We start from the raw sequence: 115,343 nt of genomic DNA on the forward strand, positions 1-115,343 counted from the left end.
GCGTGTCTGCTTAATTTAGCGGAGACGCATTTAGACTATCATGGCGGAATGGAAGATTACGCGGCTTCTAAAGCGAAACTATTTGCTAATCAAGGAGAAGGAGATACCGCAGTCCTCAATTGGGATGATGCATACTGTCGTAGTCTTGTGCCTTATATGAAAGGTAAGCTGCTACCGTTCTCCACCAGTGAGGAACTGGTAGAGGGTGTTTATTTGAGTCCACCATACATAGCAGATACGGAGGATACACAAGCTCGTGATCTTGTGTACCGCGATTCAGAAGGACAGGTTAGTATCATCGTCCCTGTGGAAGAAATCGGTATTCCAGGGCGCTATAATGTAGCGAATGCTGCTGCTGCATGTGCGATTTCAATTGCAGCAGGAGCTCCAGTTTCTGCACTCAAGGGTCCGTTATCCTCTTTCCGTGGTGTTGAACACCGACTTGAATATGTAGCTAAGAAAGATGATGTCAGCTACTACAACAATTCCAAAGCTACGAATTCCAAAGCGACTACGATGGCTCTTACATCTTTTCAGGAGCCGATTATACTTATTGCGGGTGGACTTGACCGAGGTTCAGATTACATGGAATTAATTCCGGTTCTGAACGAACGAGTGAAGGCAATTGTGACACTTGGTGAAACTCGTCATAAAATTGAACAAGTTGCTGAACTTGCAGGATTAAAGCAAATTGCCGTCGTCGATACTGAAGAGGACGCCGCCACCACGCTTCAATCAGCTGTGAAGCAAGCTGCCGCTCTAGCAGAGGCCGGAGATATTGTTTTATTATCTCCAGCGTGTGCGAGTTGGGATATGTTTAGTTCATATGAAGAGCGTGGACGCATTTTTAAAGAGGCGGTGCATAATCTGTAAGTAGGGGGGTGGGATAAGCCCCTACTTTCGTTGCAAGAGGTGGCCTCCTCATGAATAAGACACGTCCGGCGCCAGATTTGTGGCTCCTGATCTGTATTGTTGGTTTACTCGTCATTGGAATGATTATGGTGTACAGTGCTGGCTCCGTGCGTGCCTTTCACGTATATGGAGATTCCTTTTATTTTGTTAAACGTCAGCTTCTCTTTGCTGTACTAGGACTTGTTGCAATGTACTTTACAGCTAATATGGACTATCACATTTGGCAAAAGTATGCAAAAGTTGGCTTGTTGATTTGTTTCGGACTGCTTATCCTTGTACTGATTCCTGGTATCGGTGCAGTAAGAGGTGGAGCACGTAGTTGGCTAGGGATCAGTTCGTTCGGAATTCAGCCCTCTGAATTTATGAAGCTAGGTATGATTTTGTTTTTAGCAAAGTGGCTGAGTAATGACAAGTGGGATATTACCTCGTTTACTAGAGGACTCCTACCTCCATTGGGATTAATCGGACTTGCCTTTGGCCTGATTATGTTACAACCGGATCTGGGGACTGGCACCGTTATGCTTGGCGCTGCGATGATGATTGTATTCACAGCCGGATCTCGTCTTAGTCATTTAGCGATGCTGGGTTTGACTGGCCTTGTTGGTTTTGCAGGTCTAATTATTGCAGCACCTTATCGCTTGCTTCGGATTACAGCCTTTCTAGATCCATGGTCTGATCCACTTGGTGCAGGGTATCAAATTATTCAGTCTTTATATGCCATCGGTCCCGGCGGTCTTGGAGGGCTTGGACTTGGAATGAGTCGGCAAAAATACAGTTATGTGCCTGAACCGCAGACGGATTTTATTTTCTCCATTCTGGCTGAAGAGCTAGGTTTCATTGGTGGGTTAATCGTATTGTTGCTGTTTCTAGTTCTCGTATGGCGCGGGATGCGTATTGCAATGACACTCCCTGACCGTTTCGGCAGCCTGCTGGCTGTAGGTATTGTCGGTATGGTTGCGGTACAGGTAGTCATTAACATAGGCGTCGTCATTGGAATGATGCCTGTAACAGGCATTACCTTACCGCTGATCAGTTATGGCGGATCATCATTAACCCTGATGTTAACTGCATTAGGCATTTTATTAAATCTATCACGTTATGCGAGGTGAAGAACATGCGCGTCGTGTTGACAGGTGGCGGTACGGGGGGGCATATTTACCCCGCTGTTGCTATTGCGAGGCAGTGTGAAGCGGATGATCCTACATCCGAGTTTTTATATATAGGTGGAACTAGAGGGCTTGAGAGTAAACTTGTTCCCCAAGAAAAGATTCCATTTAAATCCATTGATATCACAGGTTTTCGGCGGAAAATATCGACGGAGAATATAAAGACCGTTGTTCGTTTTCTTAAAGGTGTATCCAAATCTAAAAGGTTATTGGCTGACTTCAAACCAGATGTCGTTATTGGTACGGGCGGTTATGTATGTGGTCCGGTTGTTTATGCGGCTGCGAAAATGGGCATACCCTGCATCATTCATGAACAGAACGCTATTCCAGGCTTAACCAATACGTTTCTAAGCCGATATGTTACAACCGTAGCTGTCAGCTTTGAAGGGTCTGAAGGATTTTTTCCCAAAGGCAAACATGTGATTTACACAGGTAACCCACGCGCAACTACCGTACAATCGGCAAATCGTGAGCGTGGTTTTGCTTCGTTAGGTATTCCAAATGATAGTTCGGTTGTTTTGATTGTTGGAGGTAGCGTGGTGCCAAAACAATCAATGATGCGATGATAGATATGGCTCCTGGGCTGGCAGAAATGAAGCATATTCATTTTGTATATGTAACAGGCGATAGCTATTTTGATAAAACACGTGAGGAAATCCGCAGTAAGCTAGGGAGCATACCACACCACTTGCATATCATGCCTTATGTGCATAATATGCCGGAAGTACTAGCGGCGACGTCCCTAATCGTTAATCGAGCAGGCGCTTCCTTCTTAGCGGAGATCACCTCGCTCGGGATTCCCTCGATCCTGATTCCGTCACCGAATGTGACGAACAATCATCAGGAGGCTAATGCAAGGCAACTCGAGAAGGCGGGTGCTGCGAAGGTCATACTGGAAAAGGATTTAACGGGTGATAATTTATATCAATCTATTGAACAGATTATGAATGACCTTAAAGTGCAGCAGCTCATGTCATCTCATTCAAAAAGCCTCGGTAAACCAGATGCGGCAAATGTTATTGTTGAGGAAATGAGAAGGATTTCGAAGCGAAGCTGAAAGCTGGGAGCGATTGTCACACACCCGGAGCATTACATAATATACTCTATAATCGTGACAATCACCCATGGAATACCGGCATAACCCTCACGTGCCATATCTTTTCAACGAACGGGTATGGCTCTTTTCGGTCTGAAATTAAGGATGTCTTATGTGGAAAGGCTATTCGCTCGTAAAGCTGAGTGTTCTGGCTGAGAAGAGGGTTTAACGGGTCTCGAATTTGCAGGGGGTATACCGGGAACTGTTGGCGGGGCGGTCTACATGAACGCCGGAGCCGCGGGTCTGATGTGTCACGCATAATAAGTCCGCTGAGATTGTACTGGAAGCAGAGAATTGGTGACGTATTATGGCCTCAGCTTCAGGCATTCCGTTCTGTACGAATGTAAAGGCATAGGTACAGAAAATTGTTTCGAGTTGAAGGGAATGCGTATAAGGTTGGGCCAAATATCGAATCAGCAAGCCAATTTCATGTGAATAACCGGTCAAGCTACAGCAGAGGACGTGCTCGCCCTAATACACAGGGTTCAGGAGACAATCAAATCTGAATATAACATCTCTCTGAAATGTTTGTAGTGGGTGAGCGGTAAACTCGGAGGTGATACATTGGACAAATTGGTGATTGAGGGTGGTAAATCCCTATCAGGAACCGTACGCATCCATGGAGCAAAAAATGCTGCATTGCCAATTTTAGCGGCAAGCCTGCTGGCCGCAGGAAAAGTTCAGCTGAACAATGTTCCACGGCTTTTAGACATTGAAGTGATGCTGAACATCCTGGATCGGATCGGCTGCACCACCTTACAGGAGCAGGAAACGGTAACTGTGGATACGTCGTCAGCCAATTCGTTTCATGTACCGGAAGATTTGATGAAGCAAATGCGCTCTTCCATTTTTCTGATGGGTCCACTGCTTGCTCGGTTTGGAGAGGTAGCTATTTATCAGCCTGGTGGATGTGCTATTGGTGAACGTAAAATTGACTTGCATCTCCAAGGACTGAAAGCACTAGGAGCGGAGATTGAAGAGCAAGATCAGCAAATTGTCTGCAAAGCACGCAAACTGATTGGTGCCGATATCCACCTGGATTTTCCAAGCGTTGGAGCCACTGAGAATATTATGATGGCAGCAGCAACAGCTGATGGTACGACAACAATAACGAACGCAGCGAGAGAGCCGGAAATTCAGGATTTACAGCATTTTCTGAATAAAATGGGGGCAAGTATTATCGGAGCAGGAACCGATACCATTACCATTCAGGGTGTACAACAATTGTCAGCCTGCACATACGATATTATTCCTGACCGGATTGTTGCGGGTACAGTGATGATCGCAGCAGCTGCTACGCGTGGTAATGTCACGCTGACGCATTGTAATCCCTCGCATTTAAGTTCGCTTATTCATGTGCTCAAGCGGGCTGGTGTTCAAATCAGCATCTGCAATGATATAATGAATGTAAGCTGCATGAGTCGTCCTAAGGCGATTGAACGCATTGTGACGTCTCCTTATCCTTCATTCCCTACCGATTTACAATCACAGGTGATGGTACTGTTGTCCCTGGCTGATGGATTCAGTGTGATGAAGGAGACCGTCTTCGAGGGCCGTTTTAAACACGTAGATGAACTAGCAAGAATGGGTGCGGATATATCTATTGACTTCAGTAGTGCATTTATCCGCGGTGTTCAAAGATTGTATGGTGCTACAGTGGAAGCAACAGATTTAAGAGCAGGTGCAGCACTGGTTATTGCAGGACTTGCAGCCCAAGGGAAGACAACCGTGGAGCAAGTGCATCATATTGATCGTGGATATGATTGTATCGAATTGTTGTTTCAGAAACTAGGCGCAGACATTCATAGATTTAACGCAATACCGAAATCATTTGATTTAGCTAATTAAAGCCTTCTTTATCCCCTTCCGCTGTGGAGGGATAATAGGCATTTTGTGGAGAGTACCCTATGCCAAAAGCTCATATTCCTGTTTTAAAAGAAGACAAGCCTAAGAAAAAAGTTAGCCGTAGAATTATTTCCATTCTATTGTTATTATTTGTTGTTATTCTTTCTGTACTCTTTTTTCGTTCATCAATGAGCAAAGTAACCGAAATTCATTTTCTGGGAAATACTTTTACCTCTCGTGAACAACTAATACAGGTAAGTGGTCTTAAGATTGGCAACCAATATTTTGCAGTATCGCCATCGAAGATTGAATCTAAGCTATTGACGGTTAAATCAATAGAGAAGGCAACGGTAGAGAAGCATTTCCCCGGCGTTATTAATATTCAGATTGAGCAGTTCCCGACTGTGGCCTATGAATTGTCCGCACAAGGGACTTTGCAAGCTATTCTATCTAGTGGGGCAACCGTTACGGTTAACGAAAGTGGAATAGCTGTGGAGAAGCCCATTTTAACGAAGTGGGATGACGCTGACCCTTATAAAGCTAAGCTTTCGAATGCACTTGCTCAGATTCCTAATGAACTGACAGCGGATATATCAGAGATTATTCCGTCACCTACAGCATCTTTTCCAGACCGGATTAAACTCTATACTCGTTCGAGATTTGAGGTCATAACAGCGATCTCAATTCTGAAAGAGAAAGTAGAATATCTTAATCAAGTTATTGAGACAGAACAGCCAGGTCTGATCACGATGCTAGAGGCTGATTCGTATGTTCCCTTTGTGGCTGCTACAAACGATCAGGATGGGGAAAAGGCTACTACTAATGACTAGTAAAAAATGATACAATTACTTTTATGTACAAGGGATGACGACTCCCTCTTTTTCTTCAGATTTTTAATGGAGATAACAAATGTTGGCAGCAAAAAATTTGTAGAAAAAAGAGGGAAAGAAAAATGTGTGTTGAATATGTAGAGAGTGTGTTATCATTTCGTATTTCATTTTCTAAAAATAGGAGGTGCCACGGTTGAGCAACAATGACATCATTGTTAGTTTGGACATCGGTACATCCAAAGTTCGTGCTATTATTGGGGAAGTTAACAATGGAACCTTTAATATTATTGGAGTTGGATCTGCCGACTCAGAAGGAATTCGCAAGGGTGCAATTGTAGATATTGACCAGACTGTACAATCAATCCGTAATGCTGTTGATCACGCGGAACGTATGGTCGGTATTCAAATATCGGAGGTATATGTCGGCATTTCAGGGAATCACATTGGACTTCAATCAAGCCACGGAGTAGTGGCAGTATCGAACGAGGATCGGGAAATTGGCGAGGAAGACATTGAACGCGTGCTTAAAGCTGCTGAAGTTGTTGCATTGCCTCCTGACCGGGAAATTATTGATGTAGTCGCTAAACAATACGTAGTAGATGGCTTGGAGGGAATTCAAGATCCGCGCGGTATGATTGGCGTTCGTTTAGAAGTGGAAGCATCATTATTACAGGTGCTAAGACATCCATACATAATCTTTTGCGTTGTGTAGAGAAATCAGGATTGAAAATTAAAGACTTGGTTCTCATGTCACTGGGTGCCGGGCAACTTGCATTATCTAAAGATGAGAAAACCATGGGTTCTGTTCTGGTTGATATCGGAGCAGGTTCTACAACGGTTGCCATCTTTGAAGGTGGGGCTATTGTAGCTACCTCTACATTACCTATTGGTGGAGAATTTGTTACCAACGATATAGCTTATGGATTGCGTACTCTTACGGACCAAGCTGAGAAAGTTAAGTTGAAATATGGCTGTGCTCTGATGGATGATGCAGCTGTTGATGTAACTTTTAAAGTTGTTCGTATTGGTAGCAATGTGGAGAAAGAATTCAATCAAGAAGATTTGGCTGCTATAGTAGAGCCTCGTGTTCAGGAAATTTTTCATATGATTGGGCAGGAAGTGAAGCGTTTAGGGTACAACGAGCTTCCAGGCGGTTATATACTTACAGGTGGCACGGTCTCTATGCCAGGTGTTCTACAGGTGGCTCAAAGTGAACTTGCGGCTTCGGTCAGAATTGCTGTTCCAGATTATATTGGTGTAAGAGATCCGGGTTACACCAGCGGAGTCGGCGTTTTGCATAACGTCATTCGAAATATCCGAGTTCGTAGTGCAAGCAGTATGAACACGAAGAAACCGGTTAATCGTACGAAGGCGAATCCTGTAACTAATCCAGAGACAACCCAGAAACCAGGATTAATCGAACGTCTCAAAAATATGTTCAGTGAATTCATATAAGCAGGTTCCATATAAAAGTGGACAGGCCATCCATGCACAATGAGGGGGAGATGGGGAAATATGTTGGAATTTGATTTTGAAATGGAAAGCTTGGCGCAGATAAAGGTAATAGGGGTGGGCGGCGGCGGAAGCAATGCAGTCAACCGTATGATTGAAAATGGCGTACAAGGCGTAGAATTCATTACGGTGAATACCGACGCTCAAGCTTTGCATATGGCCAAATCGGAACACAAGCTACAAATTGGTGATAAATTAACTCGTGGACTTGGAGCCGGCGCTAACCCTGATGTGGGTAAGAAAGCGGCAGAAGAATCCCGTGAATTGATCATGAATACCCTTAAGGGTGCAGATATGGTATTTGTTACAGCTGGTATGGGAGGCGGAACCGGTACGGGTGCTGCTCCTGTAATCGCTGAAATTGCTAAGGAGTGCGGTGCGCTTACAGTTGGTGTTGTAACGCGTCCGTTTACTTTTGAAGGCCGTAAGCGCTCATTACAAGCAGAGCTGGGTATTGAAGGACTTAAAGAAAAAGTCGATACTCTTATTGTTATCCCTAATGATCGTCTATTAGAAATTGTGGATAAGAAGACGCCAATGCTCGAAGCTTTCCGCGAAGCAGATAATGTTCTTCGTCAAGCTGTACAAGGTATTTCTGATTTGATCGCTGTTCCGGGTCTAATTAACCTTGACTTTGCAGATGTGAAGACGATTATGACTGAACGTGGATCAGCACTTATGGGAATCGGTATGGCAACAGGTGAGAATCGAGCTGCTGAGGCTGCTCGTAAAGCCATTATGAGTCCATTACTTGAAACTTCAATTGAGGGAGCTCTTGGCGTCATTATGAATATTACCGGCGGAACGAATCTGTCGCTATATGAAGTCAATGAAGCTGCTGAAATTGTAACCTCGGCTTCTGATCCAGAAGTAAATATGATCTTTGGTGCCATTATCGAAGAGAATATGAAGGATGAAATCAAGGTTACGGTTATTGCAACCGGATTTGAGCATCGTAAAGTTCAACAACATGCTCCTATTCGTAAACCGGGTACTCCACCTAGTGAACCGGCTGCAGCAACGGACAATCGAAATAATAATAACAACCTGCGTCCTTTTGGCAATCAGCCAAGTAACGACCAGTTGGATATTCCGACATTCTTGCGCAACCGTTCACGTCAAAATAACGAATAGCATAGCTTTGTTTAATATCAAGCCTGTCATTCTTGCGAATGACAGGCTTTTTCTATATATCTGCCTCTATGAATTGAAACTTCCATGATAAAGTAACGGAACTCGACAAAAAAAGTTGAGTATTCCCTCCCCATTTTGACAGACTTTGAATTTCATTCTTTTTATACTAAACACATCTCCCAAAAAACAAAAGATACGTAAGCTTCTACACGGTGTGTGCAAGAGGATTACACAAGAGTCGGGCAGGTGAGAACAACTGGTTGTATATATTGATCTTATCTTCATCACTAACCTGCTAATTGATGGCGCACTATTGTGGCTTACGGCTTGGATGCGTAAACAGAGGCCTTCTTGGTGGAGATTGATCACTTCCGCTGCCATAGGTGCATTATACGTTGTGATGATGTTTGTGCCGCAGCTTTCATTCATGTATACCTTTATGCTTAAGATCGGTTTGTCTTTGATTATGCTTTGGGTTGCTTTTGGTTTTGGAAGTCTTCAGCATTACATCCGCAACATGGGAGCTTTTTATATGATTAATTTTGCGGCAGCCGGAGGAATTATTGGTATTCACTATCTGTTACAAAATTCGGGAGAGATATTCAGTGGTATTTGGTTTACAGCATCCGGCGGGCTTTCATTTGAACTGAAGATTGGTTTCTGGTTTACGTTCATTTTGGTTTTTGTCATATTGCTGTGGTTTAAGTTGGTGCAGTCCACACGCCGCACACTCGAAAATAGACATACCTATATTGGAGAGGTAAAAGTACAAATCGGGGATTATTCGGTGAGTTGCAAAGGACTACTTGATACAGGGAATCAGCTGAACGATCCGCTGACCAGAATACCAGTTATGATTATGGAGGCATCCCTTTGGGAAGATCGACTCCCTCCATCATGGAAAGGGAGATTGGCTGGGGGAGAACCGGACAAACTGGTGCTTGAACTCGATGGCACCGATTTTGAATGGCAAGATCGATTACGGCTCGTTCCTTACCGTGGTGTTAACCGGGATGTTGCATTTATGCTTGCCATTAAGCCCGATGTGGTGGAAATTCGCATAGGTGATCAGGTGAGCCAAGCTACGAGAGTATTGATTGGACTTGATGGAGGGCAACTGTCCCATGAACGAACGTATCAAGCGATTATTCATCCTGATTTAATACAGGATAGGCAGGAGACAGATAGTTCCTCTCCTCTATCAGTGGCACAAACGACTCATACACATTCATAGAACAAGTTTGCTAAAGTGGTTTCCACATACGGAAGCTAGTCTGTATTAATGAAGATAGTTTTCCCTTGGAAAACTAAGATGATGCTTACGAAGATAGCTTCCCTTTGGGAAGCCAAGATGATGCTTACGAAGATAGCTTCCCTTCGGGAAGCTTTTAGGAGGACGAGAGATGCTCGTTAAATGGAGACTTGTGATGCAGTTGCAGTATTACAGAATGCTATTTTTGTTTGGACTTAAAAGTGAGGAGATTTACTACATAGGCGGGAGTGAAGCGCTGCCTCCACCGTTAACGCGGGAAGAGGAGGAATATTTATTACAGCGCCTGACTACGGGTGATGCGGCTATTCGCGCGATGCTAATAGAGCGAAATCTACGTCTGGTGGTCTATATTGCCCGTAAATTTGAGAACACAGGAATTAATATTGAGGATCTAGTGTCTATCGGAGCGATCGGATTGATTAAAGCTGTAAATACGTTTGATCCGGAGAAAAAAATTAAGCTTGCCACGTATGCTTCGCGATGCATTGAGAACGAGATCCTTATGTATTTGCGCCGAAATAGTAAAATTCGCAGTGAGGTTTCTTTTGATGAGCCACTTAATATTGATTGGGACGGCAATGAATTGCTTCTCTCCGATGTATTGGGTACGGAAAATGACACCATCTATCGTAATATCGAAGAGCAGGTAGACCGTAAGTTACTGCATAAAGCTTTGGATAAACTGACAGAGCGAGAGCGTATTATCATGGAACTACGTTTTGGTCTCCAAGATGGTGAAGAGAAGACTCAAAAAGATGTGGCAGATATGCTCGGAATTTCACAATCTTATATTTCGAGACTAGAGAAGCGAATTATCAAGCGTTTGCGCAAGGAATTCAATAAGATGGTCTAGAGGATGGAATCGTTAGGAATAAAATGAGCCCTCAGGGAGATAATGTACATTAATGTTTCTCCTTGGGAGGTAAATCATCATGACCCGAAACAAAGTCGAAATCTGCGGAGTGGATACTGCAAAATTACCCGTTCTGACAAATGCAGAAATGCGGGAATTATTCCATTCTCTTCAACAAAATAATGAAAGACCAGCGAGAGAAAAGCTGGTAAATGGCAATCTCAGACTGGTCCTTAGTGTCATTCAGCGTTTTAATAATCGGGGGGAATTTGTCGACGATCTGTTTCAGGTAGGCTGTATTGGACTTATGAAAGCCATTGATAATTTTGATTTGTCGCAAAATGTTAAATTTTCTACCTATGCGGTGCCGATGATCATTGGCGAAATCCGCAGGTACTTAAGAGATAACAACCCAATTCGCGTATCACGTTCATTGCGGGACATTGCTTATAAAGCACTGCAAGTTCGTGATACGTTAACGAATCAGAATTCCAGAGAACCAACCATTTTTGAAATTTCAGAAGTGCTCAATGTGCCGAAAGAAGATGTTGTATTTGCATTGGATGCCATTCAAGACCCTGTGTCTCTATTTGAGCCCATTTATCATGATGGCGGTGATCCGATATTTGTAATGGATCAAATTAGCGACGATAAGAACAAAGATGTGGCTTGGATTGAAGAAATCGCACTGCGTGACGCAATGCAGCGTTTGGGACAGCGGGAAAAAATGATCTTGTCCATGCGTTTCTTTGAGGGTAAGACCCAAATGGAAGTTGCCGATGAAATCGGTATTTCTCAGGCGCAAGTATCTCGCTTAGAAAAATCAGCCATCCAGCAAATGCAAAAACATGTAAAATCGTAATTTTCCAGGTACGGTGTACCAATCAGGCGATCCTTTTTATAAGGATCGCCTTTTATATGATGTAAACTTAACGAGATTGAAATAAATAAGGCATTTTGCCCAGTACCTACATATATTAATCATAAGGGACGGATTCGTTTGTACTTCTCGAACTGAATTTAGTAAACCGGATGGTGGGGAAATCATGAAAATTTCGGATTTTCAAACAAAAGATGTGATCAATATCGTAGATGGAAAGAGACTAGGACAAATCAGTGATTTGGAGCTAGACCTGCGCCAAGGGCGGATTGATGCTATTGTTGTTCCTAGTTATAGTAAGCTCAGAGGGATTTTTGGTGGTGGAAGTGACTTGATCATCCCTTGGCGTAACATTGTTAAAATAGGTTCAGATGTGGTGCTCGTAAAAATAGAAGATCTTAAAGCAACGATCAATACAGCAGAAGAAAAAGAAACTGGATACCTTGAACGCCCTGAACGAGCAGATCGACGGACATTTCGTGAAATTTGACCTATGATGCCATTCACATATGCGACTAACAGTGATTTGCTATAGTGTAAATGCTGGGTAGCGGTATAACGTGGCTTGTTATGGTAAACTGTTTATAGAGGTGAAGAAAATGGAACCATTTGTTTTACATCAACCCAATCAACAACAGCCTGAATTATATATGCTACAGCCTTGGATCAAGGAGTCGAACAGACTAGTTGCTGGATTTACGGGTCGAGGAGGCGGTATAAGTAGCTGGCCTTATCAATCATTGAACTGTGCCTTTCATGTCGGAGATAAGCCGGAAGATGTTATTGCTAACCGATCTAAGGTCGCAGTATCTCTTGGATTTACACTTGATTCATGGACATGTGGTGAACAGGTTCACGGATCCCATATTACAGTGGTCACACACGAAGACATCGGCCGAGGGCGGCTGAACAGAGAGACCGCAATTCAGGATACTGACGGATTACTCACTCAAGTCCCGGGGGTGCTGCTTACTTCATTTTATGCGGATTGTGTTCCTCTATATTTCTTTGATCCTGTGAAGCAGGTCGTTGGACTCGCACATGCAGGTTGGAAGGGAACGGTCGCGCAAATTGCGAATCGAATGGTCGAACGTATGCAATCTGAGTTTGGCTGTGAGGTTCGGAGTATTCATTCGGCAATAGGACCTTCCATTGGATCTTGTTGTTATGAAGTGGACGATAAAGTCATGACATATATTCACGATTTAGAGAGAGAGTTTGAGGGTAATAAACATAAAGATCTCGATTTGTTGAGTCAGGGATACATAAGTAAAGACAACGGGAAAACGATGCTGGACTTGAAAGAAATAAATCGACAGATTATGATTAAAGCAGGAATTTTGCCGACGCATATCGAATGTACATCATGGTGTACAAGCTGTCGTAATGATATTTATTTCTCCTATCGCAAAGATGGTGGGACAACAGGACGAATGGCTAGTTGGATCGGGTTAAAAGAGAGGTGAATCTTCCTTGACGCTGGAAGAACGAATAAAGGAAGTTAAGCATCGTGTTGAAGCAGCGTGTCAGCGCAGCAAGAGAGCGCCGGACAATGTTAATGTGATCGCGGTTACGAAATATGTTTCTACACAAATGACAGCGCAGGTTCTGAAGCAAGGACTTGAGCATGTTGGTGAGAACCGCTGGCAGAACGCTGAAGAGAAGTGGAATGCACTGGGTCAGCAAGGGATTTGGCATTTTATCGGGCATCTTCAGACAAACAAGGTTAAGGATGTTGTCTCTAAATTTGAATATATACATTCTTTGGATCGTCTTTCTTTAGCAAAAGAGTTGGAGAAGGCGGGCGCTGCGCACAATTTGGAAATAAAAACCTTTGTACAGGTTAATATTTCTGGAGAAGATACGAAATACGGATTAACACCGGAACAAACTGCACCCTTTCTCAAGCAAATACGTGATTTCTCCCATATTAGGGTCGTTGGTTTGATGACTATGGCGCCGTTTGAAGCTGAAGCTGAGGATACACGTCCAGTATTTCGAGCTTTACGTGAGCTGATGGAGAATTTAAATCAACAAGCTGTTACGAATGAACCTATGACTGAGCTCTCTATGGGTATGTCTAATGATTTTGAAGTGGCAGTGGAAGAAGGAGCAACATGGATTCGTTTAGGCTCCGTATTGGTTGGTAAAGAGGAGGAGGAATCATGAGCGTGATGAACAAATTCATGTCTTTTTTGGGATTGCAGGAGCAGGAAGAAATTGTTGAACGTGAACAATTGGCTGAGGAAGAAGAATTAGAAGCCCCTCAATTTAATGAAGCACGTAAAAATGCTAGACCTAACAATGTCGTGAGTATCCATTCGCAGAAGAATGTAAAGGTTATTTTGCATGAACCACATTCGTATGACGAAGCCCAAGCCATTGCAGATCATTTACGTTCGCACCGAACTGTTGTTGTAAATTTGCAACGTGTACGTACAGACCAAGCGCTGCGTGTGATCGATTTTTTAAGTGGAACCGTGTATGCTTTAGGTGGTGGTATTTCCAAAATTGGAGGCAATATCTTTCTCTGTACGCCGGATACCGTTGAAATTCAAGGTGCTATTTCGGAAATATTGGCTGAAGAACATGAATACAACAATAGAATGAGGTGAGCCGATCTTGTACGAAATCTACCGAATTATAAGTATATTGTTTGACATTTATTTTTACATGATTATTATCTATACCTTAATGTCCTGGCTGCCGAATTTACGTGAGAGCTTTATTGGTGAACTGCTTGCTAAGCTGGTTGAGCCTTACCTATCCCCATTCCGCCGGATTATCCCGCCAATCTTCGGTATGCTGGATATCTCCCCGATCGTTGCCTTGTTCGTATTGCAATTCGCAATGCAAGGACTGTTATTTATCATTAGCATGGCTTTTGGGGCTTAAGTTAGAATGAAGCAGGATATCTATAATCATTTTCACCAAGATGAACGTGAGTTTGTTGATAGGGCTTGGGAATGGATTGTAAATGCGGGAACATATCATGAGACTAAACTTACTGATTTCTTAGATCCTCGGCAGGCCTTTATCGTCCAGACGCTAGTTAATCGGCATCCAGATGTGCAATTAAGACTGGATGGGGGATACGATACTGCCGAGCGATGCAGGGCACTTATTGCCCCAGACTACCGCGATTTAAGCGAAGAAGATATGGGGATCAAAGTGCTGAGTATCTACTCTGGTGAACAGAAATTTTTGTCTCTTGAGCATGGGGATTATATGGGATCCATTCTTGGTTTGGGTATTAAAAGATCCAAGATAGGTGATATTCATGTACTCGATAACGGCTGTCACACCCTTGTATGTGAAGATATTAGTACATTTCTGGATATAAATCTAAATCAGGTGCACCGTATTCATGTGCAGAGCGAGATTCTGGCGCTGGACTCCCTGCGAACTCACCAGGTTTCACTGGAGCAGATGGAGATTACGGTCGCCTCTTTGCGTTTAGATGCTATCACTGGAGATGTCTTCCGCTTAAGTCGCAGTAAAGTTCTTGTTCCGATCCGAGCAGGGCGATGCAGAGTGAATTGGAAAGTTGAAGAGGATCCATCTTCTTCCTTAAAAGAAGGGGATATGGTATCTATGCAGGGTTTTGGGCGGTTTAAGGTTCTTGAAGTAGGCGGAATGACAAAAAAACAAAGACAACGCATTAAAATAGGCAAATTTGTGTAGTTCCTAGCAGGAATTACATTCTTATTGTCGAATGAAATATTCAAGTAAACTAATCCTAAAAATTTTTTGACCGATATACCAAGTAAAGTAGATACGTATCTAGGATATCGGTCATTACATTGTGGAATGATATTAGGCAAACACTCGGGCTTATTTTTGCACAGTAAACAGAAGGTACTCCTTCGCATGATTTCGGTATACGATCACAGGGAAGCCTGAAATTCTTAGGAGGTGCGCATCAATGCCATTAACACCACTCGATATACATAACAAAGAGTTTGGCCGCCGAATCCGTGGTTATGATGAAGATGAAGTGAATGAATTCTTGGACCAGGTTATTAAAGATTATGAAAGTGTAATCCGTGAGAACAAGGAGCTTCATAATCAAATGACTACGCTGCAGGAGCGGCTGAATCATTTTGTTAATATTGAAGAAAGTCTGTCGAAGACGATTATTGTAGCTCAAGAAGCTGCTGATGAAGTGAAAGCCAACGCTAAGAAGGAAGCTCAGCTTATCATTAAAGAGTCAGAGAAGAATGCTGACAGAATTATTAACGAATCGTTGTCTAAATCACGTAAAATTGCAATGGAAGTAGAAGAACTGAAGAAGCAAGCTTCTATTTACCGCACTCGCTTCCGTACCCTGGTTGAAGCTCAGCTCGAGCTACTCAGTCAAGATGGATGGGAAACGTTAGAAGCTCGCGAGATCAGAGAGAGCAGCCGTGAGGCAAGGGAATCTCGTGATTCTTATGAAAACCGCGAAGCTAATGAAGTTTATTAGACGTTAGACTGGTTGACTTTTCATTGGAAAAAGGCTATAACTATACTCATATCTGAAGTAATATTGTTATACATTCAATGATGGGAAGAGTAAGTTTGGGATATGTTCATCAGAGAGTTGGCGTTTGCTGAGAGCCAATGTTCAGACCTGAACCGAAGATCCTCCTGGAGAAGTGAAGCTGAAACGTCATTTGATGTGTGTAAGCTGAACCGTTGCGCCGAACGTTACATCGGCTCCATACTTCATTACAGTATGGACTTGAGGAGTCGTCATGCTTCATGAGGCTTACTGAGTATTTCAGTAAGTATCAGGTTCGGACGGAATTAGGGTGGTTACGCGAGCAAAAGTCTCGTCCCTTTGGGGATGAGGCTTATTTTTGTTTTTTTACTACGTGTATTAGAGAGGTTGTTGGCCATGCAAAAGGTAGATGTTAAAGAAAAAGCGCGTACAAGAGACGAACGCATTCTGCAGAAATGGAATGAAGAAAATACATTCCGCAGATCGATTGAAAACCGTGAGGGTAAGCCGAACTACGTATTTTATGAGGGACCTCCAACAGCTAATGGTGCACCACATATCGGACATGTACTCGGACGAGTAATCAAAGACTTTATCGGTCGTTACCAGACGATGAAGGGTTATCGTGTAGTCCGTAAAGCGGGCTGGGATACCCATGGACTACCGGTAGAGCTTGGCGTAGAGAAGCAGCTTGGTATCTCGGGTAAGCAAGAAATCGAGAAATACGGTGTTGAAGAGTTCATTAAGAAATGTAAGAACAGTGTATTCGAGTACGAGAAGCAGTGGAGAGAACTGACTGAAGCAATTGGATATTGGACGGATCTGGATAATCCATATATCACACTTGAAAATAATTATATCGAGAGTGTTTGGAATATTCTTGCTACGATCCATGAGAAAGGTCTTCTGTATCGCGGTCACCGCGTGAGCCCGTATTGTCCATGTTGCCAAACGACGCTAAGTTCACACGAAGTAGCACAAGGATATGAAGATGTTAAAGACCTGAGTGCAACAGCTAAGTTTAAGCTGGATGACAGTGGCGATTATGTGCTTGCTTGGACGACAACACCTTGGACACTTCCTGCGCACGTTGCACTGGCTATGAATCCAGATATGGACTATGTCCGTGTGCAACAGGACGATGGAGTATATATCGTTGCTAAGAACCTCGTTGAAAATGTAATGAAGGGCGAGCATACGATTTTATCTACTCACAAAGGATCTGAATTTGTAGGTAAAACCTATACACCTCCATTCACTTATGTGAAACCGGAAAAAGGTAACTTGATCGTAGGTGCTTCATTTGTTACGGATTCAAGTGGTACCGGTATCGTACACATGGCTCCAGCACATGGTGAAGATGACTATAAGACATGCCGTGAACAAGGGATAAGCTTCGTGAGTGTCGTAAATGCTCAAGGACGCTATACCGATGAAGTAACAGACTTGGCAGGACGTTTTGTGAAAGATTGTGACCTTGATATTGTGAAGATCCTTTCTGAAAAAGGACTTCTATACAGCAAAGAAAAATATGAGCACAGCTATCCATTTTGCTGGCGCTGTAAATCACCACTATTGTACTATGCAATGGAAAGCTGGTTCATCGAGACTACGGCTGTTAAAGATCAGTTGATTGCTAACAACAACGGAGTCGAATGGTTCCCAGGACATATTCGTGAAGGACGCTTCGGTAAGTTCTTGGAAGAGCTTGTGGACTGGAACATCAGCCGTAACCGCTACTGGGGAACACCACTGAATGTATGGGTCTGCGGTTCATGTAATGAACAGTTCTCCCCACATAGTTTCGCTGAGCTAAAAGCTCAAGCGGTTGGCGAGATTAGTGACGATCTAGAGCTGCATAAACCTTACGTAGATGAAGTGAAAGTACGTTGTCCACATTGTGAAGGTGGCGTGATGGAACGTACATCTGAAGTAATCGATGTATGGTTTGATAGTGGTTCAATGCCATTTGCACAGCATCATTATCCTTTTGAGAACGAAAAGGCGTTCGAGGATCAATTCCCAGCGGACATGATTTGCGAAGGAATTGACCAGACACGCGGCTGGTTCTATAGTCTTTTAGCCGTATCTACTCTTTTCAAAGGTGTTGCTCCATACAAAGCGGTTATTGCGACGGGTCACATACTCGATGAGAACGGTCAGAAGATGTCTAAATCTAAAGGGAATGTCATTGATCCTTGGGAAATCATCAATGAGTACGGAACAGATGCATTCCGCTGGGCACTGCTTGCTGATAGTGCACCTTGGAATAGCAAACGCTTTTCGAAAGGTATCGTAGGGGAAGCGAAATCGAAGGTCATTGATACGTTGGTGAATACTCATGCATTCTTGACGCTGTATGCTAACATTGATGGATATAACCCAGCGGAACATGCTTACAAACCATCTGAAAACAAACTGGATCGCTGGATTCTATCTCGTTTGAACAGCTTAATTGTGTTAGTTGATAAAGGGCTGGCTGTTAATGATTTCTTGAATTCAGCTAAGGCTATTGAAGGATTTATCGATGAGCTTAGTAACTGGTATATCCGTCGTTCACGTGATCGTTTCTGGGGAAGTGGTCTTGGGGAAGACAAACTTGCTGCATATGGAACACTTACGCATGTATTGCTAACGGTTGCGAAGCTAATGGCACCATATACACCACTCCTGTCAGAAGATATCTACTTGAATCTGAGTGATGGAGAAAGCATACATCTTGAAGACTTCCCACAAGCGGATGAAACGCTGATCGATAAAGAATTAGAAGCGGATATGGAATCAGCACGTCAAATCGTAGAATTGGCGCGTAATGTTCGTAACGAAACGAGTATCAAAACTCGTCAACCATTGTCTGAGCTCATTGTTTCTATGAATCGTAGCTTTGATCTGGCTGAGTACGAAGATATCATTAAAGAAGAAATCAATGTGAAACAAATTGTTATCGAGACAAGTGATAGTGGTTTTGTAGATTTCACGTTGAAGATGAATTTGAAGGTAGCTGGTAAGAAATACGGTAAAAACATCGGCTTCTTGCAAGGGTTCCTCAAAAATATGACTCCAGAAGAGACGCGTCATACGGTACAGACAGGGCAGGTAAACGTCACTTCACCTGAAGGTGAGGAGCTTCAAATTACAGCAGAAGAACTGCTCGTAGAGAAGCAGGCGAAGGAAGGATTTGCTTCTGCATCTGGATATGGTCTAACGGTAGCACTCAATACTGAAATCACACCAGAACTCGAACAAGAAGGCTGGGTACGTGAAGTTGTGCGTGCCGTGCAGGATTATCGTAAAAAACTCGATTTACCGATCGAGAAACGTATTACATTGGTGCTTCATGCGGATGAAGAACTCACACAAGCGATTACATCATTCGATCATGTACTCAGAGAGAATGTACTTGTAACAGATGTTATCTTCGGCAAAGAAGCTACGATGGAAGAAGTGGATTTGGCTGGTAAGACTCTAGGAATTCATATTGCCGAATAATCAGTGAATGAAGTTTAATGGCTGCTCCTTCGGCATATAATAGCATATATAGGAAAAACGAGCCTCAGGTGCTGAGCAGGAATAATTCCTGCTCATACCTTGGCTCGTTTCTTTTATCAGGAGTAAATTGTATATGCTTTGTATCCCGAGTTAAGGAGTGAACATGATGGTCGGAGAGAATAAATATGATAAAGATGCGCCTGAGGATCAAAAACTCGATAAAATATATAAACTAGCCCTCCATATATCCGATACAATGGAAAAATCCCGTATTGCCGATTACACGGAGTTATTGCATCGTCCTTGGCGTCTGATTGGACTTAACCTGATGTCAGGAGCGGCACGTGGTGTAGGGATAGCTGTTGGATTTACCATTTTTGCGGCAACTATTATTTATCTGCTGCAATTACTCGGAGCACTGAACTTACCTATTATAGGTGACTATATCGCAGATATTGTTAGGATTGTACAGCGTCAGCTGGAGATTCATTAAATAAAATGTCAATCATCATTCTCAGATGACTCAAATACGTTCACACCCTCGCCTTGCTCCATATATCGTTCATATTGTCGATTGTGAATAACAGTTACATCGTTCCCAGTAATATCGGTGGCAACGAAGCTTTCAAATGGCTCAACACAGCCTTCTAACTCGTCGTAAGCTTCGATTTCCATTTCATCATAACTCTGGATGTCAGAACCTTCAGCCATAGCAGGGCTATTAGATGTACCGAAGTTCTCGACAATTTGCCATGTATCTTCACCATCAAATCCATTTTGATCATCATGTTCGTCCATACTTGTTCTGCCAAATGGAGGCATCAGAAATTCTTCCTCTACAGGACGGTAATCAGAAACGTCATTCTTGGGAGAATGATCCTTACAAAAAGCGGTGGATGGCACAGCTTCAAGCCTTTCATAAGGGATCGGTTGACCGCAGATTTGGCAAATACCATATGTTCCGCTCTTCATTCTCTCTAACGCACCGTTAATATGGAATATGGTGTTGTCGTCATGGTCTTGTAAGCTCAGATCAAGTTCGCGGTCGTATAGCTCAGTGGCTACATCTGCCGGATGATTATCAATTTGGGACAGTTCACCCGTTTCATCGCGCATCGATTCATCGAGACCGTAATGATCATTCTGTTCATCTTTTAATTCGATGTCATGCTTCTCTTGCTCTAATTCTCTGCGTAGTTTCTTTAATTGATGTGGTGTAAGATGATAATCCATAAGGAAGACCCCTTTTCCTATAGCGGTTAATTCGCTTTTTCATTCTTTCTAGATTGCTCTAAACCGTATGATTTTACCTAAGGGAAATTTTCTCTCGTGCTTGGCCGTTTATGGACGATTTTGGACGGGCTGTGCTACAATATACGAGTCTTAATACCGAGTGGAAGGTCATTCTTAAGGACCAGCCGAAATGATAAGAACGGAGTGACAATGTATTGTGGTGTACTACATAATCGCATTTATTGTTTTTTTGCTGGATCAAGGAAGTAAATATCTGATATCCACCAAACTGGAAATAGGTGAAGAGATCCCGGTCATTGGTAATTTTTTTCTAATTACCTCAAGTCGTAACACGGGTGCAGCCTTTTCAATTTTGGAAGACAAACGATGGTTTTTTGTCGTTATTACAATTATAGTTGTGATCGCAATTATCTGGTACATGCAAAAAGTATTGAAAACCTCCCAGCGTAAGTTATTGCCACTTGGACTTTGTCTTGTTCTTGGCGGAGCATTGGTAATTTTTTGGACCGGGCACTTACTGGCGAAGTTGTTGATTTCCTGCAGCTGAATTTCGGAAGCTATACGTTTCCCATTTTTAATATCGCGGACTCCTGTATCGTTATAGGTGTTGCCCTGATTATTCTAGATTCTCTGTTTGATATGAAACAGGAATCTCTAAACAACAAGAGTCACGAAGGGAATGAAGAGGTGTGAACGAACGCCAGACGTCCGGTGAGGAATTAGAAATATCTCATACGGATGCAGAAGTACGTGAATGGACTGTAGATGAGGAACATGCTAAAGAACGGATAGACAAATATATTACGGAAAACTGGGACGGTGAAATTTCAAGATCTCAGGTTCAGATTTGGATAACAGCAGAGCAAGTGAAGGTAAATGGTAAATTGGTCAAAGCGAACTACAAGATGTCAGCAGGGGATCTCGTATCCGTAACCGTGCCTGCACCTGTTGTTGTAGAGATTATTCCTGAAAATATTCCCCTTGTTGTTGCTTATGAGGATTCGGATGTAATTGTGGTTGATAAGCCACGCGGCATGGTTGTTCATCCAGCTCCAGGGCATCCTTCCGCTACACTTGTTAATGCTTTGATGTACCATTGTAAGGATTTATCTGGTATTAATGGCGAACTGCGTCCAGGTATCGTCCATCGTATTGATAAGGATACCTCGGGATTGATCATGGCTGCTAAGAACGATAAGGCACATGCATCACTTGCTGCTCAGCTTAAAGATCATAGTGTAACTCGCCGTTACATGGCACTGGTACACGGTAATATTAGCCACGATTCGGGTACCATTGACGCGCCTATAGGACGTGACACAGCCGACCGCAAGATGTATGTCGTAACAGAGAAGAACAGCAAGCATGCGGTGACTCATTTTACAGTAAAAGAACGGTTTGGAGATTATACATTACTGGAGCTGAAGCTAGAAACAGGAAGAACGCATCAGATTCGGGTGCACATGAAGTTTATTGGACATCCTCTTGTTGGAGATCCGGTTTATGGTCGTAGTAAGGGGATCAAAATGAACGGACAGGCCCTACATGCAGCGATACTTGGATTTGTGCATCCGACTAGTGGAGAGTACATGGAGTCTATGGCTCCAATGCCGCAAGATATGGAAGAAGTTCTATCGAACTTGCGCAGTCGCTGAAAGTACAAATGATACGATAATTAGTCCATGGCATTCAGCCATGGATTCCTTCATATTTAGGGTAGAATTTTTGTTGGAATTTTAGCCTAAGTAGGAGATGAATAACAGTGAGTATTGAACAATATCAAGAAACGTTTATCCAGAATAATTTTGCTGATCGGATCGGTGGATCCAATTATGGTAAAGACACAGCTATTTATAAATTCGAGAAAATTAAGCGTGCTAAGGCTGCGGCAAAAAAAGATTTTCCAAGTGTCGAGCTGATCGATATGGGTGTTGGTGAACCGGACGAGATGGCTGATGCTGGCATCGTTGCTAAGCTGGCTGCAGAAGCAGCTAAATCGGAGAATCGTGGTTACTCGGACAATGGTATTCCTGAATTTAAAGAAGCGGCAGCTCGTTACCTAGAGCAAGTGTTTGGCGTGTCAGGTATTGATGCGGATAACGAGGTTCTTCATTCAATCGGATCAAAGCCTGCTCTAGCTATGCTACCATCTTGTTTCATTAATCCGGGTGATATTACGATTATGACGGTACCAGGTTATCCTGTTCTGGGCACGCATACGAAATACTTGGGCGGAGAAGTGTACACGATTGAACTGAAGAAAGAAAATAATTTCTTGCCTGATCTGAATGCTATTCCGGAAGAAGTTGCTAAGCGTGCTAAATTGCTGTATTTGAACTATCCTAACAATCCAACGGGAGCGAGTGCGACCGCTGAATTCTTCGCAGAAGTTGTAGAATGGGCCAAAGCAAATAATGTCGTAGTGGTTCACGATGCTCCGTATGCTGCACTGACATACGACGGATTGAAACCACTCAGCTTTCTTTCAGTTCCAGGTGCGAAGGAAGTTGGAGTAGAGTTGCATTCTCTGTCAAAATCATACAATATGACGGGATGGCGGATTGGATTTATTGCGGGTAACCCGCTGATCGTTAAAGCCTTTGGTGATGTGAAGGATAATAATGACTCGGGTCAATTTATCGCGATTCAGAAGGCAGCAGCGTATGGTTTATCTCATCCCGAAATTACGGAGAAGATTGCTGAGAAATACTCTCGCCGCCATAACTTACTTGTGGATGTACTGAATGAGATCGGTTTTGAAGCGAAGAAACCTCAGGGTTCTTTCTTCCTATACGTAGAAGCGCCTAAAGGGATTAAGGGCGGTATCCGCTTCAATTCTGGTGAGGATTTCTCCCAGTATTTAATTCGTGAGAAGTTGATCTCAACGGTACCTTGGGATGATGCGGGACATTTTGTTCGCTTCTCCGTAACATTCATTGCCAATGGTGAGGCTGATGAGAAACGTGTTATTGCTGAAATTAAGCGTCGTCTGAGCGATGTGGAATTTGAATTTTAAGATAACATAGCCTTAAGATTCATAATGTGAAGGATCTGCTTGAAAGTGAAGCGGGTCCTTTTTGCATGTGATCACGCTGAGCTTCTTTTGGTCAATGATTTTTTGGGCAGAAAATGTTAAAGTATTCTTATGCAAGAAGGAAGAAGCGGATGGATATTTAAAATGTAGGCTATCGGAACTGGGAGATGAACGATTCTGCTTAAAATCAATTTGGAATCTTATATGACACATTTGGAAGAACTGCGGAAACGTTTGATTTGGACGTTGGTAATATTTCTAGCAGCGACTATTGTTGCGCTGTTTTTTACAGGAGATGTGATTCAATTTTTGAAGCACAGACCTCCTGCCTCGACGATTGCTTGGAATGCTTTTACCCCTTGGGATGGGGTTAAGATTTATATGTATATATCAATTGCGATGGCTGTAATTGTTATCGTACCGTTTATTCTCTTTCAGATTTGGAGCTTTGTGAAAAAAGGATTACGTAAAGAAGAGCAGAGGGCCGCGCTGAAGTATATACCTTTCGCTTTTGTGTTATTGCTATTAGGGTTTGTATTCGCTTATTTCGTGGTCTTTCCAATGGCTTTTCGTTTTACGACGGATATGACGAAGAATTTTGGACTAATTGAAACATACGGTATAGCTCAGTACTTCTCATTTATGGCGAATATCGTGATTCCAGTTTCATTAGCATTTGAATTACCTGTGACCGTCATGTTTCTGACGCGGCTGCGTATATTGAATCCACAGCTACTGGCTAAAACGCGCAAAGTATCTTATATGGTGCTCGTACTGATCGCATGTATGATCTCACCTCCAGAATTCTTTTCACACATTTCAGTGTCTATTCCGTTCATTCTGCTGTATGAGATTAGTGTGATGCTGTCGCGGGTTGTATATCGTAAACAGCTTTTAATGGATGCAGAGCTTAAGGATTCAAGTAAGGATGGAGCAAATTAAACGGTTCCATTCATTTGAGCTTGAAAAGGAGAGTATATAATTATGTTTAGTGAAATTGGTGCACCAGGCTTTATCTTGCTAGCATTGCTTGCTCTTGTTCTGTTTGGACCGAAAAAATTGCCTGGTCTAGGACGGGCTGCTGGACGAACGCTTCGAGAATTTAAGAATGAAATGAGCGATATTATGGGGGATTCACCCAGACCTGTTAAGAAAGCATATGATGCATCTTCAGATGCTGTCTCTGTCGTAGAGGTAAATCAGCCTGCTGATTTAAAGGAAGAACCGGTTAATATAAAGCCGGGAAACTAAGTGGTTATGCTTGGTTCTTGAAGAGTTGTTGTTAGATGAAACTGTTATAAATTGGGCTATGGATAAGCCTGAGTTTGGTTGACTTTGTCCACTTCCTCTGTCATAATTATCGTAGTTGAATAAGCACCTTTAAAACAGTCCCGTGAGACTGGCAAGGTATCGTGAACCGAGGTTCACCTGAGTACGCGTATCCGTATGTCTATTGGATGACGCCCAGGAACCCCATCATTCAGTGAAACTGAAATGAGAATCGAGAACTCCTTGCCTATGGGCAAGGAGTTTTTTTGTTATCACACGGGCATAAGAAAGTGTAGAAGATATCCCGAAGAATCCAAAAAGGAGTGTGGAAGATGAGTAATGAAGTGCTTGTTCTTATGGATGAAACAGCGATCCGCCGTGCACTGACGAGAATTGCACACGAAATACTTGAGCGAAACAAAGGGATTGAAGATTGTGTCTTCATCGGTATCCGAACTAGAGGTGTTTATCTAGCTGAACGGATTGCGGAGAAGATACAGGAGATTGAAGGAACACCGGTCCAGTGGGGCGAGCTTGATGTAAGCCAGCACCGGGATGATCAAGAAGAAAAGATCATGATCACAGATTCTATTAATGCAGATCTTAAAAAGCTAAATATACACAATAAAACGGTCATTTTGTTCGATGATGTTCTCTATACAGGGCGTACGATTCGCGCGGCGATGGACGCTCTTATGGAATGTGGAAGACCTCAAATGATCCAGCTTGCAGTTTTGGCTGATAGAGGACATCGGGAGCTTCCGATTCGACCAGATTTTATTGGTAAGAACTTTCCAACATCGAAACAGGAACAAATTGAAGTTGCACTAACTGAAATTGATGGCAAGGATGAAGTGACGATTCGTCAGAACAGGGAGGAGAAGGCATAATGACAACGATGGCGCAATTGAGAGAACGCAGCTTGCTAGGACTTAAGGAATTGAGCCGGAATGAAATTGAGTCGATCCTCGATCGTGCAGCATACTGGGAATCTCACAGTGACAAAATGGTGCCTGTACTGAACTCTAAATTTGTAGCAAATATGTTTTTCGAAAATAGTACTCGTACCAGATTCTCTTTTGAAATGGCAGAGAAACGTTTAGGAGCACAGGTGCTGAACTTTACCGCCGCTGCTTCAAGCGTGGAGAAAGGCGAGTCCATCTACGATACAGTACGAACGTTAGAATCCATGGGCATTGATGCGGGTGTAATTCGGTTGAAACCAGCAGGTGTACTGCAAGAGTTAGCACCACATGTATCGGTTCCACTCATTAATGCAGGAGATGGAAACAATGAGCATCCCACACAGGCGCTACTTGACCTGTACACTATGCGCAAACAATTCGGTAGCCTGCAAGGCTTGAATGTATCCATTATTGGAGACATTCTACACAGTCGTGTGGCGCGCTCCGACCTATGGGCTTTGCAGAAATTTGGTGCAAACGTACGCTTTTGTGCTCCAGAAAGTATGCAGGCTCCTGAGCTTGCAGAACATGCATCTTATGTATCTATAGATGAAGCAATGAATGCAGATGTTGTTATGATGCTTCGAGTTCAGCTAGAGCGCCATGCAACGGGCATGTTGAAATCAAATGATGAATACAGAGCACAGTATGGTTTAACGCGTGAAAGAGCGGCTAAGTTGGCAAAACATACGCTAATTATGCATCCTGCTCCGGTTAATCGTAATGTTGAGATTGACGATGAAATAGTGGAATGCCCGCAATCAGCTATTTTTAATCAGATGAGTAACGGAGTTCCAGTGCGTATGTCAGTTCTGGAACGCGCTATGAAATAAAAGTGAATTTAGAAATTTATTAATAAATATACACAAATATGAATTATTATTATACAATAGATTGGTAACCAACGTGCCAATCAACGAGCGGAGGTCATGATCTTGCACATTATTACAAATGCCAGCGTGTTGAATGAACAAGGTGAACTAGAGAAAAAACATATCATTATTGAAGGTGGAACCATTCACTCTATACAGGATGGAAATAAAGAGTGGTCCGCTGCAGAAGTGGGAGCAGATGCTAGAATCACGGATGCTGCTGGTAAACTAGTTACGCCGGGTCTCATCGATATGCATGTCCACTTGCGCGAACCTGGATATGAGCATAAAGAAACGATTGAAAGTGGAAGCCGTTCCGCAGCTAAAGGCGGTTTCACAACGATTGCTTGTATGCCTAACACACGTCCGGTTACGGATAACGCAGAGACTTTGCGTTTGATTCAGGACAAAGCTAAAGAGGCAGGACTTGTAAAGGTGTTACCTTATGCAGCCATAACCATTAGAGAACTAGGTCGTGAGCTAACTGACTTCGAAGCACTTAAGGAAGCGGGAGCAATTGGCTTCACTGACGATGGTGTGGGCGTGCAAAATGCGCAAATGATGAAAGATGCGATGAGAAAAGCTGCTTCACTTGGTATGCCAGTTATCGCACATTGCGAAGAAAACTCGCTGGTGGAGAAAGGCTGTGTGGCAGAAGGCAAATTTGCTGAACGCCATGGTCTTGTAGGAATTCCAAATGAGTCTGAAGCGATTCATGTAGGGCGTGATATTTTGCTAGCAGAAGCGACAGGTGTTCACTACCATGTGTGCCATGTAAGTACGGAACAGTCGATTAGATTGATTCGTCAAGCAAAATCTATCGGAATTCATGTGACTGCTGAGGTATGTCCACATCACCTTCTGCTATCGGAAGAAGATATTCCAGGACTAGATGCAAATTGGAAAATGAATCCGCCACTCCGTTCACGTAGAGACGTAGAAGCCTGCATAGAAGGCTTACTAGATGGTACTTTAGACATCATTGTAACCGACCATGCGCCTCATACAGAGGAAGAGAAAGCGAAAGGCATGGAAATGGCACCTTTTGGTATTGTCGGCTTTGAGACTGCTTTCCCACTGCTATATACGAAGTTCGTAGAGACGGGACTTTGGGATCTGTCCACTCTCGTGCAGCGCATGACGGTAGAACCAGCTAAGGTATTTGGTCTGGAACAAGGACGGCTTGAAGTTGGAGCACCGGCCGATCTCACGATGATCGATCTGAATTCGGAGAAGGTCGTTGACCCAGAGCAGTTTGCAACGAAGGGACGCAATACTCCTTTTACAGGATGGAAGTTAAAAGGTTGGCCTGTAACGACTTGGATGAACGGAAATATCGTTTGGTCAGAATGAAATCATGTACTTAACCAAGTACCTTGAATATAAGCAATACGAAGATACATTGAAGTAGAAATACAGTTAGGCAATAGACAGAGGAGTGATTCGGAAATGCAGGCAAGATTGTTGTTAGAAGACGGAACGCTATTTACAGGAACCGGATTTGGTGCAGAAGGCGAAACGACGGGTGAAGTCGTATTTAATACAGGAATTACAGGCTACCAAGAGGTCCTGTCGGACCCTTCATATTGCGGACAAATTGTAACGATGACTTATCCTTTAATTGGTAACTACGGAATTACTCGTGATGATTTCGAATCCATAGCTCCTTATGTTAATGGATTCGTTGTGCGCAGACATGAGAACGTACCAAGTAACTGGCGTGCTCAATACAGCGTAGACGCCTTGCTGAAAGAGTACGGTATTGTGGGTATTAGTGAAATTGATACGCGTATGTTGACTCGTTTGATCCGTCAACACGGAACAATGAAGGGAATTCTGACGACTTCAAATCAATCGGTTGCAGAGCTTCAAGAACGTCTATCTGTAAGCAAACTGGCAATTAACCAGGTCGCTCATGTTTCTACCAAGCATACGTACAGCAGCCCAGGATCGAAGGAACGTATTGTGCTAGTTGATTATGGTGCTAAGAGCGGAATTCTTCGTGAACTTACCGCTCGTGGTTGTGATGTAGTTGTCGTATCCCATGATGCAACAGCCGATGAAATCCGTAGCTTACATCCAGACGGCATTCAGCTTTCCAATGGCCCTGGGGATCCGAAGGACGTTCCTCAAGCGATTCAGACTATTTCTGAACTGCTTGGTGAATATCCAATGTTCGGTATTTGCTTAGGACACCAGTTGTTTGCACTCGCTTGTGGAGCAGATACAGAAAAATTGAAGTTTGGTCATCGCGGTGGTAACCACCCTGTTAAGGATTTGGCTACAAACCGTTGTTACATCACTTCCCAGAACCATGGCTTCACTGTCAATGAAGAGTCCGTTGCCAATACAGACCTAGAAGTAACCCACATCAATAATAATGACAAGACGATTGAAGGACTTAAACATAAGAAATATCCGGCCTTTACCGTACAGTACCATCCGGAAGCGGCACCAGGACCGTATGATAACAGCTATTTGTTTGACCAATTTTTGCAAATGATCGCGGATCATAAACTGCAACATCCGGCGAAACCGCGTCAGGCTGAATTGGCCGCAGCCGTGAAAGGAGCACGTTAATATGCCTATTAATAAAGAACTTAAGAAAATCCTCGTTATCGGGTCAGGTCCGATTGTCATTGGTCAAGCGGCAGAGTTTGACTATGCAGGCACACAGGCTTGTGAGGCGTTGAAAGAAGAGGGCGTTGAGGTTGTACTGATTAACAGTAACCCTGCAACGATCATGACGGATACAAATACAGCTGATAAAGTATACATCGAGCCAATCACACTTGAATTTGTTACACAAATTATTCGTCAGGAGCGTCCAGATGGATTGCTACCCACATTGGGTGGCCAAACAGGTCTGAACATGGCGGTTGAGCTAGCGAGAGCGGGCATCTTGGAACAAGAGAACGTGAAGCTTCTAGGTACACAATTGACGTCAATTGAGAAAGCGGAAGATCGTGATTTGTTCCGTGATCTGATGCGTGAGCTTGAGCAGCCCGTGCCAGACAGCACCATTGTAACAACACTTGAAGAAGCCATGGATTTTGCTAAAGAAATCGGATTTCCACTGATTGTTCGTCCAGCATACACGCTTGGAGGTACGGGTGGTGGCATCTGTGCAACAGAAGAGGAATTGGAAGAGACCGTTACTTCCGGTATCCGTTATAGCCCAATTGGACAGTGTCTGGTTGAGAAGAGTATCGCGGGTATGAAGGAAGTTGAATATGAAGTTATGCGTGATGCGAACGACAACTGTATTGTCGTGTGTAACATGGAGAACTTTGATCCCGTAGGAGTTCATACGGGTGACAGTATTGTCGTAGCACCGAGTCAGACGCTTTCAGATCGTGAATATCAAATGCTTAGATCTGCATCACTCAAAATTATTCGCGCACTCAACATTGAAGGTGGATGTAACGTACAGTTTGCTCTAGATCCACAGAGCTTCCAGTACTATGTCATTGAAGTAAACCCGCGTGTTAGCCGTTCATCCGCGCTAGCATCCAAAGCAACGGGATATCCAATTGCTAAAATGGCTGCTAAAATCGCGCTTGGCTACACACTTGATGAAATCGTAAACCCTGTAACGGGACAAACTTATGCATGCTTCGAGCCAACGCTGGATTATATCGTGAGCAAAATCCCACGCTGGCCGTTTGATAAATTCATTCATGCGAACCGTAAGCTAGGAACGCAAATGAAAGCAACTGGCGAAGTTATGGCCATTGGTCGTACGTTTGAAGAGTCGATTCATAAAGCAATCCGTTCACTAGAAATCGGTGTACACCGCTTCTACTTGAAAGGTACAGATGAGCTGAGTGAAGAGGTTCTCAAAGAACGTTTGATCAAACCGGATGACGAGCGCATCTTCCTAGTTGCAGAAGCTTTCCGTCGTGGTTATGGCCTGCAAGATATTCAAGATCTCACCAATATTGACTGGTGGTTCCTAGATAAACTTCAAGGTTTGATCGCTTATGAAGAAGTGATCAAGGAAGAAACATTCACTTATGAAACGTTATATCAAGCGAAGCGTCTCGGCTTTACAGATCGTTCCATCGCTGAAATTCGCAGTTTAGGCGGAGTAAGTGGTGGATACACAACTGAAGCAGAGGTTCGTGAGTTCAGACTTGGGTCTAACCTTCGTCCAGTTTACAAAATGGTAGATACATGTGCTGCTGAATTTGAGGCAACAACTCCATACTATTACTCGACTTACGAGACAGAGAATGAAGTCATTGCATCAAACAAGGAAAAAGTTGTTGTACTGGGATCGGGTCCAATTCGGATCGGTCAAGGTATCGAATTTGACTACTCTACGGTTCACGCAGTATGGGCCATTCAAAAAGCAGGCTACGAGGCTGTAATCATCAATAACAACCCAGAGACTGTATCAACTGACTTTAACACTTCAGACAGACTCTACTTCGAACCATTGTTCTTCGAGGATGTTATGAATGTGATCGAGCAGGAGAAACCGATCGGCGTTATCGTTCAGTTCGGTGGACAAACGGCGATTAACCTAGCAGCACCTCTTAGCGCGGCAGGCGTGAAGATCCTAGGTACTAGTCTTGAGAGCATCGATGAAGCAGAGAACCGTAAGAAGTTCGAAGCACTGCTAACACGTCTTGATATTGCTCAGCCTCTAGGAAGCACGGTTACATCGGTTGATGAAGCAGTAGCAACAGCTCAGTCCATTGGTTACCCCGTTCTCGTTCGCCCATCTTACGTACTCGGTGGTCGCGCAATGGAAATTGTGTACTCGGATAGCGAATTGCTAAGTTATATGAAGGAAGCTGTTAAAATCAATCCAGACCATCCGGTTCTGATTGACCGTTATATGTTAGGTAAAGAAGTCGAGGTTGATGCAATCTGTGATGGTGAGACGGTTATCATTCCAGGTATCATGGAACATATCGAACGTGCAGGTGTTCACTCCGGTGACTCGATTGCTGTGTATCCACCGCAGCATCTAGAACAGCATCTTAAGGAGAAAATCACACAAATCACGATTCGTATCGCAAAAGAATTAAAAACAATTGGTTTGGTAAACATCCAATTCGTCATATACAAAGATGAAGTGTATGTAATCGAGGTTAATCCACGATCTTCACGTACAGTTCCATTCTTGAGCAAAGTAACAACGATTCCAATGGCAAATCTGGCTACTCAAGCAATCCTTGGTAAGAAGCTGAAGGATGCGGGTTATCAGGAAGGACTATGGCCTGAAAGCGAGTATATCTCCGTTAAAGTGCCAGTATTCTCCTTCGCTAAATTGCGCCGTGTAGAGCCTACACTTGGACCAGAAATGAAATCAACAGGCGAAGTCATGGGCCGTGATCTACAATATGCTAAGGCACTTTATAAAGGTTTGATTGGCGCAGGTATGAAAATACCAGCAACAGGAGCGATTATCGTTACTGTCGCTGATAAAGACAAAGAAGAAGCTGTTGAACTTATGACTGGATATAAACGTCTTGGTTATAAGATTTACGCAACAGGTGGTACTGCCGAGGCTCTAAATGCTGCCGGATTAAATGTAACGACGGTACAAAAGTTAAGTGATGGTACGCCAAACATTCTGGATCTAATCCGTAATGGTGAAGCGCAGTTTGTCTTCAATACGCTGACTAAAGGTAAAACGCCACAGCGTGACGGGTTCCGTATACGCCGTGAAGCGGTAGAGAACGGTGTTGTGTGTATGACATCGCTCGATACAGTAAGAGCGATGATGATTATGCTTGATACGATTAACTTCTCATCCCAGTCGATGCCGGCTTTTGACAATCGCTAAGGGAGTGTGAAGACGATGAATGAAGTATATAAAGAAATGGCGGGCCGCTTAATCGTGGCCCTCGATTATCCGGATGCCGAGCAGGCATCCTCTTATTAGGGAGCTTGAAGGTATTCCTTGTTACCTTAAGGTAGGCATGCAATTGTTCTATGCTGCTGGTCCTGATTTTGTAAAAGATTTGAAGGCTAAAGGGTATCAAGTTTTTCTTGATCTCAAAATGCATGACATACCAAACACAGTTAAGGGTGGGGCTGACAGCATCACTCGTCTTGGTGTGGATATGTTTAATGTGCATGCAGGCGGTGGACTACAAATGATGAAGGCCGCAGCCGAAGGTGTTGCACAAGCGTTAGATAGTAATCCTTCATTGTCTAAGCCGATCTTGATTGCTGTGACACAGTTGACGAGCACAAATGAACAGATGCTTAATGAGGAAATTGGTATTTCTGGTAGTGTGGAGAATGCAGTCCTAAACTATGCACAATTGACGCTCAAGGCAGGTTTGGATGGTGTGGTGGCTTCCCCTATGGAATCTGCAGCCATTCGTGAGGCTTGTGGGCATGAGTTCGTTACTGTAACGCCTGGTATTCGTCCAGCGGGCAGCGCAATGGGCGATCAATCGCGTACGTTAACTCCTGCGGAAGCAATCCGTAAGGGTAGTCACTATATCGTAGTAGGACGACCTATTACGGGTGCTTCAAATCCACGACAGGCAGCAGAAGACATTATTAAGGAGATGATGGAAGCATGAGTAATCTAGAAGTGATTCCTGCAAAAATAGCAGCTTATTTATTGCAAATTGAAGCGGTTGCGCTGCGTCCAAAGCAGCCCTTTACATGGACATCGGGACTGAAGTCCCCGATCTATTGTGATAACCGACTAACGATGTCTTATCCGGAGGTTCGCGATTATATCGCTGAATCCTTTGCGGCTATTATTCGCAGTCAATTCCCTGAGACGGAGGCCATTTCAGGTACAGCCACTGCGGGTATTCCGCATGCTGCATGGGTAGCTGAGAAGCTGAACCTGCCGATGTCCTACGTGCGTGATAAAGCTAAAGGACATGGCAAAGAGAATCAAATTGAAGGCCTAATTAAACCGGGACAAAAGGTTATCGTAATTGAGGATCTGATCTCTACAGGTGGTAGCTCAATTAAGGCTGCACAGGCTGTAGCACAAGCTGGCGCTCAGCCGCTAGCGGTACTTGCGATATTCAGTTACCAGCTGAATAAAGCGACTCAGGCCTTTGCTGAAGCAGGCATTCATGTACAGTCGCTCTCTAACTATGAGGCTCTGATGGATGTTGCCCTTGAAAAAGGGACGATTGAGCAAGGTGATGTACAAGCACTCAAAGCATGGAGAGAAGATCCATCTACTTATGGTGTCTAAGTTATAAATGGTTCCAAGGCTTTCTGTCACGCTTCTAAACGTGATGGAGAGCCTTTTTGTTCTCTATTGAGTTTGCCTTTCAGAAAAGTTGAATGAACATTGGCTTATTAGGCAACAATAGCCATGATCACAATATTTTATATGAGAGAGGTAGCAGGATGCGTTGGATTTATTTCGGAAAACTGTACAGAACTAAATTTCAGGCAGGATGTCTTGCCAAAAGATTGGAGCAGGATGGCTGGATCTATGGTTATCAAGATCCGCAGTCCGTAGAAATTTTTCGTTCACTTAAGGGAAGATATGGCGTTCGCTTCATTCCATAAAAAAATACTTGACGGATTATATTACTTTGCTGTATATTAATTATTGTCGCTGTTAAATGTATACCAATGACGCGGGGTGGAGCAGCCCGGTAGCTCGTCGGGCTCATAACCCGAAGGCCGCAGGTTCAAATCCTGCCCCCGCAACCAATTTAACTGCCATTATATTACGATATACATACTTAGTAAGGGCCCTTAGCTCAGTTGGTTAGAGCGGTCGGCTCATAACCGATTGGTCGGGGGTTCGAGTCCCTCAGGGCCCACCATTAGCAGTATATCATGCGTTTATGCCGGGGTGGCGGAATTGGCAGACGCACAGGACTTAAAATCCTGCGGTAGGTGACTACCGTACCGGTTCGATCCCGTTCTCGGCATATTAGGATTAGTAACAACTGGTATAAGTCATAACTAATCCGACAACTTAAGAGTCTCGATGTGGTAGCATACCATATCGAGACTCTTTTTCTTATTTAAGATTAGTGTCTTTGCCTACTAATGTAAAAAAGTATACGACAAGATAGCTGATCAATGTGACAGCAAAAATGAGAGTGGAAAAAGGAAGTATAAGTCGGAGCTGCTCTATATCTGTTAACATATGCACCGTATCCTGTATAATCTCGCCTGGCTTCAACAGTAAATCCCAGCTATTCCAACGCACGAAACGCCCAATATAAATGCCGAAGCTACTCAATAGCAAAATAAAGATGGCAATAGTCCATCCGATGATAGCTCCATATACTTTTTTCATCAATTGATGAACTATATACAGTGACCAGACCCCAAGTAACAATCCGATTAGTGCCGCAGAGAAGAAGATACTGAGATGATACCAAAATTCAATATCTCTTGTGAAATTCATGCCCGCGTCAGGACGACGATAATGTACAAAGGGGTGGATTAAGTCTGTTATCAAATAGGCGGAGTTAGGATAAAAGAATAACCATGCAAGACCGATTAGGATAACTAGTACTCTCTTACCCATTGATTTCTTCAGGGTTGTAGCAATGCAAGCCAAGAGTAATACAAGTCCCACGGGAACCCATGCTAAGAACATGTCCCAGGGTAGAAACAAATAGATCTGTCTCCCCGTATGTATCCGCAAATAGGAAGCTAGCGATAGGCTGCCTATAGTTCCGAGTAGAAGTAGAAGTAAGATCGCAAAATGACTTCGTATCATAGGATTTTTTGTTAACGTGCTCAGTATGACCCCTCCGCATCATAAACGTTTGATATTCATCTCCTAACATCCCATAAATCCTTACATTTTACAAACTTCTGCATGTTAGTTTATTTTTTTTTGTAAAAAAAGATTGCCAGCTTTAAGTATTTATGATATATTAATTCTTGTCGCCATTAAGCTATTTTTAAAAGAGAGCACATCAGCTCATCCCTATCATTATGCCGGGGTGGCGGAATTGGCAGACGCACAGGACTTAAAATCCTGCGGTAGGTGACTACCGTACCGGTTCGACCCCGGTTCTCGGCATACATAAGCTTTATAAGAGTCCTACTTGATGATCAAGTAGGACTCTTTTTATTCTTTGGAGAGTCTTTCGAACGATAAAAAGGGCTTGTATGAGGTGCTACAACACGGTATAATAAATTTTGTGACTGCGGAACATGATATGCATTTATGAAAACCGCGCTGTATGCCGGGGTGGCGGAATTGGCAGACGCACAGGACTTAAAATCCTGCGGTAGGTGACTACCGTACCGGTTCGATTCCGGTTCTCGGCACTTTCTTATATGAAAGACATTCAGCTGATCCTGTTGCGGGGTGAGCTTTTTTGTATATCTGGAGGAGGACTGGGTTATGTTTGGCAACGACTGGGATATTATATTACAAGATGAAGTGAAGAAACCTTATTTCAAAGAACTTAGCGCAAAACTAGATATTGAATATAAAACTCAGACGATATTTCCACCTAAAGAATATTTGTTTCAAGCACTGAAATTAACGTCCTATGCGGATACCAAAGTGGTTATTCTTGGCCAAGATCCGTATCATGGAGTGGGACAAGCACACGGCTTAAGCTTCTCTGTTATGCCTGGTGTCCGAATTCCGCCTTCGTTAGTGAATATGTATAAGGAACTACATACGGACCTCGGCATCCAAATACCTAATCACGGTTCATTGATCCATTGGGCTGAAGAAGGGGTATTACTACTTAATACGGTGCTGACGGTACGTGAAGGACAAGCTAATTCTCACAAGGGAATAGGTTGGGAGCATTTTACGGACGCAGTGATTGCTAAATTGAATGAACGTGAGCGTCCCGTTGTATTTATTTTGTGGGGGAGTCATGCTCAGAAGAAAGGACAATTCATTGATCGTAGCAGACATCATGTCATTGAATCCGTTCATCCAAGCCCACTTGCTGCATACCGTGGATTTTTTGGTAGTCGACCTTATTCACAAACGAATGAATTTTTACTCAAAGAAGGACTGCCGCAGGTCGACTGGTCTATCCCTGATCTTCAATAAAAATGCAGTGATGTCTGAGGAGGCTTAACATGAAGCATTGGACAGGTAAACGCGTTATTATTGATTGCAATAACAAGCTGCAGCCTCGGCTAAAAGGTATTATTCGCAGATGGGATGAAGTGAATGGTTGCGTGGTGCTGGGACCGCATGAGATTCGAGTACCTTTTGATCATATTATTAAAATAGTCGCTTTACCGGATGGGATGAACGCTTGTCCTCCAGCAGATGCCAGTGTAAGTTATGTGATGAAGGATGAAATTCAGTTTGATAATGCCGTATATTTTCATTCATCAGTTATGATATGGCGGGGACAGCAACTTATAGCGATGAGGGCCATCCTTGCACACCATGATTTGAACACCGTGACGCTTGATAATGGTTCCGTACTGAGCAAGGCAGATCATAGCTTTGTCGTACGTGCTTTACGAGGTAGTTTATAAGGTAAGAAATAACAGGGCTTACGAACATGATCTCCCAAAAGGAGATGTGATCGTAAGCCTTTTTATTGTACTCGTTATGCAATAGGTGGTGCAGGTGGAGTAGGGGGTGGCGGCGGTGTATCGTCCGTCTTTTCCGCGAGAAAGATTCCGTAGATATGAACAATAGCAATCTTAGCTATCATATACACGGGAATAGCGAGTATGACACCGAGGATACCAAATACATCAACACCGATCAGTAGGAGTATCACCGTCGTTAGTGGATGGATATCCAATTGTTTGCCGTATACGATGGGAGACAATAAGTTGTCCTGGATTTGCTGAGCAACGATGATGACCACTAGCGACCAGATCGCGACGGATGGTGAATCAATAAATCCAACAATCACGACAGGTACAGTGGCAATGATGGCACCCACATAAGGTATCAAGTTAAGTATGGCGGACAAGATTGCTAATAGTAGAGAATATTTTAATCCGATGATCAGGAATCCAATATACATGAGGACGCCGAGAATCAGATTAAGTATAACGCGTCCTACAATAAAGCCACTAAGCGCTGAATCAATTTCGTTGATTGCCTCTTTTCCTTCCTTACGAAAGCGACGGGGCAGGAGGAGAAGCAGAAACGGAGTAAGTTTGCTGCTTTCTTTTAACATGTAATAAAGGACGATCGGCACTGTTGCAAGAATGACAACCACATTAGAGATGACTGAAATAAAGTTAGAAATGGAATTGGTTATACTCGCGATGAGATCATTAGCATACTCCGTAACACGTGAAGTTATTTCGGATTCACTAGGGATAATTTTAGAGAGAAAACGATTATGTTGAAGTGCTTGAAGTTGCTTCTGTAATCCTTCCACAAAGAAAGGTGCATTATTGGCGAAATTCACTACCTGTTCTTGGAGAGTCGGCCATACGAGAATGGAGAACAGGACAATGAGGCCGGCGAATACTAAATAAATGGTAATGATGGATATGGGTCTTTTCCAGCCATGTTTCTCCATATAATTAACAATGGGGCGAAGCAGATAGAACATAAACCCTGCTAGCATCATGGGTACAAGAAGTAGATTGACAATAACGATAATCGGACTGAAAACAAAACTTACTTTAGATATTAGGTAAATAATAAGAAGTGTTGCAATAATCCCTAAGCATGTTCGTAAGTACTTACTTTGTAGCATGATAATTCCCCCAGCTTCTATGTATATCTTCTTAACTTGCATGTTTCCTATTAAACGCTTTTGACATGTCTTGAAGCTTGCATATAAAGCAATGTGTTACATGAAATGGTGATATTGTCCAATCCATCCTTAACTCTGCTACATAAATTATAGTAAGTCCACTACGAAGGAGGGAATAGCAATGAGTGAAGTCGTTGGCGGTTTAGGTTATGGTAATGCTGGTGGCGCTTTCGGGTCCACAGGAGTCATTCTTGTTCTCTTTATCCTGCTCGTAATTATTACCCGGGCGATTCTTATTTAATTTATGGATATGAAACATTCCTGCCGGCTTTGCCAGCGGGGTGTTTTTTGTGTTTCCTAAAAGTTTAAGTTAAGGGTATAGATTAAACGAGATAAGGGAGTGAGTCATATGGCACAATTACTGGTGGCTATTTTTAAAACTAGGCAGGATACCGCACTTGCCATTCAGGATCTGGAGGAAGCGGGTTATCATAAGAAGGATATTTCGTTACTGGGTAAGAATAAATTGGATTTAGTTATGATATGTCATGATGCCGGTCTTAAAGAACCAAAAGCAGGCGTAGGAAACACAGGAGTATTTGGTGAAGTCAAAAATATTATTTCAAGTTTAGAGATCGGTTCGCAAATCACATGGGCGGTAGGGCCTGCAGTACCTAAATTGGCGGGAGCAACCATAGGCACTGATGCGGATGAGCTCGTTGTTGGCCTCATTGGTCTCGGTATCCCTCAGAAGGATGCTGAACAATATGAAGATCATCTGATCAAGGAACGTATCATTCTAATGATGGAAAGTACTTTGGAGCAGAGTAAAGAGTTGTTGGAAATACTTGAATCGCATGATTGTATCGGTCTTAATGAGACTTAATGGTACATAAAGACTACACTATTTTACCATTATTTAGATAATACAAGATTAATATACCTGAATATGCGCATAAAAAAAAGGTGATCTCTTAAGATCCCTTTTTTCGTTAATAAATAATTCTTCGATTTAAGTAGACTGTTCCTTTGTACTTCTTAGTCATAAGCTTCGCTTCTTCACTGACAAAAGTATAAATGGCTTGTAGACGCTGATTCAGCGGTTTGATGGTTTCTTTTACCTCTCCATCAACAATGACGTCATAAACGATCATGTAATATGTTCACCTCTTCATATATTCATTATCTTACTTTATACATCATATAAAAGAATTATTAAGAAGAGATTAAGTAATTGTGAGCAAGTTGTAAATTTTCAAGTTTATACTGTCATTACATGTAGTCGCTATAGTAGTATACAAATAGGCTTATACATGTCATAGGAGGTTAGTCAAATGGGGAACGTGATAAACTTTGCTCACCGCGGTGCTTCGGCATATTGTCCAGAAAATACGTTGGCGGCTTTTATCCGGAGTTTGGAGCTTGGGGCTACGGGAATTGAGACCGATGTACAATTGACTAAAGACGGCGAACTTGTACTCATTCATGATGAGACGCTTATGCGGACGACAGACGGACAAGGCTGGGTTAAAAATACAACACTCGAAGAAATAAGAACTCTTGATGCTGGAAGCTGGTATGACCCATCATTTAAGGGACAACGTGTTCCAACCCTTGACGAACTTTTCGAACTCGTTAAAGAGCGTAACATCATCATAAATGTAGAGCTCAAGAACGGAGCTGTCATCTATGAGGGCCTTGAGGAGAAAGTTATTGAACGGATTCGTGCATATGGATTAAGTGAGCAAGTGATTTTGTCGAGTTTCAATCATTATTCTTTGGCGCTCTGCAAACAAATTGCTCCAGATATCCAAACAGGAATTTTATATATGGAAGGCTTATATGAACCATGGGAATATGCTCGCACGCTTCGTGCAGATGCACTTCATGCGTATCACTTTGCGGTATATCCCGAATTTGTAGCAAGCGCCAAAGGGCATGGCATGGTATATCATCCGTTTACAGTGAATGATCCGGAGGAAATGCAGAGGTTGATCCAAGCTGGGGTGGCAGGGATTATAACGGATTACCCAGATCGTCTGGCAGCATTGCTTCAAACGACTACTAATGTGTAAAATAGATAATTAACTAAATAGACCGCTGCAATTGCAGCGGTCTATTTTTGATACTTAACTTGTTCGGACTAGGTACGATTGAAGAACTATACGATATTAAAATCCTCATCATCCTCATCGTTGGTGCGGGCTCGTTCTTCTTCATGTTCTTTATGAATTTTGGAACCCTCTTCTAATATGTCTTCAATCATATCCGTAGAAGATGGCGTTTCGGATGCCGGGTCTGGAATAGACTCAAAGCCTGGCAATCTTTCATCATCTTTAAATTTACTCATGAGAATTCTTCCTTTCTATTATGGGTGTATAAGCAACTACTTCAAGGTTAAACCGGAATGCTCATCATGAACCATTCTTCCCTCTTAGACACAAAAAAAACTGCCACAGGTAGTAGCAGTCATCTTTTTAGCGAAACGAAATTAGTCTCGATATATGATCAATTTCATTTAGATAGAGCCACATGGCCCCTTCAATCGTACGCATTCTAAGTTTCAATGGGTCTTCGGATTGCTCGGGCGTACCTGTAATGGTGTATCCATCTAAGTTTTTAACGAAAATTTGTTGACCACGTTCAATAGCAATTTGAATTTCTTTTTCAATTAGCATAAGACTTATCTCCTGTAGTGTTCATCTGTTTGTGACTTTAGAATCACGATATACCTATATCATAGGAGATAAATGGATAAAATCATAGAGAGCGTATGTTCTAATATTGAACATATTGACCCATTTATGGGGTCGTTGGGACTATTTTTCATAGAAACTTACAATGAATAGAAGAATGTGAAGAATGTGATACATAAAGAGGATATTGTTCGTCTATCACCTTGGACTCAAGTAGCAAACTAAAAAGAGATCGGCATCTGCCGAACCCTCGTTAAGTTTAAATAAAGTAATTCGTTTTATCAGGGTGGCGTTACATTTTTCTGAGAATAAACGTCGCTAGGCACAGTTTTCGGATAAACATCTTTCATCACCGGCGAGCTTGAATGATTCAAACGCGTAGGTTGCGTATCTTGTTGACTAACTGAGCATCCTGCCAGGATGATAATTACACAATAGCTCACCACAATATACAACAGCTTCTTTGGCATACCGCGCCACTCCTTTGAGTCGGTTATACCTACCATTTTTGACTTTATATCCAAAATTTATCCACATGTTGTTATTGTTCATGAAGTGATTAATTTGACTAAGATATATATTCCACACAAATGTTAAAGAACCTACTTCAATTTGACCTATTCTCTTAAAAATATAATTTGACACGATTTATACAGCCTGATATGATAATGGATATATTTATTGCGAGTAAATCATATGTATATGATTTGATCTGCTAGCTCAGCTGGGAGAGCACCATCTTGACAGGGTGGGGGTCAGTGGTTCGAGCCCACTGCAGATCATCACGAAAACCCTTGATATTCTAGGGTTTTTTTATTTTTATGGGGATATTAAGATGGATTGAAAAATCCTGCTCTTAGTGAGCAGGATTATCAAAGCTAATATCTAATTTTCTTCAATTCTCTTTACTTGAAGAGGTGGAGGGACAAGCCAGCCTTTTTCTTTGGTCATCTCAAGAATACGGACGCCAATGGCTGTTTTTGCTAAATGATATTTCGCAAACAGCGCACCTATGTCGACTCGAATGGATTGCCCCATTACTTGACTACAAGCAACGAGACCGAGAGAAGTATCAGCTGCAATTTTTGCAGCAATCTCAGGATCAGTAAATCTTGCGCCTACTGGTATATCTTCAAGATTAACTTGTGGTCTTTCAGGCAACGCAGGTGAAGGTGCAATACCGTTATCAGTGAGCAAAGTATCACATTCCTTAATTTCTTGCTTAGCCTGGTCAATAAGATCATTAAGTATTTTCTTGAGATCTTTGTCACCAGCATGGTTTAGGAAAGCCTGGTAACCCGAAACCATGCCTTTAGCTATCGTAGATGCTTGCCATACACTAAAAATTTCACCATAGTGCATAGGCTCATCTTTAGGATTATCGCTTAAAATTCCCATGTTCACATCTCCTTTAGCAAGTTCTTTAATGACGTTCAGGATCGCGACGTTTTAGTCCTGCGAGACCTGCTAAACCAAGCAATCCAAGCCATCCCCAATTTGTACGGTTATCATCAGTTGCAGAAGTAGCTTTATAGCTGTTTGTGCTCATTTCGTTTGTGTGATTGTTCATATCGTTCGAATTCATATTGTTGTTTTCTGCAAATGCAGGAAACACAAGAACCAAAGCGATACTCCATACGGCTAAAAATGATGCAATTATTTTCTTCATTGAGGCTCCTCCTTTCAGAAACAAAATTTAGTGTGGCGGGTGCAGATACCAAGATTATTTTTCCCAAATCAAACTTAACTATTCTAAAAAAAGTCTAAACAAGCTTAAGCTGATTGCCATCATAATGTTAACTCTCATCATTTTAATTTTAAACATGACGGTACTGTAGAGGTGGAAAGAGGCAAAAATCAAATAAGGTTAAGTACGATTAGCGAAATTATTAACAACTCTTTATAATATAAGAAAGCCCCTCATCTAAAATAGACGAAGGGGCTTGTTGTCTTAATCAATTTATTTGAAATAACACGATACTATTCTTCCTCATCCCACTTGCGGGAGTACCCTTTTTTAGTAACATATATGAATGAAAATATTAAAATTGCGGATAGAACAACACAGATAAAAATGGTGGCTCCAATACCCATCTGTTGATGACCCCTTTCACCCGAAATATCTTGTTCCTAATGAACTTTTGTCTACCGACAACTATACATGAAATTGAATCTTTTGTATAATAATTCACTTACAGGTAGCTCCGGGTAATCGGACTCGAATAGCATATAATGTGAGAAGGAGCGGTAATGAACATGGCAGCTGAAATTATTAGTGTAACGACTGAGGAACAATTAAAGCATGGGCTAGAAATACGCAAAAAGGTTTTTGTAGACGAGCAGAAGGTTCCTGTTGAGATTGAAATTGATGAATTCGATGTAATTAGCAAAGATGTGCATCATATTCTGATCCAAGATCAAGGTGAATATGTGGCGACAGGGAGAGTCATTTATTACAACCCTGAGACAGCCAAAATGCAGCGTATTGCCGTACTGCAAGAATATAGAGTGAAGGGCTTTGGCAGAGTGCTACTCATGGCGATGGAAGAGCGCGCAAGGGAGTTAGGGCTTCAATATTCAATTCTGGATGCCCAATGTCAGGCAGAGCCTTTTTATAAGAAACAAGGATATGAGGTTCTTTCTAAGGAACCATTTGACGACGCGGGGATACCACATGTACGAATGAAGAAGAAACTATAGTACGAAGCACCGAAGTATAGAGGTTGTATCTCTGGGGAACGATAAGCATGCCCGTGAAAGGGACCATACCTACAAAGGAGCGGATACCTATGGGAAATGCAGACCGAGAACAATTTGTCGCAGTGCAAAAAAATGATGATGGTGATCTAACGGCTTTTCAAACATCATCCGGACGTGAACTGAGTTATGAACAAGCGCTTGAGGAAGTCAAAGCAGGTGCTATTGCAGGCGTCAATGTGTTTAAAGGCAAAGACGGTGAGATGTATATACGCGGTGACGCAGACGGCGATCCTTCAAATAATTTGGATCAGCTGCCGAATTTCAAATAAAATTCACATTCATATGTAAGAAGAAAGCGAGCAGGGCACGGTCAAACGTGTCTTACTCGCTTTTTTTCTGTACGTAGGTTTAAAAAGAATATATCTTCCCTTGTTCTAGAAAGGTTATTTCGGCAGTATGTCCAACAAACTCATCCTTATTATCAGCGTAATGCATTAAATATATCATTTCACGCATGGACTGTGGCAGGGACATAAGCTCTTTCAGTGTCGTATGAACTTCACCGATTCCTTCCAGCTGGCATTCATGAAACATAACGTCGCATCCGCGAGTATTTACCAAATGATGCAGCAATAGAGGATTAAACGTCATATCTGCACTATAAAATATATGCTCGTTAATATATATAGAGTAGCTATCCTTGCCTGGTATATGCTGGGTAGGAAGCAATTCGATACGCAGTCCGTTCGTAATATCGTATGCCATTGCCGGCTTCAATGGACATACGTCAAAAACATCAGATAACTGCATAATTTCATCCTTTTGGTACATCCCACCCTTTAATGTGTTCTCCCAAAGCGTGTCGACTAATGCTTCGGCTATATACAGCTTCATTTTCCGTTGGAACCGGAATTTCATTGTAAAAGCTAGTTCTTCTAATCCTCCGACATGGTCTGCGTGAATATGAGTGATCAATACTGCATCAATTTCATTAAATGGCTTGTTCATTTGATGTAGCGCCTGAGGAGCCGTCACGCCGCAATCCACTAACAGAGTATATTGCTCGTCGTAGATCAATGCATTGTTATTAAAATATGTTTTGGCAAAAGCACTCCCAGTGCCGAGCATTTGCAGCTTCAAAGTCAATGAAGTCACCTCCTAGGAATCAATCATTATTTATAAATATATCATGCTTTTATGCGTCCCGCACGGTTCCACATCTTTCATGGCTCCATATGATGTACAAATGCACAGATGTGGAAGTGAGGTGCCAGTAGATGGCTAACGGAAAGAGTAAAAAGCCAGTACAGCAGAAAAGTGAAAAGCAGCATCGAGGGATGAAGGTCGTTACCTCCGGGGTATGCGAAGCCTGTAAAACGCCTTGTTCGCTGGGGATTTCCTATGCAGCTCGCATGAGAGTTCCGGGAGCCATAGGCAAAGGTGTGCCTTGCATACTTACGAAAAAAGAATAAGTCAATCATAAATGTCTATTTTACCTTGTTATAAGAATTATTCAACCTGTAGATGCATCTGCAGGTTTTTTTTGTGAAAAAATTAGTAATTTAATCCTGTGGGAGCGCAACTTGCATACTTACTTTTCGTATAAACATACAACATCATGAACGAAATGGAGGGAATTTAAGGATATGAGATTGAAAAAAATTATGCTGTGCGTGTGCATTTTTTCCTTAATGGGTAGTTCCCTGTTGTTCGCTGATTCCGTGTCTCAAAAGATCCGGGTCCTCATTAACGGCGAAGAAGTGCAGGATGGTGGGTATGTGATCGACGGTAAGACTTATGTTCCCATTCGAGAATTTAATGGTTTAGTGAGCTGGAATGGTGACACCAATAAAGTACAATTTTTGAAACCAAACGTACATATTTTCTTATTTAAGGGTGGAACGGTTTTTGGAAATGTAAACAAAGGAAAACTTAAATTTAATATCTTCTGTCAGGTGGATAGTTTAGAAGTACCGGTCGCGGGCGTGAAGGTTGCGATTACGGATCCAAATGGCATTTCCAAAGATATTCAGTCTCAGGATTTAAGTGAAGATAAAGATAATTTCTGGTTTCGTACCGACGACTTTACGTATGATTTCAAAGTTAAGGGTAAATATAAAGTAGGCTTCTATATGAAGATGACAAAGAATAGTGATTATGCACTAATTTCGGAGAAAGTAATTACCGCTCTTAACTAATTAAAGTAGGCTCTATATGGTCAAATTGACCAGATGTTCCTTCCATGTTACGATACGATAGTATGTAAACTAACCTAAAGTGAGGTATTTAAAAATATGAGTGATCACACACATGACCATGACCATAATCACGATCATGACCACGAACAAGAAGAGTTCGTCCTGACTTTGACAGACGAGCAGGGCAACGACGTGGAAATGGTACTTGTTGAAACATTTGATGTAGGAGAGCAGCTCTACGCTCTACTATTGGAACGTGAGAATCCGGAAGCGGACGGCATCATCCTACGTGTTGAAGAAGAGAACGAGGAAATGATGCTTTACAATATTGAAGATGAAGAAGAATGGAAAGCTGTAGAAGAAGCTTACAATGTGCTTGTTGCTGAGCATGAAAACGACTAAGTAACGCTTTAGATTGCGAATAAGTGATCACACAAGAAATCCCGCCACCGGATTAACGGTTGCGGGATTTTTTTATAGTTCAGTTTAGCTTAACCATTTAGAAGATTGGATTTGCCTCTACAATGACTTTAACGAACTCTATGCTGCGGTCTTCTGGCCCTTTGACAGGAAGTCCTACCTCCACATGATCCACGATGTAATCAATGTTCTCTTGAGGAATGACTTCCCCTGGCAGCAGAATAGGGATTCCAGGTGGATAAACATAAATGAATTCAGCAATAATTCTGCCAGCGGATTCTTTAAATGGAATGACTTCTGTATCTCCATAAAATGCTTCTCTTGGGGTTAGTGACAGATGCGGAATTTCTGGGATTTTTACAACTAATTCATGCGCTTGATTCACTAGGTAATACGTAGCAGAAAGTTCACGCATAGCTGTAAGCAGAATATCTAATGATTCCTGAGTATCGCCTGATGTAACGAGACAAAGGATGTTATACATATCACTAAGTTCAACTTCAATATTGTAATGCTCACGTAGCCAATTCTCCGTCTCATACCCTGTAATTCCTAGATGCCTTACATGAATGGTTAGCTTCGTAGGGTCATAGTCATACGTAGCTTCGCCGCCTAGAATATCTGAACCAAAACAGTATAATCCATCAATTTCATTCAGTTTCTTACGTGCTGCCTCAGCAAGATCAATCGCCTTCTGGGCAATAGCATGTCCATTTAACGCTAGATTGCGCCGAGACGTATCAAGAGATGCGAGCAATATATAGGATGTTGAAGTTGTAGTAAGCATACTGATAATCGTCTTCACTCGCTGAGGATTAACAAAACCATTTTTTGTATTCAGATTAAGCACAGAACTTTGTGTCATCGACCCGCCCAGCTTATGAACACTGGTTGCTGCCATATCTGCACCGGCTTCCATCGCAGACATCGGTAGATCCTCATGGAAATGGATGAGGGCACCATGTGCTTCATCGACCAATACAGGTACGTGACGGCTGTGAGCCAGATCTACGATTTCTTTCAAATCAGCGCTTACGCCGAAATAGGTTGGGTTGATTACCAAAACGGCTTTAGCATCTGGATGCCGATCTAGTGCACGCTCAACAGAACGGGTCGTAATCCCATGATCGATTCCCAAATTTTCATCACGTGCAGGTGATACAAACACAGGCTTCGCGCCTGAGAAAATGATGGCTGACATAATCGATTTATGCACATTACGTGGAATGATGATTTTATCACCCGGTGAACAAATGGACATAATCATCGTCATGATGGCACCGCTTGTGCCCTGTACGCTGAAATAGGTATGATCAGCACCAAATGCATCTGCCGCCATGTTCTGAGCTTCCTCAATCACACCTGTTGGCTGATGGAGATCATCAAGTGGTGCAATATTAATTAAGTCTATGGAGAGGGCGTTGTCGCCAATAAATTCGCGAAATTCAGCATCCGTTCCCAAGCCCTTTTTATGTCCGGGAATATGAAACTGTACAGGGTTGCTGGCCGCATGTTCTTTGAGTGCAGTGAATAGTGGAGTACGGTGGTGATCCATGTATGCTGTCACAACCTTTCATCTGTTAAATTAACAAAATTGAGTATAGCAAAATGGGGGGGGAATGCAAGGAACTTTTTGTATGATTGTGAAATTCTCCCCTTATTGTGGGTACATTATTATTAAAGCTCATAACAACGATCATGCAAATCGTAGATAAAGGAAGTGAAATGATGTCACAAGCTATTGGAGCCCCAGTCACGCGGCACTGGAAATCGCCCTTTTTCATCAAATTTCTAATCATCCTATTTCTTGTTGAATTTATGAAAGGATCGCTCCTTGTAGCTGTCTTACCGGTATACATGAAGAATCATTTGGGTCTGTCCGCGAATGTGATCGGTATCGCCTTCTCACTACAATACATAGGAGACAATTTATTTCGTAGTCCATCCGGTTGGCTCGCCGAAAGATTAGGGTTCCGCAAAACGATGAGTGGTGCGTTACTGCTAACGGTTGTAGCTGTAACCATATTGGCCTTCTTCTCTGGAGCGGGATGGCTAGCGCTGGCTTGCTTCATATTAGGTATAGGTACCTCTCCCCTGTGGCCATGTGCGATGACTGGCACGACGGAAATTTCCGGTCCAAACAATAGCAATGGTCAAGCGATGGGGGCTTTAGAAATGGCTTCGCTTGGAGGAACAGGAGCAGGCCCGATCTTTATGAATTTTCTAATGGATCGTACGGATAAGAATTATCATACGGCCTTTTTGATTCTAATAGGCTGTGGAATTATTCTAGTTATGGTAGCTGTGTTACTACCGAAAAAAGTAAGGGATAAGGTACAAGAGACAGGCGCCTCAGTCGGGAAGGCTGGTGTGAGCGTTGGGAATTCACTACGCGATAAAATGCGTCAATTGCAGAGCAGCGTCAAGAGTACGCTGTATGAAGTTAAGCATAATTTAAAAGTGAGCTGGCTCGTTTATCCAGCACTTTTCTTGCAATCTTTTGTTATCGGACTGCTCAGTCCTGTCATTACGCTATATGTTCAGAATGAATTACATATCTCACCGAATCTGTATAGTTTATTGCTCGTTACAGGTGGCGGTATAACTGTGTTAGCGCTTATCCCTTGTGGTAAGTTGATTGATCGGTTTGGAACGTCGCCGTTTCTTAATGCGGGCTTCTTGCTTGCAGCGGTTTCTCTAAGTATTTTCTCCATGGTGCGTGCATTGCCACTGGTCTTCTTATTTGTTGGTGTTGTAGGAGTGAGTTATGCCATGATTTTGCCAGCATGGAATACATTCATAGCACATCTCGTTCCAAAGGGCGAACGGGGTGCTGTGTGGGGCTTCTTCTTGACGCTGCAAGGTTCAGGCATGGTTGTTGGACCTGTTGTGTCAGGAAGGCTGTGGGATCATGTAGGGCACTCTGTACCTTTCCTAGCGAGCGCTATCGTCATGGCTCTACTGTTTATTATTCATTTTATGTTATCACGTAAATCTGCTGCTAAGCTCAGTCATTAGATTAGGTTTAACATCATTAAAAGGACCGTTTCTCAGATTGAATCTGTGAAAACGGTCCTTTTTGTTTATTGTAAGGCTTAAAAAGCTTTCTTATAAAGTGGGAGTAGCTTATCAAAAGTAGATTGAATGGTTGTAATGAGCTTATCGCCATCTTGAAGAATAGGGTCTTTGCTGTCAATTTGAAGTCCACATAGAACTTCGGATTTCTTCACGGATTTCAGCTTGTTCGCCATAGCGATGAAGTCCTCTACTTTTAACTCCGATTGACGTGTGCCAGCTGGGTTCATATGGTCCATGGACCAGTAGAATTGATCCGGTAAGTCTTTTTTAATCTGCTTGCTACTCGCTTCCAAGTGCTTAGCAAATACGGTTTTATTTGGGCTTTCATAAATAATTGCAAAAATAATAAACAAATGCGTGCCAAACATACCTACTTGAAAATGGGGGAGCGCTTTATAGCCTCTTTTGTTAGCGGCCCAAGCTACCCATGTATCGTCAGGAGGATTTACTGTACGCCGCGCATGCTTGGCCACATGGACATACATTTCTTCTCCGCATAATGCAGATAGATAAGGTGCGATTTCGCTACCCAGAATTTCAAGCTTAGGCCGTACCTTCTCAATTAAAGCTTCCATGCGCGGCTCCAAACCAGGTACGTTGAAGACTTCAAAATCTGAAGGTTGGAATCCATTAAACGACATATTGCTGCCTCCTATATCCTATAACTTAGTCATTGTAGATGTAATTATAACATAGGCAATTCAATTAACTTTGCATAGAATAGGACAACAATCCTGCTTCAAGGTAAAAATAGTCAATAATCCAAGTTACCGTTACATAAGATAAAGTATAAAATATAGCAAATCGAATGGTTTAACAGTCCATTTCTCAAGGGGGAAATGCCGTGTGAATAAGAGTTACGAAGTGGAGTACTGCAATTTGGAGCTGCGTTTCAACCGTAGGTATATTCAAGACTTGATAAAGGATCTAATTCAAGATGGGTATTCTTTATACTGGAGTGAGAATGATTCACTATTTGTTGTATCCGTCCGGACGGGACGTAAATTAGTTAAGCTGCGGTTTGTTCGCACTCGAAACGGTTATAAAATGGTTGGAGATTATATTATTCGTGACGTCAGGCTGGCCGAGTGGATGGAGAAATTAATCGAAGATACGAAGGGTCATGCCATTGTCAAACGATTTAAAGATAGGCAAATTCTGATCGAGAGTATCCTATTTGGTGAAGTGATTAGGCTCGTTGAAATATCAGGGTATAGCCAGAAGGTATTGTATCAAAAAGGTCCGATGATGACCGAACAAGAAATATTGAAAATGTTTTCTTCGAGGGAAGGCGAGCAGCGCCTGAAACTTTTAAGATTAGATGTGGATGATGAGTTGGAACGACTGTTTCAGGCAATGGAAGATGGGGACGAAGAGAAGGTGAACCGCTGTAAAGAGAATCTCGCTGCATTAAGCAGAGAGCTGATGAAACTTGAATGGTAAATACCATTTTGTATTACAATAAGATAGATCTATGCTGACACCTCGGCTTCACGGGGTGTTTTAGCGCGGTGCAATCGTAAAGACGGACTTCACTTCTATGCGTAAACACGCTAAAATGAGTGTATTCTAAAATTTTCATTTAAAAATATAAGAAGTAAAGGATGGAGAACCATATGTCTAAACAACAAATTGGTGTGATCGGCCTAGCCGTTATGGGTAAGAACCTAGCTTTCAACATCGAAAGCAAAGGCTTCTCGGTTTCTGTATTTAACCGTTCGCCTGAGAAAACGAATGATCTTCTTAAAGAAGCAGAAGGTAAGAACTTAATCGGAACGTTTTCGATTGAAGAATTTGTTCAATCTCTGGAAACTCCACGCAAAATTTTAATTATGGTACAAGCTGGTAAAGCAACAGATGCTACCATTGAACAATTGCTTCCATTCCTTGATCAAGGCGATATCATTATCGATGGCGGTAATGCTTATTTCCCAGATACACTTCGTCGTAGTAAAGAACTAGAAGATAAGGGCTTCCGTTTCATCGGAACTGGCGTTTCTGGCGGAGAAGAAGGTGCTTTGAAGGGTCCTTCTATTATGCCAGGTGGACAAGAAAGTGCCTACAAGCTGGTTGAACCTATTTTGACAGCCATTTCTGCTAAAATTAATGGCGAGCCTTGTTGTACATATATCGGGCCAGACGGTGCCGGACACTATGTGAAAATGGTGCATAATGGTATCGAGTACGGTGACATGCAGTTGATTTGCGAAGCTTATCAATTGCTTAAAGATGTGCTGAACCTTGATGCCGATGAATTGCATGAAATTTTCACGGAATGGAACAAAGGCGAGCTGGATAGCTACCTCATTGAGATTACTGCAGATATTTTCGCTCAAAAAGACGAAGATACAGGTAAAGCATTAGTTGATGTGATCCTCGATTCTGCGGGACAAAAGGGTACGGGTAAATGGACAAGCCAAAGTTCACTTGATCTAGGTGTTCCATTGTCTATGATTACAGAATCGGTATTCTCCCGTTTCTTGTCTGCTATGAAAGAAGAACGTGTGGAAGCGAGCAAAATTTTGCACGGACCTAAGAACGAAGCGTTCACAGGCGACAAAGCTGAATTTATTGAAAATGTTCGTAAAGCATTATTTGCAAGTAAAATCGTATCCTATGCCCAAGGTTTTGCACAGCTGCGCGTTGCATCTGATGAATACGGCTGGGATCTTAAATATGGTAATCTTGCTAAGATCTGGCGCGGTGGTTGCATTATCCGTTCCCGTTTCTTGCAAAACATTACAGATGCTTATGAGAACAATCCAGCACTTAAAAACTTGCTTCTCGATCCGTTCTTTACTGATATTATCGAAAATTATCAAGGCGCATGGAGACAAACCGTTGCAGCTGCAGTAACACAAGGAGTTCCTGTACCGGGCTTTGCAAGTGCACTTGCTTACTTCGATAGCTATCGTACAGAAAGACTGCCAGCTAACCTTTTACAGGCTCAGCGCGACTACTTCGGTGCACACACGTTTAAACGTGTGGACAAAGAAGGCGTGTTCCACCACAACTGGATTCAAGAGTAGTCTTCTCCAGAAAGCAGTCCATGCATCGCTTCTAATAGACAGGAACGAATACGTTCGTTCTCTAGATGACTGGACTGAGAACCGCTAAATAGCATGATGGCAGCTTCTCCAAAGTTTTGGAAGTTTAGCAGCAAACGTGGCTTAGGGAGTTCCAGCAGAGCTGGTTCACCTTGAGCCACTTTTTTTGTACATAATGCAGCGCCCAGATCATATCGTCCCTGCATAAGGTATGCTGTGGGTCTGTAATTTGTTTAATTCGTTTCATCTTCAAATGATCTCTATCTTGGGAATGTATCATCGTTATTTAGTTTCTCTCCTCATAATCTACTGATCTTTCGGGTTATATTATGTATATGGAAGAGTTGTAGTAAATAGACTTTGACATCTCTACGATGATTGTCGAATGTTTTTGGGCTATGGTATGATATGAAAAAGTTTAGGGAGTGAAAGGAATTTTAAAGGGGTGGCAAGTTGGATTATAAAGGTCAGAATATTATATTAATTGGCATGATGGGAACGGGTAAATCAACCGTAGGTGCCATGTTGGCTGAAGAGCTCGGATATTCATTTGTAGATTTAGATGCTGCGATTGAAGCAGCAGAAGGAATGCGAATTGCCGATATGTTCGAGCAGCAAGGGGAGTCTTATTTCCGCCAAGCGGAAACGAATACACTGCGGAGCTTATTATCAAGTGAAGGCAGACAGGTAATGGCAACGGGCGGAGGTTGTGTCCTGCGAGGTGAGAACTGCGAGCTGATGAAGCAGGGAGGCTGGGTCGTTGCGCTCACAGCCACGGCTGAACAAATTATTGAGCGGGTGAGTCAGCATGGTCATAGACCACTTCTTGCTGGGGATGCTGAGCAGCGGGTCAGAGCTATTCTAGAAGAACGTAAGCATGCGTATCATTTTGCACATGAAACGATTGATACAACGGAACGTACACCGGAAGATATCACGCGTATAATTTTATCGCATTACCGCGTCTAAGCCTACGAGAATATGTTATAATTAAAAAAACAGTAAGCCCTAGTAGGCTTACCGCTTCTAATCAAAGTATTAATCTTCCTCTTCTTCATTCCACTGGAGCATACCGCCAGTCATGTTAATGCAATTCTCAATGCCCTGCTGAAGGAAGTACTGACAAGCCCGTGTACTGCGGCCACCACTACGGCAGATGATAATGACTTCACCTGTAGTTGGGATTTCATCCAGGCGGTCAGGAATTTCACCAAGAGGGATATGTTTTGCACCGCTGATCATGCCTTGAGCGACTTCTTCGTCTTCACGGACATCAATCATTTGCAGTGCCTCGCCTGCAAGCAGGCGGCGTCTAACCTCAGTAGGTTCAATTTCAGGAATATTGGACATTAGGAGCGCCTCTTTTCATGTTTATGTTCTTAGATTGAATTAAACCTAATGATACCCAAGCAGCAAATCGGCTGTCAAATCAACCGAACTATTTTTCCAAGAATACACCATACTTTTAAATAAAGGAGTTCAATAATATGGATATGATAGTTACACCTACCCCAAGGTTACAGGGAACCATAGGCGCTCTTTCCTCCAAAAATTATACGACAAGATATCTGCTTGTAGCAGCTCTCGCTGAGGGAACAAGTACAATTCACTTCCCAGCCCACAGTGAGGATAGTGATGCAATGCGTCGCTGTATTCAAGATTTGGGAGCAACCTTGGTAGAAGATGATCAGAAGGCGGTTATTACTGGCTTCGGAAGTCATCCAAGTGATGTGAAAGAGCTGAATGTGGGCAACGCTGGTGCGGTACTTCGATTTCTAATGGGGATTGCAGCGCTTTGCCCAGATGTGACTTTTGTAAATACATACCCAGATTCATTGGGAAAAAGACCTCATGATGATTTGATTACGGCACTAGGTCAGATCGGTGTAGAAGTTGAGCATGAAAACGGCCGCCTGCCGATCACGATCCGTGGTGGCCAAGCTAAGGGAGGAAGCATTAAGGTTTCGGGTGCAGTTAGTTCTCAATATCTGAGTTCATTGCTCTTTCTTACTCCGATGCTCAAAGAGGATAGTGAAATCACAGTCATTGATGATCTTAAATCGAAAGTAGTTATTGGACAGACCTTAGAAGTATTGGAACAGGCTGGTATCGTTATTCATGCGAGTGAGGATTATATGCACTTCCGTATTCCTGGCAACCAGGTCTATCAGGCTAAAACATATACGGTGCAAGGAGATTATCCGGGTTCCGCTGCCATTCTTGCAGCTGCTTCCGTTACGGAGTCAGATGTTACGGTAGAACGTTTACCTGTGAAGAGTAAGCAGGGAGAACGGGCAGTAGTAGATGTACTGCAAATGATGGAGGTCCCTTTAACTCATGAGAACGATATCGTTCACATTCGCGGAAATGGTAAGCTGAAGGCTGTTGAGTTTGATGGGGATGCAGCAACGGATGCAGTGCTAGCGATGGTGGCAGCGGCGGTATTTGCTGAGGGTACATCAAGGTTCTATAACGTGGAGAATCTACGTTATAAAGAGTGTGACCGGATCACAGACTATCTTAATGAGCTTCGCAAGGCAGGAGCACGTGTTGAAGAGAAACAGGCGGAGATTATCGTTCATGGACGCCCAGAAGGTGTAGAAGGTGGCGTAGAAATTAACGCACATTATGACCATCGGGTTATTATGGCTTTAACGATTGTGGGACTTCGATCGAAGGCACCACTGCGAATTAAGGATGCGCATCACGTTGCCAAATCGTACCCACATTTTTTTGACCATATGAAAACGCTTGGTGCCAAACTAGAATGGGTATAGTAATACTATAGTAACGGAAAGGTGGGGATTAGGATGTCATTTGAGAATCCGACTCGTGAAGAAATCAAAGATATTTTGCAGAATGCAGGTAATATAGCCGTGGTAGGTTTGTCAGACAAATCTGACCGAACTTCTTATATGGTTGCTAATGCATTACAGCAGCGCGGTTACCGTATTATTCCGGTTAACCCAGCTGTAGCTGGTCAGCAAATTCTAGGTGAGACATGTTACGCTTCTTTAAAAGACATTCCAGACCCTGTTGATATTGTTAATGTGTTCCGTCGTAGTGAATACTGTGCAGATGTGGCACGAGAGGCTGCTGACATTAATGCCAAAGTATTGTGGCTACAACAAGGAATTATAAGCGATGAGGCAGCAGCCATTGCTGAGCAGGCTGGTATGAAGGCGATTATGGACCGCTGTATTAAAGTGGAGGATTCTATAACTCGTCCTGAACGATCTTAAGTTAGTATGATTGGATACGTGTTTCTACAAAAAAGCTGGATTTAAAAAGAAAGGATGAACGGAATACCTGCTCATCCTTTCTTTTGTTTATAGAATAGGGCTATTTGTAACGTATTTCTTTGACAAAAACTTGCTCAAAGCTTACCATTCTTAATATGTGTGTAGAAAGGGGCGTGTAGCCTTGAATTGGTTGGGATCGCTGCAGCAATTCGGCAGAGCCGTTATGCTTCCAACGATGGCATTGCCGTCGGCTGCCATATTGCTCTGTGTAGGCAGTCTTCCATGGGCTGCATGGGGAATTCCAGCTGTTGCCGATGTATGTACATGGGCGGGGCAAGGGATTTTTTATTTCCTACCTTATCTGTTCGCTGTCGGTGTCGCCTGGGGGCTTGCTAATCAAGCAGGGCCAGCAGGACTTGCTGCCCTTGCGGGTATGTTTATTTATGACCAGATCACAAGGCACCTTGGGAATGGTGATATTCAGCCAGCAACGTTAATTGGGATCATATTCGGAGCGATAGCAGGTATTGTCTATAATAGATTTAAATATATTAAATTACCGGAGGTTGTCCAGTTTTTTGGTGGATCACGTTTTGTACTGCTCTTTATGGGGCTTTTCTCAGCTATGTTCTCTTGGGTAATGCTCTTCATTACTCCTTTTTTACAAAGAGGATTAAATGAGTTAACGTTACTGATGACGCATATGGGCGGCTTTGGGTTATTATTATATGGTATTCTATATCGTATTCTTACAGCTTTTGGACTACATCATCTATTAAATAATGTATTTTGGTTTCAGCTCGGATCATTTAAAACACCTGAAGGTCAAATTGTGCAGGGTGATTTACCCCGCTTCTTTTCGGGTGATCCTACAGCAGGAACATTTATGGCTGGACTCTTTCCAATTATGATGTTTGCACTTCCGGGTATCGCACTGGCTATCATTCAGGAAGCGCGAGAAGACTTGAAGCCTAAGGTGAAGAAGACCTTCTTAACTGCGGCACTCGTTTGTTTCCTGACAGGTGTATCGGAACAAATTGAATTTGCTTTTTTATTTGCAGCTCCATATTTATTTGTGTTGCATGCTGTTCTTTCAGGTATTGCCATGTGGCTTACATATGCGCTCGATATTCATCACGGCTTCTCGTATTCAGCAGGGGCCATCGATTTTGTTCTCAATTTTCATTTATCACATAACGCTTGGCTCCTCATTCCTATTGGAATTGGTTATGGGCTTGTTTATTACTTCTTATTCCGCTGGGCTATTCGGAGATTTCAGATCCCGACACCTGGACGTGAGGAAGGTTCTACGCTGGATGATTGGGCGGGAAATATTCCTTATCAGGCACCACTAATATTAGAGGCACTAGGCGGTAAAGAAAATATCGTTCAGGTAGAGTCTTGTATTACGCGTCTACGACTCACCGTTAAGAATGATCGCATGATCGATAGTAATGCTTTGAAAATGCTCGGTTCTGCTGGACTAATTAAGCTAGGCGGCGGGAATGTACAGGTTGTGTTCGGAACTTATTCTGAACTGATTCGTGAGGAAGTGAACAAGCTAATGCAGCGCGATTTGCCTCAGGTATTATTTTGTGCTCCTGTACAAGGCCGGATGCTTCCGATTGAAGAGGTGCCAGACCATATCTTTGCTGCGAAGCTGGTTGGGGATGGGGTTGCTTTCATGCCTGAACGGGGAGAATTAGTTTCACCTGTGTTAGGCACAATTATGCATATTTATCCAACCATGCATGCCATCGGCATTTCGACACCTGAAGGTTTGGAAGTGCTTCTTCATATCGGTATTGATACCTCGCAGCTGAAGGGCGGCCATTTCACAGCTGTCGTGCAAGAGGGCGATAAGGTAAGTCCAGGACAATTGCTCGTTAAATTTGACCTTGCTTATATCCGTAGTCATGCTTCATCCTTGGCTACGCCGATGGTCATCACGAATCCAGAACGCGTGAAATCTTGGAGCTTTGCTCCATTTAGAATAGTCAAAAAAGGCCAGGCATCCGTGATGTCTGTTGTATTACATGACAGGAATGTTGGAGGTTTGGAATGATGGTACAAGGCATCGGAGCATCTGCTGGTGTAGCGATTGGTAAAGCATTCGTTCTACCGAATTGGGAATGGGATTTGCCCGAAACCGGAATTGATGTAGTAGATTTGGCCAGTGAGTTTGAACGGTTGTATGAAGGAATTCGTACTTCTAAGAGCGAAATCGAGTTCATCAAGAATGAATTTAAAGAAATTGTAGGCCCAGAGGAGTCCAGCATTTTTGATGCTCATTTAGCAATTCTGGATGATCCTGTGTTTATGAATGAAATACAAGGAGTTATCGAACGACAATATAAGGCAGCGGAGGTAGCGGTTAAAGAAGCTATTGACCATTTTGTTACGATGTTTGACTTGTTGGACGATGAGTACATGAAAGAGCGGGCAATGGACATTAAGGATGTTGGAAATCGCCTGCTTAAGCATTTATTAGGTGCACCAGAGGTTACGCTCCCAGCAGATACTCAGCCATATATTCTGGTTGTAAAAGAATTATCGCCTTCCCAGCTTGCCCATTTGAATCCATCACATGTTCTTGGGATCGTGACGATGCTTGGAGGGCAAACCTCCCATTCAGCAATTATGGCGCGTGCACTCGGCATCCCGCTTGTTGCGGGACTCGATAATAAATTAAATTCTCCAATTCAAACAGGTGATTTAATTGTTATGGACGGTGGCTTAGGGACGATTCACTTAAATCCGGAAGCTGATATTATTGAGAAGTTTAGTTCTATTCGTGCGAAGCAACAGGAGAAAATAGAACAACTTGAATTACTGGCTTCTGTTGAAGCAGTTACGAAGGATGGGACCGAATTAACTCTGCTGGCCAATATTAGTTCTACGAAAGAAATGGAGACGGTGCTTAAATATGGAGCGGCGGGAGTTGGGCTGTTCCGTACTGAATTTGTGTACATGGATCGTACTTCATTTCCTAGTGAAGATGAGCAATTTGAGGTTTATAAGCAAGTTGCACAGCAGATGGGCGACAAACCAACGGTCATTCGCACCCTTGATATTGGCGGAGATAAGCAGCTAGATTATTTCCCAATGTCAGAGGAAGATAATCCGGTACTCGGCTATAGAGCGATTCGGATCAGTCTAGATCGCAGGGAGCTTTTCAAGACTCAGTTGAGTGCTATTCTTCGTGCTAGTGCGTTTGGCAACGTTAAAATTATGTATCCCATGATTTCATCCATTGAAGAGGTAAGACAAGCTAACGATATTCTTCGGGAAGCTAAATTGGAGCTAGAGGCTAGAGGTGAACCTTTTCGGTCGGATATCCCTGTTGGAATCATGATTGAAATTCCAGCTGCGGTAATGATAGCAGATCTACTGGCTGAGGAGTGTGACTTTTTCAGCATAGGTACTAATGATCTCGTACAGTATGTACTTGCTGTAGATCGGATGAATGAACAGATAGCCCATATGTACCACCCATTTCATCCAGCGGTATTGCGTATGCTTAAAATGATCGTAGAGGCTGCACAGAAGGCAGGCATACCGGTAAGTGTATGTGGAGAAATGGCAGCAGATGAACGTTCAATTCCATTATGGCTTGAGTTTGGAGTCCATGACCTTAGTATGTCGATTCAATCGCTGTTGCGGGTGAAGCACCGTGTCCTACATACTACGGCTGCGGATGCTAAATATGTAGCACAGAGATGCATGAACATGAGAACGAATGCTGAGACTGAAGAATTTTTAAGTCATTTCAATGAATCGAACATGATTTCACATCTGGAATAACCTTGAATGTAGTACATGGCTATTACATATAGAAAGCCTCCTCTATCCATGTGACAGGGGAGGCTTTCTATATAGTAACTATCATGGGTCAACTATATTTACTTTTGCGAAGATGATGAATTTCCAGCCGCCAATGCATCACAGAAAGCTTTACCATACTCAGGCAAATCGGGTGGACGGCGAGCGGATATGATATGTCTGTCGGTGACTACTGGCTCGTCTAACCAGATTGCCCCTGCATTCTCCATGTCATCGCGAATACCTGGTGTTGAAGTCACAGTTACTCCTTGCAGAGTTTTAGCCGAAACGAGCACCCATCCGGCATGGCAAATTTGACCTATTGGTTTGTGATCCGCATTCATTTCTTGTACAAGCTGTATCACTTTTCCATAACGACGCAACTTGTCGGGAGCCCAGCCTCCTGGAACGAGAATTCCGTCATAGTCACAACTTTCTACTTCTTCAAACGCATAATCCGTTTTAGCAGGAACACCGTATTTTCCGATATAGGATTTCCCTTTCTCGAGTCCAACTAAATGAACCTCAGCGCCTTCCTCCCGTACACGATAAACCGGATACCACAGTTCTAAATCTTCAAATTCCTCATCAACAAGAGCAATTATTTTTTTGCCTGTCAGTCGCATAGTGTATTTCTCCTTTGATAGCGAATAGTTAACATCTTACATAACAGTGTATCAAAGAATCGTATCCAAAAGGAAGGAATCAGACCCTTTGAAAGCGAATACGAATGATAAACACATGTTTATTATTCTATCGCTTTATAAAGATGTCAAAAGCTATATGAGGTGGGATTAGGGCAATGAAATGTAAATGCGGACAAATTATGAGACTCGAGCTTCGAACGGTCATGTACACTCATCGTGTCGTAATCCGCCATGTTCCAGTGCTGACCTGCGAGCCATGCTCCAGTTACGAACTTACGGAATCCATTAAGCCAGAGCTTAAGCGATGCGTTGAACTGCTAGGTGAAAACCCAGCTAAGACGAGCTTTTCTCTAACTGATTATAATGAGATGGCACATTTGGTGTATCAGGTTTTTTCCGATGCAGGGCAAAGTTATTTGGGTGATCCTGAGCTTCTTGTAGAAACAGAATTTCGAGAACGTATCAATTTGCTTTTAGATTTGTACAGGTATGCCGAAAGTCTTGATGATACTGTATGGGTTGAGGACATTCGCTTGCGTCTTTCACAGCTCTCATCCACGTTACCAGAATTCAATTTTTCATCAAAGGTTTAAACTGAATGTAAAGGTTATTTTACCTACGTTGGATTTATCACGAACTTTTTGTTACGATATGGTAAGGACTTTAATCGAAAAAAGGGGATGTATATCAAATGGCGACGATGACTAAACTGACAACAAGTGAACAATTACATACCGCATTGGAAGCCTCCAAAGATAAGCCTCTACTATTATTCAAACATAGTACACGCTGTCCTATTAGCGCGGGGGCCTATCAGGAAGTCATGTCTTATCTGAAGGACCAGCCGAATGAAGCGGTTGAGTACGGTTTGATTCATGTTGTAGAGGACCGTCCGGTTTCGCTTGAGGTTGCTGATCTAATTGGGGTGCAGCATCAATCACCACAGGTTATTCTTATTCGCAACCAGAAACCCATTTGGCATACCTCCCATTCTAATATTACGTCTGATGCACTAAACGAGCATTTGCAGCAAGCTTAAGTGTTATCATTGCGCAATGCAATATTTTGTCGTATCATTGAATTTATTGGGTTGAACGAGTGAAAATTTATTGGCAATGGAGAGAATAACTTGACGGTAACCATATACGATGTGGCACGTGAAGCAGGCGTATCGATGGCCACGGTGTCGCGGGTTGTTAACAATAACCCCAACGTGAAGCCTCAAACCCGTAAAAAAGTATACGAAGCAATTGAACGTTTGGGATACCGTCCGAATGCGGTAGCAAGGGGACTTGCTAGTAAGAAAACAACGACTGTTGGTGTTGTGATTCCGGATATCTCAAATTCTATTTTTGCTGAAATTGCTCGGGGTATTGAAGATATAGCTAACATGTACCACTATAATATTATTTTGTGTAATGCGGATAAGCGGAAAGAAAAAGAAATACGTGTCATCAACACCTTGCTTGAGAAGCAGGTGGACGGGCTACTCTTTATGGGTGGAACGGTGACAGAAGAACATATTCAAGCATTCCAGACATCGGCTGTGCCGATTGTTCTTTGTGCTACGCGTGATGAGAATGGTAACTATCCTTCAGTTGATATTGACCATGAAGCTGCTGCATTTGACGCAGTTAACACACTCATTCGACACGGACATCGCGAAATTGCAATGATTAGCGGTACGCTTCAGGATCCTGCGAATGGATATGCTCGTTTCCATGGATATAAGAAGGCACTAGAAGCCGCGAATATTCCTTATCAAGAAGATTTAGTTCGTATTGGCAACTATCGCTATGAATCTGGTGTGGAAGCTATGAAATATTTCCTTGGTTTGAAGAAGAAACCGACGGCGATTTTCGCAGCTACGGATGAAATGGCAATTGGTGCTATTCATAGTATTCAGGATGAGGGGCTTAAAGTCCCAGATGACTTTTCTATTATTAGCGTTGATAATATTCGTATGGCTTCCATGGTACGTCCACTTCTGACTACAGTTGCTCAGCCAATGTATGATTTGGGAGCCGTTGCCATGAGACTGCTGACTAAGCTTATGAAGAAAGAAAATGTGGACAATCCTCGTGTGATACTGCCACATGAAACGATTCTTCGCTTGTCGGTTAACCATGTGAATAACAAAGACTAATGTTTTAAATAAGTAAATACAGTGCTCTGAACAAAGCTCCTTCATGGGGCTTTTTTTGGAATGTGGAGTTACTTTTATAAGGGGAGAAAAAAATGTCGGAAAAAATCGGTATTATCGGAGCTATGGATGAGGAAATCGAACTACTACTAGCGGGTATGAAGAATGTTGATAAGGTCACAAAGGCAGGGATTCAGTACATTCAGGGGGAATATCAGGGGAAATCAGTCGTTCTTTGCAAGTCGGGAGTCGGCAAGGTGAACGCTGCGGTTACAACCCAAATTCTAATCGATTCGTTTGAAGTCGCGGTTGTACTCTTTACTGGAGTAGCGGGAGCCGTTCATCCTGATTTAAATATCGGTGATATTGTGATCTCTTCTGAATGCTTGCAACATGACATGGATGTATCTCCGCTCGGTTTTGCGCGTGGTGTCATTCCTTATCAAGAGACATCGGTCTTTAAGGCCGACAATCGTTTGATAGCTCTAGCAGAGCAAGCGTGCAACCATCTAGGTGAAGGCAGCTATAAAGTAGGGCGTGTTCTTTCTGGTGATCAATTTATTGCCAGCGTTGAGCAGGTGGATGGTTCTACGAGCATTTGAACGGAGCTTGTGTCGAAATGGAAGGAGCAGCAGTTGCCCAAGCCTGTTATATGAATGGCACTCCATTTGTTGTAATCCGTTCAATGTCTGATAAAGCGGATGGTTCTGCGCATGCTAATTTCGCTGATTTCACAGTGACATCTTCTAGACGCTCACATGCCATATTGGATTACATGCTTGAGAACTTCTAACACTAGTTAATCTATAAAATAATAACCCCGAATCTTCTTCGATGATAAGAGATTTACTTATCTTCAGGGGAGGATCAACGGGGTTATTTGGCTTGTACTATTTAATACATAAAGCGCTGTTGAAACCGTATACGGTCAAACTGTTCTTTGGACGAAATAGGTACATCATGTCCAATTCGGACCATCAGACAGTTGGCAGGATGGGAGCAAATTTCAGGGTCATCTGTAGCATACCAGATCATATCTACGACCTGCATTAACTTTTCCATCATTTTACGATAGTCCCACACGTTGAGTCCGCTATTATTCAGATCCCAGTGCCAATAATATTCCGTTGTAAATACAATATATTGTTCCATTTGACCGCCTTCAAATGCCGTTCGAATCATGCTCTGCCCTAATCCGAGAGCGCGGTAGCTGTTGGCTACCTCAATGGCCCCAAGCTCGACTAAATCGTCCATATGGGCCTGGTACCAACGCTCCTGTTCGTCCGGATAATGAAAGGTTACGTAACCGACAATTGTATTTTCGTCACGGGTAATAATAATACGTCCTTCGTCTAGTCCTGCGATCTCTATTAAAGCTTCTAGCTGCTCAGCGGGACGCCGGAAAGCATCCAGATCAGGATGCATCGTCATTTGAGAAAGTCTATCAGGCGGCACGGGTCCTTCAACCACCAGACAGCGATCCTCATGAGTTATAGGGTGAACATGGTACAGTTTAAGGTGTTCCATCTGGGACGCTCCTTTCTGCTTCTAAACTACTTATAGCAAAAAAACAAAAAAATGAAAAGCGATGGCAGGGAGATACATCATGTGCTATAATGTTTCTGACATAAATTAGTCACATATTTAACTGCATCTAAGAGGTTTAATCACCTATGATTCAGCCTAACGGCAATCATCGACAAGCTCTCGTTATTTGTTAATTTACGTGTGTATGGTGTCATTTTGGCATTAAGTTCATACAAAAGTGTAAGCGCTAACCTATCAATGGAGAACGAGGGAGGATGAAAGTATGGATCAAATTCACAATGAGATATTGCCAAGCGTGGTTTCATCGTCCAATTTGGGCGACTATGAGCAAGCACGCTCGCAATTTCAATGGGAAGATGTAGAGAAGCATTTTACTTGGTATGAAACAGGCAAAGTAAATATGGCGTATGAGGCTATTGACCGTCATGTTGCGGAAGGTCGCGGCGATAAGACTGCATTGCTTTACAGTGATGCTACGCGCGACGAAAGCTACACCTTTGCTGACATTAAAGAACAATCCGATAAATTCGGAAATGTGCTTCGCAATCGTGGTATCGGAAAAGGCGATCGAGTATTTATATTTATGGCTCGTGGTCCTGAGCTCTACTTTGCATTGATGGGTATTTTGAAAGTTGGAGCTATAGTAGGCCCACTCTTTGAAGCATTCATGGAAACGGCTGTAAAGGATCGTCTTGAAGATAGTGGTGCCGTTGCACTTGTAACGACCACACAGTTACTAGGACGTGTTAAGAAGGATGAACTACCTGATCTAAAACATATTTTTGTTATTGGTGACAGTGTGCAAGAGGATGAGCAAATTATTGACTTTGCACGGGAAATGGATAGTGCCTCTACAGATTTAGAATTAGAATGGCTCGATCGTAGTGATGGTTTAATTATTCATTATACTTCCGGTTCTACAGGTAAGCCAAAAGGTGTTTATCATGTTCAAAATGCAATGTTACAACATTATTATACAGGTAAAATGGTTCTTGATTTACAAGAGGACGACGTCTACTGGTGTACAGCAGATCCGGGTTGGGTCACAGGTACCTCTTATGGCATTTTCGCACCATGGCTTAATGGGGTAACGAATGTCATTCGCGGTGGCCGTTTCAGCCCGCAGGATTGGTACGGTACAATTGATAAGTATAAAGTTACCGTATGGTATAGTGCTCCAACAGCATTCCGCATGTTGATGGGTGCCAGTACTGAGGTGATTTCTAAATTTAATCTGAGCAGCTACGTCATGTATTATCTGTAGGTGAACCGCTTAACCCTGAAGTTGTTCGTTGGGGAGAAAAGGTTTATGGGCAGCGTATCCATGATACTTGGTGGATGACTGAAACGGGTGGCCAGTTGATCTGTAACTATCCAAGTATGGGAATTAAACCAGGTTCAATGGGTCGCCCAATTCCGGGCGTAGATGCTACAATTCTAGATGATAAGGGGAATGAAGTACCTCCTTACACGATGGGGAATCTAGCAATTAAAGCACCTTGGCCTTCGATGATGAATCGAATTTGGAATAATCCATCTAAGTACCAAGAGTACTTCCAAATTCCTGGATGGTATATCTCGGGTGATTCAGCTTATATGGATGAGGAAGGCTACTTCTGGTTCCAAGGACGTGTGGACGATGTTATCAATTCTTCTGGGGAGCGCGTTGGTCCATTTGAAGTTGAGAGCAAGCTAGTAGAGCATCCTGCTGTTGCAGAAGCAGGTGTTATTGGCAAGCCAGACGTCACAAGAGGTGAAATCATTAAAGCCTTTATCTCGCTTCGTGAAGGATATGTAGCATCGGATGAGCTGAAGGATGAGATTTATCGTTTTGTCAAAGAAGGATTATCTGCCCACGCAGCACCTCGCGAAATTGAGTTCAAAGATAAGCTTCCAAAGACCCGGTCAGGTAAAATTATGAGACGGGTATTGAAAGCTTGGGAGCTTGATCTTCCAACAGGTGATCTATCTACTATTGAAGATTAAGAGAATTTAAAAATACATGGTCGCGCTGTATGATGCGAAACCTATCAAAAAGAGCAGGATGTCCATTGGACATCCTGCTCTTTTTGATATTACTTCGTAGGCTTGACTTGATAAAGGTAGTTACTTTTTCTCGAAAAATACGGGTGCTGAAGGCGCAGACTCTCCAGCACTGTTTATAGCGATTACTTCAAACCAGCCCTTCATTGGGCTTGAAGTCACATACAAGAAAGAAGAGTCTTTACTTGATCCGAGGCTCGTAAATGAGCCATTCTGGGCATCGCTATAGTAGATATTATATCCAGTTACCATGTCAGAATTGCTAGCTGAAGCCCACTTAAACTGGATCCCATGCTCTACTGTTGATGAACGGAGCTGTGTGGGCGCTGTAGGGACGTTAACAACTCCTTGCTCTGGAATATCTGTTTCCGTTTCTGAACCGGTACCAGGCTGGACTGGAGTCTCTCCAGGCATAGTGGGATCGGTACCAGGCGTCATAGGAATACCAGGATCTTCAGGAATTACGATGCTACCGCTATTTTGACCTCCTACAGAAGCACTTGGTACAGATTCCTTGCCGACAACATCTACAGCTGTAACGTAGAACATTGTCTCTGCATCTCCAGTGCTGGTAAATCTCGTGGATTCTCCAGCACGCACAACCACGCCTTGATTCTGAAACGAATTTCCATTACGTGCGCGGTAAAGACGATAACCTACGACATCAGATTGCCCTGATGGGTTGAAGGTGATAATGGCTCTACCGTTGACAAGGGAATATCTCACATTGCTAGGAGCAGATGGAGTACTACCATCGTCATGACGAGGATCAATCTCTGTAGGCATATCTCCCGTTGCATCCCGAGGAAGATAGGAAGCTAGTGACTCATGACCGCCCTTCATTTTTGTAAACGCGGCTTGTAGCTCCTTAATTAGATCTGATATCGGTTTCTCACGTTTAATAACAACTTTTTCTTTAAGCATATCATCCGGGGTTTCATCTCTTGGGATGTAATTGGCCCCATTATACGTAATATACTTAGCTTTAGCTATGCCGTCATCACTCTCACGAGGTACAAATTTACTATTAAACAGATCGGTTACAAATTTGTCGGTGAGAGCGGTAGGAAGCTTACCACTGTAAGCAGATACTGTCTTCGTCACAAGTCCATCAGGTCTATCAAACTTTGGTGTTGTAAAAAGTTCCGGAGCATTTGTTGTTGCTTCGTTCATGACTAAGGTCCAAATGGATTGTGCACGCTTTTTGGCAACTTTGGTGGTTAAGGTATTCTCAGACAGTTTATAACCCACCCAGACTCCCAGAGTCACGTCAGGAGAATATCCTTCAAACCATACATCCCCATAGTTCTGGGTCGTCCCCGTTTTACCGACGATTGGGACTTTGCTGAAGCTTTTATAATTTTTACGTACAATGTCACCCGTGCCTTCAGTAATGACGGTGCGCAGCATATCTGTCATCAGGTAAGCAGTCTGTTTAGAAAATGCCTGCACAGGCTTCATTTCATGTTGGTACACAATATTACCTTTGGAATCCACAATTTTCTCAATCATATAAGAGTCATTAAATGTACCTTGATTAGCTATAGCGCTATATGCATTAGTTAGCTCTTCAACCGTTACTCCAATAGTTAGTCCACCCAACACCCCAGTGGTGGCTGAGTAATCATCCTTCTGAATAGTGGTGATTCCTAGCTTCTTAGCAAATGCCCATGCATTATCAATCCCAATTGTATTGTTAAATATTTTTAATGCTACAGTGTTAATTGACTTGTTGAGAGCGGTACGCGCAGTTACAAGTCCACTGTATCCGGAAGTAGAGTTCTTAGGAATGTGGTAACCTTTTTGTCCATCTTTCAGAATAATAGGTGCATCATCCAGAACACTAGCGGGTTGAACTGCTCCTGATTCGATAGCAGGCAGATAGGCGGCAATGGGTTTCATGGTCGAACCCGGTTGACGTTTCATTTGTGTAGCGTAATTCATTTGTTCCTTGTAAAAGTCACGGCCTTCAATCATACCTAGAATAGCGCCATTCTTATTATCCAGCATAATTGCGGCTGTTTGTTCCATACCCTTTGTCTTACTATCTGGTGAAAAATTCTCTTTGTTCTCAGATATTTTGTGCATTAGGCTGTATACTTTTCTGTCAATGGTGGTGTAAACACGATATCCACCAGTGGTTAGCTGCTGTTGAGCGGCTTCATATAATTCGTTATCATCTTTACTTGATTTGGGTTTGCTCGTTCCAGCGGCTTTTTCATTAAGACTCATGATGACTTCGGTAGCCTGACGCTCGGTTTCCATCATTAAATAAGGGAAGGTAGCGTAAGCTTTATCCATGTGAGGAGCCAGATTCTTTCGAATATCAAAAGCAAGGGCTTCTTTATATTGCGCCTGTGTAATTTTATTCTCCTCAAGCATACGCCGGAGCACCAAATGTTGTCGGTCTATCGCACGTTTGAAGGCAACGCTGTTAAATTGACCTTTACCGTTATATGCCGAGTATTTGGATGGGAGCTGAGGGAGGCCGGCTAGGTAAGCGGCTTCTGCGATGTTAATTGTATTAAGATCATTAATGTTGAAAATACCTTTTGCAGCTGCTTTAATTCCGTACAAGTTATAACCGCTCGATCCGTTACCGAAGGGAACTTTATTAAGATATGCTGTGAGAATTTCTTCTTTGGTTAAAAAGCGTTCCAGTCTCATAGATAGCAAGATCTCTTTGATTTTACGATCTTCAGTACGGTCTAAATTTAGAAATACGCGTCTAGCCAACTGTTGGGTGAGCGTACTTCCTCCTGTTTGTATTGATTCTTTGAGGAACCTTTGCTTAACAGCACGAAGTGTACCATTCATATCCACACCGTTATGATTGAAAAAATTGTTATCTTCTATGGAAACAATCGCATCGATGACAATGGGCGGAATTTGTTTGTATTCCACAGGACGTCTGTCTTCCTCGGTGCGGAGTTGCCCGATGGGCGAATTATCGCGAAAATATGCAAAACTTGTGATGAGATTTTCACTCATTTTTTGATCGATGAGAGATCTAGAGCGTACCGGTTCATCCTTTACGATCGAGGATACATAACCGAAAGCGGCGCCCCCTGCAAAGAGGCCTCCCATCATAATGACGGCAAATAGCCACAGTACTATGATCCCAGCCAAGCGTCCATAGGATCTTTTGGGCTTCATTTGCTTATCAGATATTTTTTTGTTTTCATCAGCCATGCCTGTGCGATCCTCCTTTTAACGGAACTATTATAGCATAAAAAGTGGATTTTGAATGCTTTATGCTGGGGGCGCCGATAATTCCATCGAATATTGACTTTTTAAAATGAATTATGGTATTAAAATGCAAAAGTACATAACTTTAAAGGCTTAGATAGACTTCAGTAGAACAGGTGAAGATTGTTTTTTTAGAGAATCGGTGGGTGGTGTGAACCGGTAAACAACCCTATTCGAATACCATTCGAGCCCTTCTAGAGGAAAATGGTGAGTTGTAGTGCCGCAATTAGTCTGGTACCGGATGTAAAGCCCGTTATAGGAATGAATGGAAAGTTGGCTATGGGATTGTACCTAGCCACTTTAATTAGGGTGGTAACAGGAGTCTCCTTCTCGTCCCTTGGGATGAGGAGTTTTTTTTGCATTCGAAAATAGCAAGAATATGGGAGGGATATAAAAAAACGTTCCATCCATAAAAGGATGAAACGTTCTTTAATTGAGAGCTAATCTTAACGGTTGTAGAATTCGACGATTTGCTTCTCATCGATATCTTGGGACAATTCAGCGCGTTCAGGAAGACGAATGAACTTACCTTCCAATGCAGCTTCGTTGTATTCCAAGTATCCAACAAGATGCGTACGGTTTTCCAAAGCTTCCTTGATGGAAGAAAGACCGCGGCTTCTTTCACGAAGACTGATAACGTCACCAATGCTTACCATGTAGGAAGCAATGTTTACTTTTTTACCGTTAACAGTAATGTGTCCGTGGGATACCAATTGACGTGCTCCAGCGCGGGAATTCGAGAATCCCAGACGGTACACAAGGTTGTCCAAACGGCACTCTAGCAGGAACATGAAGTTCTCACCAGCAATACCTTGCATTTTTTGAGCTCTGTTGAAGAGGGTGCGGAATTGTTTCTCACCCATACCATACATATGACGCAGTTTTTGTTTCTCTTGAAGTTGCATACCGTAGTTACTCATTTTTCTGCGTTGGTTAGCGCCATGTTGTCCCGGTGGGAAAGGGCGTTTTTTCAATTCTTTACCAGTACCGCTAAGGGAAATACCCAGACGGCGGCTTAATTTAAATTTCGGACCTGTGTAACGTGCCATGTTATAGTAGACTCCTTTAATTTTCATATCATATTTCGGCAGGGCTATTTGCGCCGTATTTTGTTTACTGTGCGGGCCGTTTCGAAGGGCTCAGCGCACAACTGACAGAAAAGTTCAGCCGCTGTCCAGTCAGCAACAAAGTACGTGAGGGTGACACAACAGTTACGCCCTAATTTAAGACTGAAGTTACAGTCTTGTTCAACAATAAATTTTAAATGAAAACCTATGCTCAAGTCAAGTCCTTATATTTAACGAGAAAAGTCTAATTTTGTCGCTAGGGCTTTGGACCCAAAAAAATAGGACAATAAACTGAAATTTTGATGCAAAATTGGTAAGAAGAGAGTAGAATAAGATTAATGTACTATATATGAATATAGCTGATGGGAATCGGACTGCTTTACTTTGCTAGTTTTATCATCTTCCGGATTATATGGTGCCGTGAAAGACACCTTTAAAACGGTGTAAAGGAGCGCCTGTTTATGTCAGATCAACAACAAGATTTTTCCAAGCATGAAAGTTTATTTAGAATGAACATGGATTTTGCGTTTCCGTATGAATCTACTTCAGTTTGGCTTCAAGAAATGGATATTTCACCATTTGACCTGCCATACATTCAACAGGTGCTCTTAGAATCATTTGAGGATTGGAGCGAGATGACCGAATCTCTTTCAATCCGGAGGAACTCGCACTGGGCTGTTGTAAACCACGAGGGGACGTGGGTTGCAGGCGATGAAGCCATACATACTCAACTAGAAGAAACTTACTTTGAACTGGTGCAAAGATGTATCACATCTGAAACATCAGTCTATGAAGGGTTATCAACGTTGGCAGACAACATTGAACATGCAGGACGTTTTTGCGCCGTTCCTATCTTTTCAAGGAGTCAGCATACGATGTTGGCCATCTTTATTTCAATTCTTCAGCCAGACCAATCAGGTGATACGTTCCAGGATGCAATGGAAGCTACAACGCTCCATTATCGTTCTTGTCTTTATCGAAGGTTTGAATACATATTTGTGTCTGATGTAATGAAAGTACAGAAGAATGCGGAGCGAGAATCGAGCAGACGTTCAATTCTATTTCAAATTATGCAGCGGATGCATGATCAAATTGATGTGGATACCGTTCTGACGGAAGTGTTAGATAGCATTTCTGTTCTCTATCCCACCATCACACTTCAATTATTTATGTCTCAGGATCATCAGAGCAACAATCCACGCGTCAAGCCGCTGCTTTTTCATCCTTGGGGTGAGGATGTGTCTGTAAGAGCGTTTATGGATGGCAAACTTATTATTCAGGATTACAGCGCTAAAGATGGCTTAGATAATGGTGTGGAGATCGCGATACCTCTTGGAGGTAAGCAAGGGGTATATGGTGTATTTCATCTCCTATTGAGCAAAGAACTTCGTGAAGATCTGGATTTGCAGCTCATTACGATGATGGTTGATACGGCTGGGAACGCTTTTGAAAATGCTAAACTATACGAGCAATCGAACATATTGATTCATGAATTAAGGTTGATCAATGAACTAACTCAGCGGTTAAATCAAAGTTTGCAGCTAGCTGATATTTATCAACTTGCTAATCAGGAATTATTAAATATTTTTAAAGCAGATTACTGCTGCATTTTGCAATATAACGAAGACAGAGATGGGCTTGAAGTAGTATCGAGCAACGTTCTTTCCATTTCTAAAGATGTATTTGATATTGATTATGGTTTTGGTGGACTGGTTTATGGCAAAAAGGAACCTATTATTCTGTCTGATTATCATCTTAGTGCGAAGGTTTCGTCGAAGTTAATGGAAGTAACCGAATCCCAGTCTCTCATTGCAACTCCGTTAATTGTGAATGGGAAAATAATGGGGGCAATCCTGCTAACGAACTGCAGTCCACATTTTTTCTCATATGATAATTATAGGCTCCTGCAAACGCTTGCTAGCCATATTGGGCTCTCGATTAGTAATGCTCTGCTGCATGCTGAGTTAGGACGGATGGCCAACAGGGACATGCTTACCGATCTCTACGCACGTCATTATTTAGACGAGAAGATTCAAGAGTATCAAGGGACTGATTTCTGTGGATCGCTGATTGTTGTCGATATTGACCAGTTCAAACAGGTGAATGACACGTACGGGCACCAAAAAGGCGATAAGATCTTGAAGAAGGTCAGCGAAATTGTGAAGACATCCATTCGTCAGCTGGATACTCCAGCGAGATGGGGCGGCGAAGAATTGGCAGTATATTTACCGCAGCTGGGTCTGCATCAAGCAATGAAGGTTGCTGAAGTAATACGTACACGCGTAGCGACGGAAACGAATCCGTGTGTTACGGTATCTAGTGGCATTGCCGAGTGGAATTGGATGGATGAGAAGGTCAGTGTAGACAGCCTCTTTTACAGAGCGGATATGGCATTGTATCGTGCTAAGAATAGTGGTCGTAATCAAATTCAGATGGAAGACCGGAACGACCGAGGGAGTGCCTGATATCAGGTACTCTTTTTTTATTGCACCAGGAGGATCTTTGTCAAGTAATGGGATAGAACGCTGTACAAGTCATAGTTTAAGTAAAAGTTGGACACAAATGATAATAGAGTAATGGCAGGGCAGAAAGGAAGGAATCATCATGGGCAGACAGGGAAAAAAATCATCTTTTTTTGTGATATTACTAAAGCAAGCCTTAGAGATTAAGAAGACTGCTTTGCCTTGGAATAGAGCCATTAGTGCGGGCTTATGTCTCGGGCTGCCTTCATTAATTGGGTACTTGATGGGAAATTTACCATATGGGTTATTAGCGGGAATAGGTGCATTTACATATCTGTACGTTGGCAATGAACCTTATGCCTTAAGAGCAAGAAAGCTGTTCTACACGGCACTAGGCATGAGCTTCTCGTTCGTATTAGGTTCGCTGCTTGCAGCTTACCCTGTGTTGTCAGCATTTGTTCTTGGGATGATTGGTGCCGTAGCAACATTCATATTTGGTGCACTCCAATTTAAAGGCCCAGCAGCATTATTCTTTGTCTTAAACTTCGCATTAGCCTCGGGTAAGACGATAAGTCCTTCTCAAGTTCTGATCGAGGGGACACTCGTATTCTTAGGAGGTATGCTTGCTTGGAGCATTGCCATGTTGGGATGGCTAGTTAACCCACATGGTCCTGAAATTCAGACGGTACGTCAATTGTACAAAGATTTAGCAGACCTTCTTAAAACAGCGGGAAGCGATAATTACAGCAAGTCACGACATAACATACTTATTTCGATGTATGCCGCAGAGGAAGCCTTTGCAGCAAAAGGATTTTCAACGAAAGAAAATAAGAGGTCTCGTTGGTTACTGCAATTATTCACACTAGCTCATGATATTTTTCAGGAAACCGATAAATGGGTCTTGCGTGGAGAAGGCCCTTTAAACCCTGAACTGGCTCAAGTTGTTGGTCATGTAGCCAAATCAATAACACCCCATAGTAAATATCAAGGCCTTGATCTTAAGGGGGCAGTCCTTCATCAAGAACAGCAGAATTTACTGCACTTGGTGAAGCAGATTGAGGGGGTTCTTCAATCATCAGACCGAATATCGGTGGATGATAGAAGCGTGACAAGCGTCTCTGTAAAGAATATTTTTATGGGTGCTATGGATAAGAACTCGGTCGTGTTCCTTCTATCCGTTCGATTCGGCATCATTCTAACTATTGCAGCGCTGACCGCTCATGCTTTTAATTTAAATCGTTCGTATTGGGTTCCGCTATCCTGCGCAGCAGTCATGCTGGGTTCTACAGTCATTGCCACTTTCCACCGAGCCATACAGAGATCACTAGGTACGATTATAGGCATTCTGGTAGCAAGTGCCATTCTGTGGACGAGGCCCGAAGGGTTTATTGTTTCTATTGCTATTATGCTATTTACGTTCTTTGCTGAGTTATTTATCGTTCGAAATTATGCGATTGCTCTTCTGTTCGTAACCCCCAATGCGCTCCTTATGGCGGAGACGAATACGCATATTCATAATGTGGCTTATTTTGCGGGAACGCGGATCATGGACGTCATCGTTGGGAGTGTCATTGGTCTGATGGGTGTTCTCTTAATCGGAAGGAGGTCTGCCTCTAGCCGGGTTCCCTATCTAATGGGGCGAACCTTCGTAGTCAATCCGAGTTGTTAGCCATCCTGTTCACTGCACAGCCAAAGGGAATAGCGCTCAGCGACAGCCAAGAACAACATGCCATGAAGACGAACCTATCTAACCTTACAACGGTTTATCAAACGGCAATGGGGGAAATTCCAAGAAATGAAGAAGATTTGGAACGATGGCTACCGGTCATTTGGGCGATAGATCAATTCGGATACTTGCTATATTCTTACACTAAAGTCGCAAACCGGCCGGAATTAACGGATCAGGAACTGAGTAAGGTACTTCTGATTTTTGAGAAAATGGCACAAAGCGCTGATCAGCAACGGAATGTTCTTGTGTATGATATCCCCAGTCTTATACTGCTTCCTAAGGTCAGCCAAGAGTTATGGTCACTTCAAAATACGCTGGAGAATAGTATCGTGCTTAACTCCCAACATTAGGGGACGCTAAAAATGCCATAAATTGGAATTATATTGTCTACATTGCTGTATGATCTCTTGGATCATCGGACAGCCTAACAGCAAAAGTCCAATGATAAAGAGGCGTATCGATATGATGAAAAATAATTTAAAATTTACTATTCTCTGTACAGTATGTCTGAGCTTTTGCCTAGGGCTAGGAGGCTGTGGTCTGTTCGAATCAGGAAAGACGCCGGAAGAATGGTTTAAGCAGACGCTTGCCGGGTTAGCAGGTAAAGATGAATTTACCTTTCGAGGTGAAGAGGGATTGCGTCGTAACGAGCAGGATCGGTTTGTGCAAAATATGATATACGAAGGTAAACTAACGCAGCATGACAAACTTACGATGACGAACGTTGTTCCTAAAATAGCAGCACATCATGGGAAAGATGTATTAGAAATGGAAGGTAAGGAAGTTAATGAGGTTCACTTACTTAGGCAAAAAGGGGACTGGATGCATATCAATGAAGATGGTAAAGCCCGTACTCAAGCATCCTTATCCAGATTTAATCCCCTAGAACAACTCGAGGCTATACATGAACTCCCAAAAGAAATAACGGAGGAAACAGCTGCGGCTAGGGGCACCAAGGTTTTAAAAATTGAGCTTACACCAGCCGCAGCTCATACTTGGCTATCAAAGCAACTCAAACAGGAGATGGCTGTTCTAAGAGAAGAGCAAGTTATGGCGAAAGGGGGTACACCGAAGAATAAAGAAAAGCTGGAAAAAGTATGGAAGCAAGGAAACGATCAACTGGAGCAGATGCTGAAGCAGGCGAACGTCAAAACTACGTATCATTTAACGATAAATCGTAAATCTGGATTCCCCAAACGGCTGTCTTCAAAAACTTACACTCGTTATACGAATGCTAAGGGTCAACAAGAACAAGAGACACTTATTAATGATGTATTATTTAGTCCATAATGCTTGTTTCTCTTATGCGTGTGATGCTGACTTGTAAGATTGACCGTGCTACAATAGAAATTGAATGAATTAACCTTTGTTCAAAAACTACTCAGATAAGGCTTAGGGGGATAAGATGTATGCGTGATCCTAGAATTCAAAAATTAGCTGAGAATCTAGTCGGCTATTCTGTAAATGTTCAACCAGGTGAAAACGTACTTGTTGAAATGATTGGTAGCGAACGTGATTTGCTTAAAGCTGTAGTTGCAGAGGTTTCCAAGGCTGGAGGAAACCCATTTGTACAAATTACAGATAAAGATGTTCAGCGTACAATGTTAATGGATGCGACAGAAGAAATGTTGCAAACATGGGCTGACATCGATCTTAATCGTATGAAACAAATGAATTGTTATATTGGGATTCGTGCTGGTGAGAACGTTAATGATTTGTCAGATGTTCCAGACGATAAAATTAAGATGTTTAATTCCATTTATAATCACCCGGTACATAGCGGTCAGCGGGTTAATCATACGAAATGGGTAGTCCTTCGTTATCCAAATGCAAGTATGGCGCAGCTTGCTAATAAGAGCACAGAAGCTTTTGAAGACTTCTACTTTGATGTGTGCAACCTTGATTATGCCAAAATGGATAAAGCACAAGATCCACTTGCTGAATTGATGAGAAAAACCGATAAGGTTCGTCTTGTCTCACCAGGTACAGACCTGAGCTTCTCTATTAAGGGCATCGGCGCGGAGAAATGTGCTGGAGAGAAGAATATTCCAGATGGCGAAGTCTACAGTGCTCCTATTCGTGATTCTGTAAATGGTACAATCAGTTACAATTCCAGTACCGTGTACAATGGTATTACGTTTGAGAACATCAAATTTACTTTCAAAGATGGTAAAATTGTAGAAGCGACTAGTAATGAAACAGAGCGCCTAAATAATATTCTGGATTCGGACGAAGGCGCTCGCTACATTGGTGAATTTGCCATCGGATTCAATCCGCATATTCTTCATCCAATGAAAGATATTTTATTTGATGAGAAGATTGCCGGAAGTATTCATTTTACGCCGGGTCAAGCATATGAGGATACAGATAACGGTAACCGTTCTTCGATCCACTGGGATATTGTGCTAATCCAACGGGAGGACTATGGCGGTGGAGAAATTTATTTCGACGATGTACTCATTCGTAAAGATGGTATTTTTGTGATTCCTGAATTGCTTGGTCTGAATCCGGAAAACTTGAAATAAACTAAAACAGTGTTTACTTTTGGATAGAAATACCTTGCGTGAGAAAGCGGATTCAATGTATCATTATAGTGGTAAAACATTATAGACATGATACTAATAGTTACGGAGGGATAATATGTCCAGTAACAACGCAGCTGTAGTTGAAATTGCACAAACAGCAGGTAAGTTTTCATCTTCAATCGTTCTTCAAGCAGACAACAAGTATATTGATGTGAAGAGTATCTTAGGCTTGTTTACGACGCTTGTCAGTAGCAAGGGATATGAACTTCACGTTCATGGACCTGATGCTGAAGAGGCTAAAGAAGCAATGGCCGCTGTTTTTGCTAAACACGGCTTGAACATTAATGTTGTAGGTGAATAAGAATGATAAAAGCGCCTTGCTGGAAACAGCAAGGGCGCTTTTTTCTTCAAGTTCTTGTATTGGTTTGCGATATCGTCTAATATTAAGATTAGAGAACAAGGGTGTGACTTTTGGACATAGGGGGGAAGATACATGACTTCATCTGATTTACAGGAACAGTTGAATATAAAAGCAATTAATCTTCTTAATGAAGATGCAGATAAAATACAAAAACTTATCGAAGTTCAAATGGAGAACTTGGCAACCCGTTATTGCCCTCTCTATGAGGAAGTGCTGGACACCCAGATGTACGGATTTTCCAGAGAAGTTGATTTTGCAGTCCGAGCTGGACTTTTACCTGAAATTACAGGGAGACAGCTTGTAAGCCAACTTGAACGGAATTTAGCCATACTCTACGAGGCTATGAATAATAAAGAGTAATGAACACACACTTTGGATAAATATCGTTATATATAGAAAAGCATGTATTCCTATGGAATACATGCTTTTTTTTGATGCGGATCACACTAGGAAGAAGGATACACCTAGAATAATGTAGACCACCAGTAACAGCAATCCTTCATACCAGTTAGTCGATCCATCCTGGGTGATGGATTTGGCTATAAAGACAGCAACACTTATCGCGACTAATTCAATAGTACTGAATACGATATCCATCGTGTTGCCATTGAAATAACTAACAAAAACGAGTACGGGAGCTACAAATAATGCGATTTGTAAACTACTACCAACTGCAATTTCAACAGAAGCGCCGATTTTGTTCTTCATTGCGAGCATAATGGCTGCGCTATGCTCTGCGGCGTTACCGATGATTGCAACGAGGAAGGCACCCACAAATAGCTCACTCAGTCCAAAGCGTGTAGTGAATACTTCTAGCGTACCTACGAGCCATTCACTCACGAACGCGACCATGACAGTAGCTAAGATTAGATACATAATAGATTTACCCTTAGACCACTCAGGCGCATGTTCATTCGGAAGCTCCTCTGCCGAGTCGACCGTGACATCAGCGAGATACTTCTTATGGGTAATCATGGAGAAGATAAGCCATGCGATATAGGCCACAATGAGTATTCCGGCCACGACCAAACTGAGCAGCTTGGTGTCCGTAGGTGTGATCGAATGGGTGTTAAGGAATACAGCAGGAATAAATAAAGCGATTACGGCTACAATCATTAGTGATCCATTCATTCCAGCAAGTGATACATTGAAGTTCTGAACTTTGAATTTCAACCCCCCAGCAAATATACTCAGACCTAGAACGAGAAGTAAGTTACCAATAATGGAGCCTGTCAAACTTGCTTTGACCATGTCGAACAATCCTTCTTTAACAAGGAAGAAGGCAATAATTAGTTCTGCCGCATTTCCGAATGTGGCGTTCAGGAAGCCACCAAGACGCTGCCCTGCATAGTGGGAGACACTTTCGGTTGCTTTGCCCAGGAAACCGGCTACAAATATGACGGAAATGGCTGATAAAGCAAATTGCACCGTCGGATCCCAGCCTGCAAAGTGACTCACAGCACTTAAGATGAAGGTGACGATTAGCAGTGAAGCAGATATCTTTTTTTTCAATATAATCACCCTCTACATTATGTAAGTTAAGATTCTTATTCAATATACCCAATACACATAGGAGTGTAAACAAAATGAAGCACTCATATTTGCTTTTTGAGGCCTTTAGGATTTACAATAACGAATAATGAGATGAAGGAGGATGGTCATGACAGAACAACTTCAGTTGGACAATGGAACGATACGAATCTCGGATGATGTAGTCTCCAAAATTGCTGGTATGGCGGCACTTGAGACACCTGGCATTGCTGCAATGTCTGGGGGATTATCTGAAGGATGGGCCAAGCGTCTGAGCGGTAAGAACGTGCAAAAAGGGGTAACAGTAGAAGTTGGTCAGCTTGAAGCGGCCATCGATCTTAGAATCATCGTGCTGTATGAAACTCCGATTCACGAGGTTTCTCGCATGCTCCAACAAAATGTAAGAGAAGCTGTAGAAAGCATGACAGGGCTTCATGTGGTTGAAGTTAATGTAAAGGTAGAAGGCGTCGCCTTTAAAGATGATGAAATCGAAGATGTTTCTGTACGCACCAAATAAATCATAACCTAAATGATAAGAGTAGAAAAAAAGACTACACGGTTTTCCGGTAGTCTTTTTTGATGGTTACTGATTTCGTATATTCTTCTTTGACGGGTGTATGAATACTTACGCGTGAGATGCTGAGCATAATACCCATACAGAGCATCATGACAAGCAATGACGATCCTCCATAGCTAATGAATGGTAGTGTAACACCCGTTAGTGGAATGGTCTGTGAAACGCCTCCAATATTGATAAAGGCTTGTATCGCTATCAATCCCATGATGCCTATACCTACGAGTGTCCCGTAAGGATCTGGACACCTCAACGCTACAAGAATGCCCCTCCATATGAAATAAATATAGACGAGTAGGAATAGTGCTGTACCTATAAATCCAAATTCTTCACCGATTACGGAGAAAATAAAGTCCGTATGCGAGTTTCGTAAGAAACCTAATTTTTGAATACTATTCCCGAAGCCTGAGCCAGTTACACCACCTTCGCCAATAGCGGTTAAGGATTGGATTAAATTATAACCAATACCTTCAGCATCCGCTTCTGGATCCAAAAATGCTGTAATCCGGTCCATTCGATAACTCGATTCAGCTGCACTATCTCCACTATGGACCATGGATTTGATTAGTGCATTGGCTCCTAGAATAATACTAATTCCTAGAATGAGCAGGGCAGCGGAACCAAACATATGCTTTACACTCGCGCCGCCAGCATAAATGATGAGTGCACATGTTGCCACGAGAATAAGACAAGAACCGAGATCGGGCTGCATCATGATTAGGCCGGCAACAAAGCCCACAATTAGCATAACAGGAATATAGCCTGTCCTAAAGTCTCTAAATCGCTCACCTTTCTTCACAATTAAGGCAGCTAGATAAAGAATCGTGGATATTTTGGCCAGTTCCGTTGGCTGTATACCGAGTTTACCTAAATTAAACCAGCTCGTAGCCCCGTTGCTAGCTCTTCCGATAATAACAACGAGTATAAGTAAAACAATCGTGACCATAAACATGGGTACAAAAAGCTTTTTATATTTGGTGTAATGAATATTCATCGCGACGAACATCACGAAGGTACCCAAAGCAGCCCATATAAATTGCTTTTTAGTAAAATACATAGCATCGTGATGTTTACTGCTTAAGGCAAAGCTTGAACTGGAACTGAATACCATAACCAGTCCGAAACCTACCAACAGCAAGGTGAGGATGAGCAACTGAAAATCCGGCGTACCTCTCTTGGGTTGGGGTTTATTTTCTCTCATAACAAGGCCCGCTTAAGAATTCAGTGTTGATTTGAATTGCTCAATTTTTTTGTTACCAATTCCAAGAATAGCAGAAGGAATAGGGCTATCATATTCTAGTCCGTGAGGGAAAGTTGCTTTTCCGATATAAACGGCTTCAATGACAAGGATTGTATCGGGTTTTTCAAGCTTGCCCTCTACCGCACGTGTGTTAATACGCACATAATATTCGGATTTAGTGTTCTTGTCCTCAATTTTGTATTCATATGTAGCACGATAGTATTCCCATTGCCAGCGCACGAAGCCTACTTTATCAGCAACCTCGTCCATATATGCCAAATCACATTTTAATCCGTCTAAGCCTGAGTTTTCAAAAATCATTGTTATGACATCCTCCTTATTTCACACCCTGTAAAGTTCTTTTCTCATATTATTATGTTTCAGGCACTTGTGCAAGCTTTGACGCCGCTTAAGCGATTTCCGATCAGGGTGCTTTCTGCTACAATAGGAAGAAGGTACCCATACGGTACAATTTCTATACCTATTTAAAGGTTAACAATATATATCGAACTAGAACCCTTGGGAGAGAGGATGGAAAGTGTATGAGAGAAGAATCGATTTTGGATGAACTTCAGCCTCAGATGGTGGAATGGAGACGTTTCCTACACCGGCATCCTGAACTTTCGTATCATGAACAGAAAACCTCCCAATTTGTTGCGGAACAGCTGCAAGCTATGGGAATTGAAGTAACTACTCGGGTGGGTGGAGGTTATGGCGTTCTTGGAATTCTGAAAGGGTCCAAGCCAGGTAGAACCGTTGCATTGCGCGCAGATATGGATGCATTACCTATTCAGGATGAGAAGAAATGTGAGTATTCTTCAGAAGTACCCGGAGTGATGCATGCATGTGGACATGATGGTCATACTTCCATTTTGCTTGCTGTAGCTACATATTTTAGTGCTCGCCGTCAAGAGATTGAAGGCGAAATCCGCTTCATATTCCAGCCGGCTGAGGAAATAGCGCCTGGTGGGGCGCAAGGGATGATTGCTGCTGGTGTTTTAGACCAAGTTGATGTGATATATGGTTTACATCTGTGGACTCCATTCCCTGTGGGTACTGCAGCAAGTGCCGGAGGGCCATTAATGGCTGCAGCCGATGAATTCTTTGTAGATATTATCGGAAAGGGTGGGCATGGAGGAATTCCTCATGTGACCGTTGATAGCATTGTTGTCGGTTCAGCGCTTGTGATGCAGTTGCAGACGATCGTGAATCGTTCTGTAGATCCGCTGCAACCTGCGGTCGTTACCGTAGGCACATTCCAAGGTGGCACGGCGCAGAATGTGATTGCAGAGTCTACTCGGATCACAGGTACGGTGAGAACCTTTGATGATGAGACGCGCCACTTAATCCGTAATCGTCTGGAAACGCTAACGAATCTAACGGCTCAAGCATACGGTGCTGAAGCGGAATTGAAGTATGTTATGGGCTATCCACCAGTTGTTAACGATGAGGGAGAAGCAGAGCGTTTTTTTCAAGAAGCACCGAAAGTATTTGGTTCGGAGAATGTTACCGCTTGTCCTAAATTAATGCCTGCTGAGGATTTTGCTTTTTATCTCAAGGAGATACCGGGCTGCTTTATGTTCGTTGGCGCGGGGAATGAAGCAATAGATGCGGTTTATCCTCATCATCATGCTAAATTCAATTTCGATGAGTCAGCTATGCTGTATGCAGCCAAACTTCTTGTGACGATGACGCAATCATATCAAGGTTGGGATTAAGTAAGTTTGAGCATTCGAATGATATATTCGGATTTTGGTAAACCTATGACTACAACCTGAATGATGTTACATGACTGATCACGCAAAACCAGTTCATCTCTAATTAGGGATGAACTTTTTTATATGCTGTGTAGTTGTTTGCTTGGATATATTGTTAAATGAGGAGGGCAAGCTGATGAACGAGAGTAAGCCATGTATTGTGCAGCGGGATCGCACTGTACTTTTGGAATGTGGACATCCGGCTTTTGAAGAGGCGCGGGAGCAACTGTCCCAATGGGCAGAGTTAGTTAAAAGTCCTTCTGCTTTTCATACATACCGAATTACGTCATTGTCACTGTGGAATGCAGCCGCTATGGGGTGGGATGCTGAACAAATCGTGAAGAGTCTGGAATCGATTTCCCGTTGGGAGGTTCCAAACAGTGTATTACAGGATGTCCGGCAGCTCATAGGAAGATATGGTAAACTGCAAATCACTACCGTAGCAGGATGTGACGAGAAGCTTCAATTATGCAGCTCGGATAGTCAGCTTTTGGATGAGATTTTGCAGAAAGATGCAGTTAATTCAATCGAATTTACTCGTACTTCTAATTATAATGCAGAATACCCTTCCCTGCGCCGAGGTAATCTTAAACAGGAATTGACGAGACTTGGGTATCCGGTGCTTGATTTAGCGGGATATCATGAGGGGCAGGCATTACAATTAGGTTGGAATGAACAGTCGGGTCCCTTCCGATTAAGGGATTATCAGCAGGAAGCGACAGCCGCATTTGAAGGAGTAGAAGGAATCGGAGGTAGTGGAGTACTAGTGCTGCCTTGCGGATCAGGTAAGACGGTCATAGGGATGGCGGTGCTCGAGCAGCAGCAGTGCGAGTGTCTCATCCTTACATCAAATACGACTTCGGTCAGACAGTGGATTCAAGAGCTTATTCAAAAAACAACGCTCACTCACAAGGAAGTTGGAGAATACACGGGTCAGAAAAAAGAGGTCAAGCCTGTTACTGTGGCAACTTACCAGATTTTGACTCATCGTCGCTCTAAAGAGGGTACTTTTGAACATATGCGGTTATTTAACGAGCGTAACTGGGGACTTATCATATATGACGAGGTACATTTACTACCAGCTCCTGTGTTTAGAGCTACAGCAGAAATTCAGGCTACTAGGCGTCTCGGACTCACAGCTACTTTAGTACGTGAGGATGGATGCGAGCAGGACGTATTTTCACTGATCGGCCCCAAACGTTATGACATGCCTTGGAAACAGCTGGAGAGCAAGGGATGGATCGCGAGCGTAAATTGTACGGAAATACGTGTGCCTATGTCGATCACTTTGCGTGAGCATTATTTATACGCCGAAGGTAAGCAGCAGTTCCGTATCGCAGCGGAGAATCCGAATAAAATTAAAGTGATTCTGGATCTGCTTGATAAACATCGCGGTTCTAGCATTCTTATTATTGGCCAATATCTAGACCAACTTAAGCAGGTCTCAGCGGCAGTCAAGGCTCCGCTAATTTCGGGACGTATGCCCGAGCAGGAGCGGAACGTTCTATATGATTCGTTCAAGAAAGGAAAGACTCCAATCCTTGTGGTATCCAAGGTCGCGAATTTCGCGGTAGATTTACCAGATGCCTCGGTAGCTATAGAGATTTCCGGAAGTTTCGGCTCTAGGCAAGAGGAGGCCCAGCGTTTGGGAAGAATATTGCGTCCTAAAGCCGGGGATAATCGTGCTTATTTCTATACTTTGGTTACTAGGGACAGTAAGGAAGAGGCTTTTGCGGTACGTAGACAGTTGTTTCTTATTGAACAGGGCTATGAATATGAGGTACGGATGGCTGAGTACAGAAACCCTGAAGAGGGGGTAGCCTCGCAATGAATATTTTATTAGAAAAGCATGAACACCTGTTGATGAAGCTGATCCTAGAACGCTATGCGGGACAGCCATTTGACGAGGAACATCGAGCAGATATTCAATCGGAGACATTAAGCGGGGCCCAATTACATCTGGCATTCCTTTCATTGCGGAGGAAGGGATATATTGAGGCGGTTAAAAAGGCTTGGGGTGAACGGATATATTTTATCCCATCCCCGCAACGTTTCGCTGATATTCAGACACAGTTCTACCCGTATACTCCAGTTCTATTGGATGCTGAAATGATCCATGTCTTCCATGAATCCAAGCCTGGAATTACGCTGGATTTGCTTCATGTACTTGCCTATGCGGCTCATCAGGGGTTGGCATTGACATCCAAAGGGACATTACACAAAAGAATCATGCAAAAGCTGTCAGAGTTATCTCATTTACAGTCAGAAGATTTGGAAGGACTCCAATTACAGTATGCCCATCCCGAAATTTATCCTCTCCATACGGCAGTTATACTGGATCTGTTGCTTTGTCTAGGTCTCATCTTTCAAGAACCTCAAGCTATAATGATTAATGAAGAGCGGTTGTATGCATGGCTGACTTCAACGGTGGAAGAAATGAATAAGGTACTGTTTCAAAAGGTAATTGAGCGATATAGTCAAAATAATCCTGTAATGCAGCACTTTCGATATTTCATGTGTCAGCCTGCGGTTCAGCAAGACAAATGGTTTGATATAACCTCATTAATAGAGTGGATGCGCGATGAGGGCTTAACGAGTAGCTACTCTTTGGCAGAGATTGAAAATTATGCGACAGCATGGCTGCGTATTCTTTCCGGTTTCGGTTGGGGAGATTCAGGACAGCTGAATAACGAAAGATTAGCTTTCAAATGGAATGTAACTCCGAGTGATATGCTGGACCCAAATCCTTGCAAAGATATTCCGAGTGCTACAGAGAAATTCTATGTACAACCCGATTTTGATATTATTGTACCTCCCAACGTCTCTTATCTTAACCGCTGGCAGCTTCTATGCTTTACTGAGGTTCGTCAAAGTGATCGTATGTCCGTGTATCGATTGACGAAGAACAGTGTAACAGAGGGAGTCGAGAAGGGGCTAAGCATAAGCGCGCTACGGGAATTTCTAGTAACAGAATCTATAAGTGGTGTGCCTGATCATATTGACATCACTCTTGAGCAATGGAACCGTGAAATTGGGCGTACTCGTATAGATGAAGTGACCTTGCTAAGCTGCGATACGGAGGAAGAAGGACATCGTATTGCAGCACATCCTCTTTTGGTGGAGCATATCGAGCAGATCGGCCCAAGGCATTTTATTGTTAAGCACGAAGGAATACCTCAGATACGTAAGGCATTGGATTCGCTGGGACTTACTGCAATGAAGCAAATAGGAGGACCAGCGCATGATATTATAAACTATCCTTTGATAGGTACAATACCGAATCAAAGTTCAATGTCTACAGGCTGCTTAGAGCATGTTGATTGCACACAAACGACGACACAGGGTTTGGTTTACAGTGGAAGAAATATGCATTATTTTGAAAAAGATAACGAAATTGCTGAATCGCAGTCACTCTTTCCGGGAATTTCGCAAATTCCAGCGATTTGGTACAATTCTTTGCGTAGCTACCACACGTCAACAGCTCAGACCATTATAGAGCAGGCATATGCTTGGGAAACCAAAGTATTGCTACATTTGCAAGGGGGCAGCGCAGAATTTATTCCTCGAAAAATCCTTAGCAATCCATGGGAGGTAGAGGGGGATCTACTCTCAGGGGAGAAGGGTGAAATACGGTCTGTCAGAAGGATGACAACGGATGATTGGGACGAAATGAAGCTACTTCTACCTGAGATGGTATGATTAATTCTGTTCATTCATGTATTTGAAAACCCTTCTTATAGGTCGCGGGTTATGATATGATGGAAGAGTCTTCTCCAAGTAAAGGAGCAGAAATTTATATAGATAGGGATGAACTTCATGAGCGTATCCGAATTACACACCGTCGACATGGCTGCCGTATTAATGAACGCCTATGAATTAGGCGATATGATTAACCAGTCTGTGGAAGTGTCGGATTATCTGCACTGGAAGCAGCAGGTAGATCAGAATGAAGGTGTTCAAGAACTTGTGAGAACACTAGCTAAGAAAAAAGAGTTATTCGAGGAAACCCGTCGCTTCGGTCATTTCCATCCGAATTTTCATAGTGCCAAAGATGAAGTGAAAGCTGTAGAAGGAATGCTAGAGCAGTTTGAAGAAGTCACACGTTTTAAACTTGCTGAGCAGAATTTGGATGAAATGCTGCATCAGATGTCAGAAATGATAGCGTATTCTGTTTCTGATACGATTAAAGTACCTAGTAATGAGAAACATAAGGGGCGGCGGATGCGGCGGTGGGGGCAAATGTTCCTGTGGCGGTTAACATAGACATAGCATAATCATCAAAGTGAGGTGGAGAAGGATGTTTGCGGAACGGACGGGTTATATTATTTGGGTAAGTGATTTAAAAGCGGCAAAGAATTTAGAAAAGTACGGAACCGTCCATTATATATCTAAACGCATGCATTATGTCGTGATGTATGTGAATGCGGATCGTGCAGAAGAAGTGGCCCGCAATATACGCAGACTTTCTTATGTACGCAAAATTGAACGTTCGTTTCGGACGGAGATTAAAACGGAATATAGCAGTGATGTTCCGGATAAAACGAGTTACTACGGCGGAGTTTAGCTCTTCCTATAGTATGAAAGATAAGGTGGCCCTGAGGCCACCTTATTTATTTATATAACAACGGTGAACTTGAGTGGTTGACTCTCTTATTTAAATTAATAGAATATAAACCTTTCAACTTGTGAATAAGGTGGTAATGATGTAATATAATAGGTATAAATACATAGATAAAAAGTCCTATGTGGTGGGGAGAGATGTTCCATGCGCGACAAAGGAATGGACAGATGGAGCACCTATGAACCTTTTTATGTTCAGTTAGGTGATAAAAGGGTTGCGGATATTGTCATTACCAATCATGCAAAAATTCGATATAATGATCGTATTCATAAGGGCGATATGGAATATGATGATATTGCGGCCTGGCTATGGGAATGCTTGAAGCAGGATCGGATTGAGCCTTATTATCGTAACGAGCAAGATGTATACTTAATAGATGATGACCTTGTAGTCGTCGCGGAATTTAATGAAATTGAAGGGGAATATGAGATTACGGGTAACCCTCTTCATAAAATGGTCATTGTTACTTTTCTAGGTAAAATGTCTGAGACTATTGAACTAAGGGATCTTAAGACCTATTATTCATGGCTGCGTCATTCACGGAGAATGACACTGGTTAAGAATTCACGTAAGCGCAAATAAATTAGTTTGATATATGTAAAATAAGAGTAGCGGATTCATAAAGTAATAGATTGAGCATTTAACCTTTGAGGTTGGTGCTCTTTTTAATATGGAATCATGGATGGGTTTACTTTACAATGAAGGGAATACTGAGAGGAGATTGGGGCTATGAATTTCCACCAGCTTCATCTGTTCTATACCGTAGCGGAACGAGGTAGTTTCTCGGCTGCTGCTCAAGTTATGCATATGACGCAGCCAGCTGTGACGATGCAAATTCAAACGCTAGAAGATTATTTCGGTACGAAACTATTTAAGCGTTCTACGAAAAAGATAGAATTAACAGAGGCAGGGATTGCGCTGCTTCCTTACGCTGAGAAGGGCATTGAGCTTGTAAGGGAGACGGACGTTGCGATGTCATCCTTTACACATATGCTACAGGATCGACTTCAGCTTGGCTCTAGTTTGACGATTGGGGAATATGTACTCCCCAGAATGCTGGGGCCTTTCGGTAAGCTATACCCGCATATTAACATTATGATGAAAGTCATGAATACGACGCAAATTATTGAGGAAATTACAAAGCATCAGCTTAATTTTGGTCTGATTGAAGCTCCGGTACAGCATGCGGATATGACGATAGAGGCCGTCATGCAGGACGAGCTTAAATTGATTGTTCCGGTAGGTCATCCGCTTGCAACGCAAGATGAGGTAGACCTTGAGGAAGTCATACGTTATCCTTTCGTGCTACGTGAGAAAGGATCGGGTACGAGGCAGGTAATGGAAGAACAGCTTATGGAGCGAGGTATTCAGCCTCAAAGTTTGAATACCGTCATGGAGCTTGGAAGTACGGGAGCAGTGAAATCTGCAGTGGAAGCAGGTCTAGGCATAACCATATTGTCTCCTTTCTCGGTAAGACATGAAACGGCGTTAGATCTCATGAAGGTTATTCATATTCGCGATGCCTCTTTTAAGCGGCAATTCTATGCAATTCAACTGAAATCTACGCTTTTGCCAATTGCTGCGGTCACGTTCTTGAATTTTTTGAAGCATCAGACGCTGGACAACTAACATTTTAATATCACTTCGAAGACAAAGACTGAAGATTCAGGAGGTTTCTTAGATGGAATTACAAACCAATGGTTTATGCGATCTGCATACACACACACAAGCCTCAGATGGGATGCAGACCCCTACGGACAATGTACAGCGCGCTAAAGAAAAAGGATTATCCGCGATTGCAATTACAGATCATGATACGACGGCGGGTATTGCTGAAGCATTAGAAGCTGGGAAAACGTATAGCATTACGGTAGTACCCGGCGTTGAAATTAGTACTCAAGCTTCGGGTAAGGACATCCATGTGCTTGGATATTATGTAGATCATATAGATCCTCTATTTCAGAAGCGTCTTGCAGGATTACGAGATACGCGTGCAAAGCGCAACGATCTCATGATCGAAAGATTAAATCAGCTCGGTCTTTCCATCACAATGGAGGAAGTGATTGCAGGACTGGGTCGTCCACTGCAGCCCGACGAAACGGTAGCCCGTCCGCATATGGCAGATGTACTGGTGGATAAGGGTTACGCTTCAGATATGAGGGATGCCTTTGATCGCTATCTCGGTGAACAAGCGCCGGGTTATGTCGCAGTGCAGCGGATTGCTCCTGAAACCGCATGCGACTGGATTAGAGAAGCAGGAGGCACCCCTGTGCTAGCCCATCCGGGCATTTACGGGGACGATGCTTTGGTACGTAAAGTAATTAAAGAGGCGAAGCCTACTGGAATTGAGGTTTATCATTCGGATCATGGTCCAGCGGAAGAAGAGCGTTATACTGCAATGGCTGAGGAATATGGTCTGATTGTCACCGCAGGATCTGATTATCATGGCGCGCGGCAGGGAGTTATTTTTCACGGAGATATTGGAAATCGGACGGTACCTGTGAAGGTGTTAGAACTTCTGAAGTCACAAGCGAAGCCAGATGTTTATTGAAGGTGAGGATATAACAATACTCTTCTTCATTTGCAATAAAAATAAAGCCTTGGGGGCAGCGTGATCGCAGCCCCAAGGCTTTTTATATTGCGTATTCATCTAAATATGAGCTAGAATTTTAATTCTTGATTGAACTAGGCATGGCCTTAATATGTTCTTCATTGGGTGTGACCACCAGTGTCTTTTGATGATCATAGATAACGAAACCAGGCTTGGCTCCATTCGGCTTATGCACATGACGGATTAACGTATAGTCTACTGGAACACTGCTTGAATGTTTAGCCTGACTATAATAGGCGGCAAGCTGAGAGGCTTCATCCAGTGTCGCTTCACCAAAATCAGTGCTGCGAATAACGACATGCGATCCGGGAATATCTTTGGTGTGCAACCAAGTATCATTCGAACTTGCCATTTTGTTGGTCAGATACTCATTCTGCAAGTTGTTCTTGCCAACATAGATTTCAATACCTTCAGATGAAGTATACATATGCAATGTTGGACGATCGATTTTTTTCTTCTTCTTATTTGATTTCTTGCTGCGATCGCGCAGGTACCCTTGCTGAACCAATTCCTCACGAATGCCATCGATATCACTCATTGAAGCATAGGATAGCTGCTGTAGCAGGTCATCCATATAGCGAATTTCTTCATTCGTTTTCTTCAGTTGCTCATCAATGACAACAAGACTGTTTTTAAATTTATTATATTTTTTAAAATAACGTTGCGCGTTATCGGATGGATTCAGTAGAGGATCAAGCGGAATGGTGATTGTGGCCTGATCTTCATCGTAGAAGTTAATGAGCTCTACTGATGTATCGCCTTTGTTCAGTGTATGAAGAGAAGCGAACAGAAGCTCTCCCCAAATTCGGAACTGATCAGCATCGGCTGCCTCATCAAGGTCTCCCTGTAAATGATCGAGTTTCTTGATATTTTTGGACCGTTCATTTTGGAGGAAACGTAGCATATCGCTGACACGCTGTTTAACGGTATCCCGTTCTGCTTTATCCCCATAATAATCCTCCATACAGAGGCTGATCGTTTCGAAGGTCTTCGCATCCTCTTTAATCAGTGTGAGTGGCACTGCCGAGAATATCATTTTACCTTTGGCATTTTCCCCAGACATTGGAGCGTATTGCTGCTGTCCTACAGGCCCCATAACCTCAGAAAATGCGTTCCAGAGAGCCTCGCAGTCTGAGCTACTCAGGATCAGACTATCATCTTCTGTCCGTTGCAGCTGTAGGGCGCTCCGACTACATATTTCTTGTGCAATCAGTGGACTAAGTCCGCTGAATGTATCAACCATCCACGAAATAGGATCAGTTTCGATACTCTTACATTGTTCTATAAAAGCGTCTTTATCAATGTCTAGCGGATTGAGTTTGTGTTGAGCTGGAGGCTCTGTGTAGGAGCATCCAGGCATTACAATCCGGTAGCTACTTATACTAGGCGTGATATGGTGAATCCCATCCAGAATATTCTCGCCAGTAGCGTCCGTTAGAATAATGTTACTGTGACGGCCCATAAGTTCAATAATAATCTTCTTTGTTGAAACATCTCCGAGTTCATCACGCTGGCGAACTCTAATATGGATAACGCGCTCCATACCCACTTGACTGATTTCTTCAATGACCCCGCCTTCACAATGTTTGCGCATTAACATGCAGAACATAGGTGCTTCTGGTGGGTTAAGGAAGCTATGCTCCGTCATATGTACCCGTGGGTAAGTCGGATTAGCTGAGAGAAGTAGCTTCGTACCGCCTTCTCGTGTCCGTAAATGAAATAGGATATCGTGCTGGTTAGGCTGATATATTTTATTGATCCGAGCGCCTATGCTGGATTGTAGTTCATGCACAATCGCTCGTGTTACGATTCCGTCTAATGCCATGCTTCATATCTCCCATCTGTATAGCTCTCTTCTCTATGATGCCATAGTTTGGGCAAAAACTTAAGAGGGGCCTTTGTGATATTTTAACCCCTGTCCGAATACATTTACGTATGAAGAGGTGGAAAAGCTGTCAATACCGCTGAAACTGATCAAAGACCGGGAGGGAAAAGGAAGCATGGAACAAACAAAATGGCATCAGATACATGTGGATGAGCTCCATCAGGTACTGGATGTTGATCCGCAGCAAGGCCTCACGGAGGAAGAAGCGGAGGGGCGCCGAAAAAAATATGGCATGAATGAATTGTCGGAAGGGAAGCGAATCTCTCCCATCATACTGTTTTTGAACCAGTTCAAAGACTTTATGGTACTTATTCTCATGGGCGCCACTTTGGTATCAGGTCTCTTGGGTGAGTATCTGGATGCTGTTACGATTATCGCGATTATTTTATTGAACGGGGTTCTGGGCTTTGTGCAGGAATTCCGTGCAGAACGGTCCCTCCGGGCACTTAGACAGTTATCAGCCCCAAGTGCTAAGGTGCTCCGTGGGGGTAAAGTGGTATCGATCCAGGCCAAATTGCTGGTTCCGGGAGATATCATTCTGATGGAAAGTGGAGACCGTATACCCGCCGACGTACGTTGGATTCAGACAAATAGCTGTTACATTGAGGAATCGGCACTTACAGGAGAGTCTGTTCCAGTCGGGAAGCATAGTCAGCCCATTCCAGAATCGGATATCCCACTTGGGGATCTGAAGAATATTGGTTTCATGGGAACGATGATGACGCGTGGTACAGCTAGAGGTGTTGTCGTACGCATAGGCATGGATACGGAAATGGGTAAAATTGCCAACTTGATTCAAAGCACAGAGTCACAGGAAACCCCCCTTCAGCATCGTTTAGAACAACTAGGGAAATTGTTGATTATCCTCTCACTCGGCTTGACGGTTATGGTAGTGGTTGCCGGGATTTTGCATGGTCAGCCGGCTGTAGGCATGTTCCTTGCGGGTGTCAGTCTAGCGGTGGCCGCAATTCCGGAAGGTCTTCCAGCTATTGTGACCGTTGCTTTAGCGCTCGGTGTTCAGCGCATGATTAAGCGTAAAGCGATCGTACGTAAACTGCCATCCGTTGAAACGCTAGGCTGCGCATCGGTCATTTGTTCTGATAAAACAGGTACACTGACACAGAATAAAATGACTGTAACCCGTGTATGGGTTGGTGGCAGAAGTCTTGAAGTGACTGGCGATGGATATGCACCGACGGGTCAGATTTTAGATAACACTCACCCCGTTGACCTTAAAAATGATCAAGGGTTACGCCGTTTACTGCAAATTGGTGCACTATGCAACAACGCTGAAATTGTAGAGCAGTTACCTACCGAGCTTCGTGGTAAGCGTAAAGGTAAAGAGGATCCTCAAGGCGCAGTATGGGAATTAAAAGGTGATCCTACGGAAGGAGCACTTATTACACTTTCATCCAAAATGGGGATGAGCCCTCATTCGTTGGCGAGTATGTATCAACGAGTAAAGGAGTTCCCATTTGATTCGGAACGCAAATTGATGTCTGTTGTGGTTAGTCATCAAGGGGGTAAGCTTCTTTGCACCAAAGGTGCACCTGATGTGCTTCTAAATCAATGTGCCTACATTTTGTGGGAAGGTAAAGTCGTCCCTTGCACAGCAACACTGCGTCAGAAGGTAGTCGCAATGAATGAAGAAATGGCATCTGGAGCGCTCCGTGTTCTAGGTATGGCCTATAAGGATCTCCGTCCGAGTGAATCGGTGCAAAAGGAATCCGAAGCTGAATGCCAGCTTGTCTTTGTGGGCTTAGCCGGCATGATCGATCCACCACGCCGCGAAGTACGTGATGCGATTGCCACATGCCGCAGAGCGGGCATTAAGACGGTCATGATCACGGGTGATCATGGTACAACGGCTGAAGCGATAGCTCATCAGCTTAACATTATGCCTCGCGGCGGTCTAGCCATGACGGGTCAAGATTTGTCGCGCATCAGCGATGATGAACTTGACGCGAAGGTAGACACTGTATTTGTGTATTCTCGAGTATCGCCTGAGCACAAGCTACGGATCGTTAAATCGCTTCAGCGTAAAGGGCATGTCGTTGCCATGACAGGCGACGGGGTGAATGATGCGCCAGCTATTAAAGCAGCGGATATTGGGATTGCTATGGGCATTACCGGAACGGATGTGACTAAAGAGGCATCTGCACTCATATTAAGTGATGATAATTTCTCCACCATTGTAGCGGCCATTGAGGAAGGACGAAATATCTACGAAAACATCCGGAAGTTTATCCGTTATTTACTTGCTTCCAATGTGGGTGAAATCTTAACCATGTTTTTCGCTATGATGCTGGCACTTCCGCTACCTTTATTACCGATTCAAATATTGTGGGTCAATCTGGTGACCGATGGTCTGCCAGCGATGGCTTTAGGTGTTGATCAGCCGGAGAAGGATCTGATGGAGCATAAGCCACGCGGCGCAAGGGAAAATATCTTCGCACGTCGGCTTGGTTGGAAAATCATTAGCCGTGGCTTCTTGATAGGTTTATGTACACTAGGTGCCTTCTGGCTCACACTTCGTATCGATCCGAGTAATCCGGGTCAGCTGATCAAAGCGCAGTCCGTAGCCTTTGCTACACTAGTCATGGCTCAGCTGATTCATGTATTTGATTGCCGCAGCTCTCGCTCAATTTTCCACCGGAATCCGCTTCAGAATAAGTATCTTGTGCTAGCCGTGCTGTCTTCCGTCGTACTCATGCTTGTGGTTATGTACGTGGAGCCGCTGCAACCGATCTTTAAAACCGTTCCGCTAGGCTTACGCGAATGGGCGCTAACAATAGTGGCAGCAGGCATTCCGACGTTCTTAATGGGTATCGGTAGCGTGTGGGGAGGAAGACGCCATCGAAACATCGGTGGAGGTCGAATCGTGGCAAAAAGTACAAAGATTTCAGCATAAAATCAATACTAATCCACTGTTCCTATAAGGTATGCTAATGTCCAGTTGAAGCAATCGTTAAAGGAGTGGCAGGGGTTATGGAATTTACTAAAATGCATGGATTAGGCAATGATTTTATTGTTATATATGGGGAGCAAGCATTACCAGATCATGCTGCATTGCTCGCAGTTCAGTGGTGCGATCGTTTCTTCGGAATTGGAGCAGATGGTCTTGTCTACATTTTGCCTTCCGAAAAAGCAGATTTCCGGATGAGAATAATCAACTCGGATGGCTCAGAGGCTGAACAATGCGGTAATGCAATCCGTTGCGTTTCTAAATATGTGTATGATCACGGTTATGTAAAGCAGCGGGAGAACATCACCATTGAAACGTTAGGCGCGGGCGTACAGCATGTTAAGCTGCATATAATTGAAGGAGAAGTGGACCGAGTTACGGTAGATATGGGAGAACCTGTACTTGCTGGACTACAAGTTCCAACCACAATTGATGCATCTTCCATTGTGAACTTGCCTCTAGAGGCGGCTGGGCAATATTTTCACTTTACAGCAGTATCCATGGGCAATCCCCATTGCGTAATTTATGTGGATGACGCGGTCTCCTTCGACCTCGATACATGGGGTCCTAAGCTTGAGGTTCACCCTTTTTTTTCTAAAAAAATCAATGTGGAGTTTGCTACTGTTGTGGACCGTACTACGGTTGATATGCGGGTCTGGGAACGAGGTGCAGGGCCAACGCTTGCTTGCGGTACAGGAGCTTGTGCTACACTTGTTTCCTCGGTCTTAAATGGTAAGACAGATCGATCCGCTTGGATACGCCTTAAGGGTGGGGACTTGTTTATTGAATGGAATGAAGCGGATAATCGGGTGTATATGACTGGACCAGCCGCTATGGTATATACAGGGACCGTCGTAGACGTTCAAGTGTAGACAGAACTTTTTGCAAGAATATGTGAAAAAAAGCCTGCAGGCTACGTATCGAAAGATGCCGTCATGCAGGCTTTTGCATGTGATGAGTAATTGATTACATATAACTCTTGTACCTTGAAGCAGAAGCATAATTAATCTCATTTCAGGGCTTATCTTTAGGTGGGATATATGATACATTAATATGAAAAAATGCAGGGTGGAGGAACAATCATGAAACCGGAGTTGCGTAAAGCTTGGGATCATCAAGTTCTGGTCGGTGACGGCGCGATGGGCACCTTCCTATACCAAATGGGGTTCCCGGTGGGCATTTCCTATGAGGAACTAAACCTGACTTCCCCAGAAGTCATCAGGGATGTTCATCGTCGTTACGTAGAAGCGGGTACACAGATTTTGGAAACCAATACCTTCTCAGCGAATTATGACAAGCTTTCCAAGTATGGTCTTGAATCCAAGGTGGAAGAGATTAACCGAGCAGGTGTACGAATTGCCAAAGAGGTAGCGGGACCAAACGGTTATGTTGTAGGAGCGATCGGCTCCATTCGTGGAGGTAAACGTACCAACATTTCCACTTCTGAACTCAAACAATATTTTGAACAGCAAATCACAGCACTTCTGACCGAAGGTGTGGACGGTATCTTATTGGAAACCTTTTATGATGTGGAAGAGCTGTATCTTGCATTATCAAATGTGCGTAGACTGAGCGATTTACCTGTTATCTGTCAGTTTGCCGTTGAGGATTTGGGAAGAACTCTTGATGGCTACACCATGCCGGAAGCTTTTCGTTTGCTGCAACAAGAGGGCGCAGATGTGATCGGATTTAACTGCCGCACAGGTCCAAACGGAATCATGGGTGCGCTTCGAACGCTTGAAGGACAGTTATCTGTTCCTGTATCCGTGTATCCGAATGCCGGTGTGGCTGATTATGTGGATGGGGAATACCGGTATGGTGCGACACCTGAATATTTTGGGCAAATGGCCCTTAAATTTGCTGATATGGGAGCTCGTATCATAGGTGGATGCTGTGGTACAACGCCTGCACATATTGCTGAGATCGCTTCTGCTCTGAAAGGGTATGTTCCTCAGCCAATATCTTACGAGCCGGTGCCTGTTCAACCTCCTGTCGTTATACATGAACAACTTGCAGAAGATACTAGTGTTAGCAAAACTCCTAATATTGTTGATTTAGTGAAGCAGCGTCACACCGTAATAGTTGAACTTGACCCTCCGCGTGATCTGGATATTGTTAAGTTCATGAAAGGTGCACAGGCACTCAAAGATGCCGGAGCCGATGCTCTAACTTTAGCCGACAATTCGCTTGCGGTAACTCGGATGAGCAATATGGCGCTTGGTCATCTCGTGCAGGCTCAGACTGGTCTTCGACCATTAGTACATATCGCCTGTCGCGACCGAAATTTGATTGGAACCCAATCTCATATGATGGGTTTTGATGCTCTTGGTATTGATCATGTTCTCGCGGTAACAGGTGACCCTGCGCGTTTTGGAGATCTACCAGGTTCAAGCTCTGTATATGATTTGACTTCATTTGAAATTATTCGGATGATTAAACAGCTTAACGATGGAATCGCTTTCTCGGGTCAACCTTTGAAACAGAAAGCTAAATTTGTTGTTGGAGCTGCCTTTAATCCTCATGGTAAACATTTGCATAAAGCTGTAGCGCGACTAGAACGAAAAATCGCCGCAGGAGCTGATTATATCATGACGCAACCTGTGTATGATCCTGAATTGATCTGTGCGATGAAAGAAGCAACAAAACATCTTGAAATTCCAATTTTTGTTGGTATTATGCCACTGGCTAGTGGAAGGAATGCTGAGTATTTGCATAATGAAGTACCGGGTATCCAGCTCTCCGATGATGTACGTACCGTATGGCTGGGCTCGAAGGAGCTGAGGGCAGAGCTATGGGCGTAGCTATTGCTAAAGAACTGCTGGATGTGGCGATGGATCATTTTAATGGTATCTATTTAATGACACCATTTATGCTTTACGAAATGAGTGCTCAGTTACTTGAGCATGTGTGGGCGAAGTCAGGGCATCCTGCGACCCCCTTGTTTCACTGAGAATTATCAATTACAATAGTTTAATGGATGTGGTGCCGATGTCATTCAGCATGACCGGATATGGTCAATCTGCCCGTCATTTTGAGGGCTACAAGCTGGAGTTCGAAGTCAAATCTGTCAATCATGCTATTGCGAAGTTGTTCTTCGCATGCCGCGAGAATGGACATGCTTTGAAGACGCGTTAAGAAGAACGGTACAACGGTACGTTAAACGCGGCCGGATTGACGTTTATATTAACAAAGAGGCGGAAGATGGAACTTCGCCTCTGGTTTCATTTAATCATCACGCGGTGAGTGCGTATGTGAAGGCGGCTCAAGATCTTTCTCAGCAGTATGGCCTAGATGGCACACTGACCGTGAAAGATTTGTTGTCTCTGCCGGATGTATTGCACTCACCCGAACAGCCTAAGCAAAATGAGCAGGACGATTTAAATGCCTGGGGAAACTTGCTTCAGGAAGGCCTAATTCAGGCTTTGGATGGCCTTGTGCTCATGCGAAGTCAAGAAGGTAAGCATCTAGCCACGGACGTGGAGCAACGGCTGATTAAGCTGCAGACCCTTCACGCAGAGATGACGAAGCTTGCGCCAAGTGTTGTGGAAGATTACCGTTCCAAGCTCAAGCAAAGGCTGAGTGAACTTAATGATGGTTCCTTTGTTTTTGATGAACATAAATTTGGCATGGAAATTGCTATTTTTGCGGACCGTTCCAACATTGATGAAGAATTAATAAGGCTAAAGAGCCATTTTGAACAATGCAAGGGATTGCTTCGTGCGGATGAGCCAGTCGGAAGAAAGCTAGATTTTCTGATTCAGGAGATGAACAGGGAAGTTAACACGATTGGATCCAAGGCTAATCATCTGACTCTGGTAAACCGTGTTGTCGAAATGAAGGCGGAGCTAGAAAAAATTCGCGAACAATTGGCCAATATAGAATAGAGCAGGCAATTTCGACAGAAAAGAGTCAAATGTATAGGGGGACGAACCTGAATATGGCTATTAAACTCATTAACATCGGCTTCGGAAACATAGTATCCGCAAATCGTATCATTTCTATTGTTAGTCCAGAATCAGCACCGATTAAACGGATTATCCAAGAAGCACGGGATCGTCACATGTTGATTGATGCTACTTATGGTCGCCGCACGCGTGCTGTAATTATTACAGATAGCGATCACGTTATATTATCTGCTGTTCAACCAGAAACTGTCGCGCATCGTCTCTCAAGCAAAGACGACGATAATGACGAATAACAAGATGGGGAGTACTATGGCAAAAGGAATATTATTTGTATTGTCCGGACCTTCCGGAGTGGGTAAAGGAACGGTTTGTAGCGCATTGCGTGAGAAACTTCCTGATTTGGTCTATTCTGTTTCGGCAACGACGCGTAACCCTCGTTTAGGTGAAGAGAATGGCGTTAATTATTTTTTCAAAACGCGTGAGCAGTTTACTGCTATGATGGAACAAGATCAATTGCTTGAGTATGCAGAGTACGTGGGTAATTATTATGGAACTCCCCGGGATTTCGTAGAGCAAACACTTGCGAATGGTAACGATATTTTTCTTGAGATTGAAGTTCAAGGTGCGTTGCAAGTGAAAGAGAAATTCCCTGAAGGGGTCTTTATATTTTTACTTCCGCCATCTTGACGAACTGAACAATCGGATTCGTGGACGGGGTACTGAGAGCCAAGCAACGATCGATCATCGCATGTCAGTGGCTGTGGATGAGATTGGACTTATGCAGCATTATGATTACGCAGTTGTGAATGATCACATTGATTGTGCATGTGAACGAATAGAATCGATCATGACTGCCGAACATTGTAAAGTGAGAATATAGTCCGGTCCGTAAGAATCTGTAAGTGTGTTACTAAATGAGATGAGGTGTCCGCTAGTGTTATATCCTTCTATTGATGAAATGATGAACAAGGTTGACAGTAAGTATTCGCTCGTTGTTGCGGCTTCACGCCGTGCAAGACAACTACGCGAAGGAGAAAAGACGGATCTTAAGAGTCCTAAATCCCACAAGTACGTAGGAATTGCACTTGAAGAAATTTATGGTGATAAAATTCGTGTTATTCGCGAGCCTGTTTCTGAGCGCGACGAGCTTTAGGATTTAATTCATTAGACTTATACAGGCATTAGTGCCATCAATGCGGCATTAATGCCTGTTTTCATACAACCGCAAGGTTGTATTTTTTTCTCTATTTCAGACGAAAGTGGGGGAGCATGCATGTTAAACGGTAAAACAATCGTGCTCGGCGTCACCGGCGGCATTGCAGCTTATAAGGCTGCTAGTTTATGCAGCAAACTTGTGCAACGAGGTGCAGATGTTCATGTCATTATGACTTCTTCCGCCAAGCAGTTTATTACAGAATTGACGCTGCAGAGCTTGTCCAAAAATCCAGTATACAGCGATACTTTTGATGAACGGGATCCTGAAGTGGTCTCTCATATTCGGCTTGCTGATGTCGCAGATCTTGTGCTGATTGCACCGGCGACTGCTAATATGATTGCTAAGATGGCTCATGGTTTGGCTGATGATATGCTGTCGACGACGCTGCTTGCAACGATGGCTCCGGTTATGGTTGCTCCAGCTATGAACGTTCATATGTACGGTCATCCCGCGGTTGTGCATAACATGAGAACACTTGAAGCACGTGGTGTGATGATGATTGAACCGGGTGAGGGGCTTTTAGCCTGTGGTTATGTCGGTAAAGGACGGCTTGAAGAACCAGAAACGATTGTAGAAGTTGTCGAACGATACTTTGCTAACCAGCAAACCGTGCCCCGCCTGCTGGCAGGTAAGAAAGTCATTGTTACCGCTGGCGGCACAATAGAGCGTATTGATCCGGTTCGTTATATTACCAATGATTCTTCTGGAAAAATGGGCTTTGCGATTGCCGAAGTAGCGAAGGAAATGGGTGCAGAGGTGCATCTTGTCCATGCTCATACAGATGTAGCTCCTCCGGCTGGTATCAACACCATTGCTGTGCAATCAGCTGACGATATGTACAAGGCCGTGCTTTCTCTTTGGGAAGATAGCGACTTGGTCGTTAAAGCCGCCGCCGTTGCGGATTATCGCCCCGCTTCACCTGCAGCAAGCAAGATGAAAAAATCAGGTGAAACCATGAAGCTTGAACTTGTGAAGACGGTGGACATATTAGAACAGCTTGGTAAAGCAAAAACGTCTCAATTTCTTATCGGTTTTGCAGCCGAAACAAATGATGTCGAGCGCTATGCTAAAGAAAAGCTACAACGCAAAAACTGCGATCTTCTTGTAGCCAATGATGTGACTGTTGAAGGTGCAGGTTTTCGTTCAGATACGAATATCGTACAAGTGTTTGATAAACATGGACTTGTGGAACAAATGCCCGTTCTAACTAAACATGAGGTGGCTAAGCGTTTGCTTACCATTGCTTCAGCAAGAATGCAGGGAGTTCTCTCCTGATGACAGACATGCATATCGCTAAGGTCATCGTCGATGTACCTGTGCGGGATACGGATCGTCCTTTTGATTATATCGTCCCTGAATCCATGCGGGCATGGATTGAGGTTGGAAGCCGTGTGGGTGTTCCTTTTGGACATCGGACAGTACAGGGGTTTGTCATATCACTTGAACCGAAATCCGAACTAAGCAACGTTAAAATGAAGCCGATTCAGGAAGTGCTAGATGTTATCGCGCCGTTATCTGCTGAACTTGTTAAGCTGGCAGAATGGATGAGCCATAAGTATGCTTGCAGACTGATCACGGTGCTACAGGTTATGGTTCCTACTGCCCTAAAGGGTAAAGCGGAGCGTTTCATCTCCATTGGTTCTGATGAAGTACATGAAGATGAGGCTCATGGATATTCCGGTTCTCTCATTCACGTACCCTCAGAACGTTCAGAGGAAGAAGAGTCCATTCTTTCTTTGGTCAAGCAAAAGGGAGAAGTCCAGTCCCAGCAGCTTAGCCGTTTGTTTCCGAATAGCGCGCCTATGATCAAGTCGATGCTACGGCGAGGGACTCTTCAGGAGAATCAGACGATTAAAGACAAATTACAGAAGAAAAAGCTTAAATCTGTGGATTTTGCCGTTAGTTTAGAAGACGCACAAACGGCCTTAGAGAGTTTCAAGGGAAAAGCTCAGCGGCAACGCGAAGTTTTGCAATTTCTGATCGAAATGAAGGACCTGTTGCCACTGCCTCTTAAAGATGTCTTGTCCTCGCTACAGCTTTCCGCTGCAACGGTTAAAGGACTTGAAGATAAAGGGTTTATTAAGATTGAGGACGTTGAAGTTTTTCGGGATCCTTATCGAGGTCGTCATTTTAAACCAACCTTACCTCTCCAATTAACCGAGGAGCAGCAAGTTGCTTACGACTATATTGTGAATAAGCTGAATGCAAGGCAACATGGATCTTTTCTTTTGCATGGGGTTACGGGCAGCGGTAAGACCGAAATTTATTTGCAGAGCATACAACGTTGTATTGAACAGGGGCGTCAAGCATCGTGCTTGTACCTGAGATCGCGTTAACTCCGCAAATGGTAGAGCGCTTTAAGGGCCGATTCGGTGATCAAGTAGCAGTTATGCATAGCCGTTTATCTGGTGGAGAGCGATATGATGAATGGCGTAAAATTCGAGAAGGTAAAGCGAATGTCGTTGTTGGTGCTCGTTCAGCCGTGTTCGCCCCGTTTTCAGATCTAGGTTTGATTATTATGGATGAAGAGCATGAAACGTCTTACAAACAAGAAGAGAGTCCGAAATATCATGCGAGAGATGTAGCTATCAGACGAGCGCAGCAGCATGGGGCGGTTGTTATTTTGGGTTCTGCCACACCGTCACTAGAAAGCTATCATGCTGCAAGGTCACAAGCGAATCCGGATTTTTCCCCTATGCTACTTGAAATGAAGAAACGGGCGCTCGGTAACCGGTTGCCTGAAGTGCATGTAGTGGACATGCGAGAGGAGCTTAAGGAAGGTAATCGTTCCATGTTCAGTCGTGACCTCCACCAAGCGTTAGATGCTCGGCTTGAGCGTAAGGAACAGACCGTGCTTTTACTTAACAGACGCGGATATTCCACATTTGTGATGTGCCGCAGTTGCGGTTATGTGGCGGGTTGTCCCGAGTGTGATATTTCACTGACCTATCATCAGAAATCAAACAATTTGCGCTGTCATTACTGTGGCTATGCAGAGCCGGCGCCCGAGGTCTGCCCGGAATGTGGGAGTGAACATATTCGCTTTTTTGGCACGGGAACACAGCGGGTTGAAGAGGAGCTTGCGAAGCTTTTCCCTGGCATCCGTGTCATTCGTATGGATGTGGATACAACAACGGAAAAAGGCTCACATGAGAAGCTGCTGAAACAATTTCGGGATCAAAAGGCAGATGTCCTACTAGGTACACAAATGGTAGCAAAAGGACTAGATTTTCCAAATGTGACGCTGGTAGGTGTGATTACGGCCGACTCAGCACTTAATCTTCCGGATTTCCGTGCTGCGGAGAAGACTTTTCAGCTGCTGACGCAGGTGGCGGGACGAGCTGGTCGCCATCAACTTCCAGGTGAGGTTGTCATTCAGTCGTATACGCCAGAACACTACTCTATTGTTCATGCCAGTGGGCATGACTATGATTCTTTTGTAAGAGAAGAACTTAGACATCGACGCAGCCTTCACTATCCTCCGTACTGTAGATTGATTCTGGTTACGCTCACACATGAGCAGTTGCCGCTACTCGTGCGAATGGCTGAGAACATGGTGACTACATTACAAGGTAAAGCTAAGCAACGAGGATGGTATGGAAGTTTGGATCGCTTAACAAGTGATGCTTTTGAAGTGTTGGGGCCTGTAGCTTCACCAATTCCAAGGATTAAGAATAGATACAGATTTCAATGTATGATAAAATGGCGTGGGAATATTGATGCTGTCGCTTTAACCAGAGAGGCGGCGGAACAACTGGAGGATTCGGCTCAAGGCCAAAAACTTCTGATCAGTATTGACGTGGACCCGCAAATGTTAATGTAATCTGCATATAATTGATTAGCAAATATAGAATTGATTACAATACTGGATATTATTTTTTGATCGCAATTCTCATACCTTATATGAAAATGAATAACCCCAAGGAAGGTGTTAATATGTCCATCCGTTTTATCGTCAAAGAACCAGATGCTGTACTTCATAAGACAGCTAAAGAAGTAACAACCATTACTCCTAATGTGCAAAAATTGCTAAATGACATGGCCGATACCATGTATGATGCAGAGGGTGTTGGCTTAGCCGCACCACAAGTGGGCATTTTAAAAAGACTTATCGTTGTTGATGTTGGCGATGAGAACGGCTTGATTAAATTGATAAACCCTGAAATTATTGCCAAAGACGGAGAGCAATTTGGTCCGGAGGGCTGCCTTAGTATACCGGGAATCAACGGCGATGTACGCCGTGCAGAGCAAGTTACAGTTAAAGGTTTGGATCCGAATGGGAAAGAAGTAACGATTACGGGAACGGGGCTTTTGTCGCGTTGTTTTCAGCATGAAATTGATCATTTGAATGGAGTGCTATTCACTGATATCGCGGAAAAAGTGTATGAATACACACCTGAACGGCCCTGAAAGGAGTGATGTTTCATGAATATTGTATTTATGGGAACACCGGATTTTGCCGTTTCTAGTCTTCGCATGTTGCTGGATGAAGGATACAATGTTGTGGCGGTAGTGACGCAGCCCGATCGTCCGCAGGGACGAAAAAAAGTGCTTGTACCTACACCAGTTAAGGCATTTGCACTTGAGCATGGATTGCCAGTACTGCAACCCCAGCGGATGCGCAGTCCAGAGGCAGTTGAGGAGCTGGCTTCCTATAATCCAGATCTGATTGTGACGGCTGCATACGGTCAGATTTTACCTAAAGTTGTTCTTGATCTTCCTGCACGAGGTTGCGTAAATGTACATGGATCGCTGCTTCCGAAATATCGGGGCGGCGCTCCGATTCAGCGCTGCATTATAAACGGCGAGACCGTAACAGGCATAACGATTATGTATATGGCTGAAGGACTGGATACGGGGGATATGATCGCACAGGTTGAAGTACCTATCGGAGATCTTGACACGTCAGGTACTTTATTCGAGAAGTTAAGTGCTGCTGGAGCATCTTTACTCCAGCAGGAAATGCCTACACTTCTCCATGGCGATGTACAGGTCACTCCGCAGGATGATTCGGAAGCAACCTATGCTCCTAATCTTAAACGTGAAGATGAGAAAATCGATTGGAATCGTTCTTCGCGTGACATTTATAATCAAATTCGTGGACTTGTACCCTACTCAGGTGCATTTACATTTTGGAATGATGAAGTTTTTAAAGTATGGTCTGCTAACGTTTCGGAGCATGCTTCGAAGGATGCGGCTCCCGGCACGGTGCTTCAGTTAATTCAGCAGGGCATCGAAGTCAAGACGGGCGATGGATCACTGTGGCTTACTGAAATTCAGCCAAGTGGTAAGAAGGCGATGCTAGCAGAGCAATTTATTAGAGGAACAAGCATGAGTTTAGGGACGGTACTCTCGTGAGTAGTAATCGTATGAAGTCTCTAGGACGGACACCATCAACCAGGGAGCTGGCGATGGATATCCTGACTCGTGTTGAGCAGGAAGGCGCTTATAGCAATTTGCTTCTAAACGCTGCACTGCAGAAAACTATGCTTAGTAAAGAAGATGTTGGCCTTACGACGGAGCTCGTCTATGGTACAGTATCTAGACTCAACACGCTTGATTATTTCCTGAACCGCTTTGTTAGCAAAGGAGTGGACAAGCTTCAACCTTGGGTTCGCAGTTTGTTACGTATGAGTTTATATCAAATTATGTATCTGGACCGGATTCCAGATCATGCGGTGGTCAATGAAGCTGTGAATTTAGCGAAGCGTCATGGTCATCAGGGGATCTCAGGTATGGTCAATGGTGTGCTTCGCAACGTTTTGAGAAGCCCTGAGAAGCTAGTTCTTCCTGATGGACTTGCTGCTGCTCAGCGAATTGCACTTCAACATTCTCATCCACAGTGGCTCGTTGAACGGTGGATTCGACAGTACGGTGAACAGACAGCGGAGGACATATGCGCTGCCAACAATGAACCACCATCGGTTAGTGTACGGGTGAATACAACCATGATCAGTCGGGAGGCCTTAATGCTGGAAATGGAGGCAGAGGGTCTCGAGGTTGTTGCTTCCACACTTGCTCCAGAAGGTATTTTGGTCAAAAGCGGAGGTAATATGGCGCTGACCCACTGGTACCGGAATGGACAATTATCGGTTCAAGATGAAAGCTCCATGCTTGTTGGCGATGCAGCTATGCCGGAGTCTGGCATGAAGGTATTAGATTGCTGCGCTGCACCAGGTGGCAAAACCGCTCATCTTGCGGAGTTAATGCGAGATGAAGGTCAAATTATTGCCAATGATCTGCATGAACATAAACACAGCTTGATTCATGAGCAAGCTCAAAGACTTGGTTTGTCTTCTATACAGACAACTACAGGGGATGCAATGATGTTAAGCAACAAGTATCCTCCTGCATCATTTGACCGAATATTGCTGGATGCACCGTGTTCAGGACTCGGGGTAATTCGCCGTAAACCTGACTTGAAGTGGGCGAAAACGCCGGAGGATATTCGAGATATATCCAATCTTCAATATGATCTGCTATCGTCGGTATCAAGTCTACTTCGTCCCGGAGGTATTCTTGTATATAGTACTTGTACCATTGAGCCCCGAGAGAATGAGGAAATCGTTAATCGTTTTCTGGAGAATCATCCTGATTTCGGTACAGCGAAGAACAATTCTACCGGCTGGAACGTACTAGAACAATCGGCACTGCCGCGCGGTGGCGGTGTACAGATTTTGCCGCAACATTATCATAGTGACGGATTTTACATCGCAAGAATAACACGATTCTCCTAATCTAGGATGTACAAATTTTGGCTAATGCAGCTTTACTAAACCCGCTGGCCCTGAGCTTTGGCGGGTTTTCTCTTTTACCGGTACTTATTTTTGTGTTAAAATAGGAAGAATGAGAAACAATATGCATATGAATGAAGAGACAGGTGTGGTGACTATGAAACCTTTAATATACGATTATAGTTTAGAAGAGCTTCAGGATTGGGCTGTGGAAAATGGACAGCCAGCGTTCCGTGGAGGACAGATTTTTGATTGGCTCTATGTGAAACGTGTCAATGCTTTTGAAGAGATGACGAATCTATCCAAAGAGCTGCGTACGAAGCTTGATGAACAATTTCAATTTTTGACGTTGCGTGAAATTACAAAGTTTGAGTCTAAAGACGGAACGATTAAGTTCCTGTTTGCTCTTCATGATGATCACGCGATTGAGACCGTTATTATGAAGCATAATTATGGTAATAGTATTTGCGTTACAACGCAGGTCGGTTGCCAAATTGGTTGTACCTTCTGCGCCTCTACACTAGGAGGACTTAAGCGTAATCTTACCTCTGGGGAAATTGTAGCACAGGTTGTACAAGCCCAGAAAATGCTTGATCCCAAGGGAGAACGCGTTAGTAGCATCGTAATTATGGGCTCTGGCGAACCTTTTGAAAATTATGAAGCCACAATGAAATTTCTGCGCACCATGATTCATGAAAAGGGTCTGAATATCGGTCAGCGGCATATTACCGTTTCTACTAGTGGTATAGTGCCGAACATTTATAAATTCGCTAACGAAGATACGCAAATCAATCTGGCGATTTCGATCCATGCACCTAATGATATGCTGCGTTCTAAATTGATGCCGGTTAACCGCCGCTATCCTTTTGAGGATGTAATGGAATCCCTACATTATTATTTGGCCAAAACTGGCCGTCGTATCACATTTGAATATGCATTAATTGGTGGTGTTAACGACCAGCCAGAGCATGCTCTGGAACTGGCAGGCGTACTTAAAAATATGCTTTGTCACGTCAACTTGATTCCCGTCAACCATGTGCCTGAGCGTAAATATGTGCGTACATCGCGCAATGATATTTTTCAGTTTCAGAAAGTCCTATCTGATAACGGCGTCAATGTAACGATTCGTCGGGAACAGGGGCATGATATCGCGGCCGCATGTGGACAGTTGCGCGCGAAGCACATGGAGTTGAGGTGAGAGGGATTTGATCAAAACAGTTCATATCAGTAATATCGGACGTGTTCGTTCGGTTAATGAAGATTCTGTATGGGTAAATCATCTGCCGCAAGGCTACACAGTGGGTATTGTAGCCGACGGTATGGGCGGACATCAGGCTGGTGATACTGCCAGCCGCCTAGCTGTGGAAACTATGGCTCGGGATTTAACGGCACTAGAGGCGGATATGTCGACAGAAGGTCTACGTGCTGCTCTCAGTGACGCTATTATTCATGCAAATGATGTGATTTATAAGGAAGCATCTAAGAATGAAAAGTTTCATAATATGGGTACGACTATCGTAGCCATACTGCTTGCAGGTGCTTCTGGATTTATTGGACATATCGGGGATAGTCGAGCTTACAAGATAACAAATGATGAAGTTATTCAACTTACAGAAGATCATACTTTAGTGAATGAGTTGTATAAAAGTGGTCAGATCACTTTGGAGGAATTGAAAACTCATCCAAGACGAAATGTACTGACACGAGCACTGGGCACTGATGCGGAAGTCTCTCCAGTGCTCGATCCTGTCACACTTTTAGCTGGAGAAGTTCTGCTGTTATGCAGTGATGGGCTTAGCAATTTGGTGAGTGGCCAGCATATGAGCCAGGTCACCGGAAAACTCGATGTTCCGCTGGATGAAAGAGCAGAGCGCTTGCTGCAATTGGCACTTCTCGCCGGGGGCGATGACAATATTACTGTCGCCCTGTTTGAACTACAAGACCTTGAAGAAGTAGCTGGGGCAAGTATAAAGGAGTGGGATTCATGATCGGACACGAATTGGGCGGTCGTTATGAAATTATCGAGCGGATCGGTGGAGGCGGGATGGCTCTCGTATATAAGGCCCATGATATTTTGTTGGGCCGAAATGTTGCCATCAAAGTGCTACGCCAACAGTTTGTGCACGATGAAGAGTTTATTCGCCGTTTTCGCCGAGAGGCACAGTCGGCGGCTTCGCTTTCTCATTCGAACGTAGTTAGTATTTATGATGTGGGACAAGAGGACGAAATTCATTATATTGTAATGGAATATATCGAAGGCTTTAATCTTAACGAAATTATTAAAGAGCGTGCTCCCTTGCAGGTAGATGAAGCAGTAAGGATTGCAGCTCAGATTTGTGATGCATTAGATCATGCGCATCAGAACCAGATTATTCACAGAGATATTAAACCTCATAATATACTTATAGGTAGAAACGGACGCGTCAAAGTTACTGATTTTGGCATTGCACGTGCGGTCACATCAACGACCATCACACAAACCGGTTCTGTAATTGGTTCTGTGCATTATTTCTCACCTGAACATGCCAAGGGCGTCGTGACTGGAGAGAAATCTGACTTATATTCTTTAGGAATTGTACTCTATCAGATGTTAACTGCACGGCTTCCCTTTTTGGGGGAAAGTCCAATTAGTGTCGCTTTGAAGCATCTGCAGGAAGAGTTTGACGATCCACGGGATGTAAATCCGCTTATTCCACAGAGTGTGGAGAATATTATTATCAAATCGATGCGAAAAAATCCGCAAGAGCGATATCAATCTGCTAAAGAGATGCTTCAAGATTTGGAGACTTGTCTGCTCCCGGAGCGGAGAAACGAGCATAAGCTAATTTTTAGTGATTCGGATGACGAATATCGCACACAGGTAGTTCCAGCTATTAAGCCACAGCGAAATTCTCCTAAAAGTTCACGAGCTTCATCCCCTTACCTTGAGGATGAGGAAGAGAATAATAACCGAGTGGACGAGAGTCCCAAGAAAAAATGGGGAAGGCCCGTTTTGTGGATCAGCGTCACGTTAGTGCTTTTAATTGCAATGGCAGGTGTTGTCTGGTACGTTAATCACAAGTTGGTGGTTCCCAATGTCACGGTACCAAAAGTCGTTCAACTAAGTGAAGCCGAAGCGGTGAAGAAGCTTAGTGAAAGTGGTATTGAGGTCGAGAATCCGATTATTCGTGAATATAAGCAGGGTGTGACCCAAGAAGGCATTGTATTCAATCAGAGTAAGCCAGAAGGTACTGAAATTAAGAAAGGCTCAACCATCCAAATCTCAGTTGGAGCGGCCAAACCTCTTGTAACTATGCCTTCTGTCAAGGGGCAAACCTTTGATGAAGCTGTAAAAACTTTATTAGCTCTGGGGATTAAAGAAGATAACATCAAAAAAGCAAGTGAAGAGTTCAGCGATCAAACCTCTGGTACTGTTATCGATCAAACTCCTGGTGTCAATGCTGAGTTTAATGCAGATACTGAAGAAATCCTTCTGACGGTTAGTAAAGGCCAAGAGCCTATAACAATGACCGACCTGAAGGGTCTTACGCAGAAAGAGGCTGAGAAGGAAATCAAGAGACTGGGTCTCGTTCTTGTGTCGGTTAAAGAAGAATCAAGTTTCACAGTGGATAAAGGAAAAGTGATTAGGCAGTGGCCTTTTGATCCAAATTCAAAAGAAGCCACTCCAGGTGCTGAGGTAACTATATTTGTTAGCTCGGGCTACCCATCTGATGCTTTGAATTATACGTTTAATATACCAATGGCTCCTTTAGAGCAAGGTAAGAATACGAAGGTTAGCATTACGTATACAGACGCTCTTACTGAAGGAAAAACAAAGGATTGGGGAATTAAAACGATTCAATCCATTCAAACATTCTCGGTTAATCTTGTCGTTGCGCCTGGTGTAGATGCAGTGGTTACGGTGAAACGAAATGGACAATTATTTGATAGGTATACAGTGAAATATAGTGATGTAAGGAACGGTACTGTTCCTCCTGTAGAAGTACCTGTGGACCCTACTCCAATAACTCCTGATCCAGGTACTACAAATCCAAATCCAAACCCAAATCCAGATCCCAATCCAGGTGAAGGCGATGGAGATGGAAACGGAGATGGAGATGGAGATCAAGGAAGTCATTAGGGAAAGTTGATTTCAGGAGCAGCTTTGAAAATACAAAGGGTTGCTCTAGCTGTGAATCAAAGAAAGTGAGGCCTTTCATGTATGCCAGATGGAATTATTGTAAAGGCATTGAGCGGTTATTATTATGTAAAGCCGCGTGAGAATGGGAAATTAGTATCTAGCGGTGATACGATTCAATGCCGTGGACGCGGTATTTTTAAGAAGAGAGGGCAGTCTCCGCTTGTTGGAGATCATGTAATTTATTCACATACCGAGAATGGAGAAGGCATGGTGGATGAGCTGCTTCCTCGCCAGTCGGAGTTAATTCGCCCTCCGGTCGCAAATGTTGAATTGGCTGTCTTGCTATTCTCGATGAAAGAACCGGATCTGAATTTGCAGTTGCTCGACAAGTTTTTGGTGCATATTGAGCATTCGGGTCTAAAGACTCTCATTTGTCTGACTAAACAGGATTTGCTAAATGGTGAATCAACGCGAAATGAGGATTCTACGACTTACGTTCAGCAGCTATATGAAAGTATTGGTTACGAAGTATTGGTCACTAGCTCGCGTTCAGGAATGGGCAAAGAACTGCTAAGGGATCGATTGGCCAATCGGATTAGCGTTTTTTCCGGACAATCAGGCGTGGGTAAGTCATCACTGCTTAATGCTTTGATGCCCAACCTCTCACTGGAAACCAATGCGATCAGCATGAGACTTGGACGCGGAAAGCATACTACACGTCATGTAGAACTAATGGAACTGGATAACGGAGGCTTTGTGGCCGATACACCAGGTTTCAGCCAATTGGACTTTCTAGAGCTCGGAGTTGAGGAATTATCAAACTGCTTTATAGAGTTTGAGGAATACGCAGATCACTGCAAATTCCGAGGTTGCAGTCATATGCATGAACCAGGATGTAAGGTTCTTGAAGCCAAAGAAGCAGGGAAAATTGCACTTAGTCGTTATGAACATTACGTACTATTTTATACAGAGATGAAAGATAAGAAGCGGAGGTATTGACAGAGATGATCAAGATTGCACCGTCCATATTGTCAGCAGATTTTGCCCGTTTGGGTGCAGAAGTTGCAGAGATTGAAGCCGCAGGAGCGGACTGGATTCATGTCGATGTGATGGATGGGCATTTCGTGCCGAATATCACGTTAGGCCCCCCAATTGTTAGCGCTATTGCACCGCATACATCTTTACCGCTCGATGTTCATTTAATGATTGAGCAACCGGAAAGATATGTGGCTGACTTTGCTAAAGCAGGAGCTAAGATTATCACAGTGCATGCTGAGGCTTGTACTCACTTGCACCGTGTGGTTCATCTGATTAAAGAGCATGGTGTACAGGCTGGAGTTGCTATTAATCCTGGAACTCCTGCTCATGTTATTCAGGAAGTACTTGAGGATCTCGACATGGTGTTAGTGATGACGGTTAATCCAGGATTTGGTGGACAGGCATTTATACCACGTATGATTCATAAAGTACGTCAGGTACGTCAATGGCTGAATGAGGCTTCCTTATTTGATGTTCATATTGAAGTAGATGGTGGAATTACAGCAGAAACCGCTCCGTTAGTTGTGGAAGCTGGTGCAGATGTATTAGTAGCGGGAAGTGCCGTATATGGCCAAGCAGATCGTTCCCTGGCTCTATCTGCTATTCGCAGCAGTGTGGCGGGAAGATAATATGTTACTTGACTCCATCCCTTTCCTTGATGCATAGGGCATGCTTTTTGAGCATACATATGGTTACATGAGCAGGGTTCTCATGTAACCTTTTTTGTGCGTCTGTATACCAATAGGCTCAGGGCATAGCATACCGTGCTGACATGAGAATGATGGGGAGGGTGAGATATGAAATTTTATACGTTCAAGCTGCCAAAGTTTTTGGGAGGGTTTGTTAAGGCAATCCTGAATACATTTCACAAAAGCTAAAGCCATTCCTGAGGGTGCACGGCTTATTTGATTAAGCCTTCAAACAAAAAAACCTCTGATCAGAGGCGGCACTGCTGCGCAGTTGGCATGGTCAAAGGCATTAAAAAAGCACCTTCAGGAACAAGGTGCTTTTTGCTTATATGTCATTTCTACATTAAACGCGGGTAACTTTACCGGCTTTCAAAGCACGAGTGCTGACATAAACACGTTTTGGTTTACCGTTTACCAGAATCCGAACCTTCTGAACGTTTACACCCCAAGAACGACGGTTATGGTTATTAGCGTGAGACACATGATTACCACTGCCTGGTTGTTTACCAGTCACATAACATTTGCGAGACATAGATTACACCTCCTTGTTCCAAACCCTGCATAAAACAATACTTATATATAATATCACAGCAAAAATTGCTTCGTCAACCGTCCTCAAAAACATTTATTTCTTAAGCTTCTTATAGTACAATGTTGATTAGCCCATACTTCTTCATAATGGGCATTTTAAATTTATATTCATTATTGCAAATTTTGACGAAACGAATACATGGTATTCAACGTATTAAGTAAGACGTCAGTTACTTAGAGGTATCTAGCTAGGAAGGGGATTTATCATTGAGCAAGCGTTCTTTGAATGGGACAGATTATACGGAGATGGTCTTAGCCGGAGCACTGCAGCTCCAACAGCATGCAGAGCACGTCAATTCTTTAAATGTATTTCCGGTGCCTGATGGTGATACGGGAACAAACATGAATTTGACCATGACTGCCGGTGTAACCGAATTAAAAAAGAATCATTCTGCTTCTATAGGACATAGTGCAGGTGTGCTGTCCAAAGGCCTCCTTATGGGGGCGCGTGGTAACTCGGGTGTTATTACATCCCAATTATTCCGTGGTTTTGGACGCTATGCAGCTCCTTATGAAGAGTTGAATGTAATGCAATTTGCAGCGGCCTTACAGACCGGCGTAGATGCGGCATATAAAGCGGTAGTTAAACCCGTGGAAGGAACGATTCTAACCGTTGCTAAGGAAGCTGCTAAGCATGCAGTTTATTTTGCGCGCCGTACAAATGATATTACGGAACTCATGGAGCAGGTTCTAGCAAAAGCTAAAGAAGCTTTGGCACAAACACCTGAACTACTGCCTGTCCTTAAACAGGTTGGTGTAGTAGACTCTGGAGGGCAGGGGCTTGTATATATTTATGAAGGGTTTCTACAATATCTGCATACCTTGGGTTCGCATACAGAAGATCACACTTTATACGAAGAACAGAGACAAGCTTACCCTATAAGTCGACTAGAACCTCAGCATGTGACGTCTACTACTTATACACCTGTTGCGGCAGCTGTTCATGAAATGCCTGATATCGCGCAGGCTCGCTTAGAAACGGAAGATATTGAATTTTTATATGACATGGAATTTTTCATTAATCGTCAGCTTGGAAATGCAATAAATTCATATTTTGATGAAGATCAATTCAGGAAAGCGTTATCAGTAAACGGAGATTCTATTATTGTTATTGCTGATGACGAAATGATCAAAGTTCATGTTCATTCTAAAGCTCCTGGAGAAGTACTTAATTTGGCGCTTGGTTATGGTGAAATTACACAAATTCATATTTTAAATATGCGTGAACAGCATCGGGATTTGCTTAGCACAGGAATGGACATCGCTCCGATGCCTGAATTGTTTGCTGATATCCCTTCTGCACCTACGCCAGTAGCTACACCTGCGGAACCTCCTGCGGATGAGATGGCCGAGTATGGTTTCATCGCTGTTTCCTCAGGTCAAGGTATAGCGGATATTTTCAAAAGCCTTGGTGTGGATGTAGTCCTCTCTGGAGGTCAGACCATGAATCCGAGCACAGAGGATTTCGTGAATGCTATTGCTACGATTTCTGCTCAGCATATCTATATACTGCCGAACAATTCGAACATTGTGCTAGCAGCGCAACAAGCTGCTGAATTACTTGAGGGTGAGCGTAGCGTGAAGGTCATTCCAAGTAAGAGTATACCGCAAGGAATCGCGGCTGCCTTTGCTTTTTCAGAGGAAGAAAGTCAGGAAATGAACACCGGAAATATGCTTGAATCCATTACTCGAATTAAATCAGGACAAGTGACCTATGCGGTTCGGGATACTCACATTGATGATCTAGAGATTAAGGCTGGCCAGTATATCGGAATTCAGAATTCCAAGATCGTAGCAGCAGCTGAAGATCTGCTGCTTGCATGTCAGGAATTGCTCGCGAAGATGATTGTGAGTGGGGATGAGATCGTAACTGTACTAGCTGGAGAAGAGACGAAAGAGGAAATGACGGATGAGCTGACAGCTTGGCTCGAGGAGAACTATCCTGACGCTGAGCTGGAAGTACATCAAGGTGGTCAGCCGCTTTATTATTATTTATTTTCCGTGGAATCTTAGGTTGAACACTAACCATCTCTACTTGTTCTTTATTGTTGAAAGAAGATGAAGGGGGTCTTTCCATGGCGAATGTAGTTATAGTAACGGACAGCACGGCGGATATCCCGGAAGAATTAGTTACGAAATATGATATTCATGTGATACCGCTGCGGCTGATGTTCGGAGATGAGAGCTTTCTAGATGGCGTAGATATGTCGGCAAAAGTATTCTATGATCGACTTGTGAAGTCTTCGCAGTTACCTACCACATCTCAGCCATCTCCTGCTGACTATATGCAGGTGTATGAGCAAATTGGCTTACAGTATCCGGGTAGCCCGATTATTTCG

The 115,343-nt window shown here is 43.2% G+C and carries 103 protein-coding genes, 6 tRNA genes, 12 pseudogenes and 1 other annotated feature (2 of these 122 running past the window's edge); of the genes and pseudogenes, 98 read left to right on the top strand and 23 right to left on the bottom strand.

The genetic code is table 11. The features are described from left to right. The 20 genes and pseudogenes from murD to JCM16418_RS04960 form a co-directional block, all read left to right on the top strand. Nucleotides 1-873: the 3' portion of a UDP-N-acetylmuramoyl-L-alanine--D-glutamate ligase gene (murD, locus tag JCM16418_RS04870; RefSeq protein ID WP_036646705.1), read on the top strand. 549 nt of this gene lie to the left of the window's left edge; the window shows 873 of its 1,422 coding nt (coding positions 550-1,422); its start codon lies beyond the left edge, outside the window; it ends in the stop codon at nt 871-873. Between the two features lie 50 nt (nt 874-923). After that, a complete protein-coding gene (spoVE, locus tag JCM16418_RS04875) occupies nt 924-2,021 on the top strand; it encodes a stage V sporulation protein E (RefSeq protein WP_036646710.1) in 1,098 nt (365 codons plus the stop codon). 5 nt (nt 2,022-2,026) lie between these two features. Next, nucleotides 2,027-3,135 (top strand): annotated as a pseudogene (gene murG, locus JCM16418_RS04880) (undecaprenyldiphospho-muramoylpentapeptide beta-N-acetylglucosaminyltransferase). 160 nt (nt 3,136-3,295) lie between these two features. Then, nucleotides 3,296-3,708: pseudogene (locus tag JCM16418_RS27005) on the top strand (FAD-binding protein); the annotation flags it as partial. A gap of 30 nt (nt 3,709-3,738) precedes the next feature. Then, nucleotides 3,739-5,022, top strand: a complete 1,284-nt coding sequence (murA, locus tag JCM16418_RS04885) for a UDP-N-acetylglucosamine 1-carboxyvinyltransferase (protein ID WP_036646711.1) — start codon at nt 3,739-3,741, stop codon at nt 5,020-5,022. A gap of 59 nt (nt 5,023-5,081) precedes the next feature. Next, nucleotides 5,082-5,849, top strand: a complete 768-nt coding sequence (locus JCM16418_RS04890; protein ID WP_036646712.1) for a cell division protein FtsQ/DivIB — start codon at nt 5,082-5,084, stop codon at nt 5,847-5,849. A 193-nt stretch (nt 5,850-6,042) separates the two neighbouring features. Further along, nucleotides 6,043-7,304: pseudogene (gene ftsA, locus JCM16418_RS04895) on the top strand (cell division protein FtsA). Between the two features lie 60 nt (nt 7,305-7,364). Next, nucleotides 7,365-8,495: a cell division protein FtsZ gene (ftsZ, locus tag JCM16418_RS04900; RefSeq protein WP_036646713.1), complete on the top strand. Its 1,131-nt coding sequence runs from the start codon at nt 7,365-7,367 to the stop codon at nt 8,493-8,495. Between the two features lie 256 nt (nt 8,496-8,751). After that, entirely contained in the window at nt 8,752-9,729 is a 978-nt protein-coding gene (spoIIGA, locus tag JCM16418_RS04905) for a sigma-E processing peptidase SpoIIGA (protein ID WP_036646714.1), read from the top strand. A gap of 169 nt (nt 9,730-9,898) precedes the next feature. Continuing rightward, nucleotides 9,899-10,621 (top strand): RNA polymerase sporulation sigma factor SigE, encoded by a 723-nt coding sequence (gene sigE, locus JCM16418_RS04910; protein ID WP_036646715.1) that lies wholly within the window; start codon nt 9,899-9,901, stop codon nt 10,619-10,621. A 79-nt stretch (nt 10,622-10,700) separates the two neighbouring features. Next, nucleotides 10,701-11,483, top strand: a complete 783-nt coding sequence (gene sigG, locus JCM16418_RS04915) for an RNA polymerase sporulation sigma factor SigG (RefSeq protein WP_036646718.1) — start codon at nt 10,701-10,703, stop codon at nt 11,481-11,483. A 184-nt stretch (nt 11,484-11,667) separates the two neighbouring features. Then, entirely contained in the window at nt 11,668-11,991 is a 324-nt protein-coding gene (locus JCM16418_RS04920; RefSeq protein ID WP_036646721.1) for a YlmC/YmxH family sporulation protein, read from the top strand. 109 nt (nt 11,992-12,100) lie between these two features. Then, a complete protein-coding gene (gene pgeF, locus JCM16418_RS04925) occupies nt 12,101-12,967 on the top strand; it encodes a peptidoglycan editing factor PgeF (protein ID WP_036646723.1) in 867 nt (288 codons plus the stop codon). Between the two features lie 7 nt (nt 12,968-12,974). Continuing rightward, nucleotides 12,975-13,670 carry a YggS family pyridoxal phosphate-dependent enzyme gene (locus JCM16418_RS04930; protein WP_036646725.1) on the top strand — a complete coding sequence of 232 codons (696 nt, stop codon included), beginning with the start codon at nt 12,975-12,977 and terminating at the stop codon, nt 13,668-13,670. Continuing rightward, the gene (locus JCM16418_RS04935; protein WP_036646727.1) at nt 13,667-14,116 is read left to right on the top strand and encodes a cell division protein SepF; all 450 of its coding nucleotides are present in this window, start codon (nt 13,667-13,669) and stop codon (nt 14,114-14,116) included. The genes JCM16418_RS04930 and JCM16418_RS04935 overlap by 4 nt, the downstream gene beginning before the upstream one ends. A gap of 4 nt (nt 14,117-14,120) precedes the next feature. Then, on the top strand, nt 14,121-14,396 hold the full coding sequence (locus tag JCM16418_RS04940; protein ID WP_036646731.1) for a YggT family protein: 276 nt from the start codon (nt 14,121-14,123) through the stop codon (nt 14,394-14,396). Between the two features lie 6 nt (nt 14,397-14,402). Then, entirely contained in the window at nt 14,403-15,185 is a 783-nt protein-coding gene (locus JCM16418_RS04945) for a YlmH family RNA-binding protein (RefSeq protein WP_036646732.1), read from the top strand. A gap of 241 nt (nt 15,186-15,426) precedes the next feature. After that, nucleotides 15,427-15,966, top strand: a complete 540-nt coding sequence (locus JCM16418_RS04950) for a DivIVA domain-containing protein (RefSeq protein ID WP_036646734.1) — start codon at nt 15,427-15,429, stop codon at nt 15,964-15,966. A gap of 68 nt (nt 15,967-16,034) precedes the next feature. Beyond that, nucleotides 16,035-16,326 (top strand) — a binding site (T-box leader). A 54-nt stretch (nt 16,327-16,380) separates the two neighbouring features. Beyond that, on the top strand, nt 16,381-19,473 hold the full coding sequence (ileS, locus tag JCM16418_RS04955) for an isoleucine--tRNA ligase (protein ID WP_036646736.1): 3,093 nt from the start codon (nt 16,381-16,383) through the stop codon (nt 19,471-19,473). 163 nt (nt 19,474-19,636) lie between these two features. Continuing rightward, nucleotides 19,637-19,966 carry a DUF5665 domain-containing protein gene (locus JCM16418_RS04960; protein ID WP_052020055.1) on the top strand — a complete coding sequence of 110 codons (330 nt, stop codon included), beginning with the start codon at nt 19,637-19,639 and terminating at the stop codon, nt 19,964-19,966. 8 nt (nt 19,967-19,974) lie between these two features. Here JCM16418_RS04960 and JCM16418_RS04965 read toward each other — a convergent pair whose 3' ends face one another. Beyond that, a complete protein-coding gene (locus JCM16418_RS04965; RefSeq protein ID WP_036646744.1) occupies nt 19,975-20,706 on the bottom strand; it encodes a TraR/DksA C4-type zinc finger protein in 732 nt (243 codons plus the stop codon). A 217-nt stretch (nt 20,707-20,923) separates the two neighbouring features. Here JCM16418_RS04965 and lspA point away from each other — a divergent pair. The 16 genes and pseudogenes from lspA (at nt 20,924) to JCM16418_RS05040 (ending at nt 34,750) form a co-directional block, all read left to right on the top strand. After that, nucleotides 20,924-21,420: pseudogene (gene lspA / locus JCM16418_RS04970) on the top strand (signal peptidase II). After that, entirely contained in the window at nt 21,417-22,382 is a 966-nt protein-coding gene (locus JCM16418_RS04975) for an RluA family pseudouridine synthase (protein WP_036646745.1), read from the top strand. The pseudogene lspA and the gene JCM16418_RS04975 overlap by 4 nt, the downstream one beginning before the upstream one ends. Before the next feature lie 107 nt (nt 22,383-22,489). Further along, entirely contained in the window at nt 22,490-23,743 is a 1,254-nt protein-coding gene (locus JCM16418_RS04980) for an LL-diaminopimelate aminotransferase (protein ID WP_036646747.1), read from the top strand. Nucleotides 23,744-23,965: 222 nt separating this feature from the next. Beyond that, nucleotides 23,966-24,703, top strand: a complete 738-nt coding sequence (tatC, locus tag JCM16418_RS04985) for a twin-arginine translocase subunit TatC (protein WP_036646931.1) — start codon at nt 23,966-23,968, stop codon at nt 24,701-24,703. A 42-nt stretch (nt 24,704-24,745) separates the two neighbouring features. After that, entirely contained in the window at nt 24,746-25,012 is a 267-nt protein-coding gene (locus JCM16418_RS04990; protein WP_036646750.1) for a twin-arginine translocase TatA/TatE family subunit, read from the top strand. Between the two features lie 350 nt (nt 25,013-25,362). Then, a complete protein-coding gene (gene pyrR, locus JCM16418_RS04995) occupies nt 25,363-25,920 on the top strand; it encodes a bifunctional pyr operon transcriptional regulator/uracil phosphoribosyltransferase PyrR (protein WP_036646755.1) in 558 nt (185 codons plus the stop codon). Continuing rightward, the gene (locus JCM16418_RS05000; RefSeq protein ID WP_277912093.1) at nt 25,917-26,828 is read left to right on the top strand and encodes an aspartate carbamoyltransferase catalytic subunit; all 912 of its coding nucleotides are present in this window, start codon (nt 25,917-25,919) and stop codon (nt 26,826-26,828) included. Before pyrR ends, JCM16418_RS05000 begins: the two co-directional genes overlap by 4 nt. 96 nt (nt 26,829-26,924) lie before the next feature. Further along, on the top strand, nt 26,925-28,220 hold the full coding sequence (gene pyrC, locus JCM16418_RS05005; RefSeq protein WP_036646757.1) for a dihydroorotase: 1,296 nt from the start codon (nt 26,925-26,927) through the stop codon (nt 28,218-28,220). A gap of 96 nt (nt 28,221-28,316) precedes the next feature. Continuing rightward, the gene (locus JCM16418_RS05010; protein ID WP_036646760.1) at nt 28,317-29,447 is read left to right on the top strand and encodes a carbamoyl phosphate synthase small subunit; all 1,131 of its coding nucleotides are present in this window, start codon (nt 28,317-28,319) and stop codon (nt 29,445-29,447) included. Nucleotide 29,448: 1 nt separating this feature from the next. Further along, nucleotides 29,449-32,667, top strand: coding sequence for a carbamoyl-phosphate synthase large subunit (gene carB, locus JCM16418_RS05015; protein ID WP_036646762.1), 3,219 nt, complete (start codon nt 29,449-29,451; stop codon nt 32,665-32,667). Nucleotides 32,668-32,682: 15 nt separating this feature from the next. Beyond that, nucleotides 32,683-33,418: pseudogene (gene pyrF, locus JCM16418_RS05020) on the top strand (orotidine-5'-phosphate decarboxylase). Beyond that, the gene (gene pyrE / locus JCM16418_RS05025; RefSeq protein WP_036646763.1) at nt 33,415-34,056 is read left to right on the top strand and encodes an orotate phosphoribosyltransferase; all 642 of its coding nucleotides are present in this window, start codon (nt 33,415-33,417) and stop codon (nt 34,054-34,056) included. Before pyrF ends, pyrE begins: the two are co-directional and overlap by 4 nt. Nucleotides 34,057-34,214: 158 nt before the next feature. Continuing rightward, nucleotides 34,215-34,379 carry a hypothetical protein gene (locus tag JCM16418_RS25275; protein ID WP_162832468.1) on the top strand — a complete coding sequence of 55 codons (165 nt, stop codon included), beginning with the start codon at nt 34,215-34,217 and terminating at the stop codon, nt 34,377-34,379. A gap of 70 nt (nt 34,380-34,449) precedes the next feature. Then, nucleotides 34,450-34,526, top strand: a tRNA-Met gene (locus tag JCM16418_RS05030). Between the two features lie 39 nt (nt 34,527-34,565). Continuing rightward, nucleotides 34,566-34,642: transfer RNA gene (locus tag JCM16418_RS05035), tRNA-Ile, on the top strand. 23 nt (nt 34,643-34,665) lie between these two features. Next, nucleotides 34,666-34,750: transfer RNA gene (locus JCM16418_RS05040), tRNA-Leu, on the top strand. Between the two features lie 92 nt (nt 34,751-34,842). On the opposite strand, the gene JCM16418_RS05045 is transcribed toward JCM16418_RS05040, so the two are convergent. Continuing rightward, entirely contained in the window at nt 34,843-35,553 is a 711-nt protein-coding gene (locus JCM16418_RS05045; protein ID WP_036646764.1) for a DUF1361 domain-containing protein, read from the bottom strand. Between the two features lie 223 nt (nt 35,554-35,776). On the opposite strand from JCM16418_RS05045, the gene JCM16418_RS05050 reads away from it, so the two are divergent. The 4 genes from JCM16418_RS05050 (at nt 35,777) to JCM16418_RS05065 (ending at nt 37,301) form a co-directional block, all read left to right on the top strand. Further along, nucleotides 35,777-35,862: transfer RNA gene (locus JCM16418_RS05050), tRNA-Leu, on the top strand. A 165-nt stretch (nt 35,863-36,027) separates the two neighbouring features. After that, nucleotides 36,028-36,113 (top strand) — tRNA-Leu (locus JCM16418_RS05055). A gap of 76 nt (nt 36,114-36,189) precedes the next feature. Continuing rightward, nucleotides 36,190-36,861, top strand: coding sequence for a uracil-DNA glycosylase (locus tag JCM16418_RS05060; RefSeq protein WP_036646765.1), 672 nt, complete (start codon nt 36,190-36,192; stop codon nt 36,859-36,861). 29 nt (nt 36,862-36,890) lie between these two features. Beyond that, on the top strand, nt 36,891-37,301 hold the full coding sequence (locus tag JCM16418_RS05065; RefSeq protein ID WP_036646767.1) for a hypothetical protein: 411 nt from the start codon (nt 36,891-36,893) through the stop codon (nt 37,299-37,301). Nucleotides 37,302-37,375: 74 nt separating this feature from the next. On the opposite strand, the gene JCM16418_RS05070 is transcribed toward JCM16418_RS05065, so the two are convergent. Further along, nucleotides 37,376-38,491 (bottom strand): AI-2E family transporter, encoded by a 1,116-nt coding sequence (locus tag JCM16418_RS05070; RefSeq protein ID WP_052020057.1) that lies wholly within the window; start codon nt 38,489-38,491, stop codon nt 37,376-37,378. A gap of 181 nt (nt 38,492-38,672) precedes the next feature. Here JCM16418_RS05070 and JCM16418_RS25490 point away from each other — a divergent pair, with 181 nt between their 5' ends. Both JCM16418_RS25490 and JCM16418_RS05075 read left to right on the top strand, forming a co-directional pair. Beyond that, nucleotides 38,673-38,792 (top strand): YjcZ family sporulation protein, encoded by a 120-nt coding sequence (locus tag JCM16418_RS25490; protein ID WP_206777785.1) that lies wholly within the window; start codon nt 38,673-38,675, stop codon nt 38,790-38,792. A gap of 108 nt (nt 38,793-38,900) precedes the next feature. Beyond that, nucleotides 38,901-39,377 carry a general stress protein gene (locus tag JCM16418_RS05075; RefSeq protein WP_036646768.1) on the top strand — a complete coding sequence of 159 codons (477 nt, stop codon included), beginning with the start codon at nt 38,901-38,903 and terminating at the stop codon, nt 39,375-39,377. Between the two features lie 106 nt (nt 39,378-39,483). On the opposite strand, the gene JCM16418_RS05080 is transcribed toward JCM16418_RS05075, so the two are convergent. Next, nucleotides 39,484-39,645 (bottom strand): hypothetical protein, encoded by a 162-nt coding sequence (locus JCM16418_RS05080; RefSeq protein ID WP_036646769.1) that lies wholly within the window; start codon nt 39,643-39,645, stop codon nt 39,484-39,486. Nucleotides 39,646-39,825: 180 nt separating this feature from the next. On the opposite strand from JCM16418_RS05080, the gene JCM16418_RS05085 reads away from it, so the two are divergent. Then, on the top strand, nt 39,826-40,566 hold the full coding sequence (locus JCM16418_RS05085) for a glycerophosphodiester phosphodiesterase (RefSeq protein WP_036646771.1): 741 nt from the start codon (nt 39,826-39,828) through the stop codon (nt 40,564-40,566). 86 nt (nt 40,567-40,652) lie between these two features. Here the strand turns inward: JCM16418_RS05085 and JCM16418_RS05090 are convergent, their stop codons facing one another. The 3 genes from JCM16418_RS05090 to JCM16418_RS05100 form a co-directional block, all read right to left on the bottom strand. Next, a complete protein-coding gene (locus JCM16418_RS05090; RefSeq protein ID WP_036646772.1) occupies nt 40,653-40,841 on the bottom strand; it encodes a hypothetical protein in 189 nt (62 codons plus the stop codon). 127 nt (nt 40,842-40,968) lie between these two features. Beyond that, nucleotides 40,969-41,169, bottom strand: coding sequence for a hypothetical protein (locus tag JCM16418_RS05095; RefSeq protein ID WP_036646773.1), 201 nt, complete (start codon nt 41,167-41,169; stop codon nt 40,969-40,971). Between the two features lie 299 nt (nt 41,170-41,468). Next, nucleotides 41,469-41,657, bottom strand: a complete 189-nt coding sequence (locus tag JCM16418_RS05100; protein WP_036646775.1) for a hypothetical protein — start codon at nt 41,655-41,657, stop codon at nt 41,469-41,471. Between the two features lie 239 nt (nt 41,658-41,896). Between JCM16418_RS05100 and JCM16418_RS05105 the strand changes: the two genes are divergently transcribed. Further along, nucleotides 41,897-41,969: transfer RNA gene (locus JCM16418_RS05105), tRNA-Val, on the top strand. A 103-nt stretch (nt 41,970-42,072) separates the two neighbouring features. On the opposite strand, the gene JCM16418_RS05110 is transcribed toward JCM16418_RS05105, so the two are convergent. Together JCM16418_RS05110 and JCM16418_RS05115 are read right to left on the bottom strand one after the other, a co-directional pair. Next, complete coding sequence (locus JCM16418_RS05110; RefSeq protein ID WP_036646777.1) at nt 42,073-42,585, bottom strand: DUF3231 family protein; 513 nt, start codon at nt 42,583-42,585, stop codon at nt 42,073-42,075. Between the two features lie 25 nt (nt 42,586-42,610). Continuing rightward, entirely contained in the window at nt 42,611-42,856 is a 246-nt protein-coding gene (locus tag JCM16418_RS05115) for a WGxxGxxG family protein (RefSeq protein ID WP_036646779.1), read from the bottom strand. 587 nt (nt 42,857-43,443) lie between these two features. Between JCM16418_RS05115 and JCM16418_RS05120 the strand changes: the two genes are divergently transcribed. Together JCM16418_RS05120 and JCM16418_RS05125 are read left to right on the top strand one after the other, a co-directional pair. Next, nucleotides 43,444-43,887 (top strand): GNAT family N-acetyltransferase, encoded by a 444-nt coding sequence (locus JCM16418_RS05120; RefSeq protein ID WP_036646780.1) that lies wholly within the window; start codon nt 43,444-43,446, stop codon nt 43,885-43,887. An 89-nt stretch (nt 43,888-43,976) separates the two neighbouring features. Continuing rightward, nucleotides 43,977-44,216, top strand: a complete 240-nt coding sequence (locus tag JCM16418_RS05125) for a DUF3892 domain-containing protein (protein WP_036646782.1) — start codon at nt 43,977-43,979, stop codon at nt 44,214-44,216. Nucleotides 44,217-44,295: 79 nt separating this feature from the next. Here the strand turns inward: JCM16418_RS05125 and JCM16418_RS05130 are convergent, their stop codons facing one another. Further along, on the bottom strand, nt 44,296-45,033 hold the full coding sequence (locus JCM16418_RS05130) for an MBL fold metallo-hydrolase (RefSeq protein WP_036646783.1): 738 nt from the start codon (nt 45,031-45,033) through the stop codon (nt 44,296-44,298). Between the two features lie 131 nt (nt 45,034-45,164). Here JCM16418_RS05130 and JCM16418_RS05135 point away from each other — a divergent pair, with 131 nt between their 5' ends. The 3 genes from JCM16418_RS05135 to JCM16418_RS05145 all read left to right on the top strand — a co-directional run bounded on the left by JCM16418_RS05135 (nt 45,165) and on the right by JCM16418_RS05145 (nt 46,487). After that, nucleotides 45,165-45,359: a hypothetical protein gene (locus JCM16418_RS05135; RefSeq protein ID WP_036646784.1), complete on the top strand. Its 195-nt coding sequence runs from the start codon at nt 45,165-45,167 to the stop codon at nt 45,357-45,359. 174 nt (nt 45,360-45,533) lie between these two features. Then, entirely contained in the window at nt 45,534-46,085 is a 552-nt protein-coding gene (locus tag JCM16418_RS05140) for a stalk domain-containing protein (protein WP_036646785.1), read from the top strand. Between the two features lie 96 nt (nt 46,086-46,181). Then, entirely contained in the window at nt 46,182-46,487 is a 306-nt protein-coding gene (locus JCM16418_RS05145) for a DUF1292 domain-containing protein (protein WP_036646786.1), read from the top strand. A gap of 97 nt (nt 46,488-46,584) precedes the next feature. On the opposite strand, the gene JCM16418_RS05150 is transcribed toward JCM16418_RS05145, so the two are convergent. Further along, nucleotides 46,585-48,060, bottom strand: a complete 1,476-nt coding sequence (locus JCM16418_RS05150) for an aminotransferase class I/II-fold pyridoxal phosphate-dependent enzyme (protein ID WP_036646788.1) — start codon at nt 48,058-48,060, stop codon at nt 46,585-46,587. Nucleotides 48,061-48,233: 173 nt separating this feature from the next. Between JCM16418_RS05150 and JCM16418_RS05155 the strand changes: the two genes are divergently transcribed. Further along, nucleotides 48,234-49,523 (top strand): MFS transporter, encoded by a 1,290-nt coding sequence (locus tag JCM16418_RS05155; protein ID WP_036646790.1) that lies wholly within the window; start codon nt 48,234-48,236, stop codon nt 49,521-49,523. 77 nt (nt 49,524-49,600) lie between these two features. On the opposite strand, the gene JCM16418_RS05160 is transcribed toward JCM16418_RS05155, so the two are convergent. Beyond that, nucleotides 49,601-50,224, bottom strand: coding sequence for a DUF1054 domain-containing protein (locus JCM16418_RS05160; protein WP_036646792.1), 624 nt, complete (start codon nt 50,222-50,224; stop codon nt 49,601-49,603). A gap of 205 nt (nt 50,225-50,429) precedes the next feature. Here JCM16418_RS05160 and JCM16418_RS05165 point away from each other — a divergent pair, with 205 nt between their 5' ends. After that, a complete protein-coding gene (locus tag JCM16418_RS05165) occupies nt 50,430-51,026 on the top strand; it encodes a YkzI domain-containing protein (RefSeq protein ID WP_036646793.1) in 597 nt (198 codons plus the stop codon). Between the two features lie 173 nt (nt 51,027-51,199). Continuing rightward, nucleotides 51,200-52,612 carry an NADP-dependent phosphogluconate dehydrogenase gene (gnd, locus tag JCM16418_RS05170; protein WP_036646795.1) on the top strand — a complete coding sequence of 471 codons (1,413 nt, stop codon included), beginning with the start codon at nt 51,200-51,202 and terminating at the stop codon, nt 52,610-52,612. Here gnd and JCM16418_RS05175 read toward each other — a convergent pair. Further along, nucleotides 52,603-52,836 (bottom strand): hypothetical protein, encoded by a 234-nt coding sequence (locus JCM16418_RS05175; protein WP_052020058.1) that lies wholly within the window; start codon nt 52,834-52,836, stop codon nt 52,603-52,605. The genes gnd and JCM16418_RS05175 overlap by 10 nt on opposite strands. Nucleotides 52,837-53,083: 247 nt before the next feature. Here JCM16418_RS05175 and JCM16418_RS05180 point away from each other — a divergent pair, with 247 nt between their 5' ends. Next, entirely contained in the window at nt 53,084-53,599 is a 516-nt protein-coding gene (locus JCM16418_RS05180; RefSeq protein ID WP_036646797.1) for a shikimate kinase, read from the top strand. Between the two features lie 69 nt (nt 53,600-53,668). Here JCM16418_RS05180 and JCM16418_RS05185 read toward each other — a convergent pair whose 3' ends face one another. Continuing rightward, nucleotides 53,669-53,980, bottom strand: coding sequence for a rhodanese-like domain-containing protein (locus JCM16418_RS05185; RefSeq protein WP_036646798.1), 312 nt, complete (start codon nt 53,978-53,980; stop codon nt 53,669-53,671). A 137-nt stretch (nt 53,981-54,117) separates the two neighbouring features. Here JCM16418_RS05185 and aroA point away from each other — a divergent pair, with 137 nt between their 5' ends. From aroA to ptsP, 4 genes are all read left to right on the top strand, one after another. Next, on the top strand, nt 54,118-55,407 hold the full coding sequence (aroA, locus tag JCM16418_RS05190) for a 3-phosphoshikimate 1-carboxyvinyltransferase (RefSeq protein WP_036646799.1): 1,290 nt from the start codon (nt 54,118-54,120) through the stop codon (nt 55,405-55,407). Between the two features lie 33 nt (nt 55,408-55,440). After that, nucleotides 55,441-55,872, top strand: coding sequence for a CoA-binding protein (locus JCM16418_RS05195; protein WP_036646800.1), 432 nt, complete (start codon nt 55,441-55,443; stop codon nt 55,870-55,872). A 181-nt stretch (nt 55,873-56,053) separates the two neighbouring features. Then, nucleotides 56,054-57,937: a glucose PTS transporter subunit IIA gene (locus JCM16418_RS05200; protein WP_036646801.1), complete on the top strand. Its 1,884-nt coding sequence runs from the start codon at nt 56,054-56,056 to the stop codon at nt 57,935-57,937. Further along, nucleotides 57,937-59,676: a phosphoenolpyruvate--protein phosphotransferase gene (gene ptsP / locus JCM16418_RS05205; RefSeq protein ID WP_036646933.1), complete on the top strand. Its 1,740-nt coding sequence runs from the start codon at nt 57,937-57,939 to the stop codon at nt 59,674-59,676. The genes JCM16418_RS05200 and ptsP overlap by 1 nt, the downstream gene beginning before the upstream one ends. 98 nt (nt 59,677-59,774) lie before the next feature. Here the strand turns inward: ptsP and JCM16418_RS05210 are convergent, their stop codons facing one another. Next, the gene (locus JCM16418_RS05210; RefSeq protein WP_036646802.1) at nt 59,775-60,320 is read right to left on the bottom strand and encodes a type 1 glutamine amidotransferase domain-containing protein; all 546 of its coding nucleotides are present in this window, start codon (nt 60,318-60,320) and stop codon (nt 59,775-59,777) included. A gap of 176 nt (nt 60,321-60,496) precedes the next feature. On the opposite strand from JCM16418_RS05210, the gene JCM16418_RS05215 reads away from it, so the two are divergent. From JCM16418_RS05215 to JCM16418_RS05230, 4 genes and pseudogenes are all read left to right on the top strand, one after another. Next, nucleotides 60,497-60,934 carry a hypothetical protein gene (locus JCM16418_RS05215; RefSeq protein WP_036646803.1) on the top strand — a complete coding sequence of 146 codons (438 nt, stop codon included), beginning with the start codon at nt 60,497-60,499 and terminating at the stop codon, nt 60,932-60,934. 98 nt (nt 60,935-61,032) lie between these two features. Then, nucleotides 61,033-61,380: a bacillithiol system redox-active protein YtxJ gene (gene ytxJ / locus JCM16418_RS05220; RefSeq protein ID WP_036646805.1), complete on the top strand. Its 348-nt coding sequence runs from the start codon at nt 61,033-61,035 to the stop codon at nt 61,378-61,380. Between the two features lie 90 nt (nt 61,381-61,470). After that, a complete protein-coding gene (gene ccpA / locus JCM16418_RS05225; protein ID WP_036646806.1) occupies nt 61,471-62,487 on the top strand; it encodes a catabolite control protein A in 1,017 nt (338 codons plus the stop codon). Between the two features lie 92 nt (nt 62,488-62,579). After that, a pseudogene (locus JCM16418_RS05230) lies at nt 62,580-63,277 on the top strand (5'-methylthioadenosine/adenosylhomocysteine nucleosidase). 101 nt (nt 63,278-63,378) lie between these two features. Here JCM16418_RS05230 and JCM16418_RS05235 read toward each other — a convergent pair. After that, a complete protein-coding gene (locus JCM16418_RS05235) occupies nt 63,379-64,011 on the bottom strand; it encodes a GNAT family N-acetyltransferase (protein WP_036646807.1) in 633 nt (210 codons plus the stop codon). A 283-nt stretch (nt 64,012-64,294) separates the two neighbouring features. Here JCM16418_RS05235 and acsA point away from each other — a divergent pair. Continuing rightward, nucleotides 64,295-66,018, top strand: a pseudogene (gene acsA / locus JCM16418_RS05240) (acetate--CoA ligase). A gap of 120 nt (nt 66,019-66,138) precedes the next feature. On the opposite strand, the gene JCM16418_RS05245 reads toward acsA, so the two are convergent. After that, nucleotides 66,139-69,267 carry a penicillin-binding protein 1A gene (locus JCM16418_RS05245; RefSeq protein WP_036646808.1) on the bottom strand — a complete coding sequence of 1,043 codons (3,129 nt, stop codon included), beginning with the start codon at nt 69,265-69,267 and terminating at the stop codon, nt 66,139-66,141. A gap of 503 nt (nt 69,268-69,770) precedes the next feature. Then, on the bottom strand, nt 69,771-70,373 hold the full coding sequence (gene rpsD / locus JCM16418_RS05250) for a 30S ribosomal protein S4 (RefSeq protein WP_036646809.1): 603 nt from the start codon (nt 70,371-70,373) through the stop codon (nt 69,771-69,773). Between the two features lie 479 nt (nt 70,374-70,852). On the opposite strand from rpsD, the gene JCM16418_RS05255 reads away from it, so the two are divergent. The 7 genes from JCM16418_RS05255 to JCM16418_RS05280 all read left to right on the top strand — a co-directional run bounded on the left by JCM16418_RS05255 (nt 70,853) and on the right by JCM16418_RS05280 (nt 77,888). Continuing rightward, nucleotides 70,853-72,856: a sensor domain-containing diguanylate cyclase gene (locus tag JCM16418_RS05255; protein WP_036646811.1), complete on the top strand. Its 2,004-nt coding sequence runs from the start codon at nt 70,853-70,855 to the stop codon at nt 72,854-72,856. 139 nt (nt 72,857-72,995) lie between these two features. Further along, nucleotides 72,996-74,522, top strand: a complete 1,527-nt coding sequence (locus JCM16418_RS05260; RefSeq protein WP_052020059.1) for an FUSC family protein — start codon at nt 72,996-72,998, stop codon at nt 74,520-74,522. A gap of 62 nt (nt 74,523-74,584) precedes the next feature. Further along, a complete protein-coding gene (locus tag JCM16418_RS23560) occupies nt 74,585-74,932 on the top strand; it encodes a hypothetical protein (RefSeq protein WP_158442407.1) in 348 nt (115 codons plus the stop codon). A 112-nt stretch (nt 74,933-75,044) separates the two neighbouring features. Continuing rightward, a complete protein-coding gene (locus tag JCM16418_RS05265; RefSeq protein WP_036646812.1) occupies nt 75,045-75,872 on the top strand; it encodes a hypothetical protein in 828 nt (275 codons plus the stop codon). A gap of 119 nt (nt 75,873-75,991) precedes the next feature. Continuing rightward, on the top strand, nt 75,992-77,107 hold the full coding sequence (locus tag JCM16418_RS05270) for an aminopeptidase (protein WP_036646813.1): 1,116 nt from the start codon (nt 75,992-75,994) through the stop codon (nt 77,105-77,107). A 115-nt stretch (nt 77,108-77,222) separates the two neighbouring features. Then, nucleotides 77,223-77,468 (top strand): HPr family phosphocarrier protein, encoded by a 246-nt coding sequence (locus JCM16418_RS05275; protein WP_036646814.1) that lies wholly within the window; start codon nt 77,223-77,225, stop codon nt 77,466-77,468. Between the two features lie 132 nt (nt 77,469-77,600). After that, a complete protein-coding gene (locus tag JCM16418_RS05280) occupies nt 77,601-77,888 on the top strand; it encodes an Fpa/YlaN family protein (RefSeq protein WP_036646815.1) in 288 nt (95 codons plus the stop codon). Nucleotides 77,889-77,969: 81 nt separating this feature from the next. On the opposite strand, the gene cax is transcribed toward JCM16418_RS05280, so the two are convergent. After that, on the bottom strand, nt 77,970-79,040 hold the full coding sequence (gene cax, locus JCM16418_RS05285; protein ID WP_036646816.1) for a calcium/proton exchanger: 1,071 nt from the start codon (nt 79,038-79,040) through the stop codon (nt 77,970-77,972). Between the two features lie 148 nt (nt 79,041-79,188). On the opposite strand from cax, the gene JCM16418_RS05290 reads away from it, so the two are divergent. Continuing rightward, nucleotides 79,189-79,575: an Asp23/Gls24 family envelope stress response protein gene (locus tag JCM16418_RS05290; RefSeq protein ID WP_036646817.1), complete on the top strand. Its 387-nt coding sequence runs from the start codon at nt 79,189-79,191 to the stop codon at nt 79,573-79,575. Nucleotides 79,576-79,609: 34 nt separating this feature from the next. Here JCM16418_RS05290 and ftsW read toward each other — a convergent pair whose 3' ends face one another. Then, on the bottom strand, nt 79,610-80,833 hold the full coding sequence (gene ftsW, locus JCM16418_RS05295) for a putative lipid II flippase FtsW (RefSeq protein WP_036646819.1): 1,224 nt from the start codon (nt 80,831-80,833) through the stop codon (nt 79,610-79,612). Between the two features lie 12 nt (nt 80,834-80,845). Next, on the bottom strand, nt 80,846-81,193 hold the full coding sequence (locus JCM16418_RS05300; protein ID WP_036646820.1) for a YugN family protein: 348 nt from the start codon (nt 81,191-81,193) through the stop codon (nt 80,846-80,848). A gap of 221 nt (nt 81,194-81,414) precedes the next feature. Between JCM16418_RS05300 and JCM16418_RS05305 the strand changes: the two genes are divergently transcribed. From JCM16418_RS05305 to JCM16418_RS05340, 8 genes and pseudogenes are all read left to right on the top strand, one after another. Continuing rightward, the gene (locus tag JCM16418_RS05305; protein ID WP_036646821.1) at nt 81,415-82,590 is read left to right on the top strand and encodes an amidohydrolase; all 1,176 of its coding nucleotides are present in this window, start codon (nt 81,415-81,417) and stop codon (nt 82,588-82,590) included. Nucleotides 82,591-82,765: 175 nt separating this feature from the next. Continuing rightward, entirely contained in the window at nt 82,766-84,460 is a 1,695-nt protein-coding gene (locus tag JCM16418_RS05310; RefSeq protein WP_036646823.1) for a DNA repair helicase XPB, read from the top strand. Further along, a complete protein-coding gene (locus JCM16418_RS05315; RefSeq protein WP_036646824.1) occupies nt 84,457-86,328 on the top strand; it encodes a helicase-associated domain-containing protein in 1,872 nt (623 codons plus the stop codon). Before JCM16418_RS05310 ends, JCM16418_RS05315 begins: the two co-directional genes overlap by 4 nt. A gap of 117 nt (nt 86,329-86,445) precedes the next feature. Continuing rightward, a pseudogene (locus JCM16418_RS05320) lies at nt 86,446-86,887 on the top strand (YlbF/YmcA family competence regulator). 39 nt (nt 86,888-86,926) lie between these two features. After that, on the top strand, nt 86,927-87,193 hold the full coding sequence (locus JCM16418_RS05325; RefSeq protein WP_036646826.1) for a YlbG family protein: 267 nt from the start codon (nt 86,927-86,929) through the stop codon (nt 87,191-87,193). Between the two features lie 201 nt (nt 87,194-87,394). Then, on the top strand, nt 87,395-87,832 hold the full coding sequence (locus JCM16418_RS05330; RefSeq protein ID WP_036646827.1) for a hypothetical protein: 438 nt from the start codon (nt 87,395-87,397) through the stop codon (nt 87,830-87,832). A 147-nt stretch (nt 87,833-87,979) separates the two neighbouring features. Then, nucleotides 87,980-88,879, top strand: a complete 900-nt coding sequence (locus tag JCM16418_RS05335; RefSeq protein WP_036646829.1) for a selenium metabolism-associated LysR family transcriptional regulator — start codon at nt 87,980-87,982, stop codon at nt 88,877-88,879. A gap of 52 nt (nt 88,880-88,931) precedes the next feature. After that, the gene (locus JCM16418_RS05340; protein WP_036646830.1) at nt 88,932-89,801 is read left to right on the top strand and encodes a PHP domain-containing protein; all 870 of its coding nucleotides are present in this window, start codon (nt 88,932-88,934) and stop codon (nt 89,799-89,801) included. A gap of 118 nt (nt 89,802-89,919) precedes the next feature. Here JCM16418_RS05340 and JCM16418_RS05345 read toward each other — a convergent pair whose 3' ends face one another. Continuing rightward, nucleotides 89,920-91,686, bottom strand: a complete 1,767-nt coding sequence (locus tag JCM16418_RS05345) for an Rqc2 family fibronectin-binding protein (RefSeq protein ID WP_036646831.1) — start codon at nt 91,684-91,686, stop codon at nt 89,920-89,922. Between the two features lie 175 nt (nt 91,687-91,861). Between JCM16418_RS05345 and JCM16418_RS05350 the strand changes: the two genes are divergently transcribed. From JCM16418_RS05350 to spoVM, 18 genes and pseudogenes are all read left to right on the top strand, one after another. Beyond that, entirely contained in the window at nt 91,862-94,657 is a 2,796-nt protein-coding gene (locus tag JCM16418_RS05350) for a calcium-translocating P-type ATPase, SERCA-type (protein ID WP_036646832.1), read from the top strand. Between the two features lie 77 nt (nt 94,658-94,734). Beyond that, on the top strand, nt 94,735-95,583 hold the full coding sequence (gene dapF, locus JCM16418_RS05355; RefSeq protein WP_036646833.1) for a diaminopimelate epimerase: 849 nt from the start codon (nt 94,735-94,737) through the stop codon (nt 95,581-95,583). A 210-nt stretch (nt 95,584-95,793) separates the two neighbouring features. Then, nucleotides 95,794-97,661, top strand: a pseudogene (locus JCM16418_RS05360) (bifunctional homocysteine S-methyltransferase/methylenetetrahydrofolate reductase). A gap of 38 nt (nt 97,662-97,699) precedes the next feature. Continuing rightward, nucleotides 97,700-98,595, top strand: a pseudogene (locus tag JCM16418_RS05365) (YicC/YloC family endoribonuclease). Between the two features lie 53 nt (nt 98,596-98,648). Then, a complete protein-coding gene (gene remA / locus JCM16418_RS05370) occupies nt 98,649-98,909 on the top strand; it encodes an extracellular matrix/biofilm regulator RemA (protein ID WP_006209218.1) in 261 nt (86 codons plus the stop codon). A 16-nt stretch (nt 98,910-98,925) separates the two neighbouring features. Then, a pseudogene (gene gmk / locus JCM16418_RS05375) lies at nt 98,926-99,496 on the top strand (guanylate kinase). Between the two features lie 54 nt (nt 99,497-99,550). Further along, nucleotides 99,551-99,769, top strand: a complete 219-nt coding sequence (gene rpoZ, locus JCM16418_RS05380) for a DNA-directed RNA polymerase subunit omega (RefSeq protein WP_036646834.1) — start codon at nt 99,551-99,553, stop codon at nt 99,767-99,769. A 120-nt stretch (nt 99,770-99,889) separates the two neighbouring features. After that, a complete protein-coding gene (coaBC, locus tag JCM16418_RS05385; RefSeq protein WP_036646836.1) occupies nt 99,890-101,107 on the top strand; it encodes a bifunctional phosphopantothenoylcysteine decarboxylase/phosphopantothenate--cysteine ligase CoaBC in 1,218 nt (405 codons plus the stop codon). A gap of 8 nt (nt 101,108-101,115) precedes the next feature. Further along, nucleotides 101,116-103,655 (top strand): annotated as a pseudogene (gene priA / locus JCM16418_RS05390) (primosomal protein N'). A gap of 113 nt (nt 103,656-103,768) precedes the next feature. Further along, nucleotides 103,769-104,242 (top strand): peptide deformylase, encoded by a 474-nt coding sequence (def, locus tag JCM16418_RS05395; protein WP_036646837.1) that lies wholly within the window; start codon nt 103,769-103,771, stop codon nt 104,240-104,242. A gap of 15 nt (nt 104,243-104,257) precedes the next feature. After that, nucleotides 104,258-105,190 carry a methionyl-tRNA formyltransferase gene (fmt, locus tag JCM16418_RS05400; protein WP_036646838.1) on the top strand — a complete coding sequence of 311 codons (933 nt, stop codon included), beginning with the start codon at nt 104,258-104,260 and terminating at the stop codon, nt 105,188-105,190. An 11-nt stretch (nt 105,191-105,201) separates the two neighbouring features. Then, on the top strand, nt 105,202-106,569 hold the full coding sequence (gene rsmB, locus JCM16418_RS05405) for a 16S rRNA (cytosine(967)-C(5))-methyltransferase RsmB (RefSeq protein ID WP_081765329.1): 1,368 nt from the start codon (nt 105,202-105,204) through the stop codon (nt 106,567-106,569). Between the two features lie 154 nt (nt 106,570-106,723). Then, on the top strand, nt 106,724-107,764 hold the full coding sequence (gene rlmN / locus JCM16418_RS05410) for a dual-specificity RNA methyltransferase RlmN (protein WP_036646934.1): 1,041 nt from the start codon (nt 106,724-106,726) through the stop codon (nt 107,762-107,764). Between the two features lie 7 nt (nt 107,765-107,771). Next, nucleotides 107,772-108,554: a Stp1/IreP family PP2C-type Ser/Thr phosphatase gene (locus tag JCM16418_RS05415; RefSeq protein WP_036646840.1), complete on the top strand. Its 783-nt coding sequence runs from the start codon at nt 107,772-107,774 to the stop codon at nt 108,552-108,554. Beyond that, entirely contained in the window at nt 108,551-110,686 is a 2,136-nt protein-coding gene (pknB, locus tag JCM16418_RS05420) for a Stk1 family PASTA domain-containing Ser/Thr kinase (protein WP_036646841.1), read from the top strand. Before JCM16418_RS05415 ends, pknB begins: the two co-directional genes overlap by 4 nt. Nucleotides 110,687-110,767: 81 nt before the next feature. Continuing rightward, nucleotides 110,768-111,685, top strand: a complete 918-nt coding sequence (rsgA, locus tag JCM16418_RS05425) for a ribosome small subunit-dependent GTPase A (RefSeq protein ID WP_036646842.1) — start codon at nt 110,768-110,770, stop codon at nt 111,683-111,685. 5 nt (nt 111,686-111,690) lie between these two features. Then, a complete protein-coding gene (gene rpe / locus JCM16418_RS05430) occupies nt 111,691-112,353 on the top strand; it encodes a ribulose-phosphate 3-epimerase (protein WP_036646843.1) in 663 nt (220 codons plus the stop codon). A 168-nt stretch (nt 112,354-112,521) separates the two neighbouring features. Then, nucleotides 112,522-112,602 carry a stage V sporulation protein SpoVM gene (gene spoVM / locus JCM16418_RS05435; RefSeq protein WP_034273235.1) on the top strand — a complete coding sequence of 27 codons (81 nt, stop codon included), beginning with the start codon at nt 112,522-112,524 and terminating at the stop codon, nt 112,600-112,602. Between the two features lie 154 nt (nt 112,603-112,756). Here spoVM and rpmB read toward each other — a convergent pair whose 3' ends face one another. After that, nucleotides 112,757-112,945, bottom strand: coding sequence for a 50S ribosomal protein L28 (gene rpmB / locus JCM16418_RS05440; protein WP_036646844.1), 189 nt, complete (start codon nt 112,943-112,945; stop codon nt 112,757-112,759). 266 nt (nt 112,946-113,211) lie between these two features. Between rpmB and fakA the strand changes: the two genes are divergently transcribed. Both fakA and fakB read left to right on the top strand, forming a co-directional pair. Next, the gene (gene fakA / locus JCM16418_RS05445) at nt 113,212-115,017 is read left to right on the top strand and encodes a DAK2 domain-containing protein (protein ID WP_036646845.1); all 1,806 of its coding nucleotides are present in this window, start codon (nt 113,212-113,214) and stop codon (nt 115,015-115,017) included. Between the two features lie 62 nt (nt 115,018-115,079). After that, nucleotides 115,080-115,343 carry the start of a DegV family protein gene (gene fakB / locus JCM16418_RS05450; protein WP_036646846.1) on the top strand. The gene runs 594 nt beyond the window's last position, so only the first 264 of its 858 coding nucleotides appear in the window; the start codon lies at nt 115,080-115,082; its stop codon lies beyond the right edge, outside the window.

It is taken from the genome of Paenibacillus pini JCM 16418, assembly GCF_000576305.1.
GTDB classification, from domain to species: Bacteria; Bacillota; Bacilli; order Paenibacillales; family Paenibacillaceae; genus Paenibacillus_AQ; species Paenibacillus_AQ pini.

Excerpts from the sequence above, each read along its gene's own strand:
- spoVE (WP_036646710.1), top strand. The coding sequence starts at position 924 with ATGAATAAGACACGTCCGGCGCCAGATTTGTGGCTCCTGATCTGTATT.
- JCM16418_RS04890 (WP_036646712.1), top strand. The coding sequence starts at position 5,082 with ATGCCAAAAGCTCATATTCCTGTTTTAAAAGAAGACAAGCCTAAGAAA.
- ftsZ (WP_036646713.1), top strand. The coding sequence starts at position 7,365 with ATGTTGGAATTTGATTTTGAAATGGAAAGCTTGGCGCAGATAAAGGTA.
- sigE (WP_036646715.1), top strand. The coding sequence starts at position 9,899 with ATGCTCGTTAAATGGAGACTTGTGATGCAGTTGCAGTATTACAGAATG.
- sigG (WP_036646718.1), top strand. The coding sequence starts at position 10,701 with ATGACCCGAAACAAAGTCGAAATCTGCGGAGTGGATACTGCAAAATTA.
- JCM16418_RS04920 (WP_036646721.1), top strand. The coding sequence starts at position 11,668 with ATGAAAATTTCGGATTTTCAAACAAAAGATGTGATCAATATCGTAGAT.
- pgeF (WP_036646723.1), top strand. The coding sequence starts at position 12,101 with ATGGAACCATTTGTTTTACATCAACCCAATCAACAACAGCCTGAATTA.
- JCM16418_RS04935 (WP_036646727.1), top strand. The coding sequence starts at position 13,667 with ATGAGCGTGATGAACAAATTCATGTCTTTTTTGGGATTGCAGGAGCAG.
- JCM16418_RS04945 (WP_036646732.1), top strand. The coding sequence starts at position 14,403 with ATGAAGCAGGATATCTATAATCATTTTCACCAAGATGAACGTGAGTTT.
- JCM16418_RS04950 (WP_036646734.1), top strand. The coding sequence starts at position 15,427 with ATGCCATTAACACCACTCGATATACATAACAAAGAGTTTGGCCGCCGA.
- ileS (WP_036646736.1), top strand. The coding sequence starts at position 16,381 with ATGCAAAAGGTAGATGTTAAAGAAAAAGCGCGTACAAGAGACGAACGC.
- JCM16418_RS04960 (WP_052020055.1), top strand. The coding sequence starts at position 19,637 with ATGATGGTCGGAGAGAATAAATATGATAAAGATGCGCCTGAGGATCAA.
- JCM16418_RS04965 (WP_036646744.1), bottom strand. The coding sequence starts at position 20,706 with ATGGATTATCATCTTACACCACATCAATTAAAGAAACTACGCAGAGAA.
- tatC (WP_036646931.1), top strand. The coding sequence starts at position 23,966 with ATGACACATTTGGAAGAACTGCGGAAACGTTTGATTTGGACGTTGGTA.
- JCM16418_RS04990 (WP_036646750.1), top strand. The coding sequence starts at position 24,746 with ATGTTTAGTGAAATTGGTGCACCAGGCTTTATCTTGCTAGCATTGCTT.
- pyrR (WP_036646755.1), top strand. The coding sequence starts at position 25,363 with ATGAGTAATGAAGTGCTTGTTCTTATGGATGAAACAGCGATCCGCCGT.
- pyrC (WP_036646757.1), top strand. The coding sequence starts at position 26,925 with ATGATCTTGCACATTATTACAAATGCCAGCGTGTTGAATGAACAAGGT.
- JCM16418_RS05010 (WP_036646760.1), top strand. The coding sequence starts at position 28,317 with ATGCAGGCAAGATTGTTGTTAGAAGACGGAACGCTATTTACAGGAACC.
- carB (WP_036646762.1), top strand. The coding sequence starts at position 29,449 with ATGCCTATTAATAAAGAACTTAAGAAAATCCTCGTTATCGGGTCAGGT.
- pyrE (WP_036646763.1), top strand. The coding sequence starts at position 33,415 with ATGAGTAATCTAGAAGTGATTCCTGCAAAAATAGCAGCTTATTTATTG.
- JCM16418_RS25275 (WP_162832468.1), top strand. The coding sequence starts at position 34,215 with ATGCGTTGGATTTATTTCGGAAAACTGTACAGAACTAAATTTCAGGCA.
- JCM16418_RS05045 (WP_036646764.1), bottom strand. The coding sequence starts at position 35,553 with ATGATACGAAGTCATTTTGCGATCTTACTTCTACTTCTACTCGGAACT.
- JCM16418_RS05060 (WP_036646765.1), top strand. The coding sequence starts at position 36,190 with ATGTTTGGCAACGACTGGGATATTATATTACAAGATGAAGTGAAGAAA.
- JCM16418_RS05065 (WP_036646767.1), top strand. The coding sequence starts at position 36,891 with ATGAAGCATTGGACAGGTAAACGCGTTATTATTGATTGCAATAACAAG.
- JCM16418_RS05070 (WP_052020057.1), bottom strand. The coding sequence starts at position 38,491 with ATGCTACAAAGTAAGTACTTACGAACATGCTTAGGGATTATTGCAACA.
- JCM16418_RS25490 (WP_206777785.1), top strand. The coding sequence starts at position 38,673 with ATGAGTGAAGTCGTTGGCGGTTTAGGTTATGGTAATGCTGGTGGCGCT.
- JCM16418_RS05075 (WP_036646768.1), top strand. The coding sequence starts at position 38,901 with ATGGCACAATTACTGGTGGCTATTTTTAAAACTAGGCAGGATACCGCA.
- JCM16418_RS05080 (WP_036646769.1), bottom strand. The coding sequence starts at position 39,645 with ATGATCGTTTATGACGTCATTGTTGATGGAGAGGTAAAAGAAACCATC.
- JCM16418_RS05085 (WP_036646771.1), top strand. The coding sequence starts at position 39,826 with ATGGGGAACGTGATAAACTTTGCTCACCGCGGTGCTTCGGCATATTGT.
- JCM16418_RS05090 (WP_036646772.1), bottom strand. The coding sequence starts at position 40,841 with ATGAGTAAATTTAAAGATGATGAAAGATTGCCAGGCTTTGAGTCTATT.
- JCM16418_RS05095 (WP_036646773.1), bottom strand. The coding sequence starts at position 41,169 with ATGCTAATTGAAAAAGAAATTCAAATTGCTATTGAACGTGGTCAACAA.
- JCM16418_RS05100 (WP_036646775.1), bottom strand. The coding sequence starts at position 41,657 with ATGCCAAAGAAGCTGTTGTATATTGTGGTGAGCTATTGTGTAATTATC.
- JCM16418_RS05110 (WP_036646777.1), bottom strand. The coding sequence starts at position 42,585 with ATGGGAATTTTAAGCGATAATCCTAAAGATGAGCCTATGCACTATGGT.
- JCM16418_RS05115 (WP_036646779.1), bottom strand. The coding sequence starts at position 42,856 with ATGAAGAAAATAATTGCATCATTTTTAGCCGTATGGAGTATCGCTTTG.
- JCM16418_RS05120 (WP_036646780.1), top strand. The coding sequence starts at position 43,444 with ATGGCAGCTGAAATTATTAGTGTAACGACTGAGGAACAATTAAAGCAT.
- JCM16418_RS05125 (WP_036646782.1), top strand. The coding sequence starts at position 43,977 with ATGGGAAATGCAGACCGAGAACAATTTGTCGCAGTGCAAAAAAATGAT.
- JCM16418_RS05135 (WP_036646784.1), top strand. The coding sequence starts at position 45,165 with ATGGCTAACGGAAAGAGTAAAAAGCCAGTACAGCAGAAAAGTGAAAAG.
- JCM16418_RS05140 (WP_036646785.1), top strand. The coding sequence starts at position 45,534 with ATGAGATTGAAAAAAATTATGCTGTGCGTGTGCATTTTTTCCTTAATG.
- JCM16418_RS05145 (WP_036646786.1), top strand. The coding sequence starts at position 46,182 with ATGAGTGATCACACACATGACCATGACCATAATCACGATCATGACCAC.
- JCM16418_RS05150 (WP_036646788.1), bottom strand. The coding sequence starts at position 48,060 with ATGGATCACCACCGTACTCCACTATTCACTGCACTCAAAGAACATGCG.
- JCM16418_RS05155 (WP_036646790.1), top strand. The coding sequence starts at position 48,234 with ATGTCACAAGCTATTGGAGCCCCAGTCACGCGGCACTGGAAATCGCCC.
- JCM16418_RS05160 (WP_036646792.1), bottom strand. The coding sequence starts at position 50,224 with ATGTCGTTTAATGGATTCCAACCTTCAGATTTTGAAGTCTTCAACGTA.
- gnd (WP_036646795.1), top strand. The coding sequence starts at position 51,200 with ATGTCTAAACAACAAATTGGTGTGATCGGCCTAGCCGTTATGGGTAAG.
- JCM16418_RS05175 (WP_052020058.1), bottom strand. The coding sequence starts at position 52,836 with ATGCAGGGACGATATGATCTGGGCGCTGCATTATGTACAAAAAAAGTG.
- JCM16418_RS05185 (WP_036646798.1), bottom strand. The coding sequence starts at position 53,980 with ATGTCCAATATTCCTGAAATTGAACCTACTGAGGTTAGACGCCGCCTG.
- aroA (WP_036646799.1), top strand. The coding sequence starts at position 54,118 with ATGGATATGATAGTTACACCTACCCCAAGGTTACAGGGAACCATAGGC.
- JCM16418_RS05195 (WP_036646800.1), top strand. The coding sequence starts at position 55,441 with ATGTCATTTGAGAATCCGACTCGTGAAGAAATCAAAGATATTTTGCAG.
- ptsP (WP_036646933.1), top strand. The coding sequence starts at position 57,937 with ATGGTACAAGGCATCGGAGCATCTGCTGGTGTAGCGATTGGTAAAGCA.
- JCM16418_RS05210 (WP_036646802.1), bottom strand. The coding sequence starts at position 60,320 with ATGCGACTGACAGGCAAAAAAATAATTGCTCTTGTTGATGAGGAATTT.
- JCM16418_RS05215 (WP_036646803.1), top strand. The coding sequence starts at position 60,497 with ATGAAATGTAAATGCGGACAAATTATGAGACTCGAGCTTCGAACGGTC.
- ytxJ (WP_036646805.1), top strand. The coding sequence starts at position 61,033 with ATGGCGACGATGACTAAACTGACAACAAGTGAACAATTACATACCGCA.
- JCM16418_RS05235 (WP_036646807.1), bottom strand. The coding sequence starts at position 64,011 with ATGGAACACCTTAAACTGTACCATGTTCACCCTATAACTCATGAGGAT.
- JCM16418_RS05245 (WP_036646808.1), bottom strand. The coding sequence starts at position 69,267 with ATGGCTGATGAAAACAAAAAAATATCTGATAAGCAAATGAAGCCCAAA.
- rpsD (WP_036646809.1), bottom strand. The coding sequence starts at position 70,373 with ATGGCACGTTACACAGGTCCGAAATTTAAATTAAGCCGCCGTCTGGGT.
- JCM16418_RS05255 (WP_036646811.1), top strand. The coding sequence starts at position 70,853 with ATGTCAGATCAACAACAAGATTTTTCCAAGCATGAAAGTTTATTTAGA.
- JCM16418_RS05260 (WP_052020059.1), top strand. The coding sequence starts at position 72,996 with ATGGGCAGACAGGGAAAAAAATCATCTTTTTTTGTGATATTACTAAAG.
- JCM16418_RS23560 (WP_158442407.1), top strand. The coding sequence starts at position 74,585 with ATGAAGACGAACCTATCTAACCTTACAACGGTTTATCAAACGGCAATG.
- JCM16418_RS05265 (WP_036646812.1), top strand. The coding sequence starts at position 75,045 with ATGATGAAAAATAATTTAAAATTTACTATTCTCTGTACAGTATGTCTG.
- JCM16418_RS05270 (WP_036646813.1), top strand. The coding sequence starts at position 75,992 with ATGCGTGATCCTAGAATTCAAAAATTAGCTGAGAATCTAGTCGGCTAT.
- JCM16418_RS05275 (WP_036646814.1), top strand. The coding sequence starts at position 77,223 with ATGTCCAGTAACAACGCAGCTGTAGTTGAAATTGCACAAACAGCAGGT.
- JCM16418_RS05280 (WP_036646815.1), top strand. The coding sequence starts at position 77,601 with ATGACTTCATCTGATTTACAGGAACAGTTGAATATAAAAGCAATTAAT.
- JCM16418_RS05290 (WP_036646817.1), top strand. The coding sequence starts at position 79,189 with ATGACAGAACAACTTCAGTTGGACAATGGAACGATACGAATCTCGGAT.
- ftsW (WP_036646819.1), bottom strand. The coding sequence starts at position 80,833 with ATGAGAGAAAATAAACCCCAACCCAAGAGAGGTACGCCGGATTTTCAG.
- JCM16418_RS05300 (WP_036646820.1), bottom strand. The coding sequence starts at position 81,193 with ATGATTTTTGAAAACTCAGGCTTAGACGGATTAAAATGTGATTTGGCA.
- JCM16418_RS05305 (WP_036646821.1), top strand. The coding sequence starts at position 81,415 with ATGAGAGAAGAATCGATTTTGGATGAACTTCAGCCTCAGATGGTGGAA.
- JCM16418_RS05310 (WP_036646823.1), top strand. The coding sequence starts at position 82,766 with ATGAACGAGAGTAAGCCATGTATTGTGCAGCGGGATCGCACTGTACTT.
- JCM16418_RS05315 (WP_036646824.1), top strand. The coding sequence starts at position 84,457 with ATGAATATTTTATTAGAAAAGCATGAACACCTGTTGATGAAGCTGATC.
- JCM16418_RS05325 (WP_036646826.1), top strand. The coding sequence starts at position 86,927 with ATGTTTGCGGAACGGACGGGTTATATTATTTGGGTAAGTGATTTAAAA.
- JCM16418_RS05330 (WP_036646827.1), top strand. The coding sequence starts at position 87,395 with ATGCGCGACAAAGGAATGGACAGATGGAGCACCTATGAACCTTTTTAT.
- JCM16418_RS05335 (WP_036646829.1), top strand. The coding sequence starts at position 87,980 with ATGAATTTCCACCAGCTTCATCTGTTCTATACCGTAGCGGAACGAGGT.
- JCM16418_RS05340 (WP_036646830.1), top strand. The coding sequence starts at position 88,932 with ATGGAATTACAAACCAATGGTTTATGCGATCTGCATACACACACACAA.
- JCM16418_RS05345 (WP_036646831.1), bottom strand. The coding sequence starts at position 91,686 with ATGGCATTAGACGGAATCGTAACACGAGCGATTGTGCATGAACTACAA.
- JCM16418_RS05350 (WP_036646832.1), top strand. The coding sequence starts at position 91,862 with ATGGAACAAACAAAATGGCATCAGATACATGTGGATGAGCTCCATCAG.
- dapF (WP_036646833.1), top strand. The coding sequence starts at position 94,735 with ATGGAATTTACTAAAATGCATGGATTAGGCAATGATTTTATTGTTATA.
- remA (WP_006209218.1), top strand. The coding sequence starts at position 98,649 with ATGGCTATTAAACTCATTAACATCGGCTTCGGAAACATAGTATCCGCA.
- coaBC (WP_036646836.1), top strand. The coding sequence starts at position 99,890 with ATGTTAAACGGTAAAACAATCGTGCTCGGCGTCACCGGCGGCATTGCA.
- def (WP_036646837.1), top strand. The coding sequence starts at position 103,769 with ATGTCCATCCGTTTTATCGTCAAAGAACCAGATGCTGTACTTCATAAG.
- fmt (WP_036646838.1), top strand. The coding sequence starts at position 104,258 with ATGAATATTGTATTTATGGGAACACCGGATTTTGCCGTTTCTAGTCTT.
- rsmB (WP_081765329.1), top strand. The coding sequence starts at position 105,202 with ATGAAGTCTCTAGGACGGACACCATCAACCAGGGAGCTGGCGATGGAT.
- rlmN (WP_036646934.1), top strand. The coding sequence starts at position 106,724 with ATGAAACCTTTAATATACGATTATAGTTTAGAAGAGCTTCAGGATTGG.
- pknB (WP_036646841.1), top strand. The coding sequence starts at position 108,551 with ATGATCGGACACGAATTGGGCGGTCGTTATGAAATTATCGAGCGGATC.
- rsgA (WP_036646842.1), top strand. The coding sequence starts at position 110,768 with ATGCCAGATGGAATTATTGTAAAGGCATTGAGCGGTTATTATTATGTA.
- rpe (WP_036646843.1), top strand. The coding sequence starts at position 111,691 with ATGATCAAGATTGCACCGTCCATATTGTCAGCAGATTTTGCCCGTTTG.
- spoVM (WP_034273235.1), top strand. The coding sequence starts at position 112,522 with ATGAAATTTTATACGTTCAAGCTGCCAAAGTTTTTGGGAGGGTTTGTT.
- rpmB (WP_036646844.1), bottom strand. The coding sequence starts at position 112,945 with ATGTCTCGCAAATGTTATGTGACTGGTAAACAACCAGGCAGTGGTAAT.